At 62.2% G+C, this 99,264-nt stretch carries 96 protein-coding genes, 1 tRNA gene, 1 pseudogene and 1 riboswitch; of the genes and pseudogenes, 43 read left to right on the top strand and 55 right to left on the bottom strand.

Annotation, left to right across the window (positions count from 1 at the left end):
* The 6 genes from ACWGS9_RS21285 to ACWGS9_RS21260 all read left to right on the top strand — a co-directional run.
* Positions 1–387 (top strand): S-(hydroxymethyl)glutathione synthase (locus ACWGS9_RS21285; RefSeq protein ID WP_454507092.1); only part of this gene is annotated, 387 nt, incomplete at its 5' end.
* Between the two features lie 63 nt (positions 388–450).
* Positions 451–918, top strand: coding sequence for a YaiI/YqxD family protein (locus tag ACWGS9_RS21280; RefSeq protein ID WP_454507091.1), 468 nt, complete (start codon positions 451–453; stop codon positions 916–918).
* A gap of 27 nt (positions 919–945) precedes the next feature.
* A complete protein-coding gene (locus ACWGS9_RS21275; RefSeq protein WP_454507090.1) occupies positions 946–1,623 on the top strand; it encodes a DUF1345 domain-containing protein in 678 nt (225 codons plus the stop codon).
* Between the two features lie 98 nt (positions 1,624–1,721).
* Positions 1,722–2,594 (top strand): cytochrome b/b6 domain-containing protein, encoded by an 873-nt coding sequence (locus tag ACWGS9_RS21270; protein WP_454507089.1) that lies wholly within the window; start codon positions 1,722–1,724, stop codon positions 2,592–2,594.
* 1 nt (position 2,595) lies between these two features.
* Positions 2,596–3,387, top strand: a complete 792-nt coding sequence (locus ACWGS9_RS21265) for a molybdopterin-binding protein (RefSeq protein ID WP_454507088.1) — start codon at positions 2,596–2,598, stop codon at positions 3,385–3,387.
* Positions 3,387–3,812 carry a GNAT family N-acetyltransferase gene (locus tag ACWGS9_RS21260; RefSeq protein ID WP_454507087.1) on the top strand — a complete coding sequence of 142 codons (426 nt, stop codon included), beginning with the start codon at positions 3,387–3,389 and terminating at the stop codon, positions 3,810–3,812. Before ACWGS9_RS21265 ends, ACWGS9_RS21260 begins: the two co-directional genes overlap by 1 nt.
* Here ACWGS9_RS21260 and ACWGS9_RS21255 read toward each other — a convergent pair.
* Positions 3,809–4,813, bottom strand: a complete 1,005-nt coding sequence (locus tag ACWGS9_RS21255; RefSeq protein WP_454507086.1) for a hypothetical protein — start codon at positions 4,811–4,813, stop codon at positions 3,809–3,811. The two genes, ACWGS9_RS21260 and ACWGS9_RS21255, sit on opposite strands and share 4 nt — an antisense overlap.
* A 404-nt stretch (positions 4,814–5,217) precedes the next feature.
* Positions 5,218–5,304, top strand: a riboswitch (glycine riboswitch).
* Between the two features lie 149 nt (positions 5,305–5,453).
* On the opposite strand from ACWGS9_RS21255, the gene gcvT reads away from it, so the two are divergent.
* Genes gcvT through gcvP form a run of 3 tightly spaced genes read left to right on the top strand, consistent with a single transcriptional unit; the run spans position 5,454 to position 9,755 of the window.
* Positions 5,454–6,554, top strand: coding sequence for a glycine cleavage system aminomethyltransferase GcvT (gene gcvT, locus ACWGS9_RS21250; RefSeq protein ID WP_454507085.1), 1,101 nt, complete (start codon positions 5,454–5,456; stop codon positions 6,552–6,554).
* A gap of 8 nt (positions 6,555–6,562) precedes the next feature.
* Complete coding sequence (gene gcvH / locus ACWGS9_RS21245) at positions 6,563–6,931, top strand: glycine cleavage system protein GcvH (RefSeq protein WP_454507084.1); 369 nt, start codon at positions 6,563–6,565, stop codon at positions 6,929–6,931.
* A 16-nt stretch (positions 6,932–6,947) separates the two neighbouring features.
* Entirely contained in the window at positions 6,948–9,755 is a 2,808-nt protein-coding gene (gene gcvP, locus ACWGS9_RS21240) for an aminomethyl-transferring glycine dehydrogenase (protein ID WP_454507083.1), read from the top strand.
* A gap of 112 nt (positions 9,756–9,867) precedes the next feature.
* Here gcvP and ACWGS9_RS21235 read toward each other — a convergent pair whose 3' ends face one another.
* From ACWGS9_RS21235 to cpaB, 9 genes are all read right to left on the bottom strand, one after another.
* Positions 9,868–11,040, bottom strand: coding sequence for a GGDEF domain-containing protein (locus ACWGS9_RS21235; RefSeq protein ID WP_454507082.1), 1,173 nt, complete (start codon positions 11,038–11,040; stop codon positions 9,868–9,870).
* A 318-nt stretch (positions 11,041–11,358) separates the two neighbouring features.
* The gene (locus ACWGS9_RS21230; RefSeq protein ID WP_454507081.1) at positions 11,359–11,832 is read right to left on the bottom strand and encodes a hypothetical protein; all 474 of its coding nucleotides are present in this window, start codon (positions 11,830–11,832) and stop codon (positions 11,359–11,361) included.
* A 304-nt stretch (positions 11,833–12,136) separates the two neighbouring features.
* Positions 12,137–13,099, bottom strand: coding sequence for a type II secretion system F family protein (locus tag ACWGS9_RS21225; RefSeq protein ID WP_320307256.1), 963 nt, complete (start codon positions 13,097–13,099; stop codon positions 12,137–12,139).
* Position 13,100: 1 nt separating this feature from the next.
* Positions 13,101–14,066, bottom strand: a complete 966-nt coding sequence (locus ACWGS9_RS21220) for a type II secretion system F family protein (RefSeq protein WP_454507080.1) — start codon at positions 14,064–14,066, stop codon at positions 13,101–13,103.
* Between the two features lie 4 nt (positions 14,067–14,070).
* Complete coding sequence (locus tag ACWGS9_RS21215; protein ID WP_454507079.1) at positions 14,071–15,492, bottom strand: CpaF family protein; 1,422 nt, start codon at positions 15,490–15,492, stop codon at positions 14,071–14,073.
* The gene (locus tag ACWGS9_RS21210) at positions 15,489–16,703 is read right to left on the bottom strand and encodes an AAA family ATPase (protein WP_320214610.1); all 1,215 of its coding nucleotides are present in this window, start codon (positions 16,701–16,703) and stop codon (positions 15,489–15,491) included. Before ACWGS9_RS21210 ends, ACWGS9_RS21215 begins: the two co-directional genes overlap by 4 nt.
* 13 nt (positions 16,704–16,716) lie before the next feature.
* A complete protein-coding gene (locus tag ACWGS9_RS21205) occupies positions 16,717–16,992 on the bottom strand; it encodes a hypothetical protein (RefSeq protein WP_454507078.1) in 276 nt (91 codons plus the stop codon).
* Between the two features lie 4 nt (positions 16,993–16,996).
* The gene (locus tag ACWGS9_RS21200) at positions 16,997–18,436 is read right to left on the bottom strand and encodes a type II and III secretion system protein family protein (RefSeq protein WP_454507077.1); all 1,440 of its coding nucleotides are present in this window, start codon (positions 18,434–18,436) and stop codon (positions 16,997–16,999) included.
* 28 nt (positions 18,437–18,464) lie between these two features.
* Positions 18,465–19,382, bottom strand: a complete 918-nt coding sequence (gene cpaB, locus ACWGS9_RS21195; protein ID WP_454507076.1) for a Flp pilus assembly protein CpaB — start codon at positions 19,380–19,382, stop codon at positions 18,465–18,467.
* 254 nt (positions 19,383–19,636) lie between these two features.
* Between cpaB and parE the strand changes: the two genes are divergently transcribed.
* Together parE and ACWGS9_RS21185 are read left to right on the top strand one after the other, a co-directional pair.
* Complete coding sequence (gene parE / locus ACWGS9_RS21190; RefSeq protein ID WP_320307249.1) at positions 19,637–21,691, top strand: DNA topoisomerase IV subunit B; 2,055 nt, start codon at positions 19,637–19,639, stop codon at positions 21,689–21,691.
* Positions 21,692–21,731: 40 nt separating this feature from the next.
* The gene (locus ACWGS9_RS21185) at positions 21,732–23,843 is read left to right on the top strand and encodes an FUSC family protein (protein ID WP_454507075.1); all 2,112 of its coding nucleotides are present in this window, start codon (positions 21,732–21,734) and stop codon (positions 23,841–23,843) included.
* A 1-nt stretch (position 23,844) separates the two neighbouring features.
* On the opposite strand, the gene ACWGS9_RS21180 is transcribed toward ACWGS9_RS21185, so the two are convergent.
* From ACWGS9_RS21180 to ACWGS9_RS21170, 3 genes are all read right to left on the bottom strand, one after another.
* A complete protein-coding gene (locus ACWGS9_RS21180; RefSeq protein ID WP_454507074.1) occupies positions 23,845–24,120 on the bottom strand; it encodes a hypothetical protein in 276 nt (91 codons plus the stop codon).
* A 177-nt stretch (positions 24,121–24,297) separates the two neighbouring features.
* Positions 24,298–24,633, bottom strand: a complete 336-nt coding sequence (locus ACWGS9_RS21175) for a nucleotidyltransferase family protein (RefSeq protein ID WP_454507073.1) — start codon at positions 24,631–24,633, stop codon at positions 24,298–24,300.
* Positions 24,634–24,691: 58 nt separating this feature from the next.
* A complete protein-coding gene (locus tag ACWGS9_RS21170) occupies positions 24,692–25,813 on the bottom strand; it encodes a DUF2336 domain-containing protein (RefSeq protein ID WP_454507072.1) in 1,122 nt (373 codons plus the stop codon).
* A gap of 152 nt (positions 25,814–25,965) precedes the next feature.
* On the opposite strand from ACWGS9_RS21170, the gene ACWGS9_RS21165 reads away from it, so the two are divergent.
* Both ACWGS9_RS21165 and ACWGS9_RS21160 read left to right on the top strand, forming a co-directional pair.
* Positions 25,966–26,418 carry a MaoC family dehydratase gene (locus ACWGS9_RS21165; RefSeq protein WP_454507071.1) on the top strand — a complete coding sequence of 151 codons (453 nt, stop codon included), beginning with the start codon at positions 25,966–25,968 and terminating at the stop codon, positions 26,416–26,418.
* Complete coding sequence (locus tag ACWGS9_RS21160) at positions 26,418–27,299, top strand: HpcH/HpaI aldolase/citrate lyase family protein (protein WP_454507070.1); 882 nt, start codon at positions 26,418–26,420, stop codon at positions 27,297–27,299. The genes ACWGS9_RS21165 and ACWGS9_RS21160 overlap by 1 nt, the downstream gene beginning before the upstream one ends.
* Before the next feature lie 4 nt (positions 27,300–27,303).
* On the opposite strand, the gene ACWGS9_RS21155 is transcribed toward ACWGS9_RS21160, so the two are convergent.
* The gene (locus ACWGS9_RS21155) at positions 27,304–27,978 is read right to left on the bottom strand and encodes a methyltransferase family protein (protein WP_454507069.1); all 675 of its coding nucleotides are present in this window, start codon (positions 27,976–27,978) and stop codon (positions 27,304–27,306) included.
* 141 nt (positions 27,979–28,119) lie between these two features.
* Here ACWGS9_RS21155 and ACWGS9_RS21150 point away from each other — a divergent pair, with 141 nt between their 5' ends.
* On the top strand, positions 28,120–28,857 hold the full coding sequence (locus ACWGS9_RS21150; RefSeq protein WP_454507068.1) for a TetR/AcrR family transcriptional regulator: 738 nt from the start codon (positions 28,120–28,122) through the stop codon (positions 28,855–28,857).
* Here ACWGS9_RS21150 and ACWGS9_RS21145 read toward each other — a convergent pair whose 3' ends face one another.
* Complete coding sequence (locus ACWGS9_RS21145; protein WP_454507067.1) at positions 28,858–29,442, bottom strand: nitroreductase family protein; 585 nt, start codon at positions 29,440–29,442, stop codon at positions 28,858–28,860.
* Positions 29,443–29,605: 163 nt separating this feature from the next.
* On the opposite strand from ACWGS9_RS21145, the gene ACWGS9_RS21140 reads away from it, so the two are divergent.
* Positions 29,606–30,571, top strand: a complete 966-nt coding sequence (locus tag ACWGS9_RS21140) for a hypothetical protein (protein ID WP_454507066.1) — start codon at positions 29,606–29,608, stop codon at positions 30,569–30,571.
* A 234-nt stretch (positions 30,572–30,805) separates the two neighbouring features.
* Here the strand turns inward: ACWGS9_RS21140 and ACWGS9_RS21135 are convergent, their stop codons facing one another.
* From ACWGS9_RS21135 to ACWGS9_RS21115, 5 genes are all read right to left on the bottom strand, one after another.
* Positions 30,806–31,747 (bottom strand): lysophospholipid acyltransferase family protein, encoded by a 942-nt coding sequence (locus ACWGS9_RS21135; protein ID WP_454507065.1) that lies wholly within the window; start codon positions 31,745–31,747, stop codon positions 30,806–30,808.
* A gap of 83 nt (positions 31,748–31,830) precedes the next feature.
* A complete protein-coding gene (thrS, locus tag ACWGS9_RS21130; protein WP_454507064.1) occupies positions 31,831–33,804 on the bottom strand; it encodes a threonine--tRNA ligase in 1,974 nt (657 codons plus the stop codon).
* 164 nt (positions 33,805–33,968) lie between these two features.
* Positions 33,969–34,781: a class D beta-lactamase gene (gene blaOXA / locus ACWGS9_RS21125; RefSeq protein WP_454507063.1), complete on the bottom strand. Its 813-nt coding sequence runs from the start codon at positions 34,779–34,781 to the stop codon at positions 33,969–33,971.
* Positions 34,782–34,928: 147 nt separating this feature from the next.
* The gene (gene yidD, locus ACWGS9_RS21120) at positions 34,929–35,303 is read right to left on the bottom strand and encodes a membrane protein insertion efficiency factor YidD (protein WP_454507062.1); all 375 of its coding nucleotides are present in this window, start codon (positions 35,301–35,303) and stop codon (positions 34,929–34,931) included.
* Between the two features lie 61 nt (positions 35,304–35,364).
* Positions 35,365–35,526 carry a hypothetical protein gene (locus ACWGS9_RS21115; RefSeq protein WP_454507061.1) on the bottom strand — a complete coding sequence of 54 codons (162 nt, stop codon included), beginning with the start codon at positions 35,524–35,526 and terminating at the stop codon, positions 35,365–35,367.
* A 93-nt stretch (positions 35,527–35,619) separates the two neighbouring features.
* Between ACWGS9_RS21115 and ACWGS9_RS21110 the strand changes: the two genes are divergently transcribed.
* Positions 35,620–36,525, top strand: a complete 906-nt coding sequence (locus ACWGS9_RS21110) for a LysR substrate-binding domain-containing protein (RefSeq protein WP_454507060.1) — start codon at positions 35,620–35,622, stop codon at positions 36,523–36,525.
* 10 nt (positions 36,526–36,535) lie between these two features.
* Here ACWGS9_RS21110 and ACWGS9_RS21105 read toward each other — a convergent pair whose 3' ends face one another.
* The gene (locus ACWGS9_RS21105; protein ID WP_454507059.1) at positions 36,536–36,982 is read right to left on the bottom strand and encodes an iron-sulfur cluster assembly scaffold protein; all 447 of its coding nucleotides are present in this window, start codon (positions 36,980–36,982) and stop codon (positions 36,536–36,538) included.
* 236 nt (positions 36,983–37,218) lie between these two features.
* Between ACWGS9_RS21105 and folE the strand changes: the two genes are divergently transcribed.
* From folE to ACWGS9_RS21090, 3 genes are all read left to right on the top strand, one after another.
* The gene (gene folE, locus ACWGS9_RS21100) at positions 37,219–37,848 is read left to right on the top strand and encodes a GTP cyclohydrolase I FolE (RefSeq protein ID WP_454507058.1); all 630 of its coding nucleotides are present in this window, start codon (positions 37,219–37,221) and stop codon (positions 37,846–37,848) included.
* Between the two features lie 40 nt (positions 37,849–37,888).
* Positions 37,889–38,347: a phosphoribosyl-AMP cyclohydrolase gene (hisI, locus tag ACWGS9_RS21095; RefSeq protein WP_454507057.1), complete on the top strand. Its 459-nt coding sequence runs from the start codon at positions 37,889–37,891 to the stop codon at positions 38,345–38,347.
* 84 nt (positions 38,348–38,431) lie between these two features.
* Positions 38,432–39,397, top strand: a complete 966-nt coding sequence (locus tag ACWGS9_RS21090; RefSeq protein WP_454507056.1) for a patatin family protein — start codon at positions 38,432–38,434, stop codon at positions 39,395–39,397.
* Between the two features lie 17 nt (positions 39,398–39,414).
* Here the strand turns inward: ACWGS9_RS21090 and recJ are convergent, their stop codons facing one another.
* The 5 genes from recJ to ACWGS9_RS21065 form a co-directional block, all read right to left on the bottom strand.
* Complete coding sequence (gene recJ / locus ACWGS9_RS21085) at positions 39,415–41,199, bottom strand: single-stranded-DNA-specific exonuclease RecJ (protein ID WP_454507055.1); 1,785 nt, start codon at positions 41,197–41,199, stop codon at positions 39,415–39,417.
* A 140-nt stretch (positions 41,200–41,339) separates the two neighbouring features.
* A complete protein-coding gene (gene glpX / locus ACWGS9_RS21080) occupies positions 41,340–42,323 on the bottom strand; it encodes a class II fructose-bisphosphatase (RefSeq protein ID WP_454507054.1) in 984 nt (327 codons plus the stop codon).
* Positions 42,324–42,578: 255 nt separating this feature from the next.
* On the bottom strand, positions 42,579–43,892 hold the full coding sequence (locus tag ACWGS9_RS21075) for a homoserine dehydrogenase (protein WP_454507053.1): 1,314 nt from the start codon (positions 43,890–43,892) through the stop codon (positions 42,579–42,581).
* A gap of 42 nt (positions 43,893–43,934) precedes the next feature.
* Positions 43,935–45,152 (bottom strand): LL-diaminopimelate aminotransferase, encoded by a 1,218-nt coding sequence (locus ACWGS9_RS21070; protein WP_454507052.1) that lies wholly within the window; start codon positions 45,150–45,152, stop codon positions 43,935–43,937.
* 41 nt (positions 45,153–45,193) lie between these two features.
* Positions 45,194–45,601 carry a hypothetical protein gene (locus ACWGS9_RS21065; RefSeq protein WP_454507051.1) on the bottom strand — a complete coding sequence of 136 codons (408 nt, stop codon included), beginning with the start codon at positions 45,599–45,601 and terminating at the stop codon, positions 45,194–45,196.
* A gap of 97 nt (positions 45,602–45,698) precedes the next feature.
* On the opposite strand from ACWGS9_RS21065, the gene phaC reads away from it, so the two are divergent.
* The 3 genes from phaC (at position 45,699) to ACWGS9_RS21050 (ending at position 49,565) form a co-directional block, all read left to right on the top strand.
* Positions 45,699–47,534: a class I poly(R)-hydroxyalkanoic acid synthase gene (phaC, locus tag ACWGS9_RS21060; protein ID WP_454507050.1), complete on the top strand. Its 1,836-nt coding sequence runs from the start codon at positions 45,699–45,701 to the stop codon at positions 47,532–47,534.
* A 325-nt stretch (positions 47,535–47,859) separates the two neighbouring features.
* Complete coding sequence (locus tag ACWGS9_RS21055) at positions 47,860–49,026, top strand: YcbK family protein (RefSeq protein WP_454507095.1); 1,167 nt, start codon at positions 47,860–47,862, stop codon at positions 49,024–49,026.
* A gap of 464 nt (positions 49,027–49,490) precedes the next feature.
* A tRNA-Glu gene (locus ACWGS9_RS21050) sits at positions 49,491–49,565 on the top strand.
* A 135-nt stretch (positions 49,566–49,700) separates the two neighbouring features.
* Here the strand turns inward: ACWGS9_RS21050 and ACWGS9_RS21045 are convergent.
* From ACWGS9_RS21045 to ACWGS9_RS21035, 3 genes are all read right to left on the bottom strand, one after another.
* The gene (locus ACWGS9_RS21045) at positions 49,701–49,991 is read right to left on the bottom strand and encodes a hypothetical protein (RefSeq protein WP_454507049.1); all 291 of its coding nucleotides are present in this window, start codon (positions 49,989–49,991) and stop codon (positions 49,701–49,703) included.
* A gap of 310 nt (positions 49,992–50,301) precedes the next feature.
* Positions 50,302–50,685 carry a hypothetical protein gene (locus ACWGS9_RS21040; protein ID WP_454507048.1) on the bottom strand — a complete coding sequence of 128 codons (384 nt, stop codon included), beginning with the start codon at positions 50,683–50,685 and terminating at the stop codon, positions 50,302–50,304.
* Entirely contained in the window at positions 50,682–50,993 is a 312-nt protein-coding gene (locus ACWGS9_RS21035; protein WP_454507047.1) for a hypothetical protein, read from the bottom strand. The genes ACWGS9_RS21040 and ACWGS9_RS21035 overlap by 4 nt, the downstream gene beginning before the upstream one ends.
* A 107-nt stretch (positions 50,994–51,100) precedes the next feature.
* On the opposite strand from ACWGS9_RS21035, the gene ACWGS9_RS21030 reads away from it, so the two are divergent.
* Positions 51,101–51,352 (top strand): helix-turn-helix domain-containing protein, encoded by a 252-nt coding sequence (locus ACWGS9_RS21030; RefSeq protein WP_454507046.1) that lies wholly within the window; start codon positions 51,101–51,103, stop codon positions 51,350–51,352.
* 521 nt (positions 51,353–51,873) lie between these two features.
* Entirely contained in the window at positions 51,874–52,680 is an 807-nt protein-coding gene (locus tag ACWGS9_RS21025) for an outer membrane protein (RefSeq protein ID WP_454507045.1), read from the top strand.
* 49 nt (positions 52,681–52,729) lie between these two features.
* Here ACWGS9_RS21025 and ACWGS9_RS21020 read toward each other — a convergent pair whose 3' ends face one another.
* Positions 52,730–53,092, bottom strand: a complete 363-nt coding sequence (locus ACWGS9_RS21020; RefSeq protein ID WP_454507044.1) for a hypothetical protein — start codon at positions 53,090–53,092, stop codon at positions 52,730–52,732.
* Between the two features lie 80 nt (positions 53,093–53,172).
* A complete protein-coding gene (locus tag ACWGS9_RS21015) occupies positions 53,173–53,511 on the bottom strand; it encodes a hypothetical protein (RefSeq protein ID WP_454507043.1) in 339 nt (112 codons plus the stop codon).
* A 381-nt stretch (positions 53,512–53,892) separates the two neighbouring features.
* Between ACWGS9_RS21015 and ACWGS9_RS21010 the strand changes: the two genes are divergently transcribed.
* Positions 53,893–54,579 (top strand): aspartyl/asparaginyl beta-hydroxylase domain-containing protein, encoded by a 687-nt coding sequence (locus ACWGS9_RS21010; protein WP_454507042.1) that lies wholly within the window; start codon positions 53,893–53,895, stop codon positions 54,577–54,579.
* Between the two features lie 19 nt (positions 54,580–54,598).
* Here ACWGS9_RS21010 and ACWGS9_RS21005 read toward each other — a convergent pair whose 3' ends face one another.
* Positions 54,599–54,904 carry a DUF982 domain-containing protein gene (locus ACWGS9_RS21005; RefSeq protein WP_454507041.1) on the bottom strand — a complete coding sequence of 102 codons (306 nt, stop codon included), beginning with the start codon at positions 54,902–54,904 and terminating at the stop codon, positions 54,599–54,601.
* Positions 54,905–55,014: 110 nt separating this feature from the next.
* Between ACWGS9_RS21005 and ACWGS9_RS21000 the strand changes: the two genes are divergently transcribed.
* Complete coding sequence (locus ACWGS9_RS21000) at positions 55,015–55,227, top strand: hypothetical protein (RefSeq protein ID WP_454507040.1); 213 nt, start codon at positions 55,015–55,017, stop codon at positions 55,225–55,227.
* 83 nt (positions 55,228–55,310) lie between these two features.
* Here the strand turns inward: ACWGS9_RS21000 and ACWGS9_RS20995 are convergent, their stop codons facing one another.
* Positions 55,311–55,547, bottom strand: a complete 237-nt coding sequence (locus ACWGS9_RS20995) for a hypothetical protein (RefSeq protein ID WP_454507039.1) — start codon at positions 55,545–55,547, stop codon at positions 55,311–55,313.
* 113 nt (positions 55,548–55,660) lie between these two features.
* Positions 55,661–56,056 (bottom strand): hypothetical protein, encoded by a 396-nt coding sequence (locus tag ACWGS9_RS20990; protein WP_454507038.1) that lies wholly within the window; start codon positions 56,054–56,056, stop codon positions 55,661–55,663.
* Between the two features lie 170 nt (positions 56,057–56,226).
* Here ACWGS9_RS20990 and map point away from each other — a divergent pair, with 170 nt between their 5' ends.
* Positions 56,227–57,054, top strand: coding sequence for a type I methionyl aminopeptidase (gene map, locus ACWGS9_RS20985; protein ID WP_454507094.1), 828 nt, complete (start codon positions 56,227–56,229; stop codon positions 57,052–57,054).
* A gap of 159 nt (positions 57,055–57,213) precedes the next feature.
* On the opposite strand, the gene ACWGS9_RS20980 is transcribed toward map, so the two are convergent.
* The gene (locus ACWGS9_RS20980) at positions 57,214–57,597 is read right to left on the bottom strand and encodes a hypothetical protein (RefSeq protein ID WP_454507037.1); all 384 of its coding nucleotides are present in this window, start codon (positions 57,595–57,597) and stop codon (positions 57,214–57,216) included.
* Positions 57,598–57,833: 236 nt separating this feature from the next.
* On the opposite strand from ACWGS9_RS20980, the gene ACWGS9_RS20975 reads away from it, so the two are divergent.
* The 4 genes from ACWGS9_RS20975 (at position 57,834) to ACWGS9_RS20960 (ending at position 62,741) form a co-directional block, all read left to right on the top strand.
* Positions 57,834–58,493: a JAB domain-containing protein gene (locus ACWGS9_RS20975; RefSeq protein WP_454507036.1), complete on the top strand. Its 660-nt coding sequence runs from the start codon at positions 57,834–57,836 to the stop codon at positions 58,491–58,493.
* A 147-nt stretch (positions 58,494–58,640) separates the two neighbouring features.
* Positions 58,641–59,894: a tyrosine-type recombinase/integrase gene (locus ACWGS9_RS20970; protein ID WP_454507035.1), complete on the top strand. Its 1,254-nt coding sequence runs from the start codon at positions 58,641–58,643 to the stop codon at positions 59,892–59,894.
* 1,220 nt (positions 59,895–61,114) lie between these two features.
* Positions 61,115–61,831 (top strand): hypothetical protein, encoded by a 717-nt coding sequence (locus ACWGS9_RS20965; RefSeq protein WP_454507034.1) that lies wholly within the window; start codon positions 61,115–61,117, stop codon positions 61,829–61,831.
* A 376-nt stretch (positions 61,832–62,207) separates the two neighbouring features.
* The gene (locus ACWGS9_RS20960) at positions 62,208–62,741 is read left to right on the top strand and encodes a hypothetical protein (RefSeq protein WP_454507033.1); all 534 of its coding nucleotides are present in this window, start codon (positions 62,208–62,210) and stop codon (positions 62,739–62,741) included.
* Positions 62,742–62,990: 249 nt separating this feature from the next.
* On the opposite strand, the gene ACWGS9_RS20955 is transcribed toward ACWGS9_RS20960, so the two are convergent.
* A complete protein-coding gene (locus ACWGS9_RS20955) occupies positions 62,991–64,838 on the bottom strand; it encodes a S1 family peptidase (protein ID WP_454507032.1) in 1,848 nt (615 codons plus the stop codon).
* A gap of 27 nt (positions 64,839–64,865) precedes the next feature.
* Positions 64,866–65,147 carry a DUF2213 domain-containing protein gene (locus ACWGS9_RS20950; protein WP_454507031.1) on the bottom strand — a complete coding sequence of 94 codons (282 nt, stop codon included), beginning with the start codon at positions 65,145–65,147 and terminating at the stop codon, positions 64,866–64,868.
* 194 nt (positions 65,148–65,341) lie between these two features.
* Between ACWGS9_RS20950 and ACWGS9_RS20945 the strand changes: the two genes are divergently transcribed.
* The 5 genes from ACWGS9_RS20945 (at position 65,342) to ACWGS9_RS20925 (ending at position 70,827) form a co-directional block, all read left to right on the top strand.
* On the top strand, positions 65,342–65,635 hold the full coding sequence (locus tag ACWGS9_RS20945; RefSeq protein ID WP_454507030.1) for a hypothetical protein: 294 nt from the start codon (positions 65,342–65,344) through the stop codon (positions 65,633–65,635).
* Positions 65,636–65,668: 33 nt separating this feature from the next.
* On the top strand, positions 65,669–66,625 hold the full coding sequence (locus ACWGS9_RS20940; RefSeq protein ID WP_454507029.1) for an SEL1-like repeat protein: 957 nt from the start codon (positions 65,669–65,671) through the stop codon (positions 66,623–66,625).
* Between the two features lie 195 nt (positions 66,626–66,820).
* Complete coding sequence (locus tag ACWGS9_RS20935) at positions 66,821–68,296, top strand: tetratricopeptide repeat protein (protein WP_454507028.1); 1,476 nt, start codon at positions 66,821–66,823, stop codon at positions 68,294–68,296.
* Positions 68,297–68,512: 216 nt separating this feature from the next.
* Positions 68,513–68,968, top strand: coding sequence for a Ros/MucR family transcriptional regulator (locus ACWGS9_RS20930; protein WP_454507027.1), 456 nt, complete (start codon positions 68,513–68,515; stop codon positions 68,966–68,968).
* Between the two features lie 809 nt (positions 68,969–69,777).
* Positions 69,778–70,827, top strand: a complete 1,050-nt coding sequence (locus tag ACWGS9_RS20925; RefSeq protein WP_454507026.1) for a DUF4034 domain-containing protein — start codon at positions 69,778–69,780, stop codon at positions 70,825–70,827.
* Positions 70,828–71,330: 503 nt separating this feature from the next.
* On the opposite strand, the gene ACWGS9_RS20920 is transcribed toward ACWGS9_RS20925, so the two are convergent.
* From ACWGS9_RS20920 to ACWGS9_RS20910, 3 genes are all read right to left on the bottom strand, one after another.
* Positions 71,331–71,633: a hypothetical protein gene (locus ACWGS9_RS20920; RefSeq protein ID WP_454507025.1), complete on the bottom strand. Its 303-nt coding sequence runs from the start codon at positions 71,631–71,633 to the stop codon at positions 71,331–71,333.
* A 941-nt stretch (positions 71,634–72,574) separates the two neighbouring features.
* Positions 72,575–74,071 (bottom strand): lysozyme inhibitor LprI family protein, encoded by a 1,497-nt coding sequence (locus ACWGS9_RS20915; protein WP_454507024.1) that lies wholly within the window; start codon positions 74,069–74,071, stop codon positions 72,575–72,577.
* A gap of 720 nt (positions 74,072–74,791) precedes the next feature.
* Positions 74,792–75,007 carry a helix-turn-helix transcriptional regulator gene (locus tag ACWGS9_RS20910; RefSeq protein ID WP_454507023.1) on the bottom strand — a complete coding sequence of 72 codons (216 nt, stop codon included), beginning with the start codon at positions 75,005–75,007 and terminating at the stop codon, positions 74,792–74,794.
* 532 nt (positions 75,008–75,539) lie between these two features.
* On the opposite strand from ACWGS9_RS20910, the gene ACWGS9_RS20905 reads away from it, so the two are divergent.
* Positions 75,540–78,599: an ATP-binding protein gene (locus tag ACWGS9_RS20905; protein WP_454507022.1), complete on the top strand. Its 3,060-nt coding sequence runs from the start codon at positions 75,540–75,542 to the stop codon at positions 78,597–78,599.
* 172 nt (positions 78,600–78,771) lie between these two features.
* Here ACWGS9_RS20905 and ACWGS9_RS20900 read toward each other — a convergent pair whose 3' ends face one another.
* Together ACWGS9_RS20900 and ACWGS9_RS20895 are read right to left on the bottom strand one after the other, a co-directional pair.
* Positions 78,772–79,206: a PIN domain-containing protein gene (locus ACWGS9_RS20900; protein WP_454507021.1), complete on the bottom strand. Its 435-nt coding sequence runs from the start codon at positions 79,204–79,206 to the stop codon at positions 78,772–78,774.
* On the bottom strand, positions 79,203–79,505 hold the full coding sequence (locus tag ACWGS9_RS20895; protein WP_454507020.1) for a hypothetical protein: 303 nt from the start codon (positions 79,503–79,505) through the stop codon (positions 79,203–79,205). Before ACWGS9_RS20895 ends, ACWGS9_RS20900 begins: the two co-directional genes overlap by 4 nt.
* Positions 79,506–80,002: 497 nt before the next feature.
* Here ACWGS9_RS20895 and ACWGS9_RS20890 point away from each other — a divergent pair, with 497 nt between their 5' ends.
* The 3 genes from ACWGS9_RS20890 (at position 80,003) to ACWGS9_RS20880 (ending at position 81,438) form a co-directional block, all read left to right on the top strand.
* A complete protein-coding gene (locus ACWGS9_RS20890; RefSeq protein ID WP_454507019.1) occupies positions 80,003–80,323 on the top strand; it encodes a recombinase family protein in 321 nt (106 codons plus the stop codon).
* Positions 80,295–81,011, top strand: a complete 717-nt coding sequence (locus ACWGS9_RS20885; protein ID WP_454507018.1) for a recombinase family protein — start codon at positions 80,295–80,297, stop codon at positions 81,009–81,011. The genes ACWGS9_RS20890 and ACWGS9_RS20885 overlap by 29 nt, the downstream gene beginning before the upstream one ends.
* Before the next feature lie 94 nt (positions 81,012–81,105).
* The gene (locus ACWGS9_RS20880) at positions 81,106–81,438 is read left to right on the top strand and encodes a hypothetical protein (RefSeq protein ID WP_454507017.1); all 333 of its coding nucleotides are present in this window, start codon (positions 81,106–81,108) and stop codon (positions 81,436–81,438) included.
* Between the two features lie 8 nt (positions 81,439–81,446).
* Here ACWGS9_RS20880 and ACWGS9_RS20875 read toward each other — a convergent pair whose 3' ends face one another.
* Positions 81,447–81,656, bottom strand: coding sequence for a hypothetical protein (locus ACWGS9_RS20875; RefSeq protein ID WP_454507016.1), 210 nt, complete (start codon positions 81,654–81,656; stop codon positions 81,447–81,449).
* 463 nt (positions 81,657–82,119) lie between these two features.
* On the bottom strand, positions 82,120–84,234 hold the full coding sequence (locus tag ACWGS9_RS20870; protein ID WP_454507015.1) for a DUF3363 domain-containing protein: 2,115 nt from the start codon (positions 84,232–84,234) through the stop codon (positions 82,120–82,122).
* Between the two features lie 375 nt (positions 84,235–84,609).
* Here ACWGS9_RS20870 and tnpA point away from each other — a divergent pair, with 375 nt between their 5' ends.
* Positions 84,610–85,542 carry an IS66 family insertion sequence element accessory protein TnpA gene (gene tnpA, locus ACWGS9_RS20865; RefSeq protein WP_454507014.1) on the top strand — a complete coding sequence of 311 codons (933 nt, stop codon included), beginning with the start codon at positions 84,610–84,612 and terminating at the stop codon, positions 85,540–85,542.
* 767 nt (positions 85,543–86,309) lie between these two features.
* On the opposite strand, the gene ACWGS9_RS20860 is transcribed toward tnpA, so the two are convergent.
* The gene (locus ACWGS9_RS20860; protein WP_454507013.1) at positions 86,310–86,486 is read right to left on the bottom strand and encodes a hypothetical protein; all 177 of its coding nucleotides are present in this window, start codon (positions 86,484–86,486) and stop codon (positions 86,310–86,312) included.
* A 164-nt stretch (positions 86,487–86,650) separates the two neighbouring features.
* On the opposite strand from ACWGS9_RS20860, the pseudogene ACWGS9_RS20855 reads away from it, so the two are divergent.
* Positions 86,651–86,728: pseudogene (locus ACWGS9_RS20855) on the top strand (transposase); the annotation flags it as partial.
* A gap of 225 nt (positions 86,729–86,953) precedes the next feature.
* On the opposite strand, the gene ACWGS9_RS20850 reads toward ACWGS9_RS20855, so the two are convergent.
* From ACWGS9_RS20850 to ACWGS9_RS20805, 10 genes are all read right to left on the bottom strand, one after another.
* Positions 86,954–87,121, bottom strand: coding sequence for a hypothetical protein (locus ACWGS9_RS20850; protein ID WP_454507012.1), 168 nt, complete (start codon positions 87,119–87,121; stop codon positions 86,954–86,956).
* Between the two features lie 187 nt (positions 87,122–87,308).
* Positions 87,309–87,665, bottom strand: coding sequence for a hypothetical protein (locus ACWGS9_RS20845; RefSeq protein WP_454507011.1), 357 nt, complete (start codon positions 87,663–87,665; stop codon positions 87,309–87,311).
* Between the two features lie 186 nt (positions 87,666–87,851).
* Positions 87,852–88,700, bottom strand: a complete 849-nt coding sequence (locus ACWGS9_RS20840) for an ABC transporter permease subunit (protein ID WP_454507010.1) — start codon at positions 88,698–88,700, stop codon at positions 87,852–87,854.
* Positions 88,697–89,491, bottom strand: a complete 795-nt coding sequence (locus ACWGS9_RS20835; protein ID WP_454507009.1) for a taurine ABC transporter ATP-binding protein — start codon at positions 89,489–89,491, stop codon at positions 88,697–88,699. Before ACWGS9_RS20835 ends, ACWGS9_RS20840 begins: the two co-directional genes overlap by 4 nt.
* A 59-nt stretch (positions 89,492–89,550) precedes the next feature.
* On the bottom strand, positions 89,551–90,564 hold the full coding sequence (gene tauA / locus ACWGS9_RS20830) for a taurine ABC transporter substrate-binding protein (protein WP_454507093.1): 1,014 nt from the start codon (positions 90,562–90,564) through the stop codon (positions 89,551–89,553).
* 431 nt (positions 90,565–90,995) lie between these two features.
* A complete protein-coding gene (locus ACWGS9_RS20825; RefSeq protein ID WP_454507008.1) occupies positions 90,996–91,883 on the bottom strand; it encodes an ABC transporter permease in 888 nt (295 codons plus the stop codon).
* The gene (locus ACWGS9_RS20820) at positions 91,880–92,815 is read right to left on the bottom strand and encodes an ABC transporter permease (RefSeq protein ID WP_454507007.1); all 936 of its coding nucleotides are present in this window, start codon (positions 92,813–92,815) and stop codon (positions 91,880–91,882) included. Before ACWGS9_RS20820 ends, ACWGS9_RS20825 begins: the two co-directional genes overlap by 4 nt.
* Before the next feature lie 61 nt (positions 92,816–92,876).
* Positions 92,877–94,520, bottom strand: a complete 1,644-nt coding sequence (locus ACWGS9_RS20815) for an ABC transporter substrate-binding protein (protein WP_454507006.1) — start codon at positions 94,518–94,520, stop codon at positions 92,877–92,879.
* A gap of 55 nt (positions 94,521–94,575) precedes the next feature.
* Positions 94,576–95,349, bottom strand: a complete 774-nt coding sequence (locus ACWGS9_RS20810; RefSeq protein WP_454507005.1) for a DUF427 domain-containing protein — start codon at positions 95,347–95,349, stop codon at positions 94,576–94,578.
* A gap of 11 nt (positions 95,350–95,360) precedes the next feature.
* Entirely contained in the window at positions 95,361–96,719 is a 1,359-nt protein-coding gene (locus ACWGS9_RS20805) for an LLM class flavin-dependent oxidoreductase (RefSeq protein WP_454507004.1), read from the bottom strand.
* Positions 96,720–96,912: 193 nt separating this feature from the next.
* On the opposite strand from ACWGS9_RS20805, the gene ACWGS9_RS20800 reads away from it, so the two are divergent.
* The gene (locus ACWGS9_RS20800; protein ID WP_454507003.1) at positions 96,913–98,691 is read left to right on the top strand and encodes a dipeptide ABC transporter ATP-binding protein; all 1,779 of its coding nucleotides are present in this window, start codon (positions 96,913–96,915) and stop codon (positions 98,689–98,691) included.
* The last annotated feature ends 573 nt before the right edge of the window (positions 98,692–99,264 follow it).

Here is a 99,264-nt window from a genome sequence, read left to right as displayed (position 1 = left end):
TCGGTGGTGGCCGTTGCCGGCACGGGCGACGTCACGGTCACGGAGAACGGCGACAAGCTGAAAGTGGTCGATCCGGCAGCGCTCATCCAGCGCCATGCCTGCACCGGCTGCGGCGTCCACATGCATGGCCCGGTCGAGCGCGACCATCCGTTCAAGGGCCTGTCCTTCATCCACCCCGAGCGCTTCGAGGAGGACGGCTGGTCGCCGCCGGGCTTCACCGCCTTCGTTTCGTCGATCATCGAATCCGGCGTCGATCCCAAGCGGATGGACGGCATTCGCGCTCAGCTGAAGTCGATCGGGCTCGAGCCCTACGATTGCCTCAACCCCGGCCTGATGGACTACATGGCCACCTGGACCGCCAAGAGGTCCGGGGCGCTGCCGGCCTGACAAATTCTGATATTTCTGCCATGGGGCCGGCCGACGCCGGCCCCATGCTCATTTGGAGAGACGATGCCTGCCCCTATCATCTACGTCGATGCGGACGCCTGCCCGGTCAAGGCCGAGGTCGAGAAGGTCGCCGAACGTCACGGGGTCGTCGTGACCTATGTCTCCAATGGCGGCCTGCGGCCGTCGCGCGATCCGATGATCCGCAACGTCGTCGTCTCCAAGGGCGCGGATGCCGCGGACGACTGGATTGTCGACAACGCCAGGGCCAACGACGTCGTGGTGACGGCCGACATCCCGCTGGCCGCGCGCACGGTGGCTCTCGGCGCGCATGTTCTGGGGCCTACCGGCCGCCCCTTTACGACCGAAACGATCGGCATGGCGGTGGCGATGCGCGATTTGAAGCAGCATCTGCGCGAGACCGGCGAAAGCCGGGGCTTCAATGCCTCCTTCACGCCGAAGGACAGGTCGCAGTTCCTCGGCGAGCTCGACCGCATCTTGCGGCGTGCCTTGAAATCCGTCACACCGGACTGATCCGAACGCCTTTCAGGAGGCCGGGCCTTGGGTGACGATACATCCCTCAAGACGCCGATGCATCGGCACATGCAGTTCGCCCTGGCCGCGGCCATCGGCATCGTCGCGCTGCTCGCAGCCTTGTTGCTGCGCGCGCCGCTCCCCTACTCCATCGGCGCCAATGTGTTCTTTGTGAGCTATATCGCGCTGGTGCTGGCCCTGATGCCGAGCCTTACCGGCCGCTATCTCAGCAAGAACGCACGCGCGACCGACCTGCCGGTATTTCTGATTTTTGCCGTGACGCTCTTTGTCGTCGGTGCGGCCATCGTCTCGCTGTTCCTGCTCATCAACCGAAAGGACGCAGCGCATCCCCTGCAACTCGCCTTCGCCATGCTCTCGATCCCGCTCGGATGGTTCACCATCCATGCCATGGCGTCGCTGCACTACGCGCATGTCTATTGGAAGGATGGCGCCGAGATCGACGACAAGACCCAGAGGAGAATGCCGGTCGGCGGCCTCGATTTTCCCGGCGGCAAGCGGCCGGAAGGCTGGGATTTCCTTTATTTCGCGGCCGTGATCGGCATGACGGCGCAGACCGCCGACACGGCCATCACCACCTCGCAGATGCGCCTGGTCGTGCTCGTCCATTCGATCCTGACCTTTTTCTTCAACACCGTGATCGTTGCCGCGGCGGTCAATCTCGCGGTCAGCCTGGGCGCTCCGTAATAAATCCGTGATCGCATGAAACATTACCTTGCGCGGCGGCGTATTGAGAGGGAGACAATGATCTGAGAAGCCGCTTGCGTGAGGCGGCCGGAGGCAAGATGGACAATGTCGCCAACAACCAGTCCGCCCCCAAGCTGGACGGCAAGGACACGACCCTCATCTATCGGCAATCGCGCTGGACGCGGCTGACCCACTGGATCTGGGCCTTCTCGCTCTTCTTCATGCTGCTTTCCGGCCTGCAGATCTTCAACGCGCGGCCGCAGCTCTATATCGGCAAGCAGTCCGGCTTCGAGTTCAACAACACCATTCTCCAGATCGGCGCCGAGAACACCGCGAACGGATCGCGCGGTTTCACCGCAATCTTCGGCCATCGCTTCGACACCACGGGCGTGCTCGGCTGGTCGGGTCCGCCGGGACAGGAGACGCAGCGCGCCTTTCCGGCCTGGGCCACAATTCCCTCCTATTACGATCTCGGCACCGCGCGCGTGGTGCATTTCTTTTTCGCCTGGGTGCTCAGCGCAACACTGCTGATTTGGCTGATATCCGGCCTCATCAACGGCCATATCCGCCGCGACCTCGCCCCTCGCCTCTCTGATCTGCGCAAGCTGCCGCGCGACATCGTCGACCATGCGAAGCTGAAGTTCCATCATACGCGCGAATACAACACGCTGCAGAAGATGGCTTATGGCGGCGTGCTCTTCGTGCTTCTGCCACTGATGATCGTCACCGGCCTGGCCATGTCGCCGAGCATGAATTCGGTGCTGCCCTGGCTCAACGAAATCCTCGGCGGCCGGCAGACGGCGCGCACCATCCACTTCTCGGTGATGGTGCTGCTCGTCCTCTTCTTCCTCATCCACATACTGATGATCCTCGCCGCCGGCCCGATCAACGAACTGCGTTCGATCATCACCGGCTGGTACCGCACCGACCCGCCTGCAAAGCACGACCAGCCAACCGAGAGGAGCGTCTGACATGGCAAAATTCCAGATCAGTCGCCGTAAATTCTTGACCGCCAGCAGCCTCGGACTGTCCGGCATCGCGCTGTCGGGTTGCGATGCCTTCGACAGCGGCCTCGGCATCGGCGGCGGCTTGCGCGGCTTCCTCGAAAACGCCAACGGCCTGACCTGGCGCGCGCAGCGCCTGCTCGCCGGTCGCGACGCGCTGGCGCCGGAATTCACCGAGGCCGACATCCGCCAGCCGCAGCGGCCGAACGGCGTCACAGCGCCCGACGACGACACCTACAAGGGTCTGCTCGCCAACAATTTCGCCGACTGGCGCCTGGAGGTTTCAGGTCTTGTCGAAAAGCCGCTGTCGCTGACCCGCGAAGAGCTCCAGAACATGCCGAGCCGCACCCAGATCACGCGCCACGACTGCGTCGAAGGCTGGAGCTGCATTGCCAAATGGACCGGCACGCCGCTGTCGCTGGTACTCGACCAGGCGGTGGTGAAGCCGCAGGCCCGCTACGTCATGTTCCACTGCCTCGACACGATCGAGCAAAGCCTGTCCGGCGATATCAAATATTACGGCACCATCGACCTGATCGACGCCCGCCATCCGCAGACGATCCTGGCCTATGGCCTCAACGGCAAGCCGCTGCCGGTCGAGAACGGCGCGCCGCTGCGCGTGCGCGTCGAGCGCCAGCTCGGCTACAAGATGCCCAAATATATCTACAAGATCGAGCTGGTCGACAGCTTCGCCAATGTCGGCGGCGGCCGCGGCGGCTATTGGGAAGACAATGGCTACGACTGGTATGGCGGGATTTGATGATCCCTGGCCTGAAGGCCGAGCACGATCTGGCGGCAGGCGAACTCGACGCCATCGAGGAGCGTCTTAACAGAGACAACCGTGGGCTGACCGGCCGTGACGACGACCGTGCCCTCGTCTTTGCCCTGCGGGACGCAGCCGATCATGCTATTGGCATTGCTGCCGGCTACTCGTGGGCCGGCATCGCAGAGCTCGAGCTGATGTGGGTCGACAGGGCCCACCGAGGCCTTGGCCACGGCAGAAAGCTGCTCGATGCCTTTGTCGCGGAGGCAGCCGCGCGGGGTGTCTGGCGCATCTGGGTTTCAACGCACAATTTCCAGGCGCCGGGCCTCTACGAGAAGGCGGGCTTCAAGCGTATGGCCGAACTCGCTGGATGGCCGGAAGGCCATTCCAATGTCATTTTTTGCAGGACGTTAGCCGTCTAAGCAACCTTATCCAGCAGCGGCTTGAGCGCCGGATGAATTTCCGGCGAAGCGTGCTTGATCAGCGTCAGCAGCGCACGTTCGTTGTCGCGCAGCGGCCGCTGGCCGCCACCGACGTGCTCGGCCAGCCATTTTGCCTCGTCGGCGTCGATCGTCTCGGCGCGACGGGCAAGCGCCTCGGTGGCCCGATTCCTGGCTTCCCATTCGGCCTCGATGTCGCCGGGCGAATGAAAGGCTTCGAGGATCGCACCGAACCCGCCCGAGACCATGCGGTTGAAGAAACCGCCGAGCGTCGGCGCCGCTTCATCGAGGAAATTTTCGTGGCGCAGCGCCGCCTCGCGCGTCGGCGGCTCGTAGCCGGCCGAGCACATGACATAGTTGGCGATCGCCTTGACGAAGAGGTCGTTCCAGGACGGATCGTTGTCGGCGGCTGCTGTCCGGTCGTTGATCCTGAACAGGACCTCTGCCTCGGCCTTGCTGATGGCGATGTTGCCGTCGCCGCCAAAGGCATAAAGGATGCGGCGCAAGAGATCGACCTCGGCCTTGGCGATATGGCCGGGAACCAGGCTGCCGCCATGCATCAGCGGCCCCTTGCCGTCGAGCACCGCATGCGCGACCTGCTCCAGCGCATAGGCCGAAAGCTGTCCCGGCGAGGATTTCGCTTCCTCCAGCACATGCACCATCAGCTCGAGCTCGGTGCGGCTGTCGACCATGCCGTCGCGCGAGATCGTGCGGACCAGCCAGGCAGCGTTCTCTTCAGAAATATAGCCTTCCGGCTTTTCCTGGCGGACGATGTAGTCGGTCACCGCCTCGACGAAGAACGGTGCCCATTCGCCGCACTTGTCGCGCGCCGTCTCGTCGAGCGCGAACAGCGCCTCCGCCTCGCCGCGGCTCACCACGCCGTCCGCGAAAACCTCGCGCCGCAGCATCGTCACGTCCTCGGCCGTGATCTTGTTCTTCGAGATCAGCCCCGCGACTGGAGCGCTCATGATCAATTCGCCCATTTGCCGTCCCTGCCCGTCGCCCGCTGCCGGGGAACTTTATGCGTCGTTTGGACAGGCATATCAGAAGTATCTTGAGAAACCGGCAAATGGCGTGGTTAGCGAAGGCTTGCCGGCGCGGCGCGCTTTAGGTGTGTTGAGATTGAGGTCGGGCCGGGTCGGAGTCGAAGACGGGCCCGCAGCGACCAAACTGGGTGGTTTCCGACAACCGGCCTGCGCCGGCCGTAGCCTTCATAGACGGAGACACTTGTGAGGGCTTCGGCCGGCGAAGGCCGAAAGCCCAGGAAGCCGTCATTTGCAGACCGGCATCACCTGAATATCGACGCACCTTTAGATGTCGCAGGGAGGTGACAAGGTGTCGCCGACGGGCTATGGATGGCGCGTCGAGGGCTCAGGCGACTGAGTCCTACCTGTTTGCGGGAGAGAGCAGCGCAAGCTGTCGCCGAAGGGGAAATCGCCCGAAATCTCTCAGGCAAAAGAACCGTAGACGGGAAAGACAACTCTGGAAAGTCGGGAATCTTCCCGCGCCGAAGGTGTAAGCGCTGCCGACAGAGTTACGGGGCGCGAGTCTCTCAGGCTTCAGACAGAGGGGCACCGAATAGGCCGCCAATGGCGGTCGATCGCGTGCGACTCTGGAGAAGACATGACAGGCGAAGACACCAAGCACCTATCCCTCGAGGATTTGCATCAGGCCGCTGGCGCGCGTTTCGGCGCCTTCGCCGGCTGGTCGATGCCGCTCACCTATCCACCCGGCGTGATGAAGGAGCACCTGCACGCGCGCGAGCATGCCGGCCTGTTCGACATCTCGCATATGAAGCTGTTCGCGGTCAGCGGTCCGGGCGCCGCGGCGCTGCTGAACCGCGCCTGCCCGCTTGACGCCGGCGCGCTGGAAATCTCGCAGTCCAAATACACCTTCTTCCTCAACGAGGCGGCCGGCATCATCGACGACCTGATCGTCACGCGCCTCGGCGACGACCGGTTCATGGTGGTGGCCAACGCCGGCAACGCCGTCGAGGACGAAAAGCATCTTCGCGCGCTGGCCGGGGATTTCGACGCCAGCGTGGAACCGCTCGACCGGGTTTTCCTGGCCATCCAGGGTCCCGAGGCATGGGCCGCCCTGTCCCGCGCGGGCATCGAGACCGGCTCGCTGCTCTTCATGCACGGCATCGAACCGCGGCAAAACTGGTTCATGAGCCGCTCCGGCTACACTGGCGAGGACGGCTTCGAGACCGGCTTGCCGGAAGCGGAAGCCCGCGATCTCGTGGCCAAACTCCTGGAAGACGAGCGCGTGCATTGGATCGGCCTTGCCGCCCGCGACAGCCTGCGTCTCGAGGCCGGGCTCTGCCTGCATGGCCAGGACCTGACGCCGGAGATCGATCCCGCAAGCGCCGGACTGATGTGGGCAATCTCCAAGGAAGTCCGCGCCGCCGGCCATTTCATCGGCGCCGACGCGCTGCGCTCGATCCTCGAGCGCGGGCCGCCGCAGAAGCGCGTTGGCCTGAAGCCCGACGGGCGCCAGCCGGTGCGCGCCGGCGCGGCGCTCATCGATGCCGACGGCCATCCGGCCGGCCACGTCACCTCCGGCGGCTTCGGCCCTTCTACCGGGCACCCGGTCGCCATGGGCTACGTCAACACCCCGCTGGCCAAGGCCGGCACGAAACTCTTCGCCGACGTCCGCGGGACGAAAATTCCCGTCGACATCGCTGCCCTGCCCTTCACCCCACATCGCTACCGCAAAGGATGATTTTCCAGATGGCAAAGACCTATTTCACGCAAGATCATGAATGGCTCCGCGTCGAGGGCGGCGTCGCCACTGTCGGCATTACCGACTATGCGCAGGAGCAGCTTGGCGATCTCGTCTTCGTTGAACTGCCGGAAATCGGCCGCAAGCTCGCCAAGGGCGACACCGCCGTCGTCGTCGAATCCGTCAAGGCGGCATCGGACGTCTACGCGCCGGTCGACGGCGAGATCACCGAGGCCAACGCCACACTGTCCGCCGACCCCTCGCTGGTCAATTCGGCGGCGACCGGCGACGGCTGGCTCTGGAAGATGAAGCTTTCCAACGAAAGCCAACTCGACAGCCTCATGGATGAGGCCGCCTACAAAGCCCATATCGGCTGATATCAGGATTTCGGAAATGACCGCAGCACCTATTCCCTTCTCCGCCCGCCATATCGGCCCCGGCGTCAGCGACGTCAGGGCAATGCTCGCCACCATCGGCGTTCCATCCGTCGAGACGCTGATCAGCCAGGCTGTGCCGCGGTCGATCCGCCTCGACCTGCCGCTCAACCTGCCCGCTCGGGCAAGCGAAGCGGAAGCGCTGGCGGAATTGTCGGCGCTCATGGCGAAGAACACGGTGCTGAAGAGCTTCATCGGCGCCGGCTATCATGGCGTCTTCGTGCCGCCGGTCATCCAGCGCAACCTGTTCGAAAACCCGGCCTGGTACACGGCCTACACGCCCTACCAGGCCGAGATCAGCCAGGGCCGGCTGGAAATGCTGTTCAACTTCCAGACTTTGGTCACCGAGCTCACCGGCCTGCCGGTGGCGTCGGCCTCGCTGCTCGATGAAGCCACCGCCGTCGCCGAAGCTGTCGGCATTGCGCTGCGCCACCACCGCGACAAGCGCACCAAGGTCGCGCTTGCCGGCACGCCGCATCCGCAGACACTCGATGTCGTGCGCACCCGCGCCGAACCGCTCGGCATCGAGGTCGACGGCGAGACGATCGACGACAACACAGCTGCCCTGCTCGTCTCCTGGCCGGACACCTTCGGCGTCTATGGCGACCACAAAGCTGCGATCGAAAAGGCCCGCGCCGCCGGCGCCCTGGTCGTGTTCATCGCCGACCCGCTGGCGCTCACCCTGACCGAGGCTCCGGCAGCACGTGGCGCCGACATCGCCGTCGGCCCGATGCAGCGCTTCGGCGTGCCGATGGGCTTCGGCGGTCCGCACGCCGCCTATTGCGCCGTCTCCGACAAGCTGACCCGTCTGATGCCCGGCCGCCTCGTCGGCCAGTCCACGGACACCAAGGGCCGCCCCGGCTTCAGGCTAGCGCTGCAGACGCGCGAGCAGCATATCCGCCGCGACAAAGCCACCTCCAACATCTGCACGGCGCAGGCGCTGCTGGCCAACATGGCGACTGCCTATGCGATCTGGCACGGCCCCGCCGGCCTGCAGGCGATTGCCGGCCATATTCACGGGCTCGCCGACCGCCTCGCTTCTGGTCTTGAGGCCGCAGGCGTTTCCGTGCTCGGCGCCAGCCGCTTCGATACGGTGACGGCCGAGGTGAAGGGCAAGGCCGCTTCGCTCGCGCAAGCGGCCGAAAAGACCGGCCGGCTGCTGCGCGTCATCGATGCCGACCATGTCGGCATCGCCTTCGACGAGACCTCGACGGAAGCCGATCTCGAGGCGATCGCCGGCCTCTTCGGTGCCAAGCCGGGCGCGGAACGCGGTTCGATGCCCGGCAAGCCGCGCGGCAAGGAGTTCCTGACGCAGCCGGTCTTTCACGAGAACCACTCCGAAACCGCGATGATGCGCTTCCTGCGCCGGCTGGCCGACAAGGACCTGGCGCTCGACCGCACCATGATCCCGCTCGGATCCTGCACCATGAAGCTCAATGCCGCCGCCGAAATGATGCCGGTGAGCTGGCCGAGCGTCGCCAATCTGCACCCCTTCGCGCCGGCCGGTCATTCGCAGGGCTACTGCGCGATGGCCGGCGACCTGGAGGCCTGGCTGTCGGAGATCACTGGTTTCGACGCCGTCAGCCTGCAGCCCAATGCCGGCAGCCAGGGCGAATATGCCGGCCTGCTCGCCATCCGCGCCTATCACCGTGCGCGCGGTGAAGGCCACCGCACCATCTGCCTGATCCCGTCTTCCGCGCATGGCACCAATCCGGCGAGCGCTGCGATGGCCGGCATGACTGTCGTCGTTGTGCGTTGCCTGGACGACGGCAATATCGACATTGACGATCTGCGCGCCAAGGCCAACGAGCACTCCAGGAACCTCGCGGCGTTGATGTTCACCTACCCCTCGACGCATGGCGTCTATGAGGAAGGCGCGCGCCATCTCTGCGCGCTGATCCACGAGCATGGCGGCCAGGTCTATTTCGACGGCGCCAATCTCAACGCCCTGGTCGGTCTCGCCCGCCCCGGCGACATCGGCGCCGACGTCTGTCACATGAATCTGCACAAGACCTTCTGCATCCCGCATGGTGGTGGCGGCCCGGGCGTCGGCCCGATCGGCGTCAGGGCGCATCTCAAGCCCTATCTGCCGGGCCATGTCTCGGAAGGTTCGTCGCATGCCGTGGCGGCGGCGCCTTTCGGCAGCGCCTCCATCCTGCCGATCACCTGGATGTATATCCGCATGATGGGTGGCTCGGGCCTGAAGCAGGCGACCGAGACGGCAATTGTTTCGGCCAACTATGTCGCGACGCGGCTCGCGCCGCATTTCCCGCTCCTCTACAAGGGCAGGAGCGACCGCATCGCGCATGAGTGCATCCTCGACACCCGCGTGCTCAAGGAAAGCGCCGGCATCAGCGTCGACGACATCGCCAAGCGCCTGATCGACTACGGCTTCCATGCACCGACCATGTCGTTTCCGGTTGCCGGAACATTGATGGTCGAGCCGACCGAGTCCGAGCCCAAGCGCGAGCTCGACCGCTTCTGCGAGGCGATGATCGCCATCGCCGGCGAAGCGGCGAAAGTGGCCAAGGGCGAGTGGCCGTCCAACGACAACCCGCTGGTCAACGCCCCGCACACCGCGGCGGAAGCACTGGCAGGCACATGGACCCATCCCTATTCGCGGCTGGAGGCGGCCTATCCGGCGGGCGATGCGGATCTTTCGGCAAAATACTGGCCGCCGGTGTCGCGCATCGACAATGTCGCCGGCGACCGCAACCTCGTCTGCTCGTGCCCGCCGCTGTCGGAATATCTCGGCGCCGCGGAGTAGAGGCTAGAGCGGTTCATCGTTTCACGGAAACGGCGAACCGCTCTATCCCTTTTGTCGCAATTCCGGACGGAAAGCCGTTTCACACTTTTCCTGGAATTGCTCTGGCGTTTGTTCAGGCGGTTTTCAGGGCCGGCCCTGCATCGGGCTGGCCCGTTTTCTCCTGGGCGATGACGCGGTTGCGCCCGGCGCGCTTGGCCGCGTAAAGCGCCGCGTCGGCTTGCGCCAACACCTCGTCGAGGGTCCGGCCGTCGGCGCCGCCAAATCCCATGCCGCCACTGACGCTGCTGCGCAGCGGGCCACGATGGGTCGCAACGATCTCGGTGCCGAAAGCGACGCCGATCCGGCTTGCCATGTCATGCGCCTTTTCCGGGGTCACGCGCGACATGACGAGCGCGAATTCCTCGCCGCCGAGCCGGAAAGCGTCGACACCCGCCCTGCCGTACTTGTTGATCACCGCTGCGAAACGGCAAAGAACCTGATCGCCGACGGGATGGCCGAAGACGTCGTTGGTCGTCTTGAAATGATCGAGGTCGAACATCGCGATCGCCATGAACGGACCGAAGCTGCGATCGCCATAGAGCTCGTTGAGCGCCCTGCGGTTCATCAGGCCGGTCAGCGGATCGGTCATCGTCTCGGCCTTGAGCTCGATCTGCGCCTGCAGATGGTGCAGCGAGAGCGTCAGCGCGCCGAGGCCGGTCATGCAGGCGACCGCGATGACGGTGTTCAACCGCTCCGCCCAGTTGTCGGGCGCGGCGCCAAGCACCCATTGCCCCTGGACGAGCAGCACCAGGCCACACAGCGCGAAGGATATGCCGCAGGCTCCGCTGAGGAAGGAGACGACCAGCAGGATGCGGCGGTCATGATCGCCTTTCATCCAGAACATCGTTCCGATCGCCGCGAGCAGCGCCGTCACGGCCGCGTAAGTGATCTGGAAGCCGATGCCATCGAAACCGAGATAAGTGACGATCGCGCAGGCGGCCATCGCAGCCAGCGTCGGTACGGTTGCGCGACGGTAGTCGCGAAAACCGAGATACTGCATGGCCGACAGGCAGATGACCAGAAAACCGAGGCTGAGCAGCGCAAGCACGAACTGGCAGAGCCAGGGGCCGGCGTCCTTGGTGTAACGCCAGAACAGGACGACATGCGCAACGAGCACGAGCATGCCGCAGGCAACCGTCAGGACGAAACGCGCCCGCGGCGCGGTGAACCAGATCGCAAACAGAGTGACGCTTAGGCATGCGCCAGACAACGCTGCCGCGAGCAGGAGCGAACTGAAATCCAACATTGAGCCGCAGCCTCTTGGGAGCCGTCAGTTACGCTGCATTCTAGGTTAACGGCAGCCCGCAGATACCGTTTTCAGCTAACCTTTCCACCCAACCTTCCGACAAGGTTTACAAAGCATCCACTACTGAACATGACAGGCACGAAGACTAGAAATTTTTGGTTTATATTGAAACAGTTCTTTCCACGAGCGTGAGGCGATCCGCGCGAAAAAACGACACTCGCCGGGAAATTGTATCGGTGGAACTCGTCCCGTTTCGCAGAAACGGCGTTCGACCGGCGGCCGGTGAATTCGGGCGGAGCGTTTCAAGCCCGAAAGGCTCTAGCTCTTGTTCAGCAGGGCCAGGTTGGCATTGACCACGGTCTGGTCGGCCATCGCAGCCTTGGCTTCGAGCAGCAGGACCCTTGCCCTCTTCTTGTTGCCGCGCAGAAGCTGCGAATACCCCATATTGTTGACGATCTGCGGCTTGCGCCCGGCGACCTTCAGAAGCTGCGCATAGGCGCGATCGGCGAAGTCGAAACGGCCGAGCTCGTCATAGGACGCGGCAAGCCCCATCCAGGCTTCGGCATTGTCGGATTTGAGTTCGACCGCCTTGCGGAAATGCTGTTCGGCAAGGCCGAAATTCGCTTCGCGGAACTGCGCCTTGCCTTCGACGAGGTCGTTGGCGCTGACGTCCTTGGCCACCGGCTGGATCGCTGTGGTCTTGGTTGTGTCGACGTTGTTGTTGGTCGTACAGCCGGTAATCATCAAGACGGCCGCCAACGCCGCCGCTGCCCTGGGAAGTCTCTGACGCATGCCCCTGCCCCATCGCCCGATTTGCCGGGTCGTTCTTCAGGAAAAGACCATACAGGGGAGCGATTAAGCTTCGGTGCCGAAATGCAGCTAAATTTTGGTTGCCCGCCAAGGGTGTATTAACCAAGCATCAGTGCCCTGACGTGCCGCCTGGATTTAGGTCGGGCCGAGTCGAAAACGGTGGATTCCGAAAACCGGCCTACGCCGGCCGTAGCCTTCACAGGGCGGAGACACTCATGAGGGCTTCGGCCGGCGAAGGCCGGCAGCGCAGGAAGCCGCCGTCTGCGGACCGGCCTCACCTGAATCCTCAGTGTGCCGTCAGCTTCACGATGATCGGTATGATGGCGATCATCAGCACCACCGGCAGGATGCAGACCGTCACCGGAACCGACATCTTGGCCGGCAAGGCATGCGCCTTCTCCTCGGCCAGCGACATGCGCTTGTGCCGCATTTCATCGGAGAAGACGCGCAGCGAGCCCGACAGGCTGGTGCCGAGCTCCTTGGATTGCTGCAGCAGCGTGGCGAAGGAGCGCACCTCGTCGAGGCTGAGGCGGTCGGCGAGCGCTTTCAGCGCATCGTCTAGGCTGCGCCCGGCCCGCAATTCCAGCGACACCAGGATCAGGTTCTGACTGAGCGACGGATAGCTTCTGGCAAGCTCTTTGGAAACGCGCTCGATGCCTGCCTCCATGCTCATGCCGGCATCGGAGCAGACGATCATCAGATCCATGAAATCGGGAAAACCGTTGCGGTATTCGCGCATCTTTTCCCTAATCTTCTGCGTCAGCACCAGACCCGGCAGGAAATAGCCGCCGGCCCCCGACAGGATAATGAAGGTCCAGCGGCTGGTCATGGTCGACTCGGCGCTCGCCGCCCAATGATTGACCAGGAACGCGCCAAGCGCCGCGCCGACCAAGGTGGCGAAACGGATCAGGAAGAACATGCCGACGGCGCGCGGCTCCATATAGCCGGCCTGGATGAGCTTCATGCGCAGCCGCGCGACATTTTCCGGGTCACTCTTGGCATAGAATTCCTGCGCCCGTTTCACCGCCTTCTCGCGCACGGCACTGGTGTTCTTCTTGGGCTTAGGCTCCGCCTGCTCGACCGGCTGCGTTGCCTCTACCTTCAGCCGGCGCTTGACCTCGCTGCGATCGCCCTTGGCGAGCACCAGCGGCCAGGCGACAGCGCCGCCGCCCAGCACCAGAAGCAGCACGGCAACCGGCATCGGCGAGGTCGGCGCGAGGGAGGCGAGGAAGCGAATGATGTCTTCCATCTCAGAACCTGAAATTCGACATCTTGAACATGATGGCGTTGCCGAGCAGCAGCCAGATGATGGAGCCGCTCAGCATGTACCAGGTCTTCGGCACGCCCCAGACATCTTGGTAAAACTGCGGCATCAGCACCATGATGGCGGTGAACAGAAGCACCGGCACCGCGGTCAGGATGTAAGCCGACATGCGCCCTTCCGTCGAAATGGAGCGTACCTTGCGGCGCAGCTTGCCGCGATCGCGGATCGTTGTGGACAGGCCGTCGAGGATCTCGCGCAGATTGCCGCCCGAACTGTTCTGGATCGACACCGCCGTGACGAACAGCGGCAGGTCCTCGTGGCCCACCCGGTCGAACAGGTTGTTCAGCGCCGAAACCAGATCGGAGCCATAGGTCACCTCATCGGCGATAACGCCGAACTCGGTGCCGATCGGATCAGCCATCTCGCGCGACACCATGGCAATCGCCACCGGCACCGGATGGCCGGCCTTCAGGCCGCGCGTGATCAGCTCCAGCGCCTCAGGCAATTGCATCCCGAAACGCTTGTGCCGGCGCTTGCGCATGAAGCGCATCGCCATCACCGGCAGCACCGGCAACAACACGATATGCAGGATCAGGCCGAACAAGAGCGGCAAGCCCTTCCAGATCGCCACGAGCGCCAGCGCAAGAGCGATCCCCGATGTGATCATCAGGAATCTCGACAGCGGCGTGGTCATGCCGGATTGCGTGCGCAGGGCGCGGAAGCGGTCGAGGGAAAAGATGGAGCCACCGCCGTCGATCCCGCGCTCCTTGCGCAGTTGGATCAGCACCTGCTCCTGGCTGATCTTGTTTTCTGCAAGCTTCATGCGGCGGTTGATCGCCGCGCGCTTGTCGCTGCGCCCGGCATAGAGCAGATAGCAGCCCTCGGCGATCATGATGCCGGTGAGCGCCGCTGCCGCGTAGACGACGTAGATTGGGCTGAAACCCTCCAACACCGGCCTAGTCCTGCGGCCGGCCGGGTTCGAAATACTTACCCGGGAATTCGATGCCCATGTTGCGCAGGTCCTCGAGGAAGCGTGGACGGATGCCGGTCGCCTCGAAGTGACCGAGGATCTTTCCGTCCGCCTCCATGCCGGTGCGCACGAAGCGGAATATCTCCTGCATCTGGATGACGTCGCCTTCCATGCCGGTCACCTCGGCGACGCTGGTCACCTTGCGCTTGCCGTCGGAAAGGCGCGTCAGCTGGACGATGATGTCGATAGCGCTGGAAATCTGGCTGCGGATCGACTGCACCGTCATCGGCATGCCGGTCATGCCGAGCATCTGTTCCAGGCGCGAGATGGCGTCACGCGGCGTGTTGGCGTGGATGGTTGCCATCGAGCCTTCATGGCCGGTGTTCATCGCCTGCAGCATGTCGAAAGCTTCCTCGCCGCGACACTCGCCGAGGATGACGCGGTCGGGACGCATGCGCAGCGCGTTCTTGACCAGGTCGCGCTGCTTCAATTCGCCGTGGCCCTCGATGTTGGCGGGGCGCGTTTCCATGCGCGCGACATGCGGCTGCTGCAATTGCAGCTCGGCCGCATCCTCGATGGTGATCAGGCGCTCGTCTTCCGGAATGAAAGCCGACAAAGCGTTGAGCATCGTCGTCTTGCCGGTGCCCGTGCCGCCGGAGATGATCGTGGTCTTGCGGGCATGCACCGCCGCCGCCAGCACCTCGGCCATGTTCTGGGTGATGGCGCCGAATTCGACCAGCTTGTGCAGGCCGAGCTTGTTTTTGGAGAATTTGCGGATCGACACCAGCGGGCCGTCGACGCCGACCGGGCGGATCGCCGCGTTGAAGCGCGAACCGTCGAGCATGCGGGCGTCGACCATCGGCTGCGATTCATCGACGCGACGGCCGACCGCCGCGACGATTTTATTAATGATTCGAAGAAGATGCGCCTCATCCTTGAATGGGATGTGGACCTGCTGCAGCTTGCCGCGCCTTTCGACGAAGCAGTTCTCGTGGCCGTTGATCAGGATATCGTTGATCTCGGGGTCCTTGAGCAGCGGCTCCAGCGGGCCGAGGCCCACCATCTCGTCGACGATGTCGTCGACCAGTGCGTCGAGCTCGGCGATATTGATCGCCATCCGCTCCTCGCGCGTCTTTTCCGAGACGAATTCATGCACCTGCCGGCGCATCTCATCCTTGGGTAGCCGCTCCAGCGCCACGAGGTTGATCTCTTCGAGCAGCATGCGATGGATACGCACGCGCGCATCGAGCACCTTGTTGGCGCTTTTTGCGGGCGCTGCTTCAGGCTTCGGCGGCGCTGGCTTGCGGGTCGTCGGGATGATTACCGCGTTGTGCGTGACGGGCCAGGGTTCCGGCGTCCGCTGCGGACGGACGTCGCGGGTCTGCAGGTTGGAAAAGCGGCTGCTCATCCTGCCTTCCTCTTCAGCAAGCCCTTGCCCAGGCCGAACAGCGACTTCGACTTGACCATGGTCTGGACGGCCTCCTCCGGCAGGATGATCTTCTTCAGATCGTTGACGACATTGGCGTTGGGGTCGATGGCGTGCAGCGGCACGCCGCGGTCGACGGCCTCGCGCACCAGCCGGTAGTTGTTGGAGATGCCTCCGACGAAATGCTCGCCGAGTATGTCCTGGACATCGGCCTGCTTGATGCCGCTGTCGAACATCTTCTGCTCGAAGCGGTTGACGATGACGTTGGGCTTCACTTCCTTGCCGGCCGTCTCATAGACGGCCTGGATGAGACGCTGCGTATGGCGCAGGCAAGGCACCGTCATCTCGGCGACGATGTAGAGCTTGTTGGAACCCAGCAGGACCGTCTCGGTCCAGGGGAACCAGGTGCGCGGCAAGTCGATGACGACATTGTCGAAATAAGCCGCCACGAGGTCCAGCATGCGCACCACCACATCGGTCTTGAACGAGCGCATGTCCGAGGGACGCGTCGGCGCTGCAAGCACGCACAGCCCGCTCGCATGCTTGGACAGCATCACGTCGAGCAGTTGCCGGTCGAGACGTTCCGGCTGGTTCTCGATTTCGGTGATGTCGAAGCGTGGCTCGAGGTCGAGATATTCGGCGCAGGCGCCTTGCTGGAAATTGAGGTCGACCACGCAGGTCGAGGCACCCCGCGTCACCGAATGATGCAGTTGGAAGGCCGTCTGCAGGGCGAGCGTGGTGGTGCCGACGCCACCGGCGGCCGGCATGAACGTGTAGATCTGCGATTCCGTGTTCTCTTCCCGCCCCGGCCCTTGCAGCGCACGGATGACGGAACGCACGAGATCGGCCGTCGTAATCGGCTTGACCAGGAAATCGGCGACCTTGAGCTGCACCAGGATGCGCACCGCCGCCGCGTTGAATTCCTGGGTCACGACGACCACCGGAACGCTGCCCTCCAGCCGGCGCATGACGCGCTGCAGCGACTCGATCTCTTCGAGCTTCGCCGCATCCATGTCGACGATTACCGTGCCGAAATCCGCCTCGAGGATCTCGCCGCGTAGCTCGTTGATGCTTTTCTCGACCGTCAGAAGCTCGATGACTTCGGAAGCGGTGAAGGCCGTGCGCGTATCCTGCACAAACACCCTGTCGGTGGAAACGAGCAGGATCTTCTTGGTCTTGGTGCCAGATGCCATCGTCGTCAGCCCATCAATTCGATGTCGTTGATGATGATGTCGGCGGCGCCGACCCGGATCCGGCTTTCGCACTCACGGCAGCGCTCTCGGAACCAGGACGCTGGGCTGGCACCAGGAGCCTGGTGTTCTGGACACCGTACCTCCAGGGATCGACCATCTGCATGGCGGTGTTGGATGCCTGCGCGTTGCCGACCCCGGGCGTCACCCCTTCGGTGCGCACATAGTCGTCGCTGGTGCAGCCACTGACGAAACCGGTCAGGAATAGAGCCGTCCAAAGGGCGATGCGCATGGCCTTAGTCCTTCGGCAGGTCGAGGAAGTGGCCGGACGTCGCGGCGGCCACCGGGCGGGCGGCGCTGCCGTCGGCCAGCGCCACCGGACGCTTCGGCGCCGAGGCGTCCACTTCCTCGGTGTTGTTGAGGAAATAGTCGGCGTTGCTCGGCGGCCGCGTCCCGTCGGTCGGCTCGACCATCTTCTTCGACGGGTCGACCGGCTTGACCAGGTAAGGCGTGACGATGATCACCAGGTCGGTCTCGCGCCGCTGATAGGATTTCGAGGAGAACAGCGAGCCCAGCACCGGCAGCTTGCCGAGCCCCGGCAGTCGCGAGGTCGTGATGTCGTTTTGCGACTGCAGCAGACCGGCGATCATGAAGCTCTGGCCGTTCTTCAGGTCGACCGATGTCCTGGCGCGGCGCACGATAAAGGCCGGAATGGAAATGCCGCTGCTGACTTGGATAGAGGCGGAAGTGTCGATCGAGGACACTTCCGGCGCAATATCCAGGCTGACCAGCCCATCCTTGAGGACGGTCGGCGTGAAATCCAGGCCGACGCCGTACTTCTTGTAGGTGACGCTGATCTTGCCGTTGTCCTCGGAAACCGGGATCGGGAACTCGCCGCCGGCAAGGAAGCTTGCCGTCTGGCCCGAGCGGGCGATCAGGTTCGGCTCGGCCAGTCGTCGAGCGAGACCGCGTTCTTCCAGCGCCTTGATGGCGATATCGATCGAAATGCCGTTGGACAACAGCCGGCCGATGATCTCGCCGGTGCCCGCCCCGGTCACCGTTCCGGGATCGATGACGACGTCACGGCCGCCGAGGCCGTAGGCGAAATTGGCAGCGTATTTGACGCCGAGATCCTGACCGGCCTGGCGGTTGATCTCGACGAAGCGGACGTTGAGCTGCACCTGCTGCGACGACGAGATGTTGACCGAGTTGATGACCTCCTCGTTGCCGGAAAAGCGCGACGCGATCTTGCTGGCCTTGTCGGCGGCGACAGCATCATCGGCCTCGCCCGACAGCACGACGCGGCCGTTTGCCGATCCGACCTTGATCTTGGCGTCGGGCACGCTGGCGCGGATGGTGCTGGCCAACTGATCGGTGTCCAGCGTCACCTCGATGTCGATGGTGCCGACAAGCTGCTTGTTCTGGTCGAACAGGGCGATACCGGTGGTGCCCAGGTTGTTGCCCAGCACATAGAAGGACTTGTCGGTCAGCGGGTTGACGTTGGCTATCTCCGGGTCGCCGATAACGATCTGGTAGAAGGCAGCGCTCGTCATGATCGTCTTCGGCTTGCCCTTGGCCACCTTGATAGAGGCGTTCTTGTTCGCCGAGACATAGACGATGTCATTGTCCGCCCTTGCCTGCGTGGCGAAGCCAAGCATTGCCAGCGACACCGCCAATGCGATCGCGCCAAGAGGGCGCCATCCTCCGGTCGTCCGAAATGCATCAAACCCAAACATCTTGACCTGTCCCGCCGGTCCCCACCGGCTATTGCTGCAATTCCTGCGGCGGTTCCCGCGAAGGAACCTTGTATTCCTCGACCTTGTCGCCGCGCGTCACGATCACCGTCTTGAATTTCGGCTCGTCGGACTCCTTCGTCACCGCCTTGACCAGCGAGGCTGCGCTTGCCTGCGCGTTCGCGGCAACCGAGCCGCCGAAAGACGAGATGGTCGTGAGTCCGCTTTTGCTGGCGCTGGCGTCGGCTGCCGAACGCAAGGACAGCGACAAGGTGCCGACGGTACGGGCAAGCGCCACTTTCTGCGCGCCTTCGTTGGTCACCTCGATGGTCACGGAATTGGCGACCTGCGGCTCGGTCTTGCGCTCGTCGGCGCCCTGTCCGACCGAAAGCACCTTGGCGTCGGAGACGACGATCTCGGAGGTGACGGTCGAGCCGGCAGCCCCTTGAGCATTCTTGGACACTTCCTGGATGTCTCCCGCGTCACGTGTCAGAACGACGTCGACGCGATCTCCCGGCGTGACGAAGCCGCCAACGCCGGCGATCTCATCGGTGCGGATGGTGACGGCCCGCATTCCCGGCGACAGCATGTTGGAAAGGGTGGCGCGGCCGTTCGGCCCCGACAGCTTGGTGAGCAGCACCGGTTCGTTGACCTCGATCGGCGACAGCACGACCCGGCTGCCGTCGGCGAGCAGCTTGTCGATGGTCGGGAAGGCACCTTGCGGCAGGGAATCCTGCGGCCACGGGATCTCGGCGAGTTGCGCGCGTCCGAGTTCCATGCCGTAGCGCAGCGGCGCTTGAGCCACCACGATGGTCTTGAACTCAACCTTCGGCTGCGGCGCGACGACAGTGACCACCTTGGTCTCGGTCTCAGCCTTCGCCTGGCTTTTGACCCAGAAATCCGCGGCAAAGATCGAGATCGCGCCGAAAACGGCGGCGATGCCGATCATGGTTATGGCCCTGCCCCTCACAACGAAACCCCTGACGCCCGTGGTCTTTTGTTAGTTGGGCCTCACGCTAGGCGTTAATGTTAAAGAATCAGGAATCCCGCGGCGCCCGATTCGCCCTATTTCGGCCGGCTTGGTTATCGAATGGTTTTGGAATAAGAGACAGTTTGATCCCTGAACGGAACAGGAACTCGTTCGCCCGCCAAAAGCGTGGCAGTATCGGCGACTGATTCGCATTACCGGACGCTAGGCCCAGCATGGACGACAGCAACGACCTCTTCGGCAAGATGGAAAAGCCGGCACAGCCGGTGCGCGCGCCGTCGCGCCCCGCCGATCCGCTCGTGCAGGCCGCGAAGCGTTCGAGCGCCGCCCGTGACGGCAGCGAAAGCTATAGCGCCGCCGATATCGAGGTGCTGGAAGGGCTTGAGCCGGTGCGGCGCCGTCCAGGCATGTATATCGGCGGCACCGACGACAAGGCGATGCATCACCTGTTCGCCGAGGTCATCGACAATTCGATGGACGAAGCTGTGGCCGGCCACGCCACCTTCATCGACGTCGAACTTTCCGCCGACGGCTTCCTGACCGTCACCGACAACGGCCGCGGCATCCCGGTCGATCCGCATCCGAAATTCAAGAAGCCGGCACTCGAAGTCATCATGACGACGCTGCATTCGGGCGGCAAGTTCGATTCCAAGGTCTATGAGACCTCCGGCGGCCTGCACGGCGTCGGCGTCTCCGTCGTCAACGCGTTGTCCGACCATCTCGAGGTCGAAGTCGCGCGCGGCCGTCAGCTCTACCGGCAGCGTTTTTCGCGCGGCATCCCGGTGAGCGGTCTTGAGCATCTCGGCGAGGTCCACAACCGCCGCGGTACCAGGACGCGCTTCCATCCCGACGAGCAGATTTTCGGCAAGGGCGCCGCCTTCGAGCCGGCCCGGCTCTACCGTATGACGCGCTCGAAGGCCTATCTGTTCGGCGGCGTCGAGATCCGCTGGACCTGCGATCCGTCGCTGATCAAGGAAAAGGACCAGACGCCGGCCAAGGCCGAGTTCCACTTTCCCGGCGGCCTGAAGGATTATCTCAAGGCGACGCTCGGCGACGAGTTCCAGGTCACGCGCGAGATTTTCGCCGGCAAGAGCGACAAGCAGGGCGGCCACGGTTCGCTGGAATGGGCCGTGACATGGTTCGGCGGCGATGGCTTCCTCAACTCCTACTGCAACACCATTCCTACTGGCGAAGGCGGCACGCATGAGGCCGGCTTCCGCAACGTCTTGACGCGCGGACTTCGCGCCTACGCCGATCTCGTCGGCAACAAGCGCGCCTCGGTCATCACCACCGAGGACGTGATGATCTCGGCCGCCGGCATGTTGTCGGTGTTCATCCGCGAGCCTGAATTCGTCGGGCAGACCAAGGACAGGCTGGCGACGATAGAGGCGATGCGCATCGTCGAAAACGCCCTGCGCGATCCGTTCGACCACTGGCTGGCCGACAATCCGCAGGAAGCCTCGAAGCTCCTGGAATGGGTCATCGCACGCGCCGACGAGCGCGTGCGGCGCCGCCAGGAGAAGGAAGTCTCGCGCAAGAGCGCGGTGCGCAAGCTGCGCCTTCCGGGCAAGCTCGCCGATTGCACGCAAAACGCCGCGGCCGGCGCCGAGATCTTCATCGTCGAGGGTGACTCGGCCGGCGGCTCGGCCAAGCAAGCGCGCGACCGCGCCAGCCAGGCTGTGCTGCCGCTGCGCGGCAAGATCCTCAACGTCGCCAGCGCCGGCAACGACAAGCTTGCCGCCAACCAGCAGATCTCCGACCTGATCCAGGCGCTCGGCTGCGGCACGCGCTCGAAGTATCGCGACGAGGACCTGCGCTACGACCGCGTGATCATCATGACCGACGCCGACGTCGATGGCGCGCATATCGCTTCGCTGTTGATCACCTTCTTCTATCAGGAGATGCCGAACCTGATCCGCGGAGGCCATCTCTTCATGGCCGTGCCGCCGCTCTATTCGATCCGGCAAGGCGGCAAGGTCGGCTATGCCCGCGACGATGCCCACAAGGACGAACTGCTGCGCACCGAGTTCACCGGACGCGGCAAGGTCGAGATCGGCCGCTTCAAGGGCCTGGGCGAAATGATGGCCTCGCAACTCAAGGAGACCACGATGGATCCGAGGAAGCGCACGCTTCTGAGGGTCGATGTGAGCGACGCCGAGCAGGCCACCAAGGATGCCGTCGACGCGCTGATGGGCACCAAGCCCGAGGCGCGCTTCCGCTTCATCCAGGAGCGCGCCGAATTCGCCGAGACGGACGTGCTGGATATCTGATCGCCTGCTGGTCCATAACAGCTCCGGTACGGAGACGATTGTGACCTGGACGCGGTTGAAAGAACTTGTCGAGACACCGCTCCGCGGGCTGACGCAGCCGACCCGGTCGGACTGGATCTTCGCCCTGCGCACGGTTTCGGCGGGGCTGATCGCGCTGCTTGTTGCCTACGCGTTGAAACTCGACCATCCGCAATGGGCGATGATGACGGTGTTCATCGTCGCGCAGCCAGTGGCCGGCATGGTGCTGGCAAAGGGCTTCTACCGGCTGCTCGGCACGCTGGCCGGTGGCCTGGCCGCGGTCGGCATTACATCCCTGTTCGGCGCCGATCCCTGGCTGCTGGTCACCGTGCTGGCGCTCTGGATCGGCGTCTGCACGCTCGTCTCGTCATTGCTGCGCAACCCCGAAGCCTATGGCGCCGCGCTTGCCGGCTATACGGCCATGATCATCAGCCTGCCGGCCCTGGGAGAGCCGCATATTGTCGTCAACCTGGCGATCGCGCGGTGCGCCGAGATCGTGCTTGGCATCGTCTGCGCCGGCGTCACCAGCCGGCTGATCCTGCCGAAGCTCGCGGCCGATGCCATCATTTCCAGGCTGAAGCGCAGCATCCTCGACCTGGCCGAATATGCCGGCGGCGCCTTTTCCAGTGGCGATCCGGCAAGCCTTGCCGCGCTCCAGCGCAAACTGATCACCGACGCCCAGTCGCTCGCCGAAATGCGTACCTATGCTCGGTTGGAAGCGCCGAGCTTCGCCACCCGCGCCCACCCGCTGAGGCGCACGATCGGTCAGCTTCTGTGGGCGCTCTCGGCGGCGCGCACACTGCACAGCCATCGCGCGCCCAAGAATGCAGCGCTCATCCCGATGCGCCGTGACTTGAAAGCTTTCGTCGACGAACTGGCGGCGACACCTGGCGCGCTCGATGACACAGGCCCTTGGGTGGCGCGCCTCGACGCGATCGCGGGCAGGGCCAAGGAGATGCCTGCCCTGCCCAACTTTGCGGGCCCAAACGATACCGGCCTTAACGATACCGGCCCCAACGATACCGGCGAAGACAAGGTTGGCACCATCACCCGCCTCACCATTGCCGGCGATTTCGCCGAGGCGCTGAAGCAGGTCTTGCGCGGGCTGGACGCGCTTCGCTCGCCCATCTCCAGGAAATCGAACGAGCGAAGCCAGCCGGCGCTGGTCGTCCACCGCGATTATCAAGCCGCATGGCGCAACGCCGTGCGCGCCGCGCTCGCGACGTTGCTGGTGGCAATCTTCTGGTTGACGACCAAATGGTCGGAAGCAGCCGGCACCGTCATTCTCGTCGCCGTCGTCTCCAGCCTGTTCGCGGCGCGCCCCGATCCGGTGCAGTCCGCCTGGGGTTTCTTCACCGGCACACTGATAGCGCTGCCCTTCGCGTTCCTCGTCGGCCAGGTCGCGCTGCCGGCGCTGCCTGGCTTCGGTTGGTTCACGCTCTTCGTCGTGCCGATCATGGTGCCCGCAGCACTCGGCATGGCCAATCCGCGCCATGTCGGCGTCGCCACCGCTTTCGCCATCAACTTCCTCGCCTTCCTCAGCCCGCATCAGCAGATGATCTACGATCCCGGGCCGTTCTTCGCTGGCTCGGCCTCGATCCTGGTCGGCATCCTGATTGCCATCGGCGTCTTCATCGTCGTGCTGCCTGCCGATCCCTGGGTCACCGTAGAGCGCATCTCGCAGGCGATGCGCGAGGATCTGGCACGGCTTTGCCTGCATGAACGAATACCCAGGCGTTCCGCTTTCGAAAGCCTGGCCTATGACCGGATCAACCAATTGATGCCGCAGGTGCAGCGGACGGGCCGCAAGGGCGACCCTATTCTTGGCGGCAGCATCGCCGCCGTCACCGTCGGCCTGGAGGTGCTGCGGCTGCGCCACGCGCAACTGAACTCCGCCGTCCCGCACGAAACAGTCGAATCCGTCGGCAATTTCCTGCGCGGCCTGGCGCGCGAATTGCTGTTTAGACGACCAGGCGAGCCGCAGACCGCGACCATCGCCGTGGCGCGGCACTATGCGGCCAGCATCGCCGAGCGCAGCGATCGGTTCGAAATGCTGCAGATCGCCGCCTCGCTGCGCATCATTGCCGCGGCGATGGAAGATTATCCGGATTTCTTTGCGAGAAGCCGGGGATAGCTTAATCCAAGCTCTGCGGCTTTCTCATCGGGGCGACTACCATGGCCGGCTTGGTATCATCCGCGAGGTCAACCTCGAAGTGGCTCGCAACCCGCACGATCAGTTTTGAAATGCCATCGATAGCTTCTTGAAGTTTTTGCTTATTCGGAGCCGGAGGTATCCGCCCCGACGGCGACGGATACCGAAAGGTCGTTGCATAGGCTTCCAGCCACAAGAAAGATTTCAGTGCAGGTTTCTCCGCATTGCCTTCCGGAAATCGCCTTATCACCTTATCCAACTGATGGCGTCATGACGCTCGATGTGAATGGCTTCGGATGTTGCCAGGGCTCGAATAACCTGCTCAAGCGCCTGCTCGCTCAGATAGGCAGTATTGCGGGAACCTGAGCCAGCCAGGACAAGTGCATCGCTGATGCACCCGTTCGCTAGCCGAAGGGCACTGGCTATGGTCCACTGATCAGACATCTAGCCGATAGCCGTTTCGGGCAATGTCATACGCAATCGTGTTCTTTGAGTCCCAGCTCGCTGCCAATTCGCCGGATTTCGTGGAAAGGATTGTAGCGGGAATACCGATTTCGTTCTTAATTGCCCAGGCTACCAACGGATCAAGCAATTCGGGCTCCGCATCATCTGGCAGGGCAACGAGAATGTCCCAGTCGCTATCCGGACGGCCGTCTCCGCGCGCTCGGCTACCGAACAGCCAGATAGACTCCGGATTCAAGCGGACTTTGATCGCATCAATCAAAGGTTGAATTTCGACCGGAACACTTCGCATCTTGGAAAGATTGCCCATCACTCAGACATAGTACCAGATTTTCAAGGTACAACGCCATCGTGACACATCGAACTGGCTAGGCCGCAGCGATGGCCAATGCATGGCCGCGCGCGTTTTCGCGCAAGGCGTCGAGATGGATCGACTTCACCAGCCCGGCAAGATCGCCCTCGGCGGATTGGCCGCCGAGTTCCTTCAACATCAGCCAGCTCACTTCCTGCACGCCGGCGACACGCCGGCCATTGGCGACCTCGCGCCAGATCTTTAGCGCGCGCAGGATGATGGCATGTGTGGCAGGTGCAAGTCCGGCGCTGCGGAACAGCGCCTGCAGCGCAACGTCATGCCCGCCGGCGAGAAGCGCCGTCACCCGCTGCTCGGACTGTTGGGCGAGCGCCACCAGCGCCGAGCCGAAGAAGTCGACCTTGCCATGCGCGATGGTGCGGATGATGAAGCTCGCAGTAAGGTCGCCGCGCAGTCTCAGATGCTCGATCAGCGCTGCATGCTCTTCCATGCGCGTCCCCTCGATCAGCGTCACCGAGGCCTTCACGCAGGCGTCGCGCATCACGCGATCGGCGCGCGCGGCACCCATCATCGCCAGCACCAGCGGCGAACCTTTCAGCGTTTCGCCGAGCTTGACCAGCAGCATGTGCCGGCAGTCGGCGGGCAGCCGCCGATCGGCAATCAGCGCCTCGCGCACCAGCGGCAGATGGCCATGCCGCTCGGCCATGCGGCGAAAGCTCAACGAAGCAATCTCTGCGCCGCTGTTGCCGACCAGCACGGCACAGGCTTCCGGCTCGCCGATCTCGGCGATTGCCGCCGCCAGCGACATCGAGACGACCGGACGGTTGGCGATCAGCTTCTGCGTCGCCTTCTGGCCGCAGGCGACGCGTTCGATCAGATCGGCATCGGTTAGCAGCGGCGAACGCGCCAGCACCAGCGCCGCCACTTCCGGCTGGTCGGCGGCCAAAGCGCTGATCACCTGCGGCGGCGCTTGATGGCTCATCGACAGCGCCTCGGCGAGCGCCAGCCGCACCTTGGCAGAAGCGTCATCCAAAAGCAGCGTGAGCGCCGCCTCGGCGGCGCAGCGATCCTCGAACGGCAGATCGGAATTGATATAGGCGCGCGCCAGCGCGCTCGCGGCGGCGGCTCGCTCGGAAACCCTCGCAGTATCAATCCATTTTAGAAAGTGCGAAACAACCATGCCGACCAGCTGCGCCCTTTGCCCGAATGTTCCCGGCCCCGCTGGAAACCGTAGGCCGGAAATGGTTTACGAACGGTTCACCATGTTTCTTAACCGGCTTGATGGAGGCGCGACCAACGCCTATCAAGCAGAGGAATTGGAGGAGATCGACCATGGCCGGGCTTTACCTGGAAGAGTTTGTCGTCGGCCACGTCTTCCGCCACACGCTGCGCAAGACCGTCACCGAAAGCGACAACATGCTGTTTTCGGTGATGACGCTTAACCCACAGCCTTTGCACATCGATTTCGACTTCGCCGCGAAGACCGAGTGGGGCAAGCCGCTGGTCAATTCGCTGTTCACGCTCGGCCTGATGATCGGCATTTCGGTGAACGACATCACCGTCGGCACCACTGTCGCCAATCTCGGCATGAAGGAAACCACCTTCCCGCATCCCGTCTTTCACGGCGACACCATTCGGGTCGAGACGGCGGTCGTCTCCGTGCGCGAGTCCAAGTCGAAACCCGATCGCGGCATCGTCGAGTTCGAACATCGCGCCTACAATCAAAATGACGTCCTTGTCGCCAAATGCACCAGGCAGGCGATGATGCTGAAAAAGGCGGCCTGATGCGCTCGCTGCTGTTCGTGCCCGGCGATTCCGAGCGGAAGCTTGAAAAAGGATTCGGGTCCGGTGCCGACGTGGTCATCGTCGATCTCGAGGATTCCGTTGCCGCCGCCAACAAGGTTGCCGCACGCGCGACCGCGGCGGACTTCATCTCGAGCCAAAGGCGCCGGACAAGTTCCGCCATCTATGTGCGGGTCAACGACCTTTCCACCGGCCTCACCGACGACGACCTCGCAGCTCTTGTTCCGGTGAAGCCCGACGGCATCATGCTGCCCAAGTCGAACAGTGGGCAGGACGTGCAGCAGTTGGCGGCGAAGCTTCGGGTGCATGAGGCCGAAAGCGGGCAGCCGGACGGCGGCATCAAAATCCTGCCGATCGTCACCGAGACCGCGGCGGGCGTGCTGGCGGCGGCAAGCTATGCCGGCACGAGCGCGCGGCTCGCCGGCCTGACCTGGGGCGCGGAGGATTTGTCGGCGGCGATCGGCGCGCGCGCGATCCGCGACGAGAACGGCCGCTACACCGACGTGTTTCGCCTGGCGCGTACGATGACCATTCTGGCGGCCGGCGCAGCCGAAGTCGCGGCTATCGACACCGTCTTTCCCGACTTCCGTGACATGGCCGGTTTCGAGAAGGAATGCCGCGAGGCCGAGCGCGACGGCTTCACCGGCAAGATGGCGATCCATCCGGCGCAGGTGCCGGTCATCAACGCCGCATTCACGCCATCCGCCGAAGCGGTCGAGCAATCGCAGGCGATCGTCGACGCCTTCGCGGCGGCTGGAAACCCGGGCGTCGTCGGCATCGGTGGCAAGATGTACGACCGGCCGCATCTGCGGCTGGCCGAGCGGCTGCTGGCCCGCGCCAGGGCGGCAGGCAGTTCGGCCTGACCCGCTACCAGACCATCGGGATCAGTTTGTAGCGGACGCGCGCGGCGTAGTCGTCATAACCCTGCAGCCCGGTCCGCAAGGTCTTTTCCTCGATGAAGGTGCGGATGCCAAGCAGGACGATGAAGACGAGCACCGATGCCAATCCCCACCAGGAAGCAAGCAGCAGCGCCGTGCCGGCAAAGAAGAAAATAGCGCCCGCATACATCGGATGACGGACGTAGCCGTACGGCCCGGTCGTGATGACCTTCTGGCCACGTTCGTCCTGGATCTTCACGACGGGCGCCGCGAAGCTGTTTTCCATCATCGTCAGGTAGCAGATCCAGATGCTGAACAGCAGGACGATCGCGCCAACCACTTGCAGCCATAGCGGAACGGCCGACCAGCCGAAGCGGAAGTCGAGCCCCATCAGGACCTGCCAAGCAAAAATGCCGATGAGCAGGATGGAAAGCAGGATCTTGTCGGCCGCGGCCTGGCCCCTCTGGATTGGCGGGCTGAGCCGCTCATTCATCAAGCCGGGATCCCGCTGCGCGAGCGTCACGCCAAGCGTCAGGCTGAGTCCGACCATCAACACCAGATAGACCCAGGCTCCCGACCAGCGCAGCGTTCCGGCCGACACGAAAAGCAGCGCCCCCATGAAGCCGAACCACACGAATGTCTGGAGAACCAATCTTGAGATCATGACCAACCTTCCATGGCATTTCGCTCAGCCGCAATTTGGTCGAATCCGACCGATGGTCTATTATACCGACCACCGGTCGAGCTCTCAAGATACGCCTTGCGCTCTGGACGGGAACGGTCGGCCTATGCACAAGGTTTCGCCATGCCCCGCATCATCAGGCACCCGGAACTCAGGCGCGAAGAACTGCTGGACCATGCCCAGGCCCTGTTCCTGACGCATGGCTACGACAGAGCGAGCCTCAACGACGTCATTGCGGCGGCCGGCGTCTCAAAAGGCGCCTTCTATCACTACTTCGCTTCCAAGGAGGCACTGCTGGAGGCGTTGGCGGAGCGTTTCGCAAGACACGCGCTCGCCGGCGTCCAGAAGATCGTCAAAGATCCGAACCTCGATCCGCTTGGACGCCTGAACGCCCTGCTGGCCACGTCTCGCCAGGCCAAGATCGACACCGCGCCGCAAGCATGGGCGCTGTTCGAGACGCTGTTTCGTCCGGAAAACCTGGTGCTTTTCCACCGCATCAATCTGGCCGCCAGCAAGTCCTTCTCACCCGTGCTGGTGGAGATCATCAGGCAAGGCGTCGAGGATGGTGCCTTCCGCACTTTCGATCCGGAAGGTGTGGCCGACATCGTCATGCAATTCGGCCTGGCGACGCATGACGTCACCGCCAAGGCGCTCGCCGGCGGCAGCGATGCCGATATGGAGGTCGCCATCGAAGCCCTGGAGAAACGGGTGCGGCTTTACGAGATAGCGCTCGACCGCATCCTCGGCCTTCCCGACGGCAGCATCCGGATCGGCGAACCGGGCTTCGTGCGCGCCGTCATGACCGCGCGTCGCGGTAATCCTGCTGCGACGGCCGCGGCTCCCAAGCGCGCAGGGCCGTGACTAACCGGCCCAGGGGCCGGTGTAATCGGCATAAAGCTTCGCCGGATCGGGCCGCGGCCGTTCCGGAGCGGGCCCCCGATAGGAGCCGATATGGACGAAGCCGACGACGCGCTCCTGCGGCGAGAGCCCGAGGATCGCCCTGCCCTCGGCGACGTCGGAATACCAGTTGCTGATCATGTTGGTGCCGTAGCCCAGCGCGTTGGCCGCTATCATCAGGTTCATGGCCGCCATGCCGCCCGACAGGAACATCTCCCACTGCGGGATCTTCGGGTTCTCCTTCGGCACCGACACGACGCCGATCACCAGCGGTGCGCGCGAGAAGCGCGCCAGTTCCTGGTTGCGGCGGCCCTCGGGCAGTGGCCCATCGCGCTGCTCGGCAAGCGCTGCCAGCTTCTTGCCGATCTCGATGCGCGCCTCGCCGCGATAAAGGATGAAACGCCAGGGCTCGAGCCGGCCGTGGTCGGGAACGCGCGAGGCCGCCGCGATCATCGTTGCGATCTCGGCATCGCCCGGCGCCGGCTCCTTGAGATCCGGGATCGGCGCGGAATTGCGGGTGAGCAGGAAGTCGATGATCGGCGACGCCATGGGCGCAAGTCTCCTGGAAAGCATTCGATTTTCAGCTGAAGCACGCCATCGGGAGATCGGGCGGCTCGGGCGGTGGCGTTTTGCGCCGGATAAGGAGCCGCTGGCGGAAGCAACACACTCCTAGGCCTTGAAATTGCCACCGCCTTGGGCTTCAACGCAAGGCATGTTTGAGGGGTACCTGCGCCTTTTCGTGATCGCACTCGTCGCTGCGTTGTTCGCGGTGCCGGTTTCCTTCGCGCTGGCCCAGAATGCCAACGATGTCGGCGACATCAAGCTGCCGGGCATTTCGAGCTACGCGACGCCGAAGACCGAGGGACCGCTGGCGCCGGGCAATGGCGGCGCGATCACGCTGTCGGCGCAGTTGACCGACAAGGGAGCCGACATTACCCGCGGCATCGTCTGGCGGGTCTTCAAGCCGCAGCCGGCCAGCGACGGCAGGCTGCCGATGGTGGCGTCCGCCCGTGGCGGTACCGCCGTGTTCCAGCTCGACCCCGGCAGCTATCTCGTCCATGCCTCCTATGGACGCGCCGGTGCCACCAAGCGCATCACCGTCGGCAAGGTGGCCCGCCGCGAAAGCCTTGTGCTCGACGCCGGCGGCCTGAAGCTCGACGCCGTGACATCGGGCGGCGCGCCCATCCCGTCGAAGAAACTGCGCTTCTCGATCTATGAAAGCCAGGCCACGGCCAATGGCGACCGCCCGCTGATCGCCCCTGACGTCGCGCCGAACACTGTGGTGCGACTGAACGCCGGCACTTACCATGTCATCTCCACCTATGGCGCGGTCAACGCCGTGATCCGCTCCGACATCCGCGTCGAGGCCGGCAAGCTGACCGAGGCGACCGTCGAGCACCGCGCCGCCGAGATGACGATGAAGCTGGTGCGCGAGCCCGGCGGCGAGGCCATTGCCGACACGTCCTGGTCGCTGCTCAACGAATCCGGCGATCCGATCAAGGAAGCGGTCGGCGCCTTCGCCTCGATGGTGCTGGCCGAGGGCCAGTACACCATCATCGCCAAGAACCGCGACCGCATCTACCAGAAGGACTTTGCGGTCGTTGCCGGCCAGAACCAGGAAATCGAGGTTCTGGCCAGTGAATCGTCGGCCATCGACCCCGAGGAAGGCGCGGACTAATGCATGTCGCCCAGAAGCGTACGCGGTTCTGGGACAACGACATGCATAAAAACAAGGACTTAAAGCGTCGCCTGAATCCGTTTCAGCGCGACGCGCTTTAGTTCGGTTTGGCATTTCACGGAACGGCGAACCGCCCTGTTGTTTGACGCAATTCCGGACGAAAGGCTACGGCGAGGCGCCGAGCCTAACCGCTTCACACTTTTCCTGGAATTTGCCCTGCGACAGCTGGCGCCGTCAGGCCGCCTTGCGCATCCGCTTTGGCAGGAACGGCACACGACCACGCTGCGCGGCCGGTGTCGCCAGGTCGAAGACCGAGCGGTAAAGGCGATCGAGCAGCACCTTGCGGTCGCGCAGCGGCTCGAGATCGCTCCATCTCAGCACATCGCCGATACGCACCTCTATCGCCTTGCCCGACAGGCGGGCGAACTCGCGGATGAGCAGGGAGGTTCGCAGCGTCAGCGATGCCTTACCGATGAACTTGGCCACGCGGCTGTCGCGCTCGGCCATGTTCATCGGGCCGCTGACGAGATGGAACAAGCGGCCGTTCTGGCCGGAAAAATGCATCGGGATGACCGAGGCCTTTGCGTCCTGGATGAGCTTGGCCGGAAACATCTTCCACGGCAGGTCGATGGCACGGCCGAAGCCCTTCGGCGCCGTGGCGACGCCGCCGGCCGGGAAGACAACGATGGTGACGCCTTCCTTCAACAGCCGTACCGCTTCGTGGCGCACCGCCATGTTGTTCTTCAGCGCTTCCTTGGTCTCGGAAAAATCGATCGGCAGCGAATAGGGTTCCATCTCGCGGATCCGGAGCAGGTCCTTGTGGATCATGACCCGGAACGGTCGGCCCAGTTGCTCGACAAGCGACAGCACCGCAATGCCGTCGCCGATACCGAAGGGATGGTTTGCGACGATGACCAGCGGCGTATCCGGCAGCTCGGCCGGCGGCCACTGAACGGCGTTGCGGACCTTGACGTCGATCAATTCCAGCATGCGGCTGAACACGCGATCGCCGGTCGGCACCACCTGGCGGCGCCAGAAATCATAAAGCACGGCGAAGCGGTCGCGGCCGGACAAGCCTTCGACTGAATGGATGAACCAGCGCGTCAGCACCGGCTGATGCGCGTTGGCATAGGAGAGCTCGGGAAAACGTCTTTCCCGAAGTTTCAACTTGAGCATGGCGGCTCGTTACAGGGCTGGCGTGACAGGCGTATGAAAATGGCGGTGGACACCCCACTGCCATTTTAGGGCATGCTGGTATGTCAGGCTGCGCGACGCTTGCGGTCGGGCGAGACCGCCTCGTCGGCGAGAGACTTCACCGCATCGTCAAGCTTCAGCGATACCTGGTCGCGGGAGCCCAGCCGGCGGACATTGACCGTTTCCTCTTCGGCTTCGCGCTTGCCGCAGACAAGGATGACCGGCACTTTGGCCAGGGAATGCTCGCGTACCTTGTAGTTGATCTTCTCGTTGCGCAGGTCGGTTTCGGCGAGCAACCCCGCGGCCTTCAGCCGCTCGACCACTTTCATGGCGTACTCGTCCGCATCCGAGGTGATCGTCGCCACCACCACCTGCAGCGGCGCGAACCACAGCGGGAAATGGCCGGAATAGTTCTCGATCAGGATGCCGAGGAACCGCTCCATCGAGCCGCACACCGCGCGATGCACCATCACCGGCTGCTTCTTCTCCGAATCAGAGCCGATATAGAAGGCGCCGAAACGCTCCGGCAGGTTGAAGTCGACCTGCGTGGTGCCGCATTGCCATTCGCGGCCGATGGCGTCCTTCAGCACATATTCGAATTTCGGCCCGTAGAAGGCGCCCTCGCCCGGATTAATCGAGGTCTTGATGCGATTGCCGGAGCGCGCGCGGATCGTTTCCAGCACATTGCTCATGATCGCCTCGGCATGGTCCCAGGCCTCGTCTGTACCGACGCGCTTGTCCGGCCGGGTCGACAGCTTCACGCTGACCTCGTCGAAGCCGAAATCGGCATAGGTCGACAGGATCAGGTCGTTGATGCGCAGGCATTCGGCGGCGAGCTGCTCCTCGGTACAGAAGATATGCGCGTCGTCCTGCGTGAAGCCGCGCACGCGCATCAGCCCGTGCAGCGCGCCCGACGGCTCATAGCGATGCACATTGCCGAACTCTGCAAGTTTTACTGGCAGTTCGCGATAAGACTTCAACCCATGCTTGAAGATTTGCACATGGCCGGGACAGTTCATCGGCTTCAGCGCGAAGACGCGGTCGTCGTCGGTGTCGTCGCCGGCGACCGTGACCTTGAACATCGCGTCGCGATACCAGCCCCAGTGTCCAGACGTCTCCCACAGGCTCTTGTCCAGCACCTGCGGCGCGTTGACTTCCTGATAGCCGTGCTCATCGAGCCGGCGGCGCATGTAGTTGATCAGGCTCTGCACCATCTTCCAGCCCTTGGCGTGCCAGAACACGACGCCCGGACCCTCTTCCTGAAAATGGAACAGATCCATCTCGCGGCCGAGCTTGCGGTGGTCGCGCTTCTCGGCTTCCTCAAGCAGCGTCTGGTAGGCCTCGAGTTGCGCCTGGTCGGCAAAGGCCGTGCCGTAGATGCGCGTCAGCATCGGATTGTTGGAATCGCCTCGCCAATAGGCGCCCGCCACCTTCATCAGCCTGAAGGCATTGCCGATTTGCCCCGTCGAAGCCATATGCGGACCGCGGCAGAGGTCGAACCAGTCGCCCTGCGCATAGATCTTGAGGTCCTGGTCTTCGGGAATGGCGTCGATCAGCTCGAGCTTGTAGCGCTCGCCCTTGTCGGCGAAGACCTTCTTCGCCTTCTCGCGCGGCCAGACATCCTTGGTGAACGGCTTGTTGCGGGCGATGATCTCGCGCATCTTCTTTTCGATCGCCGGGAAATCGTCCGGCGTGAACGGTTCGTTGCGCGCGAAGTCGTAATAGAAGCCGTTCTCGATCACCGGCCCGATGGTCACCTGCGTTCCCGGCCACAGCTCCTGCACGGCCTCCGCCAGCACATGCGCCGTATCGTGGCGGATGAGTTCCAGCGCGCGCGGGTCCTCGCGGGTGATGATCTCGACCTTGCCGGACTTGCCGAGCGGATCGGAAAGATCGCGTACGGTGCCGTCGAGGCTGTAGGCGACAGCCTTCTTGGCCAGCGACTTGGAGATCGATTCGGCCAGGCCGGCGCCGGTCATCGCCGCGTCGTACTCGCGGACCGAACCATCGGGAAATGTCAGGGAAACGGAATTCGGCATCGGGATTCTCCTATCCAGTCCCGCAAACGAGCGCGGGTGGTGAAATGCAAATCGCAAGCTGAGTGCGGCATGCAGAGGTTGGCCGGAGGCGCCAATAACATGGACGATGGCCGGCGGGCAGTCTTTTATGAGGAGTTTCCGCCGCCGTAAAGCCGCCAGCCGTTCTATTTGATGAGGCCGGGCAGGTCCTTCAAAAATGCTGCCCGCGTCGCAAGGCCCTTCGGCTCGCCGGTACGCTTGGCATCCACGACCAGTCTTGCGAAGACGATGCGGCGGCCGTTCTTCTCGGCCCAGCCGACGAACCAGCCGAGCGAGCGCTTGCCGTCCTGGCCGAGCCTGGTGCTGCCGGTCTTGCCTTGCACCGCCCAGTCGCCGGCCGCGAAGGTCGGAAGGATCGCCTTGGTCATCTCATGCGCCTTCGCCGACACCGGCATCTTGCCGGCGAGCAGCTGGCGCAGGAAACCCGTCTGCTCGACCGGAGATATTTCGAGCGAGGAATTTATCCAGGATTGCGTGAGCCCATTGTCCTTGCTGGTATCGCCCGCGACATCTTTGTTGCCATAGCCGAATTTCGACACATAGAAGGCGAACTTTTCAGCGCCGAGACGCCGCGTGATCTCACGCGAGTACCAGACGATGGAATCGCGTTCCCAGATCGTCGGGTCGACGGTCTTCCGGTCGCGCTTCGCCGCCTTGAACTCCCGCTTGTAGTCCCAGCTCGGCGTATGCTGGTCGCTCAGGATACCGGCATCATAGCCGATCAGCGCCAGGGGCACCTTGAAGGTGGAAGCCGGGCTGACGCGCTGATCGCAGACGCCGTCCTGATAAAGCGTTTCGCCGCTTTGCTGTTCCTGGATCAGCGTGCAGTGGATGTCGTCGAGCGGCGCTGACTGCGCCCGCACCGGCAAGCCGAGCATCCAGGCCAGAAGGAAAAGGACGATGGCAAAAATGAAAGGATAGCGGTCCATCTGGCGCATAGCGAAACTCACTCCTGAACGGGATTGCAGGCAGCGGCTTAGCGAGGCGTCTTGTCTCGATTTTGTCTCAAATTGGCAGTGTTTGTGCAGCTTCGCGTTAACCCTACCGGATCGTAAAAATTCGACCGTTCGTCACCGCGCGAGCAATCAGATTTCGGGCTGGCCGTGTTGTTTGCCGATGCGCCAGTAACGCCAGGGCATGAACCAGACATAGCGCGCCGCAAGCGTCTCCGGCACGCGGTCGATGCCGTGCGTTCCGAACGGCCCGCAGCGCAAGATTCGGAACAGCCCCATCCAGCCGCCAGCCCACAGGCCATGGCGGGCGATCGCCTCATGCGCGTATTCGGAACAGGTCGGCAGATGCCGGCAGCTGTTGCCGACAAAGCCGGACAGCGTCAGTTGATAGAGGCGCACGAGCGAGGTGCCGAGCACGCGCCCGGGCGTCTTGCGCCATGGCCCCGGCCAGTTGCGCCCGAGCTGCACCGGACGGACGCCATGTGTATGCCCGGAATGGTCGCCCATCTCTCCGCAGCCTGTTTCACTGCGCGATAGATGTGGGCTTCGGCGCTGAAACGCAATGCCCTCAAGGCCTGGAGCGCCGGGTGGGATAGCTGTTGGCGGGCGGGGCATGGTGGCAGGAAGCATCCCGATGTCCGTGGCAACCGCCGTCCCGCACGGCTTCGCCGTGCCATTGAAAGGTGGCGATCCGCATGACGTCATTCAAAATGGCCAGGAATTGGTTCATGGCAGTGCTCCTTTGAGCACCGATTAGACTGCCGCTGGTCTTCCTCCTCAAACGAGTATAATTTTCTCATCGGATAACCTGAGGTTATGCGAAATGAAACGAGGACGGCTGCCGCTGACGGCGCTCAGGAGCTTCGAGACGGCCGGCAGGCATTTGAGCTTCAGCCGGGCGGCCGAGGAGCTTTACGTTTCGCAGGCCGCGATCAGCCGGCAGATCCGCGAGCTCGAGACCTTCCTGCGCCAGCCGCTGTTTCTCCGCCTCCACCGGCGCGTCGAACTGACGGATGCGGGGCATCGGCTGCTCGACCAGCTGGTCAGAAGCTTCGACGACATTGACCGGGTGCTTTCGGAGCTCGCGGCATCGCCGGCACAAGCCATCGTCCGCGTCAGCGTCGAACCGTCGCTTGCCGCCGTATGGCTGGTGCCGCGGCTCAATCGCTTTCGCCAATTGCGGCCCGACATCGACGTGTCCCTCGAAGTCGATCCTCGGCCGATTGAGTTCCGCAGCGATCAGCCCGAACTCGCCTTGCGTTTCAGCGCGCACGCCACCTCATGGCCGCGCAGCGAGGCCGAGCGCTTGGCCTCGACTGTCGATTCACCGGTTCTGTCGCCGCGGTTGCTGGCTTCAGGCCCTCCGCTGGAAAAGCCGATCGACCTTCGCCATTACACGCTGCTGCACGAGGAAAACCGCCAGGGTTGGGCGCGCTGGTTCCAAGCAGCCGGCGTGCCCGCCGATGCGGTACCCGCGCGTGGCCCGATGCTGGCCGACGTCTCGCTTTCGAAACAGGCTGCGCTGCTCGGCCATGGCGTAGCGCTCGGCGATCTCCTGCAGATCGGTGGGGAGCTCGCGTCAGGCACCTTGATCAAGCCGTTCGATATCGATGTCGCTTCCGGCGCCTACTGGCTGGTGGCCAAGAGCTTGCGGGATCTGCCGGAACCGGCCAAGGCGTTCGCCGACTGGATCCGAAGCGAATTCGCCGTGACCAGGGGAGCGGCTTAGCCCGCTATCCTCAAGCCGCCTGTTCGGCGCGCTTCTTCTCGATCTGGCCGATGGCATCGACCACCGCGTCGAAGGTCAGCATGGTCGAGGCATGGCGCGCCTTGTAGTCGCGCACCGGTTCCAGATATTTGAGGTCGGCGAAACGGCCTTCAGGCGGCGCGCCGTTCTCCTTGAGCATCTTCAGCATGGTTTCGCGCACGGCGCGCAATTCGTCGGCGTTGGCGCCGACCACATGCTGGGCCATGATCGACGACGAGGCCTGGCCGAGCGCACAGGCCTTCACGTCGTGGGCGAAATCGGTCACCACGTCGCCGTCCATCTTGAGGTCGACGGTAACGGTCGAGCCGCACAATTTGGAATGCGCCCTGGCCGTCGCGTCGGCATCGTCGAGCCGGCCGATCCGCCCTATGTTTCCGGCGAAGCCGAGAATTTTCGCATTGTAGACGTCGTCGATCATATTTTTCCAATCCGTCGCCGCCCAGCGAACAGGCTTTGCCGCTCCCGCGTCTTCCTTTCGCTCTGCTGGAACCATATATAATAGTGGCAGTCGGGCATCGACAAGGCGACAGGAAGCCGTTGTCCCTGCTCATTTGTTCACGCCGCTTGCGGGATGGAAATGGGCGATTTTCACCCAAAAGGTCGTGGTCCGTTCAACTCGTTCCACCTTTGAGTGGGACTACGGGAGACGCCTTTATGGATGCCGTCATCAAGAAAATCATGCCCCCATCCGAATATCTGGACAAGCCGGTCACCGACCGGCCGAGCGAAGCCGAAGTCGAAGCCGCCGTGCGAACGCTTTTGCGTTGGACCGGCGACAATCCGGACCGTGAAGGCCTGATCGATACGCCGAAGCGTGTCACCAAAGCCTTCCGCGAAATGTTCAACGGCTATGACATGTGCCCGGCCGACGAGCTTGGCCGCACCTTCGAGGAAGTCGCCGGCTATGACGATCTCGTCATCGTCAGGGATATAAAATTCCATTCGCATTGCGAGCACCACATGGTGCCGATCATCGGCAAGGCGCATGTCGGCTATCTGCCGGACGGCAAGGTCGTCGGCCTCTCGAAGATCGCGCGTGTCGTCGACATCTTCGCGCATCGCCTGCAGACGCAGGAAGCAATGACCGCGCAGATCGCCGGCGTCATCCAGGACGTGCTCAACCCGCGCGGCGTCGCTGTCATGCTCGAAGCCGAGCATATGTGCATGGCCATGCGCGGTATCCGCAAGCAGGGCTCGACCACGCTGACCTCGACCTTCACCGGCGTCTTCAAGGACACGCCCGAGGAGCAGATCCGCTTCGTCACCATGGTGCGCGCCGGCTGATTTGCCGGCCGTCGCCGGCCCAAACACAAAAGGACCGGCGATGTCGGCACTGCAATTCCCCGAAGCTCCATCAGACAAGAATGCGCTGGAGGAAGGTACCGTTCTTTCTCCGCGCTTCGATGCCGCGGGCCTCGTCACCGTCGTCGTCACCGATGCCGGCGACGGCATGCTGTTGATGGTCGCGCATATGAATGCCGAAGCGCTGGCGCTTACGCTCGAGACCGGCATTGCCCATTACTGGTCGCGCTCGCGCAACGCGCTGTGGAAGAAGGGCGAGACGTCCGGCAATTTCCAGCACGTCGTCGAGATGCGCACGGATTGTGACCAGGACGCGATTTGGTTGCGCGTCAAAGTGTTGGGCCACGACGCAACTTGCCACACTGGACGGCGTTCTTGTTTTTATCGGACGGTGGGGCTGAATGACGGCAAGGCGACGCTTGCCGGCGACGGCAGCAGGCCGCTGTTCGATGCGGATCAAACGTATCGGAAGCCGGTGTGAACCATTCAATATTCACAAACCACCCATATTCACTATTCTCAAATATCCTTGCGGTAGAAGGGATATGGGACAAGGGAGATTATGATGCTCGAGTGGGCGTCATTGCGCAGCAGACCTGACGTTCGGGAGGCCAACGGCCCCGCATCGTCGGGCGGCGTGCCCGATCCGAAGCCTGGCAGGAAAGCAGCCATCTCGCTGGCGCTCGGCGGCGGCTGCGCCCGCGGCTGGGCCCATATCGGCGTGCTGCGCGCATTGGATGAGGCCGGTATCGAAGTATCGATGATCGCCGGAACCTCGATCGGCGCGCTCGTCGGCGGCTGTTATCTCGCCGGCAAGCTCGACGAGCTGGAAGAGTTCGCCAGGAGCCTGACCAAGCGGCGCCTCTTCGGCCTTCTCGATCTCAATCTGCGCGGCAGCGGCCTGTTCGGCGGCATGAAGCTCGATCAGCGCCTGCGCGAGCACCTTGACGGCGCCCGTTTCGACGACCTGTCGAAACCCTTCGTCGCCGTCGCTTCCGAAATCCGCACCGGCCATGAAATCTGGCTGTCGAGCGGCTCGCTCGTCACCGCCATGCGCGCCTCCTATGCGCTGCCGGGCGTCTTCGAGCCGGTGGCCTGCAATGGCCGCATGCTGGTCGACGGCGCGCTGGTCAATCCGGTGCCGGTCTCGGTCTGCCGCGCGTATGAGCAGCCGCTCGTCGTAGCGGTCAACCTGCACTACGACCTGTTCGGACGCGCCGCCGTCATCAAGCATAGCGCCGGCGAACTCCTCGTCGAGAAGGACGCGCCGCGCCCCGGCCAGGTCAATCCCCAATCACACCAGACCCGCCTCGGCATCACCGGCGTCATGGTTGAGGCCTTCAACATCATCCAGGACCGGATTTCGCGGGCAAGGCTCGCCGGCGATCCGCCGGATATGTCGCTGCAGCCGAAACTCAGCCATATCGGCCTGACGGAATTCCACCGCGCCGACGAGGCGATCAGCCTCGGCTACCAGGCGACGAAGTCGCAGATCGCCGAACTGACCCGGCTCCAGTCCGTTCTCATGTGAATTTCCCGATTTCGTTGTTACGCCAGCGCTGCGTCGCTGATGCGAAACTGCACCGTGCGGTTGCCGTTCCAGTAATTGCCCGACAGCGAACCGGCGATGTGCACGGTCCTGCCCCTGTTCCTGAACAGGAATTCGCCGAGCGCCGTGTCGACGGCACGGAATGCGATCGCTTGGATGTTGCCGCCGCTTTGCGACTGCAGGTCCACGCGAATGTGGTTGGTGCCGATCGCGCGCGCGTCGGTCAGGCGGTGGCGCGGCAGCACGAACACCGGCGCGATGTGCCCAGCCCCGAACGGCCCGGCTTTCTCCAGCGCATCGAGCAGCGCGATCGTCGCGCCCTCTGCCGCCAAAGCGCCGTCGATCGCCAAGCTTTCCTCGTTCTGCAGCCGGAAAACGTCGGCCGCGGCGCGCTCCTCGAAGAAAGCGCGCAGTTCGCCGAGCTTTGCGCGTTCGACAGTGATACCCGCGGCCATCGCATGGCCGCCGCCCTTGACGATCAGTCCGGCATCCGCCGCCTCGCGTACCAGCCGGCCAAGATCGAAGCCGGTCACCGAACGCCCCGAGCCCGTGCCGACGCCGGTCGAATTGAAGGCGATGGCAAAGGCCGGCCGGCGCGCATGGTCCTTGAGCCGCGAAGCGATCAGCCCGACGATGCCGGGATGCCAGTTGTTGCTGGCGGTGACGATGACGGCGGGACCATTGCCGCCGGCAAGTTCCGCATCGGCCTCGGCGCGCGCCTGCGCCAGCATCGCCTGCTCCATCTGTTGTCGTTCCTGGTTCAGCCGATCGAGCGTCTCGGCGATGCTCGCCGCCTCGACGGGATCGTCGGTGGCTAACAGCCGGCTGCCCAGCGCCGCATCGCCTATGCGGCCGCCGGCATTGATGCGCGGTCCTATCAGAAACGAGAGATGGAACGTGTTGATCGGCTCGCCGATACGCGAAACTCGCGCCAGCGCCGCCAGCCCCTCATTCTTCTGCTGGCGCACCACTTGCAGTCCCTTGACCACGAAGGCGCGGTTGACGCCGGTCAGCGGCACCACGTCGCAGACCGTCGCCAGCGCGACGAGATCGAGCAGCGAAAGCAGGTCCGGCGGCGCGGCATTCGGCAGCTTTTCGCGCAGCGCCCTCGCCGTCTGGACGAGGCACAGGAAGACGACGCCGGCGGCACAGAGATGCCCCTGCCCCGACAGGTCGTCCTCGCGATTGGGGTTGACCACTGCGTCGGCCGCCGGCAGCGGGCCGCCAACCTGGTGATGGTCGAGCACCACGACATCGGCGCCGGCCTGCTTGGCGGCGTCGATCGAGGAGGCGCTGTTGGTGCCGCAGTCGACGGTGACGATCAGCTTCGCGCCACGCGAGATCAGCTCGCGCATCGCTTCCGGGTTTGGTCCGTAACCCTCGAAGATGCGGTCCGGGATATAAATTTCGGACGGCACCGAAAAATGTGTCAGAAAGCGCTTGATGAGCGCCGACGAGGCCGCGCCGTCGACATCGTAGTCGCCGAAGATCGCCACTTTCTCGCCGGCGACGATCGCATCGGCAAGCCTTGCCGCCGATTTGTCCATATCGGTCAGCGACGCCGGATTTGGCAAAAGCTCACGAATGGTCGGATCGAGGAAGCGCTCGGTCTGCTCCACGCTGACGCCGCGCCCGGCAAGCACCCGCGCCACGATGTCGGGCACGCCGTGGCCCTGCGCGATGGCCAAAGCAGCCATGTCCTGCCGTTCGGTCAGCCGGTGTTCCCAGGAAACACCGGTCGCCGACTGCCTGACATCGAGGAAGAACCGTTTCTCGCCCGTCATGCGACGCGCCGTCTGCACATCATGATTGCGCAGATATCAATATGCGACGTCCGGAGCAATTCCGGGGAAGCGAGCAATCCGGGGAAAAGTGTGGAACGGTTTTCCTCGAATCGCCGCAAAAGCATCCAAGCGAGACGAAATCAGAACTTTTCCAGATCCTGGTGGCGCGCCTCGATCTCGCGCACCGTGCGCGAGGATGAGCGCAGCACGATGGTGTGCGTGGTGATGAAGGTGCGGCCGAACTTCACCCCGTCGAGCAGGTTGCCGTCGGTGACGCCGGTCGCCGCGAACAGCACGTCGCCACGCGCCATGTCCTGGGCGCGGTAGATCCGCTTCGGATCGGAAATGCCCATCTTGTGCGCCCGCACCACCTTCTCCGGCGTATCGAGGATCAGCCGGCCCTGCATCTGCCCGCCGGTGCAGCGCAGCGCCGCCGCGGCCAGCACGCCTGCCGGCGCGCCGCCCGTGCCGAGATAGATGTCGATGCCGGTCTCGTCGGGGTCGGTGGTGTGGATGACGCCGGCGACATCGCCGTCGCCGATCAGCCGGATCGCCGCGCCCGTGGCGCGTACGGCATCGATCAGCCTGGCGTGACGCGGCCGGTCGAGGATGCAGGCGGTGATGTCGGAGACGGCAACGCCCTTGGCCTTGGCCAGATTGGCGAGGTTCTCGGCCGGCGAAGCGTCGATGTCGATCAGGCCTTCCGGATAGCCTGGGCCGATGGCGATCTTGTCCATATAGACGTCGGGCGCGAACAGCAGGCTGCCCTTTTCCGCGATGGCGATGACCGCAAGCGCGTTGGGCAGATTCTTGGCGCAGATCGTGGTGCCTTCGAGCGGATCGAGCGCGATGTCGACCGCCGGGCCTTTGCCGGTGCCGACTTCTTCGCCGATATAGAGCATCGGCGCCTCGTCGCGCTCGCCCTCGCCGATCACCACCGTGCCTTTGATGGCCAGCCGGTTGAGCTCCTGGCGCATCGCGTCGACCGCCACCTGGTCGGCGGCCTTCTCATCGCCGCGGCCGCGCAGCCTGGCGGCGGCGACGGCGGCCCGTTCGGTGACGCGCACGACTTCCATGGTAAGGATCCGGTCAAGACCGGCGGCGATGTTCTGGGCCATGTTCATGGATTACGCATTCCTCGTTCACTGTTGATTCGAGCAATCCCAGACGGAAAACCGCTAAGCGCTCCCGAAATTGCTCCCGCCTCCCGCCAGAGGCGCGCTCCTTCTGGCAAAGCTCCATGACAACGGCAAGACTTGCCTCGTCAATTTTTGAAATGGTAAGCAAAATCAATCGATTGAAGGCAGAATCGGACCACGAATGTCACACGGAAGCGGGAACCGGTTTCGGGCCGAAAACATGCGTGGAATCAATTGGCTTTATTCCGCCCGCTCGATGCGGATCACCTGAGGCTTGTCGGTCAGATGACCATCCTTGGTGATGCCTTCTACAGCCTTGCGCACCGCCGCTTCGGTCGTCTCGTGGGTGACGAGGATCACTGTTTTTTGCGCCTGTGTTTCAGCGCCCGCCGCCTGCTGGACGATCGATTCCAGCGAGATGTCGCTGTCGGCCATGCGTTTGGCGATAGCCGCGAAGACACCGGTGCGGTCATGCACCGTAAGGCGGATAAAGTAGCCGCCGGCATGGCTGCGCATCCGCGCCTTCTTGTAGGGCTTCAGTTCCTTCGCCGGCCAGCCGAACACCGGCGCGTGCTGGAAGCCAGGTCGGCTTTTGGCGATGTCGGCAATGTCGCCGATCACCGCCGACGCGGTGGCGTTGCCGCCCGCGCCCGGGCCGGATAGCAGAAGCTCGCCCAGAATGTCGGTTTCGATCGCCACCGCGTTGGTCACGCCGTGCACCTGCGCGATGACCGATGCCGTCGGCACCATGGTCGGGTGCACACGCTGCTCGATGCCGCTGTCGGTGCGCTGCGCGACGCCGAGCAGCTTGATGCGGTAGCCGAGATCGCCGGCCGCACGGATGTCGGCCTGGGTGATGTTGGAGATGCCTTCCATATAGATGTCGGTGGCGGCGATCTTCGTACCGAAGGCAAGGCTGGTCAGAATCGACAGCTTGTGCGCCGTGTCGTGGCCTTCGATATCGAAGGTCGGGTCGGCTTCCGCATAGCCAAGCCGCTGCGCGTCCTTCAGGCAGGCGTCGAAGGAGATGCCTTCGGCTTCCATGCGGGTCAGGATGTAGTTGCAGGTGCCGTTGAGTATGCCGAAGACACGCGTCACCGCATTGCCGGCCATCGCCTCGCGCATCGTCTTGATAACCGGGATGCCGCCGGCCACCGCCGCCTCGTAGTTTAGCAGCACGCCCTTCTTCTCGGCGATCTCGGCCAGCGCCACGCCATGCTTGGCGAGCAGCGCCTTGTTGGCGGTGACGACATGGCGCCCGGCCTCGAGCGCCGCCTTCACCGACAGCCGCGCCGGCCCTTCGTCGCCGCCGATCAGCTCGACAAAGACGTCGACATCGGCCTTTTCGGCCAGCTTGACGGGGTCGTCGAACCATTTCGCGGCGCTCAGATCGATGCCACGGTCGCGCTTCCGATCGCGGGCCGAAACGGCCGTCACGACAATGTCGCGGCCGCATTGGCGGGTGAGTTCGGCCGCCTTGTCGCGCAGCACGCGCGCCACCGAGGCGCCAACCGTGCCGAGGCCGGCAATTCCAACACGCAACGCTTCAGCCATGTCCGGCGACGCCCCTCAAATTCCACAGATATAAGGCAAAACTCAACGACGAGCGGCGAGCGGCACCACATTGTTGGGCTGCTTGGCGGTCGAGGTCAGGAAGCGCTTGATGTTGCGCGCGGCCTGGCGGATCCGGTGCTCGTTCTCGACCAGCGCCACGCGCACATAGTCGTCGCCATGCTCGCCGAAGCCGACTCCCGGCGCCACCGCGACATCCGCATGCTCGATGAGCAGCTTGGAGAATTCGAGCGAGCCGAGATGGCGGAACTGCTCCGGGATCGGCGCCCAGGCGAACATCGAGGCCGCCGGCGCGGGAATGGTCCAGCCTGCACGGCCGAAGGAATCGACCATCACGTCGCGCCGCTTGTGGTAGACCTCGCGCACTTCCTCGATGTCGGCGCCGTCGCCGTTCAGCGCATGCGCCGCCGCCACCTGGATCGGCGTGAAGGCGCCGTAATCGAGATAGGACTTCACGCGCGTAAGCGCCGAAATCAGCCGCTCGTTGCCGACCGCGAAGCCCATGCGCCAGCCGGGCATGGAGAAGGTCTTCGACATCGAGGTGAACTCGACGCAGATATCCATCGCGCCCGGCACCTGCAGCACCGAAGGCGGCGGATTGCCGTCGAAATAGATCTCCGAATAGGCAAGATCCGACAGGATGATGATGTCGTTCTTCTTCGCAAAGGCAACCACATCCTTGTAGAAGTCGAGCGAAGCGACAAGCGCCGTCGGGTTCGACGGATAGTTGAGGATCAGCGCCAACGGCTTCGGGATCGAATGGCGGATGCCGCGCTCGACCGCAGGGATGAAGCCGTCGTCGGGCTCGACCTGCAGCGAGCGGATGACGCCGCCCGACATGATGAAGCCGAAGGCATGGATCGGATAGGTCGGATTGGGGCACAGGATGACGTCGCCGGGCGCGGTGATCGCCTGCGCCATGTTGGCGAAGCCTTCCTTCGAACCCAGCGTCGCCACGACTTGCGTGTCGGGGTTGAGCTTCACGCCGAAGCGACGCTGATAGTAGTTCGCCTGGGCGCGGCGCAGGCCCGGAATGCCGCGCGAGGACGAGTAGCGATGCGTGCGCGGGTCGCGCACCACCTCGCACAATTTGTCGACGATGGCCTTCGGCGTCGGCAGGTCCGGATTGCCCATGCCAAGGTCGATGATGTCGGCGCCGCGCGAGCGGGCGCTGGCCTTCAGCCGGTTGACCTGCTCGAACACGTAAGGCGGAAGCCGGCGGACCTTGTGAAATTCTTCCATTTCAGTTCCAGACCATCAAAGTTTCGGCGCGCGATATAGACCTAATTGCAGTTAGGGTCGAGGGTCGGGTCGCATTTGCCCTCGATCTGCTTCAGCGTGTCGCCGCCATGGGTCCTGGCCAAAGTGTTGAGCGCCGCCGAATTCGCCGGTGCCTTGGCGCCGCTGCCCTTGGCAAGCTGCGCCTGCTGCTCGGCCTTGAGCTGGGCGAGGTTTGCGGCGGTCTCTTCCTTGGTGAGTTGCTTGGCTGCCACCTGCGGCGCGACGTTGAGGTTCGGATAGGAGCCGGTGTCCTTCGGACCTTCGGTCAAGGCGGTCGGCGCCGCGTTGTTCGGGCTGGTGCTCGTGCAGCCGCCGCTAGGCAACAGCACGCCAACCAGCCCCGCCACGACCGCCATGCGGCAAATCGAACCCGCGCCGAGAAAAAAAGTCCCGCCAACATTAATCGTCATATTGTTTTCCTGGCAGCCGGGTTACAGCGAATTGGACCCGGTCAGATGTCCCATGGTAATATGTCAAGAAAACGCTCCGGGAGGAACCCCGCGAACCATGTCCAAACCTGACGATTCGGACAAAGCGGAAAATGGCGGACCTTCGGCCATCGAGCAATATCTGGTGAAGGATCCCGAGCGCTTCGCCTTGAACATGGCTCGAATGGTCGAGCAGGCGGGCAAGGCGGCTTCCGCCTGGGCCGAGCCGCGCGAGAAAGGCGAAGTGCGCGATCATGTCGCCGAACCCGTCGTCGACATGGTCAAGACTTTCTCCAAGCTCTCGGAGTACTGGCTGGGCGACCCGCAGCGCGCGCTCGAAGCGCAGACGCGGCTTTTCGCCGGCTATATGACGGTCTGGGCGAACGCCATCCAGAAAGTCACGCCCAACACCGAAGCTCCCGACGATGCGGTCCAGCCCGAGCGCGGCGACAAGCGTTTCCAGGATCCCGAATGGGGCCGCAATGCTTTCTTCGACTTCCTGAAGCAGGCTTATCTGGTCACCTCGCGCTGGGCGAACGAGCTTGTCGAGCACGCCGAGGGGCTGGACGAGCACACCCGCCACAAGGCGAGCTTCTACGTCAAGCAGGTGTCGAACGCGATTGCGCCGTCGAACTTCATCCTGACCAATCCGGAGCTGTTCCGCGAGACCATGGCCTCGAATGGCGAGAACCTAGTGCGCGGCATGAAGATGCTGGCCGAGGATATCGCCGCCGGCCGCGGCGACCTGAAGCTGCGCCAGGCGGACTACACGCCCTTCGAAATCGGCAAGAACATCGCCACGACGCCCGGCAAGGTCATCGGCCGCAGCGATGTCGCCGAGATCATCCAATACGATCCGGTGACGGAAACGGTGCTCAAGCGCCCGCTGCTGATCTGCCCGCCATGGATCAACAAATTCTATATTCTCGACCTCAACCCGCAAAAATCCTTCATCCGCTGGGCGATCGAGCAGGGCCATTCCGTCTTCGTTATTTCCTGGATCAACCCGGACGAACGCCACGGCGCCAAGGGCTGGGAGGCCTATATCCGCGAAGGCTTGCAATTTGGCCTCGACATGGTGGAGAAGGCGACAGGCGAAAAAGAAGTCAACGCCATCGGCTACTGCGTGGGCGGCACGCTGCTCGGCGCTGCGCTCGCGTTGTTGGCGCAGGAGGGTGACCACCGCATCAAATCGGCGACCTTCTTCACCACCCAGGTCGACTTCACCTATGCCGGCGATCTCAAGGTGTTCGTCGACGAGGACCAGGTTGCCGCCGTAGAGCGCTCGATGAGCGAAAAGGGCTATCTCGACGGCACCAAGATGGCCACGGCCTTCAACATGCTGCGCTCGGGCGACCTGATCTGGCCCTATGTCGTCAACAACTACATGCGCGGCAAGGAGCCCCTGCCCTTCGACCTGCTCTACTGGAATTCCGATTCCACGCGCATGGCGGCGGCCAATCACTCATTCTATCTGCGCAACTGCTATCTTGAGAACAATCTCTCGCGCGGCGTGATGGAACTTGCCGGGCGCGTCGTCTCGCTGGCCGACATCACCATCCCCGTCTACAACCTTGCAACGAAAGAGGACCACATCGCGCCGGCGCTTTCGGTGTTCCTGGGGTCGCAGTTTTTCAGCGGTGACGTCGAGTATGTGATGGCGGGTTCCGGCCACATCGCCGGCGTCGTCAACCCGCCCGCCGCCAAGAAGTATCAGTACTGGACCGGCGGCAAGCCGGTGGGCGACTTCAATGCGTGGCTTGCCGCGGCGCACGAGCATCCAGGCTCCTGGTGGACGCACTGGCAGCACTGGATCGAGAACCAGGACAACATCCACGTACCTGCCCGCAAACCCGGCAAGCGTATGAAAACCTTGGGAGATGCGCCGGGCACCTATGTCAAGGTGCGTGTGTAACGGACTGTAATGTCTGGTGAGTTGACGGGCCGTCAAAACAGGGCGAAATGGTGGCGTCAATCGTTTGGCGGCCTCAAATCACCTTCCGACGCAGAATAATTCCGAGGCTTGCAGATTCGACACAGTCCCGTTTCCGGTTGGGAACAGGAGGATTATCGCGGCGCGGTTCTGGAGTGGCGCGGCGATAACGAACCGACCGGATACCGAGGGGGAATTTGTTTTGAAATCAGTAGGTTGGCGTCTCGGACGAGGGGAAAGCCGCAGCATTGCGGCGGCGCTTTTCTCCGTGCTTCTGGCCTCCTGCACATCGACCGGCGACCCGACAATGTCGGTCGTGTCGCCCGCCTACAATTCAACCGCCGGCGAAATGAGGGCGACGTCCAGCGCCAAGACGGCAACTGCTGCCGACTCGTCGGTTCAGTCAGCATCCGCGACGACCGTTGCGCCATCGACCGTGATGAGCGAAGGCGACACGCCCTTGCCCGAAAAGGTTGCCTATGTTCCGGAGACGCGGCCGCAAGCCGCTTTCCCCGCCGTCGCCGTGCCCGCGGGCGCCGCCACGATCGCCGGTAACACGCCGCAACCGCTGGTTCAGCAAGAGCAGACAGCCGAACAGATGCAAACCGCCGCCCAGCAGGTCGCCGCCGGCGATGCCGCAGCCGTGGCGTCGAAGGCACAGGCGACCACGCAGGCCATGAGCAATGGCGTCTATGTAACCGCGGGCGAGCCGGCGCAGCCGCAGATGGCCACGCCGAAGAAGAGCCTGTTCGCCTCGCTGTTCAGCACCACGCCGGCTTCGGCCGCGCCCGCGCCGCTGATCAACAACGCGCGTTCTGGCGACCGGCCCGCCGTGCAGGCCAAGACCACGCCGCCGCCGGCCAAGCCGATCGTGACGCTGGCCTCGGCGACACCAGGCGAAAAGCCGGTGCAACTGGCCTCGCTCGACGACCCGGCCAATCACATCACGGGCGCCGACGCCCTTCCCGGCGTCCGCCAGACCGCGCTGTTCGAGATCAAGCGCAAGTCCGGCATCGACGACGAGAGCGACGTCGACCTCAACGAGGATGAGGGCGGCGGCGGTTCCTACCAGGTGGCCTCGGCCGCCGGCATGGCAAGGCTCGCGCCCAATGGCCTTTTGAAGCAGAATGAAAGTGTCGACGTCGCCTGCCTCAAGCCGTCGCTGGTGCGGGTGCTGAAGACGATCGAGGGCCATTTCGGCCGCAAGATGGTCGTCACCTCCGGCTATCGCGATCCCTCGCGCAATCGGCGTGCCAACGGCGCCAAGAACTCGCTGCACATGTACTGCGCCGCCGCCGACATCCAGGTGCCCGGCGTCTCGAAGTGGGAGTTGGCGAACTACGTCCGCACGATGCCAGGCCGCGGCGGCGTCGGCACCTATTGCCACACAGAATCCATCCATGTCGACGTCGGCCCCGAGCGCGACTGGAACTGGCGCTGCCGCCGTCGCAGCGGCGGCGGTGAAGACGGCTGATACTCGGCTTGGCCCGGTGCGCATAGCCGGGTTGACCGGTTGAGAGCCGATCACCGCCAACGCCGCCGTTTGTTTCGACAAACCGTCAGGGACGTTCGCGATTGGCCGAAACCTTCCGAACTTCGTCATCCACGGGCGGAGCGGGAGCGAAGCGGACGCGCAGACCCGAGGATCCATGCCGTTACCTCGACCGTAGGGTGCAGCGGGGCGGATTCTGCACCGATGCGATACGTCAGCGTCTCTATGGTCTACGCCGCGTCGCTTCGCTCCTTGCTCCGCCATGGAATGACGACCGCGAGAGGCGTTCCGGCTGATCTCAAAGGATGCATGACCAAGTGAGCCCGTAAACCGCGCCTCGGCTCGCCGGAAAGCGGCTTCCGCCACCTTTGAAAAAAGTTGTCGCATGTGGCGGCAGATGGGTTGCCGGTTGGCAACAACGCAATTATAAGCCGCTTCGTCTGAGCGCGCCCATCGTCTAGCGGTTAGGACACCGCCCTTTCACGGCGGTAACAGGGGTTCGATTCCCCTTGGGCGTACCAGGTTTTTCAAGCACTTAGCTCAAATCCTCCCCGCCCTGTCCAATTTTTGGCCAATATCCATTCGAATCGCGCGTCCAATAAAAAGGCCCGGCAGCCGAAGCCCCCGGGCCGAATGACCGATGGAATAGGTCAGGTTCACTTCAGATGGAGTATAACCGAACCCTCTGTTATGGTCGGCGAACCGACACCTGTTTCCGCGGCATTTTTCTTCACCCAATCGCGAGCTATGGCGACACTCTCGTCCGTGCCGGTCTTGTCCTGGCAGACCGTAACGGAAAGACCGCCATCGCCAGTCCTCATCAAGGTATAACCCGCAAACCCCTTTACTCCGCGCAAAAGGGGTTCGAGGTCTCCCTTCTTGGCGTCAAGCAGGTCAAAGAGTTTCTTCGCACCCGGTCCATTGAACGTTCTGACTACAGCATGCATCTGATCGTCCTCCCTGGCCGACAACGATAGCTGGCTAGTGCTGGACGACCGCGGCCCACCGCCATCGGAGGGCACGGGCGGCCTTCCAGCTCACCCAAGGATGATCCTACGTTAGCGACGATGCAATCGAGCTTGCCCTCCCAGCGCATCACACATTCGCGACTGCTAAAAAGCCCGGCCACCGAAGCAGCCGGGCCATCAAGTGTCCGAAGGGCAATTGATCAGCGATAGCGCCGCTTGAACTCCGCGATCACCGCCCGCTTTTCCTGAGTGGACATGCTCGCGAGGATCACCAGAAGGTCGGAGACGGTCATATCCCTTGCTCTCCCTCTATGAAGCCCGGGAAATCGCGCTCAGCGTGGCCTTCCTCAAGCTCGTCGCTGTCATGCGGCTCGTCGTTGATATCGCCGTCGTGCTCGTCCTCTAGCTCGCGATCGTCGTGAGGGCATCCACGGCCATCAAGTTGCCAGGACACGGTGCCGCCAGGGCCACGCTCTCCCCATCCAAGCCAGGGTTCGGCATCGGCGCCGTCCTCCAGGTCACAGTCTGCTTCCATCACGTCGAGAGCAGTGATGAGGGCGGCGGCGCGGTCGAACAGGTCGTTGATCTGCTTTTCGATGGCCTGCCGCCACGTGCGCGGGTCCATCCCCTTCGGGATGCCGAAGGGCTTTAGGCTTCTGACAACGGCGTTCATGAGCGCAGCACTTTTGTCATGACCAGGATACAATCGGTATCGCTGCCGATTCCGATCTTGCAGGGAACGCCATGAAGATCGGTCATCGCCTGGAGAAGGGCCTCTGCGGCCCTCCAAACATTGTCCGCCTTCTCTTGAAGGGTCAGCGCTGCCGTAGCCACGGGAAGCGCCGTAGCGCCCGCTATGCCCGGCACGGACGCTATTGCGCCAACAAGCATAGCGCGGCGGGAAAACCGCCCGGTGATGATCTGCATTCCCTCGACGCCGGGCATAGCTTCGCCGGCAGCCGGAACATGGGTGTTCGGCATGGTGTTGCTCCTATTGAGAAATTATCAAGCGTGGTTGAGTAAACCACAAGCGCGTAAAGTGTCAAGCGCAGTTGATAATATCTCCACTTCGCCGTATAGCTTGTGCCATGATCTCACCACATCAAATCAGGGGTGCTCGGGCTATGCTCGGTCTGACCCAGGCAGAGCTTGCGAAGCGTGCGGGGATATCGACGACAGGCCTGAACAATCTAGAGAGCGGAGCCAGCGACCCCAAAGTGTCGACACTGAGAGCAATCCAGACCGCCCTCGAAGCGGCCGGCGTCGAGTTCATCCCCGAGAATGGTGGCGGCGCCGGGGTGAGGCTAAGGAAGGGTGGCGGCGTCGATAGCGGTGGCTAAGGCTTACGGCGGTTCAAAGCTGCCCGCCGTAGCTCGGCTTCGTCGGTGATTCCATTCCGGAAAGCGCTAATGACTTTCTCGGCCAGGGCTTCCCTCTGCTCCGTGTCGTTCTGGGATAAATGGCGCTCGTCGCAAAGCTGATCGAACACTCGCTGGAGCAAGCGCAGATCATCCGGCTCGAATATTCCGTCGTAGCGCGACAGGGGCATTAGGCCACCCTCAATTGGCTAAAAACCCTGCCTGTTATTCTTTCCTCGGGCCATGGCTGTTGGCAAGATGCACGGCTTCATATTAGCGACCGCTTGACGAAGGTGCCGGCCGCTCCGGGACTCGCCAGCGCGTTCCCCTGCCGTCCTAGGCCGCCGACGACCCTTGATCGTTTGTTTAGCGGGCACTATGAATCATCCACAGAAACCGGCGCCTGTGGATAGCTCCATGCCTCTTCGCTGTCGAAACGCAGGCGTTCGCAGTCTCTGTCATCGCCTTCCCAGCGTCCGCTCATCTAACTTTGCCCGGGAAGTATGATCGTTGCTCATCTGCAACAACGAGTTGAAATCGCTCGCAAGGTCATCCAAACCGATTTTCTAATTTGGGCGTTAGTTCTAAACCCTTCGCATCCATTGCAAGGGCCCGCCATGAAATCGATTCTGCTCGCGACCACGACTCTCATTGCCGCAACTGGCGGTGCCTTCGCTGCTGACATTGTAACCCAGGAGCCGGTGCCCGTCGCATCTACGTATAACTGGTCGGGGCTCTATGTCGGCGCTCAGGCCGGTTACGAGTGGGCGAGGACGAGCTACAGTTTCAACGGTCCTGTCCCAAGCGGGACCTTTACGCCAAGCGGATTTGTGGGCGGCTTGTACGTCGGATACAATCATCAGTTCGACTCGCCGCTTGTCCTTGGTGTGGAAGGCGATATCGAATACGCCAATGTCAAAGGGAGCTTTAACAACCCCTTTGGCGGATTAAGCGCCGGAAGCGAAGATTTGCGCTGGCAGGGCTCGGCGCGGGTCAGGGTTGGATACGCCATTGACCGCTTCCTGCCCTACGTTACCGGTGGCGTTGCCGTTGGCAATTTCCGCTTTGAGGGCGGCCCGGACCCGGCAACCTTGGGGTCGTGGTCGAAGACCAAGACCGGTTGGACCATTGGTGCCGGATTGGAATACGCGTTCGCCGATAAATGGATCGCGCGCGCTGAGTATCGCTATACCGACTTCGGGACCGCAAGTGGAGCTGACGGCCGCTTCTGGAACCCGGGACAGCCTGTGATCGAATCCATGAAGGTCCGGACCCACGCAGTTCGCGTAGGTGTGAGCTACAAGTTCTGATCTGCCCGGCTGATCAACGACAGGCAAGCCCAGGCATTGTTCCGGGGCTTTAGCCTCGCGCCTCTGCACGCTTGTCCCCGGCCCGAATGCAGCGCTCCAGATTGCGGGCGTGCACTTCTGTCCGCCAGCGCTCCGTCGCCTCCCGCTGTTCGCGCTCCCGCTCGAGCCGGTAGACCTCGGGCAACGGCTGCCAGCCTTTCGGCTTCTGCTTCATGCACCATTTCTCTCGCCGGTAGCCCCAATGGGCGATCGCGACGAGATCCGAGCCGTCAAACCAGCATGAGACGTTGAGCTTGGCGAAGTGGAGGCACCTGGCCGCCCACCACACCTTGTCGATATCGGCCTCGCCGGTGCCCTCTTTCCAAGGCGTCCAGCCTTTGCCAGGCCGCTCGGTCAAATCATTGTCGCGCATGCCGCGGATGTTGCATTAAGTCGCGACTTATTGGCAAGGACTAGCCGGGCGATCCCGGAGATTGCTGACTTCGGGCGGCGTCATGCTCGCAAGCGCTGTTTGGCGTTGCGGGCCAGAATGCTGATTTCGGCTTCGGTCAGCGTGATCTGATAGCGCTGTGTGGAATTCTTCGAGTAGATGTCGTCAGCAATAATCGAGACGGTCACATCGCCATTCTCGTCGATCTGCACATCCTCGATCTGCAGCGGCGCCGAGTATATGCATTTCGGTGATCCTGGCCTTCGCGCAGGCTGAGCAGACAGTCGCAATGTGAAAAAATCCCGTTGCGGTACCGGCAATTCGTCTGAAGCAAAATTGATGCCAACAATTTGGTCCCGAGATGAGACATAGTAATGACGGCGTGGATGGAAGTTTCGCATGCGAAACCTCGGCTAGAACGTTGGTCTACTCCCACGTTCGTCCTTATGGATACGTGCCTATTATTTCGGCAAGAGCGTATTGTTTCGCCAGCCGGTGCCGTGTCTCGTCCCCCGAGCCCGACCGGTTAGGCCCGGCGTTTGCTGTCCACCTACCCCCGCCAGCCTGCCGGGCCGCTCCCGGCTCAGGGATGCCCGGTCGCGGGCTTGCATCGGCATCAGTGATTTCAGCCTGGCGTATCGATTGCGTCGTCCCGACCGGCGCCACAACGCAATGGCGGGCCAGTCATGCTGTCTATCGGCCGTTAACGGCTCGAACAAATTCGCGTGAGCGATGCCCGCAGGCAATATCCCACTATATAACAGCGTCGTCGAGGTAATGAGATGTCAAGCGCCTACGATCTCGGAACCGGCCTGGTCCGCCGTATCTATGAAAAGCGCATAGATGCGCCTGCGATTCTTGATACCGGCACGCATTTTCCCAATGCGGCGAAGTTCACCGCCGCCTGGCAGGGCATCCGCGATGAAGCTCTCGCGGTAAAGCTGAACAAGGTTCCGCGCTTCCACGACATCATGCCCGAGCAAGCCGAAATCTCGGCCAATGACGGTCTCGACTGGCGCATGTTCGTGCTCAAGGCCTACGACATGACCATCCCGGAAAACATCGCGCGCATGCCGGTCCTCAGCAGGCTGCTTTCGGAGTGCCCCGAGGTCAAATCGGCGGCTGTCTCGTTTCTGGCCCCGCGCAAGCACATCCCGCCGCACCGCGGACCTTTTCGCGGCATCATTCGGTTTCATCTCGGCCTGGTCATCCCCAAACAGCCGGATGGCCGTCCGGCAACGATCATGATGATCAATCATGAGGAAAGGCGCATCGCCGACGGCGAATGCATGCTGTGGGACGACACGTTCGAGCACGAAGTCATGAACAACTCCGATCGGCCACGCGTCGCTCTCCTCCTCGACGTGTGGCGTCCGCAAATGCCGCTGGACATGGAAATCCTGTCCCGCGTGATCGTACGCGGTGTGCAGGTGGGAATGCGCTATCGGGGCGTGTCGTTCGGCGGCTGAACCAGAAGCAAATCGAAGCCTAAGCTCGCGCCTCGCGATACGTCCCTGCCCGGCTGCCACGCTTGCTGGGAAACATCGCGTCCCTCGCCAGCAATCCACTGACACGGCAAAAGGCCGCGAAGGCGCGGCAGGCTTCCTCGGTGCTGGCGACATCGACCGTCGCGCCGAAACAGGCATTGAATGCGGCTTCGTAGACCTTGCCTTGGCGACGCTTCGGCCAATCCTGCAGGAAATCGAGCGCCTGCTCGACGCTGTAGATTTCCTCGACCGGCAGGCTGGGCGCGGGCATGATGCGCACCGGCACCTCGAATTGCAGTCTGTCCATTCCCTGTCTCCCGAACTGGCGCAGCCCTGGCAACGCCGCCCGATATGAAAAGTTGCTCTGGCATGTGAAAATTTGCTTTGGCGACCTTCTGACTCAGGAATGTGACCTCAGTGCGGTCAACAATCGGTTCACTGGTGCGTCAGATCCGCGCCCGCTGGGCGCCGGTGTTCGGCTGGCTGGTATGGAGCACCAGCGTGCCGTCGGCGGCTGACGCGCCGGCCACGGTGGATGCCGGCAACGTGGCGGCGAGAACGATCTGGCGAATGGAAATACCTGTTCTTGATCAAGCTGACGTCCGGCAAGCGCCGGGCTTGAAAACCTGACTAAGGCCGCAGGATAACCATTGTGTGACAGGGCGACGCAACCCGCATCGCCCTGCCCATGCCCCTGTTCCATGCCCTTGCCGCTACTGGTTGGCCGGGTCGGTCTCGGCATCATAGGCCATGCGGATAACCACCATCAGCACATAGGCGGACGGCAGCGCGAAGATAGCACCGAGCACGATCGCCGCCGTTCCTTCCATACGAAGGATGGCGGCAATGACCCAGTAGACGGTGCCGATGCAGATCACCGCCTGGATTGCCAGAAAGGAGGCCGCGGCAGCCGCTCGGGTGAGCGTCTCGAACGTCTTGATGCGTTGCATTGAATGAATCCGAACTGATGCGCACGCAACCGGCGGACGGCCAGCGGCCGTCGCCGGATCGCGACGCGAGGAAATGTTCTTGTTTTTGAGTGCCGCGCTTTTGCGGCTGAGCCTTATGCGGCGGGCGGCGCGCGCGGCTGGTTGGTGCGCGAGGCTGTCGCGCTTCCCGATGCGGGCGCGACGCCCATCTCGGCCGGCAATGCCTGGCCGATAATGAGAAAATCGGATGCGTGCGCGAAGGCGCCTGGATTGCCGCTGACGAGCTTTACGGGGAGCGGCCGGCTGGCACGAACTTCAAGCGCCTGCGCTTTGCCGGTCGTTCTGAGCAGCGCAATCGTGTCGCCCTGGCGGGCGGCGCTGATGCTGGAGCCGCCCGAGAGCGAGACGGCCGACGCGGAGATTCCAGCCTGGGCGAAGCCCAGCAGCGCCAGCATCAGCAGCGCCATCAGGCCCGCGCAGGCCGTCCTGACCGGCAACAGCGTCGATCTCTTGCGTTCAGGTGCCGTCAAGGCAATCTCCGGATACCAGGACCCGCTCTAACCCATGGAATGGCCAAAGGAAAGCCGCCATGGACGCCTCCTTCGCACTTCGTCCTTGAACCTTGGGGCTTCCGGTGCCAAATCTGGAGCAGATTTTCGCTCTCGGCTCCTTGGGAGCCTACGCCGGCAAACGGACAAAAATGGTTACCTATCTCGACGCCTCCACCGCCCCCCTTCGCAACACCGGACAGATCCGCCTCTATGGCGAGGAAGGCTTCGCCGGCATGCGCAAGGCCTGCGACCTCACCGCGCGCTGCCTTGACGAGCTTGTGCCGATCGTGAAGCCCGGCGTGACGACGGAAGCGATCGACCGTTTCGTCTTCGAGTTCGGCATGGACCATGGCGCACTGCCGGCAACGCTCAATTATCGCGGCTACACCAAGTCGTCCTGTACCTCGATCAACCATGTCGTCTGCCATGGCATCCCCGACAACAAGCCGCTGAAAGAAGGCGACATCGTCAACATCGACGTCACCTATATCCTCGACGGCTGGCACGGCGATTCTTCGCGCATGTATCCGGTGGGCACGATCAAGCGCGCCGCCGAGCGCCTGCTCGAAGTGACCTATGAGTGCCTGATGCGCGGCGTCGCCGCGATCAAGCCCGGCGCCCGCACCGGCGCCATCGGCGCCGCGATCCAGACCTATGCCGAGGCCGAGCGCTGCTCGGTGGTGCGCGACTTCTGTGGCCACGGCGTCGGCCAGCTTTTCCACGACGCGCCGAACATCCTGCACTACGGCACCGTCAATGAAGGCGTCGAGATGCGGCCCGGCATGATCTTCACCGTCGAGCCGATGATCAATCTCGGCCGACCGCATGTGAAAGTGCTGTCGGACGGCTGGACGGCGGTCACCCGCGACCGCTCGCTGTCGGCGCAGTACGAGCACACGATCGGCGTCACCGACGCCGGCTGCGAGATCTTCACGCTGTCGCCGAAAAAGCTCGACCGCCCCGGCCTGCCGGCCTAATGCATGTCGCCCAGAAGTGTAGGCGGTTCTGGGACAATGACATGCATAAAAACAAAGACTTTAAAGCGCGTCCCTGAATCCGTTTCAGGCGACGCGCTTTAAGGGGCCGTGGCGAAGTCTTGGCCTCTTATCGCCTGGATTTGTTCCGCGCATTGCAGCCTATTTCCAGTATTTGCCTGGCCGCCAGTCTTCGTCCTCGTCTTGGTCCCGTAACCAGCGCATTATTTCCCGACAACTGCGCGGACGGCCATCGCTGACCCTGCCATCGGTGCAGGGATCGTAGCGTTCGCGCGGGTAGTTGTCGTGCCGTTCCCGATACCGCTCCCGGCGATCCAGCATCCGCAGGAGTTCCCGGCAGCCATGCGGCTTGCCATCGCTGTAACGACCGTTCGTGCAGGGATCGTCGTATTGGATGAATTGGATCAGGAGGTTCCGATCAGGGCGGCTACCGGCGGGTATGGCATCGATCACCGCGGCAGCCATTGCAGGACTGGAGCCCAGAAGCAGCCCTGCGGACAGCAGGATACGAAAGAGCCTGGGCATCTTGGTTCTCCGAAAGCGGCATCATCAACGAGGACACCGCGAGCTTGCACACCCCCCATTGCCGCAACATTGCGTCGAGGTCGGAGGCGCCTCATTCCTGGGAGGAATTCCGGCTGCTTGACGGGTATTGGTAGATCGACAGTGCTGAAAAGACCTCGACCACCCCTGCCCGCCGTCCTAGTATTTCGTGGGGACCAGCGATCATTGCTCGGCTGCAGGCTGGATACGGGCGGCACATGGCGACACAAGGCGACGACGACGACCGGAGCTTCTTTTCCGAGGCGCCCGTGCGGCCGGCGGCGAAAGCCGGGGCGGCAATCGATGAAAAACCGCATTATCACGGCCATCGCGACCGCCTGCGTGAACGTTTCGTCGCCGGTGGACCCGACGCCCTGCCCGACTACGAACTGCTCGAGTTGCTGCTTTTCCGGCTGATCCCGCGCGTCGACACCAAGCCCATCGCCAAGGCGCTCATTGCCCGCTTCGGCTCGCTGGCCGAGGTGCTCGGCGCGGAGGCGGCACTGCTAGAGGAAGTCAAAGGCATCGGGCCGGCCGTCGCGACCGATCTCAAGGTCATCTCCGCCACGGCGCGGCGCATGGCGCGCGGCGAGGTGCGCGGCCGTGAAGTCCTGTCCAACTGGACGCAACTGCTCGACTATTGCCGCTCGGCCATGGCCTTCGAGGCACGCGAGCAGTTCCGCATCCTGTTCCTCGACAAGAAAAACGGGCTGATCGCCGACGAGGTGCAGCAGACCGGCACCGTCGACCACACGCCGGTCTATCCGCGCGAGGTAGTGAAGCGCGCGCTCGAACTCTCCGCCAGCGCCATTATCCTGGTTCACAACCATCCTACTCGCCTCTTTTCGATCACGCACAATCACGCTTTAGCACATTGATACACATCGCTTTTTCGACTTGTCGCAGAGTCGGACATTGTGGCATATTGGGGTCGGTTTTAGGGGGATCGAAGCCCGTTTTTAACCCAACCACAGACCCCTACTACCCGTCAGCCGATCCCACTCGAAAGCCTACGGGAGACCCCAGTGCCAAGCCTTACCGATGGAGAGATTCGCCGCGCTTTGAAGCAGGTCGAGGTGACCGGTAAGCAGCAGAACCTTGTCGATGGCGAGGGTCACGGAACAGGCCGCCTCGTTCTAGTGATAAAGCCAATGCCGACCCGCATAACGGCGGACTGGATGGCCCAGCAGTGGCGAGACCAAAAGCGTCTCAAGAAAAAGCTCGGCTCGTATCCCTCAATGAGCCTCAGCCAGGCTCGCGAGATTTTCAGACGCGACTTCGCCGGCATGATCCAGAAGGGACGCAGCATCAAGATTGCGGGCGAAACGCGACCCGGCACGGTCGCCGATCTGTTCGAGGCTTACGTCGCGTCGCTCAAGGCAGATGGAAAACCGTCCTGGAAGGAGGCCGAAAAGGGCTTGAACAAGATCGCCGATTCGCTCGGTCGCAACCGCCCTGCCCGCGACATCGAGCCTGATGAGATCAGGGACATCATTCGCCCGATTTATCAGCGAGGCAAACGGTCCATGGCCGATCATGTTCGCAGTTATATTCGATCGGCATACAGTTGGGGGCTGAAATCCGAGCATGACTACCGCTCAACCTCGGTCCGTCGCTTTCGTCTCGTCTACAATCCAGCTGCAGGTATTCCAACCGAACCGAAAAACGTTGGAACGCGCTGGTTGGACGAGGAGGAATTTATCCGTCTCTATCGTTGGCTCGAATCTCCCGATGCGCCGGTCCACCCCCCTTACACGCGTGCCGTAAGAATTCTTATGCTGACCGGCCAGCGCGTCGAGGAGATCGCTCGGCTACACGTCGATCAATGGGATGCGGCCGAGCGCATCATCGATTGGTCCAAAACTAAGAATGGAAAGCCTCACGCCATCCCCGTGCCCAAGATCGCGGCCGAGCTTATCGGGTCGATCAAGCCGAATGAATTTGGCTGGTTTTTTCCATCCGCAACCGACCCGTCCAGGCCTGTCAGCCATGGCACGCTCTATTCGTTCATGTGGCGCCAACGCGATCGCGAGGTCATCCCCGTCGTGACAAACCGCGATCTCCGGCGAACCTGGAAGACGCTTGCCGGAAAGGCAGGGCTCTCGAAAGAGATCCGGGACCGATTGCAGAATCACACTCTGCAGGACGTCAGTTCCAAGAGCTACGATCGCTGGAATTATATGCCGGAAAAGCGCGCTGCCATGGCGCGGTGGGACAAGTTTGTCCGCGAGATCCTGACGAAGAAGAAGCGTAAAACCGCACTCAAGGAAGCTGCATGACCATCTGTGATCGCCGGCAGGGGTGAGCTTCACCTGGCGAACAAACTACGAATCTGGGGGTCAGGAGTTCGAATCTCTTCGGGCGCGCCATCCCATCTGATTGAAATCGATGATCTTTTTGGCTTGCTAGGCGGCGCGGCGCCGGGTTGGTTTTCGCAATTCAGCCGGTTTTTCAGCCGGTTTTGGAATGTCGGCGGCGTCCGGCACCAAAATCGCACATTAGGTAGTGTGCTCTGTCCCGGACGGTCGATTGTGATGTCAAACAACATGAAGTTCGCTCACAAGGCGAGCCGTCAGCGCAGTCCGACTTGAATTCGGCCGGAGGTGGTGTCCTGCGAGGTGGTGTAGCTCGGCGATAGCGAAGCCACTCGCGAGCGCGCCCTCAATAGCGCCGTAGCGAGCGAGCGGCACAGCGGTGGTCATCGATGTTCTTCCGTTAGGGTCAGGTTGCTGACACCAACCTGATTCGAAGGAGCCCCCGATGACCGACGACACGATGAACCTGCGCGCTCGTGGAAAAGACCCCCGATGCCGATCTCCTGCGCGAGATGATCCACTTTGCCGCTGAGCGGCTGATGGAGCTGGAGGTGGGTGCTGCAAGCTGATCCTCTCTCCTATTCCGAGGGGGCTCACCATCCTGCCCCCTGCCCTCTCCCTTTCGGCAGCGCAGCCGATTATCGTTGGTCGCCCGCCCCGCCTCAAATGCTTCCCGCGCCATCTGCCGGCCGACTAGCCGAGCGATATCCAGTACGACCAGATCCAGCCTTGCCGCCGCCGTGAGATCGGGGCAACCCTCGGGGCTGACGAGGTCGCCGTTGTCATTGGCCGGATCCAACGCCTGTGACCCAGTCAAAGGCCCATGGCCGAACCTCGAACCACGGTTCAGGTCCGCTGCGCGATCCTCTCGAAATAGCTGTTCTGCCAGCCCACCATTATGGTGCGCGAATTTGTCCACTCACTGGTCCGAGCGACCGTTAGCGCAACAGTCACGGGGGACGCTTCTACTCGCCCCGGCCACTGAAGAGTTGGAGCGGCCAGTAACGGCCAGCAATAAAAACAGGCGCTTAACTTTAAAGGCGGATTGTCTCAAAGCAGACTTATGCATCCCGAGTCTCGGAGCCCTCGAACTTCAGCCCGGCCCGCGCCCTGATATGGCTCCAGGAGAGCGAAGCCGAAATGGGCGAGTCCCTGTCTCCAATAGCAATAGGAAAGATCAACTGTTGGCCGTTAGGGTCATTTTCAGTTACAGCATGGCGGCAGGGTTGCCGCTCTCAAGGCCGACGCAATTGATCAACTTGATCGAACAAAATTTTGTGGTTTTCTTCCCGCTGTTCTTCGTATCGCTGTGGCTCGCGATCACGACGGTTCTCGGCATATTGTCAGGTTGGTTTCGGCTAATGGCGAAGTTTCCAAATCAGACCGTCGAGCCGCTACTGAGAATCCGTGGTCAATCTGGCTCAATGGGATTTGGCGTCAGCATGCAGGGCATCTTGGCGTTGAGTGTGTGCCCTATGGGCCTGCGGGTCGGAATCATGCGGGTGTTTGGACCGTTTTGTCGCGACTTTCTTGTTCCCTGGGAGGCCCTCAGGATCATTAGGAAAAGCTCCTTGTTTGGACCGGTCGCAAAGCTCCAATTTGGGTACCCCGCGATCGGATATCTGACCATTCCGGCACGCGTGGCCAACAGGCTGGCAGGCGCGGCGATGGGGCAGTGGCCAGAAACTGGACCGTTCCCTGAAGAGAAGCGTCCTGACACGCTACGAAGGCTGCTGACCCAATGGGCTGCGACCACTTGCGCCGCAGCCCTGTTCTTCACGCTTGCGCCCTTGGCTCTCGCCCCGACCGGAACGCGTCCACCGATTTTAGTCGCTATCTTATTTCCGGCGATCGTCTTTGGCGTGGCCGCAATCCTAAAATATGTCCTCGAAAACAATTGAAAGCGACGTCAGGCTGATCTCGATCCGCACTGGAGATCAACCATAACGCGGAGCCGAGCGCCACGCCCAACGATTGAACTCTCTGAGATGCGAGGCAAATCTGCCGTCCAGCCGACGGGACGCTGAATGGTGATGGTCTCATAGAAGGAAGCGAAGCAACCAAGGAAAGCTATCCGAACAAGGCCCAAAATATTGCGGCGATCCAAGCGGTTGCAGCGGGCGCCTAGCAAATCGCCGCTCGGCTTGGGCGTTTGACGCGCTCGGGTGCCAGCTAGTGGCCGTCTGCTGCACACGTTCCAGCGCCCTTTGCTCGGCCAGCGCTCCCGGCTGGTGAGCCGGCTTGCGTTCGGCATAGGCTCCGGCCATCATTGTCAGCATGCCTGACCTACTGCTCGACGGTTCATTTTCGACGCCAACGTGCCTGCAATTGGCGTTCATCGCCTACTTCAAGGTCTTTGGCCTCATCGTCATTTTTGTCGCCATTTGGGTTACGGCCGTCTGCATCAACGGACTAACAGCCCCAGGTGGCTTTAGATGGAATTTGAAGGCCATCAAAGCTGATCCGACAGTGAAACCGATCTTGGTCATCAGTGGGATAGCGGCGCTCGCGACAATCGCGACGGTCTCTTTAACCGGTCCATTGTCGCGCCTGCGTATAAGAATGATCGCCACCGATAGCGCCTTCATCGAGACCGGTTGCTACATCGGCGGACAATATGTTGAAACCCTCGACCGCAACCACACGACGATTTCGTTTGTGTTGCACGGCGGCAAAATGCTTCGCTTCGAGCAGCAGGGGCAGCGTTGGCTTTACGTACCAATAGAGTCAAATCCAAATTTCGGAAATTTGGCCACGATCGCACCGACGGCAATGAGCGAATACCGGCACTATCTGGCTTCGAAGGAATAAAACCTGCAAAGCGCGTCAGTTTCTAGCGCGTAGCTTCCGGCTTCACAGCGAAGCTGGACAACCCGTCCAACAATAAGGCCGTCTCGATCAGATCGGGACGGCCAGAGCTTTATGATGAAAGTGGTTGCGGGGACCCGCAGCCCCGGCCAGATAGAACCGCACCGGTTCTTCCAAACCCTTCTCCAGCGAGAACGGTTTGTCGTGGAGGCGGGTGTTGCCAGGTCGTCGGCGATAGATCACTCGCCGCGATTACTGCCTCCGAGGGCGGCATTCGATCGGAACGGAAATGGATTGAGCCTTCGCAGCCAAATCCTCCGGAGCCAGTTCTTGGTGAGCGGGGTCCGAGGAGAATTGGACTCCACTTGCCTGGAGAAAGCTCTCAACAATTGAAGCCTTGACGGCGAAATTCACGTTTTGGGCGATGTCATCGGTGATCGAAGCAAGCTTTAGCGCATCGATCTTCGATACCACTATGCCAACAACGTTGCCGTTTCGGTCAACAAGGGGCCCTCCGCTATTGCCCGGCTGAACCGGAGCCGAGATTTGGAAATATCGGGAGTCATCGCCCAATCCCGCCAAGGCCGTAATGGTGCCCCTGGTAAAATTGCCAGAGCTTGCCAAAATGCCCCTGAGAGGGAAGCCGAACACGGCAATGTCTTCACCCAATCTGACACCTCCCCTCAATTGTGCGACTGCCGCGCCGGCGCTATTCACCTTCACCACAGCCAGGTCATTGATTGGGTCCCTCGCCATGACCTTTCCGGGAGATCGTATCCCTCCGATGGAGGTATCGACGTCGTCACACCCTTTGACTACATGGGCGTTGGTCAGCAGCTGGTCGCCTGAAACAAAGAAACCAGTCCCCGAGGTTCCGGTCGTCGCCGTTTCGCCGCTCTGTGGCGGACTAGGCGTGCTTGGGGCACTAGCCGGAGCAGGCGCAGGGGTGTTTTCTACATAGGCATGCGTGTACGCGGCTTCCTGGAGATGTTGCGATAGACCTTCAGGAAACGGAAGCATTCGCTGTTTGTCCATCGGACACTTGGTGATCGGCTCATCGATCTCGCACTTGCTCACTCCGAAGTCCGTGTCACGCTGGTATGCCTGAAGCATTTTGTTCCATGCGTCGGCTCCTTCGTCTATCCTAACCTTGTCGGCTACCCAGGCAGCCAGAAAGCCGTTCTTGTTCCAAAGCGACGAATCCAGCTTCGCCATAAACTCCAGACCCCTGGTGTCTTGAACCAATCGCGGCCGCGAACTGGTTTCCAGCGAAACGTCTCGAAGACTACCGCCAACCAGCTTCTTGATGAGTATTGGCTGAAACGATTCCACGTACGGTGCGAAGAGGTACAGGAACCCATTGTCGCCGTGAACGATTTCAGCGACCCCATCGCCATCGACATCTTCAAAACCAGGGCCTCCGCCGTCGAGCGTCTCCAAATCAACGATCACCCAGCGGCCAGCCGAATCCGGCGTGATGGCCATCGTTTGTACGCAGCAGTGAGCTCCCCCGGTGTTTGCGTCGAACACCACATCGGGGAATTCATTGTCGTTGTTCAAATGGACGAGTTGGAGTGTGGAGGGATAGTCCGCGGCCGTCTCGAACGTATAGCTGAGGTCAAAGGCCGGCCTGCCGTCGACTTGGCCGGTCAGATGAGCTGTCCATCCATCGTTCTTCATCCTGCGCTCGGCTAGCACTGTCAAACGGCCCGAGGTCACGACGGCCGGTCGTTCACTTGTCAACGCGGATTGAGCGAGAACCACATCTCTCGGCGCCCAAACTATTTCGGTGATGAATTTTCCATCTGCAAGGAATGCATCACCGGGGAGTTGCGGCCACGTCTGGTTCTTTCTGATCTCCTGCATCGTGCCCTTTCGCGGTTCAAGAACAACTGCGAACCATCCATTCCTGGTTTGCACCGCCCGCGCGTCGCGACCGAAGTATCGCGCTATGCCGATTGCGTTGTTAATGTCTTGGGCGCTCGCTACCGCCACCCAATGCTCGCCCTTCGGCGCCTTGAAATCCTGGGCAGTGGCAATCGAAATTGTCACCATCCAGAGCGCGACCACAACGGGGAGACAACATAGGCGGATGTTCATTCTACGCAGTCCCTCAACACCTGCTCTTCAACGGCCAGATATTAGATCTTCGATCTCACAAAAACTCAACTTGGAATGAGGAGCTTCCCGCATTGCAGGCAAAGACGCCGCTTGAGCATGGCTTGGCTTGCCGAGGAAGTTCGGGGCGGCTTTCGCCAGATTATCCGCGTCGCGATAGATGCGACAGACCCGGTTCGGATCGAGGCCGAGCGCTCCATAATCCGGGACCTCGCGGCCATAGTGAAGGCGAACGCTGGCCTTGGATATTGGCGTCAGCTCGAACCGCAGATGACCGTCTTGGTTGACCATCCGGCGACAGGCCTAACGAAAGGCGAGAGGCCTGGCCGACCGAACAGTGTATCAGAAGCGTTTCAGGGTGAGCATTGACGCAGATGTGACTTGGCCTGAACAGTATTAGCCGAATATGTATTTCTCGGTAGCTTCGTCAGGCGAGGCCGGGTACGCGGTCGGGAATCTGACAGCGAAGACCGCAGAGGGGACCTATGCAGAAGATCTCGAATGCTTGGAACCTGCGAGAGATTGATGTCAAGAAGCTTGCAAGTTTTGCTTGGAAAGCAGCCCTAATATTGTTTGGACTGAAATTTATTTCTGATGTCGTTGCATTGATATTATATGTCTATGCCTCTACAGATCCCTTGTTGAAGGGTCACAGATCAGCTGGTTTCGGCGCCGCCGTCGCAGAGCTGTCGACCGCGGCAACGATGTTGCTCCAATTGTTGGCCTGGCGGCTCGCCATCGAGGTCGCTCTCCACCTCACTGCGAACCCAAAGCGATAATTCAATCAGTTGGAAAGGCGCGCACGAGCCGCCATGCAGAGGTTATCGCAGTTGCTTTGTTTCATCGCCGGGGTGCTGTTGGCCGGCATAGCCCATGGGGGGCAAGCTGAACAGGCCTATAAAAGAGGAGATTACGCAAGGGCTTTTGAGTTGTGGAACCTCAGGGCTAAGACTGGTGATGCCGAGGCGGAGGACAATCTTGGCACCGCTTACGCCGAAGGGCACGGTGTCACACAGGATTACGTTCAAGCTGCCGCTTGGTACCGCAGGGCAGCGGACCAGGGTGATGCCCAGGCAGAGCACAATCTCGGCTATATTTACGACCGTGGGTTAGGGGTCAAGCAGGACTATGCCGAAGCTGCAATTTGGTATCGCAAAGCTGCCGATCAGGGATTGGCGGTCGCTCAAACCAATCTCGGGTTGCTGTACAGAGATGGAACAGGCGTACCGCGGGACTATATGCAATCTGCCGCGTGGCTCCGTAAGGCCGCCGATCAAGGAACGGCCGTTGCCCAATACTTTCTGGGCTTGGCTTACGCCAAAGGTCTAGGTGTCGCCCAGGATTATACCGACGCAGTCGCATGGTATCGCAAAGGGGCGGAGCAGGGAAACGCACTGGCGCAGCATGATCTTGGCGTAGCCTATGCGGAGGGTCTCGGCGTAACGCTTGACTACGCCCAGGCCGTCTCCTGGTTCCAGAAAGCTGCGGAACAGGGCAATGCAGGTGCTCAGTACGACCTTGGGGTTTCGTACTACAAGGGGCTGGGGGTCCCCTTAGACTATGTGCAGGCCGTTGCCTGGCTGCGAAAGTCTGCCGACCAAGGGTACGCTAAAGCCGAGAATAGCCTTGGAGTAGCATATCTCGATGGCCATGGTGTGAAGCAGGATACCGCCCAAGCTCTAATTTTGATTCGCAAGGCTGCGGATCAAGGAGATCCCACTGCTAAGGCCAATCTTATCAAGTTGGAGCCGCCGGCACAAAAGGCCTAGTCCGTAACCAGATAACGCGAACGGCGGAGACTAGTGGTTTTCGGCCCGCCCGCTTCTCGACTGAGTCAGTTACTGAGGTTCTGGCGAGCCCGGACGCGACTCCGCGACCATAGGTGAGCAGACGAAGCGAATGAGTGTGAGTGGTCGTCATTCGAATGGCGGTGGGTCCGGGAATAAATTCGATCGGCGGGGCTGATGACACGTGACGAACTGATTGCGCTGGCCCGGAAATGGCGCTGGCTTTTTGGGCTGGTGGGGGTTGCCGTTGGCGTAGCGTTGAGCTTTTACCCCATCGACTCCAACTTTAGAAACTGTGCCGCGCAACCCCGTGGCTCCGACAGTCAGATTGCCGCCTGCACGCAGGTCATCGGCAACGTTCTTGAACGCCCCGGCAAGCGCAGCATCGCTTACATGTTGCGCGGCAATGCCAGGGCGGAAAAAGCCGACTTTGCCGGCGCGTTCGCCGATTACGACCAGGCAATCAATCTCGACCCAAAAAATGGCGGCGCGTTCTACAATAGAGGCAAAGCCAGGTTGCTGCAGGGCGACAACGACGGCGCGTTGGCCGATTACAACCAGGTGATCAGGTTCGATCCCAAGATGGTCGACGCCTACAACAACCGGGCTCTTGCCTGGGCGGCCAAGGACGACCTTGACCAAGCTATCGCGGACTATGACCAGGCCCTGAGCCTGGATCCGAAACATGCGATTTCTTATTACAACCGAGGCCTCGCCTACGAACGCAAGCGCGACTATGACCGCGCTATTGCCGACTACAGCCAGGCGATTAGCTTCGACCCCGGACACGTCTACGCCTTAGTTGAGCGCGGCGGTGTGTGGATGGATAAGGGCGACAACCAGAACGCCATCGCCGACTTTGACATGGCGATCAGCAAAGATCCCAAGAATGCCACCGCTTACTACGGACGTGGGGTTGTCCGAGGCAAGACGGGTGACCGAGACGGCGCAATCGCTGACTACAATCAGGCGATCACTCTGAATCCAAAATATGCAATTTCGTACGATAACCGTGGGCTGGCCTGGGCTTACAAAGGCGATAACGATCGCGCCATGGCCGATTTCAACCAGGCCATCGTGCTCATGCCATCAAACGGCGAATACTACCGACACCGCGGGGAGGTATGGAGCGACAAGGGGGATCATGCCCGGGCCCTTGATGATTTCAGCCAGGCGGTTTCTCTCGATCCCAAAAATGCGTTCGCCTATTTTGACCGTGGCGTTGAACATTTCTATTCCGGCACGCTGGCCAAGGGACAGATTGATTTCGAACAGGCAACCGCGCTGAAGCCTGACAATGCATATTTCGCAATTTGGCTGGATTTGGCAGAGCGGCGCGGCGGCGTGGCTGGCCATTTACAGGATGCCACTGGTAGGCTCGATATGACGAAGTGGCCGGCGCCGGTGGTGCGTATGTTGCTTGGCCTAGACACGCCCGCCGACATATTGAGGGCAGCCGAAAGTCAGGACGCAACCACCAAAACCGGACAGGTTTGCGAGGCCAATTTCTATACCGCCGAACTCGACCGGCTGCAGCAGCACGCCGATGAGGCCTTACGCCTATACCGGATCGCCGCCAGCAATTGTCCCCGGAGCTTCGACGAATACCTCGCGGCCAGGGCCGCGCTACGAGAGTTGGGTGCGTCACCGTAACGGTCATCACGATTGGCCCGTGGGCTCTTGATATCCCAACCTCCTTCACAAGTTCACACCGGTCGACTGGAGGAACAGGATGCCCTCAGGGATTGGCCGCGCCTCAACGCCCTATTCTGACGGCCGGCATTGGTATTTATCTCGGCATCGCCTGAAATTAAGATATACGACAGGTGGGCAAAAGCGGGCTTGGACGCCCATATCAGGAGCGTATACTTGAACGATCAAAATGAAACGACGACGGCCGATCTGGTCGGGCTGACGGCCGACATTGTCTCCGCCTATGTCGGCCAAAATCCCCTGCCCGTCGCTGGCTTGCCGGACCTCATCGCATCGATCCACTCATCGCTGACAGGCCTAGGTCAGCCGAGCATGGCCGAGCCGCCTAAACAAGAACCCGCCATCAATCCGAAAAGGTCGGTAACGCCGGACTACATCATCTGCTTGGAAGACGGGAAGAAATTCAAATCGCTGAAACGTCATCTCACGGTTCAATACGGGCTCACGCCAAACGAATACCGCGAAAAGTGGGGATTGAAGCTAGACTACCCAATGGTTGCGCCGAACTATGCGGCCCAAAGATCTACGCTTGCGAAGGCGGCGGGGCTCGGACGCAAACCGCAACCTACCCAGACCCGAAAGGTGACTGCCAAACGAAAGCCTAGGGCTTAGTGAAGGCTGGCTGTCGGTATTTCAAACCTCGGGCGCGCCGTGAGGGGCGGTTGGCCTATCGAGACCGTGGGCGATGCCACATAATTTCGAGCGATCTCGGCGACGTTACGAGCTATGCAGATCGTCGCCGATAGGAGAAGAGTGCTTCTTCGATAGTGGGTCTCGCAATGTAGCGGTCTCCCGCTACCATTTTCAGCCCCACTATCATGGTAACGGTCGCATTACGGCGACCGCCTAAAGTTGGTGAGAATTTCCGTGTCCTGAGCGTTTGGGAAACGGGGCCCGCCAATATAAGAACGGCAAGCTTGCCCTTGGCTCAATCGGTGGCCGGCTCTCCAATAGGCGGTTCATGCAGGAAAAGGTGTCCGTCATTTGCTGCGAATGCGTTGCGGTCGCTAGCGGTCGGATGGCCGCTGCCACTTGATGGGGGCTGAGCCTTCGTCCGTCGAGATCACCCGCGGCGCGATACGGACCCGTCAAGTCACCTCAAGTCGATGTTTGCCAGGGAGAAAGTTATCTACAACCAAAAGCAAGCACTTACCTTTCAAAGGCGGATTAAACCGCCCTGCCCAACTGGAGCACGCTTCGAAACCTGCATCGTTAAAAAGCGCAGGCTGCAATGAAGGAATCTTTGATGCAAATATAGGAGAGATATCCGCGAACAAGGACTCATGCGGATGGTAGTCAGACAGCTTGGCGCACTTGGAATCCGCCCGAGTAGCGGCGATGTGGTGCGACCGCCGGCACTATCAACGCAAACCGCGCTTAAGAAGCGAGGCGGGCTAGGAAAGCACCAGTCGTTAATCGCGATGGCTATCGTCGGTCTCGTTGCCATCGGAAGCGCCTGGTTTGCGATCAAAGGCTCACACGCCGCAGTCGCCCCGTCACCCAGTGCAGAACCTCCCGCATCGCCGTCGTTGGAAAACGGGATCCAGCAGCTTGGTGACCAGGTTCAGTTGCAGCTTGCCGCTCGAAACTTCGAAGCTCTCGAGTCATCGTACCAACAAATTCGCACCGGGGATGGCAACTTCACCGGGGGTATTCCGCGACTTTACGTGTTCTACCGTGCACTCGCACTGCAGCCCGTAGAGGGCTATCATTGGCGGGACTACACGTTCGACGTGGTGCCGGATGCGGCTTTTGAACAACGACGAGCGCTGCTCGAGGCCTGGCGGAAGGCAAAGCCGTATTCGAACGCGCCGCGGGTCAGCTTAGCCTTGCTTTGGCGAAACTATGCTTGGCAGGCCCGTGGGCACGACGAGGTAGATCATACGTCGCGTGCGCAATTCCAAGGCTTCGCCGAACGCCTGATCAAAGAGGCGGGTGTGCTCTACAACGTGCCGCGAACCGACCCTGAGGTCTACGAAACTTTGCTGAGTCTGGCACGCGACCTCGGCGCGCGACGGCCTCAGCTCGATGCTCTCTATCGCGAGGCGGTTGCGAAGTATCCGGGATACCTCCCGATTTACGTTTTACGAGCCAACGTCCTGCAACCCAAATGGTACGGCGCCCCCGGAGAATTGAAGGAATACGCGGACTCGCTGCTGCAAGAACCAGGCGGTGACCTGGGCCGGATGACCTATTCGCTCGTCGCGGTCCAACAATTCAACGTCTATGCGTTCGCCGAACTCTTCAAGAAAACCGAATTGAATTGGCCGGATGTGAAATCAGGGTTTGAGCTGCGCGAGAGGCTGTATGGCTTCTCTAACGACGATTGGAACATGTACCTCTATCTGGCTTGCGCGGCCGGTGACCGCGCAACGGCCAAGGAAGCGGCCCAGCATGTTGGCGAGTGGATTCCGTTTATCTGGCAGGAGAAGCACTGGTTCGATCAGGATGTTGCTTGGGCCCGGTCCTGAACCTGCGTTGGGGATGTCGGGACCACTGGCGGTGAAATGTGCAGGGGCAAACAGGTCAAAGCTCCCCGCTGCAGCGCCCAAAAGACTGGAAAATGGTGTCGTGGTTCCCCGCTACCATTTTCAGACCCACTATCATGGGTAACGGTCGCATTACGGCGGCCGCCTAAAGTTACCGAGAATTTCCGTGTCCTGAGCGTTTGGGAAACGGGCCCCGCCAACAAGGGCGGAAAGCTTGCCCTTGGGCTCAATCGGTGCCCGGCTCCTCCAAGCGATCCATAGGCCGGAGCGGAACGGTGCAGCGCCGGGCGCCGCTCCGGGTTTCTGTCGATTTCGACCACATTGGCCGGGCTTTGGAGGGCATGCAGCGCCAGCGTTGCCGGGGTCCACTCGTCAAGCTGGCAATCCGATCTCTGCCCTGTCTTCCGACCGCCCGTTATCGGAATCCTGTTTCCAGCGTTTTAGTAACGGCCCGCTACAAGATCGACTTGCAGCGGAGCTGACGATCACTTCTTCTGAGACTGTGCCGTAGTTAGGATTTTTTCTACCGTCGGTTCGGTGTTCGTGACGGCTTCCTCAATTGGCAGCCCGACGCTGAACGCGCCACCAGATGGAAGGGTAAACGTTGGGGCGGCTTCATTGACCCTGTTCACAAGCCAAAAAAGAAGTGTCATGCCGCAAGTGTACGCGACTAGGAAAATCAGCAAGCTGAGGATCCCGTAGGTGCGCGCAATCCAATGCGCGGTCGACAAGCCGAAAGGAACGATGGAGAGACCGGCGAAGATCAGGCCGTACAGAATGCCGGCCAACCCCCTGCGAAACGGATAGCTCTGCGCAAATCTCAGCATGCCACGATAGTACAGTGACGCGGTTGCAAATTTCTCAAACGCCTTATTTAAAGTTGAGCGATTTTATGTGCAACGCTTTGCTTGATGTCGATGTAGGGGAAACCGGCAGGTCTCCGATATTGAAAAGCAAAAAACCGCCCCGGTTAGACCGGGACGGTTATTGATTTATGATGAAATTGGTTGCGGGGACTGGATTTAAGCCTGCTTAAGTTGCCTCGGACGGCCCTTTTTTAACAAACGAATTTCGTAACTGCACTGTGTTGACGATATCCCTCCTACGACTCGCCCCCGACGGCTGGCGAAGCGCGCCCATCTAGATACCGCCGCAGTGAAGTCTTGAGGGCATTTGGCCTAAGTCGATTGCTTTAGGCTTGGCCTACAGCGGACGCCTGTAGCCCGATGTCGTTTACAAGCACCCGCAATTCGGGCTGAGGCGCGACCCAGAAAGTTCGAAAAGCTTCCAGGAACCCCAGCCAAACAGGATGCCCTGTGGATAGCTTGGTTCCAGCGCTTCCTCCATCACTGCGGCGGCCGTCATTTCTGCAAGTAAATCAAAAAAGCTGCCTGAAGGCAGCGTGGACTTCGCCTCGGTTCCATTTGAGGTTCGACAGCACCAGACGCAGTGCCGCTTTTTCTCGTGTGAAGGCTCTGGACGAACGGCTGGCGGGCGTTGCGATCGAGCTCCAGGAGCCGCACGCCGTCCTCTCTGGATGATTCTTCCGCCTAACTATAGCGCGCAATCTCGCGTAAGAGACGCGTCTCCGCTGTCCGCAACTGCGCTGACATTGGTCGAAAAAGGTGTTGTCGATGCGCCCATCGAGCTTTTCCAGGTACATGGCGTGAAGGCGGAGCTTTTACTCCGTCTGGCAGCGGCGGATCGCCTTTCCGTGCTCGCGCCGAGTCTATTCCGGGGTGTCTATCCTGGGCTCAACCTGACCGCCCGCCGCGATATATTCCACCCGAGCTGCCAGATAGCTGCCCATGATGCCTTCGGCGCAGCGGGAGGCTTCGAGGGCCGAGATACCGCGATTTTGCATCAACCATTTTTTCGCGGCGCTCTGCCCTTGCTCGACCGCCGCCAATAGATTCTTCACGTCGGACCTGTCCCAGACGCGCGGAACCTGTTTGCGGATGAGCCCTATGGCCCGCTGCTTGTCTCTCTTGTGCTTGGGCGTATCGAATTGGCGAGGAAAATTGACGGCTCGAACGTCGTCAGCAGCCCAATCGGCGGAGATCGCGAAGCGAATGCTGCCAGCTTCCGTCTCGTCCGGTAAAGCCGCCACGAGCATGAAGTTGAGAGATTTCCAGGCTGGCAGTTCCATAAACGTCGGACCGTCCTCACAAAGTGGGTCATGACCGTCCATGCTGGAGCCATAAAGGCCGCCGAACGCGATCAGCGCTCTCCCTTCATCGCGTTCGAACATGAATCCGTGGGGGCAGGAAAAAATCGGGTCGGCATGTGTCTGGTCGAGCGCAATGCGGAGCAGGAAAAACGGAACATCCGCGGCCCTTCTTTTCGGAAGGTCAAGCATGCTCAGGATGCCTGGGGTTTGTTCCTGAAAAAAGGCAATGGCTCGCGCCTTCGCCGCGTCGCCCTCCTGGGGCGAGACACCAGCTTCCGGGATATACGTGGCGAGATAGACGAGCCAGGAATTGGCCAACGCGCTGCCGGGATAGCGCCGAAAGACATCGGCCGACTTCGCCGGCGTTACCGGAACCATGGTGCTTGCCGCCATCGTCAAGATGTCGTCGTCGCGCAGATCAGCCTGCAATTGCACGATGTGCTCCTGCATCGATTTACGAAAGCAAGAGGGCTTGTCGTCTGCATGAGCACAACCAAGAGACCACATCTTCTTCTCTTCTTGTTCAACCTGTTGCATGAATGGTCGCTTTTCTGGCGCGACGAGTTCACCCATCTGCGCAACGAGTTCAGCGATCTGGCGATCCATCTGACTCAGTTCCTCGCTCGCACAAATCGTCTTTTCGGCCTCGATCGAGGCCTTCGCGCAATCGAAAGATGGAGCGGCGGCCGCGAAGGCAGAACCGGTGAAGAATGACAACCACGCAAAAACCAGAAGTGCGCAAGGTAGCCAGACAGCCGCGAGCAGGAAACTTTGGGATCTAGCCGCATTGCGGCTGGAGCCACCTCCACTAAATACAACCATGCTGGCCGATCGATGTAGCACGGCCGCCGACCATTCTCGGCCGGGAATGGTAATACCAGGTGCAACTCCGCAATCGTCGCAAGAACCATTGTCTACGGAGCGGTCAAGTCGGCGAGCCTCGTCGACAACGGCATCAGCAATCCTGAACAGCGTAAGCAACAGGCGAGCCGTGCGTTCTCCAAACGGCAAACAATTGTCTAAGCAGCACTTCCAGACTTCGTCTTTGAAACCCATTTTTAGCTGCTCCCGATCCTGATCGCGCGTTATCCCAAGGCGTAGTGGATGCCACAGCGTACGGTCTGTGTCGCAGGGTCACGTGTTGCTTCCGAAAACGTTCGGATGGGTAGACTGCCCCCAACGACCTGAGTGTGCCAGTCTGCAAAATGAGTTCAAGGACAGAAATCAGGATGCTGGTTCCAGGCTCTTATATTATGCCTGTCGCGCTGGCCTCTGGCGTCCATTGGTGCGGTGTGCCCGGAACGCAAAACGCCAATAAACCGCCCCGATTGTTCAGATCGGGACGGTTATTGATTCATGATGAAAGTGGTTGCGGGGACAGGATTTCATCTTAACTTGTATCTCTCCTCAAGCTACCGACAGGTCATTGAACATGTTGCCTCAGAGCGCAGCAGCGGATTGTTTCGCACCGCGGCGTAGCTTTCCTATCCCTGGCCTTGAACGTGGCGACGCAAGTCATTGTCCGCTGTAGCGCGATGACCTGAAATTCATGCCCCCTTTTGGCATTTGGAATGCCTGCCCCAGAGACCAGCTTTTTGCTCCGCATTGGGAGCGCGACCGCGCCCCAATCCGTCCTTGTTTGCTCGGAGAGCCCCGACCGGGTAGGCGGTCAAGGCTGGCGCGGCAAGCGCCACTGCGCAGCGGCGCAGGCCTTGAGGGCCTGACGTCGGTCCGGTTCCATGCCGCCAGCAGCAAAAGGACATACAGCCGCCCGCTTCACCAGCACACATCGAACTCGCCTTTCGGACGCCATGATACCGGGTCGGCGATCCAGCGGCTGATGTCGGATTCATGCCAACCCGCGCCGTGGACGCTGATCTTGATCTGGCGTGGGAACGTGCCATCGGCAATCTTGCGGTAGATGGTGGACCGGGACAGCCCGGTCCGGGAAAGAACGGTTTTCAGGCGGATGATACGATCTGGTTCGCGCATGGCCGCGCCGCCTCCTGCTGGCTGTTTCTGACTGCTCCTGCTCCTGATCCAGTCAGGACAGGCATTCGCAGGCGCGCAAGAGGGCTCGGAGCCCGGGCGTAGCCGCTCGGAGTCCTCCCGCCACGCGTCGACGTGAATGAGTGCGCTCTCTACCACCCGAGCGGGCTTGCGTGTCCACGCACCGCGCAGCCCAGCTCGGTCGGCGACAGATATTCAATGCTTCAGAACACGTGCGAATTCGTCTCGGAAATGCGATCGGACTAAACAGCTAGCCAGTTTTTGGCAAATGTCTCGGAAGAACTGGCGAGAGAACGTCGCCGCTACGTTGAGCTCGCTCTCGGCACGCTGCAGCCTATGGTTCCTGCGCCATCTTATCCGCGCCCCAAAGTGTGGCGGGGTTCCTTTGTGGTCGAGATGGTCGCGAGAGGCTGGTCGTGATAACCTCATTCGTGGGCGGGCACTGTTTTTTGACTGGTGCGAGAGGTTCGGCTTCGAGACCCGCGCTTAAGCCCGCACGGCTGAGGAGCGACCGATGGAACGTCGGGTCGTTACCGCATTCTTCCTCGACATCGTGGGCTCGACCGCACTCACGGTGCGACTTGGCCCGGAGCGCTTCAAGCGCGCGCTCGATCAGGCTTTCCTGGAGCTCAAGGCGATCATCGAAGCTGAAAGCGGCACCATAGCGAATGTGATCGGCGACGCCATCTTCGCCCTGTTCGGAACGCCCGTAGCTCATCCGGACGATCCGCATCGAGCCTTACGAGCGGCGCAAGCCTGCATGCGCTGGGCGGAAACGCGGGGCGAGGAGTCCATGCCAATCGCGGTGCGGATCGGCATCGAGACCGGCGAGGTGATCATGGATCTCGCAGCGGCGGAGAGCGAGGCCGAGAAGACGAGCATAGGGACCTGCGTGATCCTCGCAGCGCGTCTGCAGCAGCTTGCCGAGCCCGGCCACATCCTCGCCGGCCCGACCTGTCACTGGATCACAGCCGAGTTCGCTACCTTCGTTGCGCTCGGAGACCTTGAGCTCAAGGGGCTGGGACCACAAGCAGTATGGCGCCTTATAGCGCTCGGCGATCGTTCCAGCCGCTCCCCGTCCCCGCTGATCGGCCGCGCTTCCCAGATGGCCTGGCTTGAGGCCGCATACAGGCACGCCCGAACCGGTCGAGGCATTCTCGCGATTGTCCTTGGACCGCCGGGCCAAGGCAAAACGCGGCTCGTGAACGAATTCATAGCGACGATCGGCCGTGAGGCGAGAATCCTCAAGGCGCGCTGCCGCCCCACCGCGGAGCGGAGCGCGCGCAATCCGTTGCATGAGCTGCTGGCATCGGGCGGCTCGGACGGGTCAGCCGAAAACCTCGCCGACGATCTCGTCGCCTTGTTCCCCGACGCACTGGAAAGGAGCCGCGTCCTCGCTGCTCTCGCGCACAGCGCCGGCCTTTCAGTCAGCCAGGAGTTGATGGCGCTTCCCGCGGGCCAACGGCTGGACGAGGTCGAGAATGGGTGGTGGCGCTACCTCGCGGCGCTGACCCGGGACGGGCCGCTCATCCTGTGGGCGGACGACGCCCACTGGGCCGAGCCCGAGACTCTGCGGCTTCTTCGGCGGATGACGCTCGTTGCGGCACTGCCGCTCCTGATCGTCGTGACCGCGCGCCCGGAGTTTTCGGTTCGAGCGGATTCCGGCACGGGCGACAATGTTCTGATCCTTGACTTGGACGCACTCGACGGCGTGGCCGCCCTTGCTCTCGCCCGCCATGCCGGCGTTGCCGGCCTGGCGGGGATCGAGCGTGCCGAAGGCAACCCTCTATTCATCATCGAGCTTGCACGTGCCAGGGAGATTGGCGTCACGGCCGAAGTGCCAATCACATTGAAGGGGATCATCGGAGCGCGCCTTGACGAACTCCCTCCCAGCCATCGGGAGCTCCTGCAATGTGTCGCCGTCGTAGGCGAGGTGTTTACAGTTGATGACGCGACGCTGCTTTCGTCGCGCGACCGTGCCGAGGTCGCGCACACGCTCGGCCGGTTGGCTGAACTCGCTTACCTTCAGCCGACTGCAGGCGGGTTCCGTTTCCACCATGCGCTTCTCCGCGACGTCGCGTATGACCGTCTCGCAACCGTCGAAAGGCTCCAGCTCCACGGCCGCTACGCGCGACACGGCGTGCCCGCCGCCGACGTCGAAACGCTCGCCCATCACCTCTGGGAGGCAGCAGCAGGGGAGGATGCCGCGTGGGTCTGGGAGAAGAATGAAGTGCTCGCTAGCATGCGCCGGGCAGCGCTCGATGCGCATCTGGCGGCGTCTCGCCGCTATGCGGCTCGCTTCGCCTATGAGCGCGCCTTCGAGGCCAGTCGCCGCGCAGCCTTCTTCGCGAGCGATCCCAAAGAGATGGGACAGGTGGAGCAAACACTCGCCGGCGCGCGCGCTGCCCAGGGTGATGCCGACGAGGCTTGGGCGCACTATCTCCGGGCGCGCGCATGCTGCCGTGAGGCCGGGCTCGAGCCGCCAGCCGATCTCTACCCGAGCCTCCTTGAGTTGCCCGGCTACACCTCGGGCATGTTTCGGCAGTTGCCCGATGCGGCGCTTGTCGAAGCGCTTCTTCAGGAGGGTGTGCGCGTCGCGCGCGGCGCCGGCGATGCGGCATCGGTTGCACGGCTCTTGGCCCTTCGCGCCTATGCGTCGAACGATGCGGCGCTGATATCCGAGGCCTTGCGAATCTCCGAAACCGTTGTCGACCCGGTCGCCCTCGGATCCTTCCTCGAGCATGCGGCCATTCTTCAGAACAGGCTCGGTGATTTCGCGGCAGCGCAGCGCAGCTATGAACGACTCGATTCACTTGGTCCTTCAGGCGTAACGACCGACCGGCAGCTGGAATTTCGCGCGATCGTCGCGTTGAACATGGGGCGCCTCGACGAGGCGCAGGACCTCGCCGCTCGCTACCTCGCGGCCAGTGCATCGCGCGGCCCTCACCTTCGGACCCACGCGTATCGGGAGCAGAGCCATGTGCTGCTTTCGCGGGGCGATTGGCGCGGCCTGCGTCAGCTCGCGGCAGATACCGAAAAGCTGGTATCCGAGCACAAAGAGACTGCCTTCTGCTACGCGGTGACGACCGCGTTTGCCTTCGCCGCCGTGGCGGCCGAGATCAGAGGCGAGCACGAGGAGGCGCACGCGCTCCTCGCGCGCGCCGAAGTGCCGCTCCAGGCGGAGGTTCTCGAACGCGAGAGCGTGCTTCTCTTGGCCAGCAGTGCGTTGGGGCGATCTGACAAGGTGATGGAGCTGCGCCGGATGGTCCACCAGCGGAATGGAGCCCCTCTGTGGTATTTCAACCGCGCCGAAGCCGCCGCCCTCGTTATGCTCGAGCGCTGGGACGAAGTCGAAGAAGTTCTGCTACGCCTCGAGCCCTTCGCGGCGCGAAGCGCAAGCTCTTATATCAGCGCGCTCGCGGGTGCAGTAAGAGAGGAGATGGCAGCGGCACGCGGCGGACCCGCCGCTATGCACCGCGAGCTGGTGGAGCTCGGCTATCGGGGATGGAGCCAACTCCTCTCGCATCGACCAAAACGCGTGACCGCGAGCGCCAAGTTACGGGGTCGTCCGTGAAGTATTCCAAGAGCTATGACTGCTGAATCGGTTGCGGACGATTTTGCTTGTTTGATTTTGCCGACTTTGAGGGTTTGGAGACAGCTCGACGCATACCCCGATCTTGCGGTGACGCCGGAAAACCTAGAGCTCACAATTGAGCGCTATAGCGGCGCGCGCTATTCAATCTGGATCAATGCGGAATCACCCGCATGGGATTGATGAACTGGATGCCGGCGAAATCCTTTTCATTGTCCGTCACAACGATGCAGTCATTGGCGCCGGCGACGGCGGCGACGATCATGTCGAGGCCGCTGCGAGGACGTCCGGCAGCCTTGCCGTCCGCCATCAGCCGCGCCCAGATCAGTCCGGCCTTGTCGTCGAAGGACAGGATACGACCGGCAAACAGCGCCTGCGGCCCCTCTTGCCCAGCGAACCAGGCGTCGAGGGCGTCACGCTTCTTGCCTCGCGGCTTTTCCAGAATGCCGCGCCGAATTTCGGCAACTGTCAGCGAGGCAATGAACAAATCCTCGTCTCGCTGTTCCCCCATCCAAGCCAGCAGCGACTCGGACGGTTTCGGTTTGACGATGTTGCTGATGATGTTGGTGTCGAGGAGATAGCGCGTCACAGGTCGACCTTGCGCCCCTCTTCCCGCGGGCGGGAAAGATCGAGGTCAGCGCCCACAAGAGGCGAACGGCGCAAAGCGGTCAGGATACCGCCGGGCCTGGGCGGTTCACCGGCGACGGCAGTTTTCATAGCTGCCCGAACCAGCTCTGCTTCCGGCCCCTCCTCGGCTAGACGACGAGCAAGCGAGCGGATCAACTCACGATCAGCTTCTAGCGCCATGACCTCGAAGCGAGTGAAGCCGCGCTGCGTCAGACGTGCACGGTAGTTCTGGATCGCTCTCTTCTGTGCGGCATTGCCCATGGCCGACCTCCATGCTATATCCAGATATATAGCCGATAGCGGCCTTGCAAACAAGGGATGTCAGCGATGACGCCAGACACTCGCCGATGTCTTAGTAAATGTGAATATACTGCGTGTCGTCGCCAGTATTTTTTATATGCCGTCGCACGCCACATTTCGCCAAGCGTCGCCACGGCCATCGAAGCAACACCAGCAACCGCCATTTATTCGCCTTTTATCTCAATTGCTTATGCTACCGTTCGTGGCCATCGTGAAGCCGATCTACTTGTAATCGGCTTCGAACGGCGCAACGATAGACCAAGGCAAACGCCAGCAGCTAAGAAGTGCGCTCCGGCTCGCCGAGCCGGAACTGACGCTCGTGCGCCGCGGCGATGGTCCCGACCCGCGCATGGTCGAGCTGGCTCGCTTGCTCGCCCGTCGTGCCGCGCGAGAGGTATTCGAGGAGCAAACGAAGGGACGCCGCACGACGCGCTCCTGATGTCGCAGGGGAGTACGGTGTGCAGGTTGCGATCTACGCCCGCTATTCGTCCGATAACCAGCGCGACGCTTCGATCGCCGACCAGCTTCGCATCTGCCGTCTCCACGCCGAGAAGCAGGGTTGGCGGGTAGTCGGGGAATATACCGATCACGCGATTTCTGGCGCCTCGCTCCTGCGCCCCAGTATCCAGGCTCTGATCTCCGACGCGACGCGCGGGCGCTTCCGCTATGTGCTGGCGGAGGCGATGGATCGCCTGTTGCGCGATCCAGGAAGACATCGCCGGCTTCTACAAGCGGATGGCCTATTCGGACTTGAAGATCGTCACCTTGTCCGAAGGTGAAGTCACGCATCTCCATGTCGGTCTCAAGGGCACGATGAACGCCCTCTTCCTGAAGGATCTCGCCGACAAGACCCGGCGGGGTCAGCGTGGCCGTGTCGAGCTGGGCAAGTCCGGTGGCGGCAATTCCTATGGCTATGATGTGGTCAAGAAGTTCGACGCCAGCGGCGAGCCGGTGCGTGGCGACCGAACCATCAACGAGTTTCGGGCTGATGTCGTCCGCCGCATCTTCCGCGACTATGCCGCAGGCAAATCGGCCAAGCGGATCGCCTTCGAGCTGAACCAAGATAGCATCTCCGCGCCAGGCGGCGGCGATTGGGGCTTCAGCACCATCAACGGCAACCCGAAACGTGGCAACGGCATCCTCAATAACGAGATGTATGTCGGCAAGCTGGTCTGGAACCGCCAACGCTTCATCAAAGACCCGGACACCGGCAAGCGCCAGGCCCGGATGAACCCGGAGTCGGACTGGATCATTCAGGACGTGCCGGAGTTGCGCATCCTCGACGACGATCTCTGGCAGGCCGTGAAGGAGCGGCAGAAAGCCGTCAAACAGAACCGCAGCGACGACGGCGAGACCGAGAACCACTTCCGGGAACGCCGGCGCCCCAAATACCTCTTCTCGGGTCTGACCAAGTGCGGTTGCTGTGGTGGTGGCTACTCGATGATCTCGGCCGATCTGGTCGGCTGACCTCGGGCCAGACATGCAAGCTCCGACCATCTCTTTTTCGAAGAGGTGCCGGCCGGAGCATGTCGTTTGGAAACATCTGCTCAGGAACAAGCTGTTGGCCGATGCGGATAACATCATCGAGTGCCGAGCGTATCTGCGGCCAGGGAAATTCGGCACCGTCTTCAGAGACCTCCCCTTCCCTAAGCGCAGCTTCAAGCTTCGCTGCCACACCGGCAAGCGAAGCGGCGGGGGTTTTGGACAACGCCTCAAGAAGGTCCTCCGCCCGGTCGGCGGCGTCGCGTTCTGCCCGCAACGTCGCCGAGTAGCCGAATTCCTTATCGGCGGCATCCCAGCGCGCCTGATGAGCCGCAAAATCGGCTTCAGCCTTCGCGCGCGTCGCCGCGTCCTCCGGATCGAGATCGAGTACTTCCTGAAGCGCCTTGAGTGAATGCAGGGTCACGCTTTCGCCGTCTCGCGCCGGATGGTCGCGGAAGGAAGGCCAACCGTTTCGGCGAGTTTCCGCTCCAGGCGCTGCTGCTGACGGCACAGCCGTTCAGTCTGGTCGTGGGCTGCCTGAAATTTGCGCCACACCACCACCGCAGGATCGACGGATCGGTCCTTTTCCAAGTCGTTGCGGGCAAACGCTTTTGGCTGCCATCCCGCCATTGCAATTGCCTAAGGGGGATGAGAACCGCGCCGCCTTAGTATTAGCACATGGGCAGATAATGGCCCTGTTGCCTTTTTGATTAGGGTAGCGGCAGGAACTCGCGCCGGTCAGTCAGCACCATGTCGCGCAGATCGTGACCATCCATGTTTAGCAGGTCAAACGCGACCAGGTATAGCTTCCGTGGTCGTCCAATCGAGCCCTCGAATGGTGAAGATGCGGACGCCGTCTTCATCGCGCTATTTGCGATCGGTAGCCGTTGAACTTCACCATCCATATTGGTCGGCCGAGCATGGCTTGGCCAAGTCCGCTTTCAGGACGCATGATGATTACACGCCACGTCCGCTATCAGGCGCAAAGCTGCCGGTCGCGTTGTGAAAGACACCACCGCCTAGGATCAGTGAACGGCATTCGCCTAGGAGCTAACGACCCCGTCCGACGGTACTCGCCCGGTAGCTCGCCACATTAAAGACCCATCCCGCGCTTCCTGCCAAAACTCCACTCGACACCGCCGGTGTCACGGGCGATGCCGGTAATGTGCTGGCCGATGCGCTTTTCGAGAGCTGGCTGCCAAGGCACGAGCTGGAAGCCGACACCGTCGTCAAGCATGGCAAAACGGCCGGAGGCGAGATTAGCAGCTCCGGCCAGCCGGCCGCTGACATGCTCGCCAGTCTGAGCTCTTACAAAGCTCAGCCCGCGCTCGGCCGCCATCATACGGCCGACGCGGGCGACTTCGGCCTGCTCGAGCCGCTGCAGCAGGTCCCTTGACGCTCGGATACGTCCGTCGTCCAGGCGCGTGGCATGGCCCATGTCGACGAGGCTTTGGCGACGTCGATCCACAGCGTCACTGACGTCCCGACCAAACCCGACTTGTGCTAGCGGCGTCCGGTTTGCCGAAGCCAGTTCCCGGTCGAGCCAGGTCGCGCCATCGCTCGTCACCTGGTTGTCAAGGTCGAGGAAGGAGAGAGTGCGGACAGTAAAATCCCTGCCCCGGTTACGGGCGTCATAGGCAGCACCTTGTCCGGCGATGTCCTTGGGTATCTTCCAGCGGTCGGCATCGATGCGCTCGACAATACCGGCCCGCCGCAGCGCTTCGAGCCGGCGGACATGAGAGCGGACGAAGGCGTCGGGATCACCGTTGATGCGCTCGATCCGTGATCGTGCCGCGTTGAGGTGCTCGCTCGGACGGTAGACGCCGTCGAGCGCGGCTGCCAGGTCGCGGATGTTGAGATCGGCAGCGCGCGGTTCAGCCTTTATCGAAACCGGCTCAAGGGCAACGATGTGGCCGCGCCTGACCTCGTCGAGCTTGGTGTCATCTCCGGTCTCGACATAGTGGCTGCGTCCGTCGACGCCATCGATGACGACATAGAGCCCGCCCTCCAGTTCGTCCGCGGCGAGCCCCTTGGCCAGCACTCGCCCTATCACCGGGTCAGTGATCTCCTTGCCATGGGTGACATACTGACCGGGGCGACGCTCCTCGGCGACGCCATGGTCGGCGAGTGCCTGATGCATGGTCTTGATGATGTCGTTGCGCGTGCCGAGATCGCGCAGGACGTGCTCGGCATCATCGGCAATCATCCAGCGTCCGGGCTCGGTCTCCGAGGCGAGGCCGTACTGCCCCAGACGCTTTGCCCGATCGATCAGGAGATGGCGATTGGCGCGCAGCGTGTAGCTCTCGCTTGCGCCAGGTCTGAGGTCGACGATGCCCCGTTCTTCCTGCTCGGCCAGCAGCATCCGGTCGAGGCGGGTCAGCCGTTCTGCTTCCACCTCGGCTCTGAGCTTTTGGGCAATATCGATCTCGGTCTGCGGGCCGAGCTCCAGCGCCACCAGTTCGCCGGCGCGATGGCGGATGCCTTTGGCGATGTAGTCGCCGGCGATGTTGAGCACCTTGCCCTGATCGGTGACACCGCGCACCAGGACATGGGTGTGAGGGTGGCCGGTGTTGTGGTGGTCGACGGCGACCCAGTCGAGCCGGGTTCCAAGATCGCTTTCGATCTGTCGCATAAGGTCCCGGGTGAAGGAGCGCAGGTCCTCCATCTCGACGGCATCCTCGGGTGCTACGATGAAGCGGAACTGATGCCGGTCGCCGCGACAGCGCTCGACGAACGCCCTGCCCTCGTCGCTGTCGCGACCGTCCTCGGGCGCAGAATAGACGCGGCCCTTCTCGCCGTCGCGCGCCACCCCGTCGCGCTCGAGATAGCGCAGATGCGCATCGACGGCCCGGGTTGAGACGGCACGCAGCTTCGGGCCGCGCGCGCCACGTGACGAGACAAACCTGACCACCCGTGCCTTGACCATGACCCGCCGTGCCCGGAAGCGGCTGCCACCCCCTTCCCGGCTGAACCCACCACCCTCGCTGAGCAGGCCTGCGGCAATGCCGGCGCCACGGCCCCTGGTGTTAAACCGGCCGCCGCCTTTGCTCGCCGCCGAACCACTGATCCCGCTAGGGTTACCGCCGGCCTTGCGTACGGCGATCTTCACCTGCGTCGTGAACGGCAGCGAGCGTGGATTAACGCGCGTGCCGCCGCTTCGCACCCGCCCCGGTCTGACGCGGAAATCTCTGTCGTTGCGATCCACCATGGCGGCAGGATCGGAGGGGGTTTGAGGCTCCGCAAGGCGCTTCAAAAGCTCATCGCGCTCCAGGGTGCAAAGACAGGTTGTGGCGTGGAACGGGCGAATTGCACATTGTGGGGCATCGCGGATTTGCGTGCTTCGCCAGTGTTTTGTCAGCACTGCCGCCGCCCTGCACACATCTCACAGTCCTGAAAGAGTTCCGTTTTCGCAGGCGAAAACAATGTGCAGACAACACCTTGACGAGCGAAGCGAGAGGCGAGCCCAAGCTCGCTTTATCTTGCCATCTCAATCGGTCGTACGTAAGCGTCCGGTCCCTGCAGCCAGATTGAGTAGTGCATTCGCGCGACATGTCGGGCTCCTTCGTTGCATGGAGGATCTCCGGTGAATTTGAGACATTTCGAGAACAAAGCGAGACAATTCTGGTGGGTGGTTCACGTCGAGGCGTGGCAGCGCAGCGGTATGACGCGGACCGAATATTGCCGCGTGCATCGCCTTACGAAGGACACGCTCGATCGCTGGCTGAAGTACTTCGCGGGCAACGACGCGGCGCGCAAGCATGCGGAATATCAGGCGGAATTGCGCCGCCAGAAGCGCCAGGAAGCGCGAGCGAAGCGGCAGAAAAGGCGCGCTCGGCTGCGCTTTGCGGTGAGCACGGATGTGCGCAACCGTGCCGTCCAGGCGTACTGGACGATGCATGTCGAAGCGATTAACTGGAGCGGCATGGGCGTTCGCGAATATGCCGCGGCGCTGCATCTTTCGCCGACGAGCTTGCGCACATGGCGGGACCGACTGGACGAGGGCGAGGTCGAAATCGACTGGCGGATGCATCTTCATCCCTCCGTCCGCCCGGTCGTTAGCACTAGTGCTAGCGGAACGCCGCCGGAATCGAGCTTGACGGCCGCGTCGAAGGATGGTCCCGGCGCGCCCCGGCAACCTGCCCGGCGCTTCTTCAACGACACGGAAAAGCATGCCATCGCGCTGGAGACCGACCAGCCTGGTGTCAGCGTCTCGCAGGTCGCGCGAAAGCACGGGATCGTCACGGGGCTGTTGTTCCGTTGGCGCGTGCAGTTCGGCGTAGCGCAGAAGAAACGCGCGAAGCTTGCACCTGTCGCGCTGACTGACGGCACGCCAGCGGCACTTTTGTTGCGTGACCTCGTGCAGCCGCCGGATGGAATGACGGCGATCGATCTGCCTGACGGCCGGCGCGTCTTCGCGCCCGCCGGCAGCGAGCCGGCATTCTCGTGGAGATCGAGGTCGTGGGCCGCCTGGGTCACCGCGACGCTTGAGAGACTGTTGAAAGAGCTTCGCACATGACCAGCGGCGAGTGTTTTCTATATTCGTCTCGCCAGTGCCATGCTGCGCGCAAGAAGCCCGCGCCTCTGGCAGAGAGCGCGGGCCTTAGCTTAATATTCTGTCGTCGTCCCGCTGCCGGGCAATAGACAGCGAGCGACCAAGAATTGGGGTTCCTTGGGCCGGCGACCGATAGAGTATCGCCGGCCGCCATCAGATTATCTACAGCGGTCAGAATCGGCGACTTACGGTTTCGTAAACTGCCGCGTGGCCGCAAAAATCACTTGGGTGAAGAGTACTGATCACATCATAGATCGGGTCCAAGAGCCGTTTCGCTATTGGGCCGGCGTGATCATGATTGTATGCGGTCTCATGGCGATGCCGTTCTGGATGCTCTGCAGAGAGCGGCGAACGGGCTAAAGGCTGTGCGGAACTCAGGGGCGAAGTGAAGGGAGACTCTTTTCATCGGCAATCGCCTTCAGGTGCGTCTTAGGACACAAAATGCCCACCTACGTGATCGCGCACTATCCCGCCTTTCGCCAAGGTGCTCTTGTGGGCTGCGGCGGACGTGTTTCGCCACGGCCGGCGCCCTTTACCCCAAGCCCCCCGCCCAATGGGCGTCGGCCGACCTAACTGTCATCCGCCCGACAGCAGCGTCCAGTTCCCCGACGCTACCGGCGGCATTTACCGTTTGTTTAGTGTATTAGCCCACCGTCATGAACGGACATGCTAGGTATCGCGTACATGACTAAAGCCCCGGTGACCGACCCAGTTCCAGGGCTTTTTCATGCCTATTTGTCCTTGCGCACTATCGAGAACTTCGACGCGCGGGCTTCCCGGATAATCCTGACGGCTTCCTCTATGGTGATGCCAACCTTGCGGCCATAGAAGGCGGCTTCCGCTTCAAGCTCGCCTTCAATCGGGTCTTCAATCGCCTGCTTTACTTTGCGCTTTGCCTTCTTGCCCATATCCGGAATCGTAGCACATCACGGGATGCAGGTCTTCGACACTTTCTGACCGCGCACAAGCTTTTGGGGAGCGCCAGTGTATACGCGAACCCAAAGGGAAGTCTGGCCTGCTGCCGGTTTCGTGGACACCGAGATAAGGTGTTTGACGGAACTGGAGAGTGGGAATGCAAAGAAGGAAGTTCAGCCGCGAGTTCAAGCTTGAGGCAGTGAGGCTGGTGAAGGATCGGGGCGCCTCTACGTCGCTGTTGTAGGATGTCGCATGGGAGGGTAGCGCTCCTGCTGCTGGCGATAGAAATTCGGCCACCTTGGTAGATCGGTGATCGGGAAAGTCCCTCGCCATTGGTCTTTGACGAGCGTCAAGGTTCCCGTCCCCGAATCGCAAGTCGCGGTTGTTCTCATGCCGCCTTGGCAGAGATGTTGGCTGCGCCAACCGGCTGGGCAAAGCAAGGCCGAGGGTGACGTAGAGATCAGTGGAAGCTGAAAACAGCGGCCAGGGCGATCGCTGCCGCGGTTAGTGTTGTCAGGGGGCCCGCCACCTTCATCAGCTTGCCGCCACCTTCGTCGCCGCGCCTCAACCGCGCCATACCCCGCATGCTCAGGCCGATGGTCAGCACTATGACGACGACGAGCGCCATCTTGAGCTTAAACCAACCATTCAGACCATCAATGCCGCCGTACCTCAGCCAAAGCAGGAGCGGCCCAGTGATCAAGAGCAGGATGAGGCGGTGCCGGCGATGCGAGTGTAGACCGTGGCCAGCGGCCACCAAAGCGTACGCTGGTCCGGCGTCGCTGCTACCAGGCGCGGGCCGACTTGCGACATGGCTATGCCGCCGCCAATTCCCATAGCCAAAGCCATGAGGTGCACCCAAAACAAGAAATTGATGATGACAGGCATATGCGATTTCCCCCATTCACCGTTGCTTTTTGGGCGGCTCGGCCCGGCGCCCGGCGAAACCTTCGCACCAATTCCACAGCACCGCCACCGACCGTGATGTTGATTTCTCCGTGCACCTTCAACCGGCCGGTATCTTCGTCGACGCCGGTCACCTCTGCCTCATATCGAAACGCCTCGCTTGGCTTCGCCTTCGGATCTACGATCGAGTACGGGTAATGATAGCCCGGAATGCTAAGCGTCACCCGGTCCTCGACGCGTTTTCGCACCGTGGCCGTGATGGCCACCACATCGCCTATACCTATGTCCCGGCGCCATCCCCTGACTCTGGCTACATGTCGTACCTGGGGACCATCTTTGGCGACCGCAGTTCCTGCGCCATTTTTGCCGCCTGGAAGATTGTCATCAGAACGTAGGTCGTTTCACCTTCCGTCGAGTTTCTCTCAGCGAATGCGGGATCTGTGGAGCAAGCCTCAGAGCTTGCCTTTCCAGGGGATGAGGCGGTGCTCCAGCCAGCGCATCCCGCTGGTGAAGGCGAAGGCAAGGGCGGCGATGACGATGAGGCCGACGAACACGACGTCGGTCGCCAGGAAATTGGCCGCCGACATGATCATGTAGCCGAGGCCGGACTGGGCTGCGATCAGTTCGGCGGCGACCAGCGTCGACAATCCGGCGCCGATGGCAATCTTAAGGCCGGTCAGGATTTCCGGCAATGCGGACGGCAGGATGATACTGGTGAACAGTTGCAGGCGGCTGGCGCCAAGGGATAGCGCGGCATTGATGCGTTCAACGGGCACCGACCGCACACCCGCCTGCGCCGCAAAGCAGATCGGGGCGAAGGTCGACAGCGACAGGAGAACGATCTTTGAAGTCTCGCCGATGCCGAGCCATATGATCAGCAGGGGCAGGTAGGCCAGCGGCGGTAAGCCCCAGTAAAGGTCGATCGGCACGCTGAAGATGCCCTTCACCCAGCGATTGAGCCCCATGAGCAGGCCAAGCGGAATGCCCACGAAAATGCCTACACCAAGCGCCGCTGCAATGCGGCCGAGACTTGCCAACGTGTGGTCGAGCAGCGTGCCGTTGGCATAGCCGTCGGCCGCGACAGCGCTGAACTGGGTCAGCACCTCGGTCGGCGACGGCAGGAACAGTGGCGACGCCCAGCCGAATTGCGCGGCGAGGAACCACAACGCAATCAGCCCCGCCAGCGTGACCAGGCTGATGCCGAGCGTGCTTGTCGGTACCGACCGGCGCGGCCGAAGGGATGGACTTCGCTGAGCTGTCGTGGGCGGGAACGAAGTTCGGGAATTGGCGGCAAGCGTCATTGCAAGGTTCCTGTGCGGGCGGCTTCCGGCTGGTGGATGAGCGAGCGGATTTCCTGCCGCAGTTCAATGAAGCGCGGGTGGGATTGGACCGGCCCGATGTCGCCGCTTTCGGCGAAGTCGCGCACGAAGTCGGCTTCGAAGCGTGCAACGATACGGCCCGGCCGAGGCGACATCACGACGATGGTCGTGCCGAGCGTGAGGGCTTCCTCGATCGAGTGGGTGATGAACAGGATCTGCTTGCCGGTCTTGGCCCAGACCGAGGCCAGCAACTGCTGCATCGTCTCGCGCGTCAGGCTGTCGAGGGCGCCGAACGGCTCGTCCATCAAAAGGATTTTCGGATCGGTGGCCAGCGCCCGGGCGATGCCGACGCGCTGGCGCATGCCGCCTGATAGTTCGTAGGGTGGCTTTTCGGCGAAGTCGGCGAGCCCGACCAGTTCCAAAAGGTGCCTCGACCGCTCATGGCGTTCGCCGCGCGGCACGCCCCAGTACTTCAGGCCGAGCGCGACGTTGTCCAGCACATTGGCCCAGGGCAGCAGGGTGTCCTTCTGGAACACGACGCCGCGATCGCCGCCTGGCGCCACGATTTCCTGTCCGTCCAGCGTGATCGTGCCTTCGGAGAGCGGCAGGAAGCCGGCGATCGCGTTGAGCAATGTCGACTTGCCGCAGCCGGACGCGCCGACCGCGACAACGATGGAAGCGGGAGCGATATCGAGCGAGACGTGATCGAGCGCGTGCACGGCCTGGCCATCGGAAGCCGGAAAAGTGACGCTGGCATCGCGGATTCGAAGCATGGTTGCCTCCAGGCGATTTGGCTGGCGCGCCAGCCAGATCGCATTTCCCTCAGGGATTGTTAGTTCGAGGCCTTGGCCACTTCCGCATATTGCGGATCGGCGAAGTCTGCGTAGCTGTCCTTGACCGAGGTGATCTTGTGCTGGTCCTTCAGGAAGCTCGCAGTGTCCTTGAGGATTTTCGCCACCGCGCTCTTCTCGCCGCCGCCCAGCCATTTGTCGGAGACCTGTTCGTCGAGCGGCGGGACGACCGTCGTTTTCAACTGTTCCGAATTCTCGGCCGCCGTGCCGCCCTGCAATTTTGCGATTGCCTTGGCGCTCTCGGAGTCCGGGCCCCAGGCGGCGGGGTTGCTCAGATAAGCCTGGTTGTAGCCGTCGATCAGCCGGACATACTGGCCGAGGAACTCCGGATTGGCCTTGGCGAACGCGCCGGTGACGACCAGCGCGCTGAAGGTCGGCGCGCCGCGATCGGCGACCTGGCCGGCCGTGAGCAGGACCTTGCCGTTCTTCTTGAGTTCGGACAGCGCCGGATCCCAGACGAAGCCCCCGTCAATGTCGCCGCGCTTCCAGGCCGCTACGATCTCGGGCTGCGGAATGGCGATTACCTGGGTTTCTTTTTCGGAAATGCCTTCCTGCTTGAGCACGGCCAGAAGCTGGTAATGGTCGGTCGAGACCGGCGCCGCGGCGAGCTTCTTGCCGCGCAGGTCCGCCGGCGACTTGATTTCGGGCCGCACCACCAGGGCCTCGCCGTCACGCGAGACCGACGAGATGTAGAACGCCTTCACATCGATACCCTTGCTGACGGCAGCCGAGAACGGGCTCGATCCGACATCGCCGATCTGGACGTCGCCGGATGCGATAGCTGCGAAGATGTCGGCGCCGGAATTGAAGCGGCGGAATTCGATGTTCCAGCCGGTCTGTTTGGCAAGGTCGCCATTGGCGATGCCGAGATTATAGGGATTGGCACCGGTCTGGTAGGCGATGACGACTTTCTTGTCGTCGGCATGCGCCACACCGAAAGTGGCCGCCATTGCGAGCCCGAGAATGGCAGCGGAGATCATTCTTCGCATGGAGATTTATCCTTTCGAACAGAGGGCCAACCCCTCGATTGCCCGCTCCGTCGAGAGCGTGGGGTCAAAATCTACTTAATTTATAGAATTAGATAGGAATGTAGTTTCGAAAGCTCGTTGAACGATAAAAAAAATCGCTCTGAAACGAGCAAGCGTTCAGGACAGGGAGTGCAAGAAGACGCGTCGGCTCTTCAGGCCCGGTTTAGTTGGCACGCTTGGTTTTCTTTCAAATCAGATTGTAAGGCCTAGCGGGCTGCCTTGGCCCGAGCCGCAAACTCTGCATTCTGGTCAACGCTCCTACAAGGCGATGCGAAGTCCAACTTCAACGTCCAGCATGGAGCTTAGCCTGACAGCCTTGCAGGCGATCCAGACGGACCGTCAACCATCAGCCGGTTTGCCAATGCGCGACCCGCGGTCGTCATTGCCCCAGAGTGAATTTATTGAAGATCTGCCTCAAAGGCCCCGAGGCCTTGTGCAATCAGGTTGGTACCCATCACTAGCGAGACGATTGCGCCCGAGTTGAAGACAACGACCCACCATTTGCCACCGGTCAGGAAGCCATAGCCGTCGGCGATCGCAAGCCCCCAATCCGCCGAAGGCGGCTGGATGCCGAGGCCGAGGAAGCTCAACGTCGCGATCGAGAAGAAGGCGTAGCCCAGCCGGGTGACGAGTTCGATCAGGATCGTCTCCCGGATATTGGGCAGAATCTCCAGCACCATAATGGCGAAAGCGTTCTCGCCGCCCAGGCGGGCCGCGCTGACATATTCACGTTCCTTCTGCTCGCGCACTGCGGCGCGTACGGTTCTGGCCACCAAGGGCGCATAAGCGATGGCGATCACCAGGATGACGGTGAGGTTGGAGGGCCCGAGCGCCACAAGCGTCATGGTGACCAGGACGATGAACGGAAAGGCCATCAGCGTGTCAAGCAGCCTGGCACCAACCGCATCGACCAGGCCGTCGAAATAGCCGAGCACCAGTCCGATGATCGTGCCGGCGGCAACACCGCCCAGTGTCGCCAGCGGCGCCACCAGCAGGATGTCGCGCGATCCGACGACGATGCGGGATAAGACGTCGCGGCCGAGCTGGTCGGTGCCGAACCAATGCGCTGCGTCCGGCGGTGTCAACGTGGCGAGGAAATCCTCGGCATAGGGATCGAACGGCACGACCCGGTCGCCGAACAGCGCGCAAGCGATCCAAAACAGCAGGATCAGCGATCCGACGATGACGGATCGGGGAAGGCCGCGAACGGCACGGCCCAGCCGGCCGGCGACCCTTGGGACAAAGGATGCGCGCGACGGCGCCGGGAACTCCAGAAGCTCCATCATAGCGACGCCCGCCGCCGCTGCCGCGGGTCGAGCAGCGCCTGGATGAGATCGCCCGCGGCGGCGGACAGGACGAAGATCGTCGCCATGACGAGGACGCCCGCCTCGAGCATGGGGAAGTCGCGCGACTTGGCGGCGTTGAGCACGAGGTTGCCAAGACCCTGGATGCCGAACAGGGCTTCGATCACCACCAGCCCGCCGAGCATATAGCCGCTCTGCGTGGCCAACACCGCGATGGTCGGCGTCAGCGCATTGGGCAGTACATGCCGGAGGATGACCTGCGAACGGTCGAGCCCCTTCAGCGTCGCCGTGCGCGTGTAATCGGCGGCCAGGGCTTCGACCACGCCCGTCCGCGTCATGCGCGCCAGATAGCCAGTGAGGTTCAGCACGAGCGGCAGCGCAGGCAGAACCAGGTAATAGCCGCTCGCCCAAAAGCCGGCGCCATCCGGCGCGGCGCCGGTGATTGGAAACCAGTTGAGCCACAGGCCGAAGACCATGAGCAGCAACAGGCCGGACACGAAATCGGGGACGATGCCGAAGGAGACACCAGCAAGCACGATCAGCCGGTCGACCAGACGCCCCTGGTTCAGGCCGGCGACGATACCTGCTCCGACGCCCACAGGCACAAGCAACAGCAGGATGATGCCGGCAAGCGCCGCCGAGCGGCCTAGACTTTGCAGCACGAAGGGCGCGACCGGCGCCCGCATCGACAGCGACGTGCCGAAATCGCCCGTAAGCGCGGCGCTGAACCAGCGCCAGTACTTGACGAGCAATGGCTGGTCGCCGCCGAGCTGCTTGTTCAGCGCCGCGACGGCTTGAGCATCGGCGAACGGGCCGAGCATGACGCGGCCGACATCGCCGGGCAGGACCTGCCCGGCGAGGAAGACCAGCACGCTGACCAGCCACAGAGTGAGCAGGAGCGAAGCCGCGCGCATTGGCAAGTTGCGGCCGCTCAGCATCGGCTTCCGGCGCTCCGCGTGGCTTGGCGTTTTTTTGTCATGCCTGAACGAAGGTCACGCGATCGAGCAGCAGATGCGAGATCGCCGTGAAGCGCACGCCTTCGACCTTGTTGCTGGTTATGCGGCTGTACTGCGAGAAATAGGAGATGATCTCCGGCGTCTCGTCGAGCAGCAAGGTCTGGATCTTGCCGGCGGCGATGCGCTGCGCCTGAAGGTCGCGCGCCTTACCGTAGTCGACCAGCAAGGCGTCATAGTCCGCATTCGTGAAATGCGCCGCGTTCCACGCGCCGTCGCTTTTCAGCGTCGCGTTGAGGAAGATGTCGGGCGTGCCGCGATGACCGAAATCGGTGATGCCGAGGTTGGAATCGAGCCATGGCGAGCTGCCGAAAGTGGCGGAGCCGTAGTAGGCATCCTGCGGCAGGACATTGAGCTTGATGTCGATGCCGGCCTTCTTGGCGAAATTCTGGATGATCACGGCGTAATCGGGAATGTCATAGGCGCGTTCGGTGGTCAGCGTCACCTCGAAGCCATTCGGCACGCCCGCCTCGGCCAGCAGACGCTTGGCCTCGGCGATGTCCTGCTTGCGCTGCGGCACCGACGGATCGGCCGAGGGGAAGATCGGCGCGAAGGGCGTGTCGTTGCCGGCGATGGCGCGCCCTTTGAGCAGGCCCTTCACGATCGCCTCGCGGTCGAGGGTGAGCGCAAGCGCGCGGCGGACGCGCTTGTCGGTGAATGGCGCCTGGTCGGTCCGCAGATGCACGGCGTCATGCGAGCTCGCCTGCACGCTGAGCAGCTTGAAGTTGGGATTGCCCTCGATCGCCAGTTCGAGGCGCGTGGTGCTCGGGATGACGTCGAGCTGGCCGGCCTGCAGCGCCACAACCTGTGCCTGCTCGTCGTCGAAAAACTTGATCTCGACCCGGTCGGGCAGCGCCTTGTCGCCCCAGTAATCGGGATTGCGCACGAAAGTCGCGCCTTGCTTGGGCCGGAAGGATTCGAGCTTGAACGGGCCGGTCGCGATGAAGTTCTTTTCGAAATCGCCGGCATAGTCGGCCGGCAGGATCACCGCATTGTAGACGTCGGACGAGAGATAGAAGGGGAAATTGCTGTTCGACTGGTCGAGATCGAAGGCGACCGTCTCGTCGTCGACGATCTTGGCGCCGCCCTTGGACAGGATGCCCTTGTAGGCCGACAAAGCCGACGAGCCGCTGTTCGGATCGACCAGACGCTCGAAACTCGCCACCACATCCTTGGCGGTGACGGTGCGGCCATCATGGAATTTCACGCCGGGCCGCAGCGTGAACGTCCAGCGCTTTGCCGTCTCGTCGGCCTCCCACGACACGGCGAGCTTCGGCTGCAGCCCATCCTTGGGATCGTCGAGGATCAGATATTCGCCGACCTGGCTGAGGACGCCGATGCTGGCCGGGTCGGTAATCGTCACCGGATCGATCGCCTTGGTCGGCTGGCCAAGCCCGACGCGGACGGTGCCACCAGCGGCAGCAGCGCGCGCGGTGCCGGAAAAGCCCAGGCCCTGCGAAGCAGCGAAGCCGGTCAGGCCGATCAAGGCTGCATATTTCAAAAGGTCGCGGCGCTTGAGATAGCCCTTGGCGCATTCGTCGACAGCGACGTTCCAGATGTCGCCGGACAGGTTGCGAAGTGCGTCGATTTCGTTGCGTTTGGTCATTTTTGCCTCCGTGAAAATTGTGGTTTGAAATGAGGTGGAGAACGACAGACCGGGGTCAGACCGACTGGCCGTCGAGATGGATGCGGTCGACCGCTTGCGGATAGAAGGCGATCAGCCCCTTGATCTTCGGCATCTCGGCAATCGGATCGCGGTAGCTCCAGGCGATGTCCTCGCGCAGCGAGCCGTCCTTGAGCAGGCCGGACCAATAGGAAGCGATGCCCTTGTAGGGACATCGCGTCGTGGAACTTGAAGGTCGAAGCCGATCGAGCCGGACATCTTCCGGATTGAGATAAAAGCGCGTCGGCAGATGGGTTTCGAACAGCAGCACCGGGCGATGGCTGTCGGCGATCGGCTCGCCGTCGAACCAGATCTCGACACGGCTGGAACTCTGCAGCACGTCGATGCGCGCATAGGGGTCGCGGGCATGGACGAAGACCTCTTCCTCCTCCTCGAACCATTGGTCGACGAGGTTCCAGGTGAAAGCGACGCGGCCGGCGAGCGGCGCCAGGCTTTCGTCCGGCGGTGCCGTGAACGACCAGGCAGCATCGGCGGCGCGCCTGTCGCCCGCTTCGATATCCCAGTATTTCGTTTCACCGCCAACGGCATGCTGCTGGCCCTGCTTCGACGGCTTGAGCGTTGACTGGTCGACCGCGGACAGCGGGAAGAAATAGATCGGCAGGAAATGGTTGGAGCGCAGCACCAGGACGTTGCGGCTGTCGGCGACGACGCGGCCGCCGAACTTGACGCGGATGCGCTTGGGGCTGTGCAGGACGTTGATCAGTTGCGGCGCGGTCGCCTCGCGCGGCTGCAATCTCGGTGCGGCGGTCATGGCGGCTCTCCTCAGGACACGGCGCGCTGATTGGCGCACTGCTCGGCGAAACGGTTGGCGGGGCGGGCGAGGCCGAAGCGGTCGCGCAGCGTTCCGGGCGCGTATTCGGTCGGGAAGACGCCGCGCCGCTGCAATTCGGGCACGACCTGTTCGGCGAAGTTCACCCAGTCCTCGGGCAGCAGCGGGAACATCAGGTTGAAGCCATCGGCGGCGCCCGCCTCGAACCAGTCTTGCAACTGGTCGGCGATCTGCTTCGGCGTGCCGGCGACGGTCGGCACCGAGCCGCTGTTGGCGAGTTTTCGCGCGATCTCGCGCAGGGTCAGGTTCTGCGAGGCCCAGTGCTTGACGCGGTTAAGCGAGGTGCGCCCGCCATTGAAGGTGCTTTCGTCGGGGAGCTGCGGCAGCGGGCCATCCGGCGGATAGGCCGAGAGGTCGATGCCGCTCCAGCTCGACAAGAGATCGATGCCGACGCGATCGGGGAGCAGCGTCTGCAGGTAATCCTGCCTGTCGCGTGCCTCGGCCTCCGAAGCGGCGACGATCGGCAGGATACCCGGCAGGATCTTGAAGCTTTCCGGCCGCCGGCCGTGGCGAGCCAGCCGGTCGTTGATGTCCTGACGGTATCTGATGCCGTCTTCCCTGGTGCTGTAGATGGCGAAGTGGGCGTCGGCATGGGCCGTGGCGAAGTTCTTGCCGTCCTCGGACGAGCCGGCCTGCACGATCAGCGGATGGCCCTGTGGCGGGCGCGAGACGTTGAGCGGCCCGCGCACCTTGAAATGCGCGCCGCGATGGTCGAGCACATGGACCTTGTCGGGATCGGCGAAGTAGCCGGTGTCCTTGTCGAACAGCAGAGCCTCGTCTTCCCAGCTGTCCCATAGTCCCTTGACGATATCGAGGAACTCGGCTGCGCGCTGGTAGCGGAAGGCATGCTCGATGTTGCCGTCGCGGCCGAAATTGCGCGCCTCCTCGTCCATGGCCGAGGTGACGACATTCCACGACGCTCTGCCCCCGCTGATATGGTCGAGCGAAGCGAACAGGCGGGCCACATTGTACGGCTCGCTATAAGAGCTTGAGGCGGTAGTGATGAGGCCTATATGCTTGGTCACGCCGGCAAGCGCCGACAAAAGCGTCAGCGGCTCGAGGCGGGCGTTGGCGTAATGCGCGACACCGCTCTTCACTGAATCCCAGATCGACACATGGTCGGCGACGAAGATGGTGTCGATCCTGGCGCGCTCGGCCGCCTGGACCAGCTCGCGATAGTAATCGAAGCGGAGCACTTCGCGGCCCGGCGCGCGCGGGTGCCGCCAGGACATGCGATGGTCGCCCTGCGGGTTGAAGAAGAACGCGCTCAGGATCAAGTGGTCTCGCGCCATGCCGGCCTCCATGCAAATCCGCTTGGAGAGACACGGGGCGCCGCATCGATCGGTGCGACCCGCAATCTCCAACTTGCAAAGGCTAGATTGCGCTTGGCTTTAATTCGAGTAATTTTATAGAGATAATGTACTGAGTAAGCGGAAGCGATTGCCCTTGATAAGGGCACCGACAGAAAGCGATTTCGAGGTCTGCATGTCTCCTTCGGTGCTGAATGTGGAAAAACTTTCCATCGCCTATGGCGGGAAAAGAGGATGGCAATCCGCGGTCAACGGCGTTTCGCTGCGCGTGGGACAGGGCGAAGCATTGGGGCTGGTCGGCGAGTCAGGCTCGGGCAAGAGTTCGGTGGCCTTGGCCATATTGCGCTATCTGCCGGGCAATGCGCGCGTGGCGGCCTCGGCGCTCGAGTTCCAGGGTCGCGAATTGCGCGAGCTTGCTGGCGAAGAGCTGCGCGGCCTCAGAGGCGACCGCATCGCCGCCGTCTACCAGCACCCGGGCGCCGCGCTCAGTCCCTCGATGACAATCGGGAGACAGATCGGCGAGACGATCATGCGCCATCGGCCGGTCCGTCACGAGGAAGCGCGCTGGCGCTCGGCCGAATTGCTCAAGCGCGTGCGGGTCGCCAATCCGGAGCGGGTGCTCGACCTCTATCCGCACGAGCTGTCCGGCGGCATGCAGCAGCGCGCCAACATCGCGATTGCCATTGCGCTCGACCCGGCGCTGCTGGTGATGGACGAGCCAACCACGGCGCTCGACGCCAGCGTGCAGTCGGAGGTGATCGCCATCCTCGACGACCTGCGCCGCGACCACAAAACCAGCCTCCTGCTGATCAGCCACGACATCAACCTGATCCGCCGCTCCTGCGACCGGGTGGCGGTGATGCAGTCAGGAGCCGTGGTCGAGAGCGGCAACGCCGAGGATGTCTTCGAGAACCCCGCCCATGCCTATACCAAGGCGCTGATCGCTTCGATCCCGGCGCTCAATTTCACCAAGCGCGACGGCCGTCTGGCAGAGACCAGCACGACTGTTCGCGATCGCCCTGAGACGATAGCCGCTCCTACCGATCAAAGTGACAGGCAGGTCGCCATCGCCTGCAAGGGGATAAGCCATTCCTTCGGCAGTCAGGCGGTGCTGCACAATGTCGACCTTATGATCGGCCAAGGCGAGACCTTTGGCCTGATCGGCGAATCCGGCTCGGGCAAATCGACGCTGGCGCGGATCGTCACCGGCCTGCAGACGCCGAGCCAAGGGTCGGTCGAGCTGTTCGGCAGGACCGTCGCGCCGCGCGCCGAGAGGCGGACGCCCGGCGAGCGCCGCGACGTGCAGATGGTTTTCCAGTCACCGGACCGCACCCTCAATCCCCGCCACCGGATCGGGCGGATCATCAGCCGGCCCTTGCGGCGGCTTGCCGGCCTTGGCCGAAGCAATGCGAAGAACCGTGTCGCCGACCTGCTCCGCTCTGTCCGGCTGGCCGACACGACGGCAGAGCAGAAGCCACGCTCGCTTTCCGGCGGCCAACGGCAGAGAGCGGCCATCGCGCGAGCCTTCGCCGGCGGGCCAAAAGTGGTCGTGCTGGACGAGCCCACTTCTGCACTCGACGTCTCGGTACAGGCGACGGTGCTCAACCTACTCAACGACCTGCAGCGCGACAGGGACACGACCTATCTGTTCATCAGTCACGACCTCAGGGTGGTGCGCTACATGGCCGACCGGATCGGCGTGCTCTATCGCGGCGGGCTGGTTGAGGTCGGAACTTCAGAACAGATCTTTCGCGGCCCCAACCACCCTTACACAGAGGCGCTGCTAGGGGCTGCTTCCGTGGCGTCCATCCACCCAAACCAAGTCGAACCCAAACAAGTTGGTGGCTGCACCTTCGCCAGTCGATGTCCGATTGCGGACAACGGCTGTCGAATAGCGGAGCCGCCAACCAATGAACCGACACCAGGCCACATCATCACCTGCTTCAAGCGGTAGGTTGCGCGGCTTAGGCAGGGTCAAGGCGCCCCTCGGGTTCGACGATCTGCGAGTGACTCATGCCCTCGCCAGCATCGGCTCTGGTGCGCGAGCCGATCTAGGGTTCGTCCGCCGCCTACGCGGCAAGCGGCTTTTTCAGGATTGGTTCTTTCGACAAACGTGAGCAAGTCGCTGCGGTCACAGCCGAAGTCTTCTTGACGCGAACGTCCGCTTCCAGGTGGCATGAAAGCGAGCTTCAACGGCTGAAATTGGCGCAAAGCTGCTGGTCCGTGCTGAACGCGCGGTCAGGAAGGCACGCGCGCCAGAAGTCGATGCATTTACGAGGCCTCACAGCCAAAAAAAAAGCCGTATCCACCGTCGAGCAGGAATGAGTTCTTCATACGTTCTCAAACGTCGGACAGATTCACCACTTTCGTGTATTGTAGGAGATGAAGGGCGGTCGGAAGTCCGCCTCGGAGAGCTAGAATGCGACTCGGAGATTTCGCGGTCACCCGAAAGGGAGGAGGAGATTATGAAATACCTCGTAAATTGGAACGAGCGGCCACAGGGATCGGCGATTGAATACGAGAACGT

Source organism: Mesorhizobium sp. Arg314, assembly GCF_053714275.1.
This window is presented reverse-complemented; position numbering and strand designations above follow the sequence as displayed.

Bases quoted from the DNA above. Each gene is read 5' to 3' on its own strand.
- ACWGS9_RS21280 (WP_454507091.1), top strand. From the start codon at position 451: ATGCCTGCCCCTATCATCTACGTCGATGCGGACGCCTGCCCGGTCAAG.
- ACWGS9_RS21270 (WP_454507089.1), top strand. From the start codon at position 1,722: ATGGACAATGTCGCCAACAACCAGTCCGCCCCCAAGCTGGACGGCAAG.
- ACWGS9_RS21265 (WP_454507088.1), top strand. From the start codon at position 2,596: ATGGCAAAATTCCAGATCAGTCGCCGTAAATTCTTGACCGCCAGCAGC.
- ACWGS9_RS21260 (WP_454507087.1), top strand. From the start codon at position 3,387: ATGATCCCTGGCCTGAAGGCCGAGCACGATCTGGCGGCAGGCGAACTC.
- ACWGS9_RS21255 (WP_454507086.1), bottom strand. From the start codon at position 4,813: ATGGGCGAATTGATCATGAGCGCTCCAGTCGCGGGGCTGATCTCGAAG.
- gcvT (WP_454507085.1), top strand. From the start codon at position 5,454: ATGACAGGCGAAGACACCAAGCACCTATCCCTCGAGGATTTGCATCAG.
- gcvH (WP_454507084.1), top strand. From the start codon at position 6,563: ATGGCAAAGACCTATTTCACGCAAGATCATGAATGGCTCCGCGTCGAG.
- gcvP (WP_454507083.1), top strand. From the start codon at position 6,948: ATGACCGCAGCACCTATTCCCTTCTCCGCCCGCCATATCGGCCCCGGC.
- ACWGS9_RS21235 (WP_454507082.1), bottom strand. From the start codon at position 11,040: ATGTTGGATTTCAGTTCGCTCCTGCTCGCGGCAGCGTTGTCTGGCGCA.
- ACWGS9_RS21230 (WP_454507081.1), bottom strand. From the start codon at position 11,832: ATGCGTCAGAGACTTCCCAGGGCAGCGGCGGCGTTGGCGGCCGTCTTG.
- ACWGS9_RS21225 (WP_320307256.1), bottom strand. From the start codon at position 13,099: ATGGAAGACATCATTCGCTTCCTCGCCTCCCTCGCGCCGACCTCGCCG.
- ACWGS9_RS21215 (WP_454507079.1), bottom strand. From the start codon at position 15,492: ATGAGCAGCCGCTTTTCCAACCTGCAGACCCGCGACGTCCGTCCGCAG.
- ACWGS9_RS21210 (WP_320214610.1), bottom strand. From the start codon at position 16,703: ATGGCATCTGGCACCAAGACCAAGAAGATCCTGCTCGTTTCCACCGAC.
- ACWGS9_RS21205 (WP_454507078.1), bottom strand. From the start codon at position 16,992: ATGCGCATCGCCCTTTGGACGGCTCTATTCCTGACCGGTTTCGTCAGT.
- ACWGS9_RS21200 (WP_454507077.1), bottom strand. From the start codon at position 18,436: ATGTTTGGGTTTGATGCATTTCGGACGACCGGAGGATGGCGCCCTCTT.
- cpaB (WP_454507076.1), bottom strand. From the start codon at position 19,382: ATGATCGGCATCGCCGCCGTTTTCGGCGCGATCTCGATCTTTGCCGCG.
- parE (WP_320307249.1), top strand. From the start codon at position 19,637: ATGGACGACAGCAACGACCTCTTCGGCAAGATGGAAAAGCCGGCACAG.
- ACWGS9_RS21175 (WP_454507073.1), bottom strand. From the start codon at position 24,633: ATGGGCAATCTTTCCAAGATGCGAAGTGTTCCGGTCGAAATTCAACCT.
- ACWGS9_RS21170 (WP_454507072.1), bottom strand. From the start codon at position 25,813: ATGGTTGTTTCGCACTTTCTAAAATGGATTGATACTGCGAGGGTTTCC.
- ACWGS9_RS21165 (WP_454507071.1), top strand. From the start codon at position 25,966: ATGGCCGGGCTTTACCTGGAAGAGTTTGTCGTCGGCCACGTCTTCCGC.
- ACWGS9_RS21160 (WP_454507070.1), top strand. From the start codon at position 26,418: ATGCGCTCGCTGCTGTTCGTGCCCGGCGATTCCGAGCGGAAGCTTGAA.
- ACWGS9_RS21155 (WP_454507069.1), bottom strand. From the start codon at position 27,978: ATGATCTCAAGATTGGTTCTCCAGACATTCGTGTGGTTCGGCTTCATG.
- ACWGS9_RS21150 (WP_454507068.1), top strand. From the start codon at position 28,120: ATGCCCCGCATCATCAGGCACCCGGAACTCAGGCGCGAAGAACTGCTG.
- ACWGS9_RS21145 (WP_454507067.1), bottom strand. From the start codon at position 29,442: ATGGCGTCGCCGATCATCGACTTCCTGCTCACCCGCAATTCCGCGCCG.
- ACWGS9_RS21140 (WP_454507066.1), top strand. From the start codon at position 29,606: ATGTTTGAGGGGTACCTGCGCCTTTTCGTGATCGCACTCGTCGCTGCG.
- ACWGS9_RS21135 (WP_454507065.1), bottom strand. From the start codon at position 31,747: ATGCTCAAGTTGAAACTTCGGGAAAGACGTTTTCCCGAGCTCTCCTAT.
- thrS (WP_454507064.1), bottom strand. From the start codon at position 33,804: ATGCCGAATTCCGTTTCCCTGACATTTCCCGATGGTTCGGTCCGCGAG.
- blaOXA (WP_454507063.1), bottom strand. From the start codon at position 34,781: ATGCGCCAGATGGACCGCTATCCTTTCATTTTTGCCATCGTCCTTTTC.
- yidD (WP_454507062.1), bottom strand. From the start codon at position 35,303: ATGGGCGACCATTCCGGGCATACACATGGCGTCCGTCCGGTGCAGCTC.
- ACWGS9_RS21115 (WP_454507061.1), bottom strand. From the start codon at position 35,526: ATGAACCAATTCCTGGCCATTTTGAATGACGTCATGCGGATCGCCACC.
- ACWGS9_RS21110 (WP_454507060.1), top strand. From the start codon at position 35,620: ATGAAACGAGGACGGCTGCCGCTGACGGCGCTCAGGAGCTTCGAGACG.
- ACWGS9_RS21105 (WP_454507059.1), bottom strand. From the start codon at position 36,982: ATGATCGACGACGTCTACAATGCGAAAATTCTCGGCTTCGCCGGAAAC.
- folE (WP_454507058.1), top strand. From the start codon at position 37,219: ATGGATGCCGTCATCAAGAAAATCATGCCCCCATCCGAATATCTGGAC.
- hisI (WP_454507057.1), top strand. From the start codon at position 37,889: ATGTCGGCACTGCAATTCCCCGAAGCTCCATCAGACAAGAATGCGCTG.
- ACWGS9_RS21090 (WP_454507056.1), top strand. From the start codon at position 38,432: ATGCTCGAGTGGGCGTCATTGCGCAGCAGACCTGACGTTCGGGAGGCC.
- recJ (WP_454507055.1), bottom strand. From the start codon at position 41,199: ATGACGGGCGAGAAACGGTTCTTCCTCGATGTCAGGCAGTCGGCGACC.
- glpX (WP_454507054.1), bottom strand. From the start codon at position 42,323: ATGAACATGGCCCAGAACATCGCCGCCGGTCTTGACCGGATCCTTACC.
- ACWGS9_RS21075 (WP_454507053.1), bottom strand. From the start codon at position 43,892: ATGGCTGAAGCGTTGCGTGTTGGAATTGCCGGCCTCGGCACGGTTGGC.
- ACWGS9_RS21070 (WP_454507052.1), bottom strand. From the start codon at position 45,152: ATGGAAGAATTTCACAAGGTCCGCCGGCTTCCGCCTTACGTGTTCGAG.
- ACWGS9_RS21065 (WP_454507051.1), bottom strand. From the start codon at position 45,601: ATGACGATTAATGTTGGCGGGACTTTTTTTCTCGGCGCGGGTTCGATT.
- phaC (WP_454507050.1), top strand. From the start codon at position 45,699: ATGTCCAAACCTGACGATTCGGACAAAGCGGAAAATGGCGGACCTTCG.
- ACWGS9_RS21055 (WP_454507095.1), top strand. From the start codon at position 47,860: ATGTCGGTCGTGTCGCCCGCCTACAATTCAACCGCCGGCGAAATGAGG.
- ACWGS9_RS21045 (WP_454507049.1), bottom strand. From the start codon at position 49,991: ATGCATGCTGTAGTCAGAACGTTCAATGGACCGGGTGCGAAGAAACTC.
- ACWGS9_RS21040 (WP_454507048.1), bottom strand. From the start codon at position 50,685: ATGAACGCCGTTGTCAGAAGCCTAAAGCCCTTCGGCATCCCGAAGGGG.
- ACWGS9_RS21035 (WP_454507047.1), bottom strand. From the start codon at position 50,993: ATGCCGAACACCCATGTTCCGGCTGCCGGCGAAGCTATGCCCGGCGTC.
- ACWGS9_RS21030 (WP_454507046.1), top strand. From the start codon at position 51,101: ATGATCTCACCACATCAAATCAGGGGTGCTCGGGCTATGCTCGGTCTG.
- ACWGS9_RS21025 (WP_454507045.1), top strand. From the start codon at position 51,874: ATGATCGTTGCTCATCTGCAACAACGAGTTGAAATCGCTCGCAAGGTC.
- ACWGS9_RS21020 (WP_454507044.1), bottom strand. From the start codon at position 53,092: ATGCGCGACAATGATTTGACCGAGCGGCCTGGCAAAGGCTGGACGCCT.
- ACWGS9_RS21015 (WP_454507043.1), bottom strand. From the start codon at position 53,511: ATGCGAAACTTCCATCCACGCCGTCATTACTATGTCTCATCTCGGGAC.
- ACWGS9_RS21010 (WP_454507042.1), top strand. From the start codon at position 53,893: ATGTCAAGCGCCTACGATCTCGGAACCGGCCTGGTCCGCCGTATCTAT.
- ACWGS9_RS21005 (WP_454507041.1), bottom strand. From the start codon at position 54,904: ATGGACAGACTGCAATTCGAGGTGCCGGTGCGCATCATGCCCGCGCCC.
- ACWGS9_RS20995 (WP_454507039.1), bottom strand. From the start codon at position 55,547: ATGCAACGCATCAAGACGTTCGAGACGCTCACCCGAGCGGCTGCCGCG.
- map (WP_454507094.1), top strand. From the start codon at position 56,227: ATGGTTACCTATCTCGACGCCTCCACCGCCCCCCTTCGCAACACCGGA.
- ACWGS9_RS20980 (WP_454507037.1), bottom strand. From the start codon at position 57,597: ATGCCCAGGCTCTTTCGTATCCTGCTGTCCGCAGGGCTGCTTCTGGGC.
- ACWGS9_RS20975 (WP_454507036.1), top strand. From the start codon at position 57,834: ATGGCGACACAAGGCGACGACGACGACCGGAGCTTCTTTTCCGAGGCG.
- ACWGS9_RS20960 (WP_454507033.1), top strand. From the start codon at position 62,208: ATGCCTGACCTACTGCTCGACGGTTCATTTTCGACGCCAACGTGCCTG.
- ACWGS9_RS20955 (WP_454507032.1), bottom strand. From the start codon at position 64,838: ATGAACATCCGCCTATGTTGTCTCCCCGTTGTGGTCGCGCTCTGGATG.
- ACWGS9_RS20950 (WP_454507031.1), bottom strand. From the start codon at position 65,147: ATGGTCAACCAAGACGGTCATCTGCGGTTCGAGCTGACGCCAATATCC.
- ACWGS9_RS20945 (WP_454507030.1), top strand. From the start codon at position 65,342: ATGCAGAAGATCTCGAATGCTTGGAACCTGCGAGAGATTGATGTCAAG.
- ACWGS9_RS20940 (WP_454507029.1), top strand. From the start codon at position 65,669: ATGCAGAGGTTATCGCAGTTGCTTTGTTTCATCGCCGGGGTGCTGTTG.
- ACWGS9_RS20935 (WP_454507028.1), top strand. From the start codon at position 66,821: ATGACACGTGACGAACTGATTGCGCTGGCCCGGAAATGGCGCTGGCTT.
- ACWGS9_RS20925 (WP_454507026.1), top strand. From the start codon at position 69,778: ATGGCTATCGTCGGTCTCGTTGCCATCGGAAGCGCCTGGTTTGCGATC.
- ACWGS9_RS20915 (WP_454507024.1), bottom strand. From the start codon at position 74,071: ATGGGTTTCAAAGACGAAGTCTGGAAGTGCTGCTTAGACAATTGTTTG.
- ACWGS9_RS20910 (WP_454507023.1), bottom strand. From the start codon at position 75,007: ATGCGCGAACCAGATCGTATCATCCGCCTGAAAACCGTTCTTTCCCGG.
- ACWGS9_RS20905 (WP_454507022.1), top strand. From the start codon at position 75,540: ATGGAACGTCGGGTCGTTACCGCATTCTTCCTCGACATCGTGGGCTCG.
- ACWGS9_RS20895 (WP_454507020.1), bottom strand. From the start codon at position 79,505: ATGGGCAATGCCGCACAGAAGAGAGCGATCCAGAACTACCGTGCACGT.
- ACWGS9_RS20875 (WP_454507016.1), bottom strand. From the start codon at position 81,656: ATGGCGGGATGGCAGCCAAAAGCGTTTGCCCGCAACGACTTGGAAAAG.
- ACWGS9_RS20870 (WP_454507015.1), bottom strand. From the start codon at position 84,234: ATGGTGGATCGCAACGACAGAGATTTCCGCGTCAGACCGGGGCGGGTG.
- ACWGS9_RS20860 (WP_454507013.1), bottom strand. From the start codon at position 86,486: ATGGGCAAGAAGGCAAAGCGCAAAGTAAAGCAGGCGATTGAAGACCCG.
- ACWGS9_RS20850 (WP_454507012.1), bottom strand. From the start codon at position 87,121: ATGGCGCTCGTCGTCGTCATAGTGCTGACCATCGGCCTGAGCATGCGG.
- ACWGS9_RS20840 (WP_454507010.1), bottom strand. From the start codon at position 88,700: ATGACGCTTGCCGCCAATTCCCGAACTTCGTTCCCGCCCACGACAGCT.
- ACWGS9_RS20835 (WP_454507009.1), bottom strand. From the start codon at position 89,491: ATGCTTCGAATCCGCGATGCCAGCGTCACTTTTCCGGCTTCCGATGGC.
- ACWGS9_RS20825 (WP_454507008.1), bottom strand. From the start codon at position 91,883: ATGATGGAGCTTCTGGAGTTCCCGGCGCCGTCGCGCGCATCCTTTGTC.
- ACWGS9_RS20820 (WP_454507007.1), bottom strand. From the start codon at position 92,815: ATGCGCGCGGCTTCGCTCCTGCTCACTCTGTGGCTGGTCAGCGTGCTG.
- ACWGS9_RS20815 (WP_454507006.1), bottom strand. From the start codon at position 94,520: ATGACCAAACGCAACGAAATCGACGCACTTCGCAACCTGTCCGGCGAC.
- ACWGS9_RS20810 (WP_454507005.1), bottom strand. From the start codon at position 95,349: ATGACCGCCGCACCGAGATTGCAGCCGCGCGAGGCGACCGCGCCGCAA.
- ACWGS9_RS20805 (WP_454507004.1), bottom strand. From the start codon at position 96,719: ATGGCGCGAGACCACTTGATCCTGAGCGCGTTCTTCTTCAACCCGCAG.
- ACWGS9_RS20800 (WP_454507003.1), top strand. From the start codon at position 96,913: ATGTCTCCTTCGGTGCTGAATGTGGAAAAACTTTCCATCGCCTATGGC.